Origin of the sequence: Streptomyces sp. NPDC058145, from assembly GCF_042884245.1 — a bacterium.
GTDB lineage: Bacteria > Actinomycetota > Actinomycetes > Streptomycetales > Streptomycetaceae > Streptomyces.
In genome coordinates, this window is the sequence record NZ_JBHVUH010000001.1 from 459367 (window position 1) to 573849 (window position 114483).

Sequence of the window (114483 nt, forward strand, 5' to 3'; positions counted from 1 at the left end):
AGGAACTTGATGGCGTCCTTGGTGGTGCGGATGCCGCCGGCCGGCTTCACGCCGATCTGGACGCCGGTCTGGGCGCGGAAGTCGCGGACGGCCTCCAGCATGAGCAGGGTGTTGGCGGGCGTGGCGTTCACCGCCACCTTGCCGGTCGAGGTCTTGATGAAGTCGGCCCCCGCGATCATGCCCAGCCAGCTCGCCCGGCGGATGTTGTCGTACGTCGACAGCTCGCCGGTCTCGAAGATGACCTTCAGCCGGGCGCTCGTGCCGCAGGCCTCCTTCACGGCGACGATCTCGTCGTACACCTTGAGGTACTTGCCCGAGAGGAACGCGCCACGGTCGATGACCATGTCGATCTCGTCGGCGCCCGCCGCGACGGCGTCCCGGACGTCGGCCAGCTTCACCCCGAGGGCGGCCCGGCCGGCCGGGAAGGCGGTGGCGACCGAGGCGACCTTCACGCCGGAACCGGCGACGGCCTCCTTGGCGGTGGCCACCATGTCGGGGTAGACGCAGACGGCCGCGGTCGCGGGGGTGGCGCGGTCCGTCGGGTCCGGATGGACCGCCTTGGCGCCGAGCGCCCGGACCTTGCCCGGGGTGTCCGCGCCTTCCAGCGTCGTCAGGTCGACCATCGAGATGGCGAGGTCGATGGCGTACGCCTTCGCGGTGGTCTTGATGGAACGGGTACCGAGAGACGCGGCGCGCGCCTCCAGGCCGACCGCGTCGACGCCGGGCAGCCCGTGGAGGAAGCGGCGCAGCGTGCTGTCGGACGCGGTGACGTCAGCGAAAGGCTGTGCGGGGGATGCAGTGGTGGGCATGGTCACCAGACGAGCATATCTACGCGCGTAGCGGATGTATACCCCCGGGTGCTCGGCACCTGCCCGGCGATCACGGACGAGCGCCGGGACCGGGGCGCGCGGGAACGCTTCGCCGGCGTCGGGCAGAATCGGCACCATGACGACCCCGGACCACCAGTCACCCGAGCCGCGGCCCACCGCCAAGGACGTGATCTACCGCTCGCCCCTGGCACTCGTCGCCGGTGTGCTGCTGCTGGCGCTCGCCTGCTGGCTGGGCTTCGACGCGCTGGTCCGCGGGCACGGGCGCACCCCCTGGCTGGCGCTCGCCACGCTGATCCTCGCCGTGCCGCTGGTGGTCGCCTTCACGCTGCGCCCGGCGGTGTTCTCGGGCGAGGACCGGCTCCGGGTCCGCAACCCCTTCCGGTCGGTCACCCTGCCCTGGGGCGAGGTCGCCTCCCTGCGCTCCGGCTACACCAACGAGGTCGTGGCCAACTCGGGCGACAAGTACCAGCTCTGGGCCGTCCCCGTCTCGCTGCGCGCCCGCAAGAAGGCGGCACGCCGGCAGGCCCGCGCGGACGCGGCGGCCCGGGGCGGCAAGTCCGGCGGCTTCGGCCTCGGCGGCGCCCTCGGCGACCATGACGGGCCGACCCGCGCGGAGAGCGACCAGATCATCGACGACCTGCGGGCGACCGTGGAGCGCCGGGGACCGGCCAAGACGGCCCAGGGCGAGGTGACGGTGCGCTGGGCCTACGAGGTGATCGCCCCCGCGGTCGCCGGCGCGGTGCTGCTCGCGGTGCTGCTGGCGGTGGGCTGAGGCCGGCCGGCGGCGTAGGGCGGGAAGTCGGCCCAGGCCGCGGGGGAGAGCGCCAGGCGGGGGTTCGCTGGTGTTCTTGGAGTCGCGGACGTGGACGGTACGGGGTGCTGTCGCGATCTCGACGCAGGACTCGCCGTCGGTGCCGCCGCTGTAGCTGCTCTTGAACCACGCGGGTTGCGTGGAGTTCCCAGGGACGGCCTCGTGGATCATGGCTCCCAGGAGTTGCTCGATGAAGGCCCGCGACTCCCCTGCCGGCCTCGATCTTGTAGACCATGTCCTCGCCGTAGCCGACGGCCCGGCCGGATTCCGGGGCGCGTACCCCGGCGGCCTCGCGGCGCGGCCTGAGCTGCCGCCCGACCGTCGCGATCACGGCGACGCCCCACTCGTCGTCCGGATCGACCTCCCAGCCCGGCTCGTCCGCCTCGCTCCCGAGGCGTTCCGCCTGTCCGACGTCATACCGTCCCCCACGGACCCGACCCCGCTCCGTGACACGGTGCGCGCACAGGGACACCGGTCACGGTGGCGGGGCAGGGCCGGGTGGCGTGGGTGATCGCGGAAGAAGGCCCGCTCAGAGACCCGCAGCCGCCGACAGGTCCCGCTTCAGGGCCGCCAGGAGTTCGCCGGCCCTGGTGCGGGCCGCCGGGAGGGCGGTGTGGTCGGGGGCCGGGACGACGACCTCCAGGTAGCACTTCAGCTTGGGCTCGGTGCCGCTGGGGCGGACGATGACCCGGGCGCCGTCGAGTGTGTAGCGCAGGCCGTCGGTGGGCGGGAGCCGGTCCGTACCGAGGGTCAGGTCCTCGGCGCGGGTGATGGCCAGGCCCGCCAGCTCGGTCGGGGGCTGCTCGCGCAGCCGGCGCATCGCGTCCGAGATGACGGAGAGGTCCTCGACGCGGACCGAGAGCTGGTCGGTCGCGTGCAGCCCGTGCTCCACGGCCAGGTCGTCGAGCAGGTCGAGCAGGGTGCGGCCCTGCTCCTTGAGCACCGAGGCCAGCTCGGTGATCAGCAGCGCGGCGGTGATGCCGTCCTTGTCCCGCACACCCTCCGGGTCGACGCAGTAGCCGAGCGCCTCCTCGTAGCCGTAGCGCAGGCCGTCCACGCGGGCGATCCACTTGAAGCCGGTCAGGGTCTCCTCGTACGGGAGCTTCGCGCTCTCGGCGATACGCCCGAGGAGGGAGGAGGAGACGATCGACTCCGCGAAGGTGCCGGTGGCCCCGCGCCCGACCAGATGGGCGGCGAGCAGCGAGCCCACCTCGTCGCCGCGCAGCATCCGCCAGTCGGCGCCGTCCCTGACGGCCACGGCGCAGCGGTCGGCGTCCGGGTCGTTGGCGATGACCAGGTCCGGGTCGGTGGCGCGGGCCCGTGCGAACGCCAGGTCCATGGCGCCCGGCTCCTCCGGGTTGGGGAAGGCCACCGTCGGGAAGTCCGGGTCCGGGTCGGCCTGCTCGGCGACCAGCACCGGCTCCGGGAACCCGGCGCGGGCGAACGCGGCCAGCAGGACGTCCCGGCCGACGCCGTGCATCGCCGTGTAGACCGTGCGTGCGGTACGCGGGGAGCCGGCGGCCAGGACGGCGTCCGTACGGGCCAGATAGGCGTCCAGGACCGCGTCGTCCAGCGTCGCCCAGCCGGACTCCGGACGGGGGACGTCGTTCAGCGAGGCGATCGCGTCGATCTCGGCGGCGATCTCCGCGTCGGCGGGCGGGACGATCTGGGAGCCGTCGCCGAGGTAGACCTTGTAGCCGTTGTCCCGGGGCGGGTTGTGGCTGGCGGTGACCTCCACGCCCGCGACCGCGCCCAGGTGCCTGATGGCGAACGCCAGGACCGGGGTGGGCAGGGGACGCGGCAGCACGGCGGCCCGCAGTCCGGCGCCGGTCACCACGGCGGCGGTGTCCCGGGCGAAGTCGGCGGACATGTGGCGGGCGTCGTAGCCGATGACGACCAGCCCGGCGTCGTGGTCCCCGTGGGGGGCCCCGTTCTTCCTCAAGTAGGCGGCGAGGCCGGCCGCGGCACGGATGACGACCGCGCGGTTCATGCGCATCGGGCCGGCGCCCAGCTCGCCGCGCAGGCCCGCGGTGCCGAACTGGAGGGTGCCGGAGAACCGGGCCGACAGTTCGGGCACGTCACCGGCGTCGATCAGCCCGGCCAGTTCCTCGCGGGTGCGCGGGTCGGGGTCCTCGGCGAGCCATGCCTTGGCCTTGGCGATGAGTTCGTCGTGCACCTTGGGATCAACCTCTCCTCAGTTCCTGCCGGAGGCTTCGCCCCCGGACCCCCGTTCCGCACCGCCCCACCGGCCCGGCCGGCGGGCGGGCGGTCTCTCAGATCCTGCCCAGTACCCGCGTCAGCAGCTGTCCCATGCGCGCCGCCGAGTCGCGGCCCGCCTGCAGGACCTCCTCGTGGTTCAGCGGCTCGCCGGTCATGCCCGCGGCGAGGTTGGTGACCAGGGAGATGCCCAGCACCTCGGCGCCGGCCTCGCGGGCGGCGATCGCCTCGAGCACCGTGGACATGCCGACCAGGTCCGCGCCGATGACGCGGGCCATGCGGATCTCCGCCGGGGTCTCGTAGTGCGGGCCGGGGAACTGCGCGTAGACGCCCTCCTCCAGGCTGGAGTCGATCTCCTTGCACAGGGCGCGCAGGCGCGGGGAGTAGAGATCGGTGAGGTCGACGAAGTTGGCGCCGACGATCGGCGAGGTCGCCGTCAGGTTGATGTGATCGCTGATCAGCACCGGCTGGCCCGGGCGCATGCCCTCGCGCAGGCCGCCGCAGCCGTTGGTGAGGACCACGGTCTTGCAGCCGGCGGCGACGGCCGTGCGGACGCCGTGCGCGACGGCGGCGACCCCGCGTCCCTCGTAGTAGTGCGTACGGCCGAGGAAGACCAGGGCGCGCTTGTCACCGAAGGAGTACGAGCGGATCTTGCCGCCGTGCCCCTCGACGGCCGGCGGCGGGAAGCCGGGCAGCTCGGTGACCTGGAACTCGGCGTCGGGGGCGCCAAGGGCGTCGACGGCCGGAGCCCAGCCGGAGCCCATCACGAGGGCGACGTCGTGGGTCTCGGCGCCGGTCAGTTCGCGCAGGCGCGCGGCGGCGGCGTCGGCGGCGGCGTAGGGATCGCCCTGGATGTCGTCCGGAAGAAGAGATGCGTTCACGCAGACGAGGGTAGCCGCTTCTCGCCTACGCGCGTAGATGACGGAGTCAACGGGATGGCGATCGTTGTCTTGTCGTTTCCAACGAGACAAGGTCCCGTCCGGGGTCCGGTGCGCGGCTAACACGGCCGCTTGCGCAGCTCCATCACGTAGTCGTGGGGCGCGCCCGCCGATTCCGCCGCGTCCGCGATCTCGCCCAGGTAGCGGGCCGAGGGCAGCCCGCCCTCGTAGCCGTTGAGGACGAACACCCAGGACGGTTCCTCGCCGTCGAGGGTGTGCACGCGGACCCGGACGCGGCGGTAGATCTCCAGGCCCACGCCCTCCCACCGGTCGAGGGACTCCTCGTCCATCGGTGCGATGTCGTACAGGCCGACGAAGACCTGGGCCCCCGGCTCCTCGACGATCGTCGCCAGCGCCCCCTCCCAGCCCAGATGCTCGCCGCCGAAGGTGAGCCGCCAGCCGTTCAGCCAGCCCACGGCGCGCTGCGGGGAGTGCGGGGCGCGGCGGGACATCAGCCGGGCGTCGAGGTTGCCGGCGTAAGCGGCATAGAGCGACATGCACGAAGGGTACGGCAGCCGAAACTCCCGTCCCTCATGTACCGGAGGCATCGGTGGGCGCCCCCGGGCAGTCGCACCTTGAAGCGTGCGGGACAATGGGCTACGTGACTCGGATCGTGATCATCGGTGGCGGACCCGGCGGATATGAAGCGGCCCTGGTGGCCGCCCAGCTCGGCGCGGAGGTGACCGTCGTCGACTGCGACGGTCTGGGCGGAGCGTCGGTGCTGACCGACTGCGTGCCGTCGAAGACCCTTATCGCTACGGCCGAGGTGATGACCACCTTCGACTCCTCCTACGAGGAGCTGGGCATCATCGTCGCCGACGACACCCCGCCGCTGGAGCAGGCGGCCCGGGTGGTCGGCGTGGACCTCGGCAAGGTCAACCGCCGGGTGAAGCGCCTGGCGCTCGCCCAGTCCCACGACATCACCGCGTCCGTCACCCGGGCCGGTGCCCGGGTCATGCGCGGCCGGGGCCGGCTCGACGGCATGCAGGCCCTGGACGGTTCCCGCAAGGTCGTCGTCACCGCCGCCGACGGCACCGAGGAGACCCTCACCGCCGACGCCGTCCTCATCGCCACCGGCGGTCACCCGCGCGAGCTCCCCGACGCCCGGCCCGACGGCGAGCGCATCCTCAACTGGACGCAGGTCTACGACCTCACCGAGCTGCCGGAAGAACTGATCGTGGTCGGCTCCGGCGTCACCGGCGCCGAGTTCGCGGGCGCCTACCAGGCGCTGGGGTCCAAGGTCACCCTGGTCTCCTCCCGGGACCGGGTGCTGCCGGGCGAGGACCCGGACGCCGCCGCCGTCCTCGAGGACGTCTTCCGCCGCCGGGGCATGAACGTCATGGCCCGCTCCCGCGCGCAGTCCGCCAAGCGCGTCGGCGACCGGGTCGAGGTGACGCTGGCCGACGGCCGGGTCATCACCGGCTCGCACTGCCTCATGGCCGTGGGCGCCATCCCCAACAGCGCGCGCCTGGGTCTGGAGGAGGCCGGTGTCAAGCTGCGCGACTCCGGGCACATCTGGACCGACAAGGTGTCGCGCACGACCGCTCCGGGCGTGTACGCGGCCGGTGACGTCACGGGTGTCTTCGCGCTCGCGTCGGTCGCGGCGATGCAGGGACGCATCGCCATGTACCACTTCCTCGGCGACGCGGTGGCCCCGCTGAACCTGAAGACGGTCTCCTCCAACGTCTTCACCGACCCCGAGATCGCCACCGTCGGCTACAGCCAGGCGGACGTGGACGCGGGCAAGATCGACGCCCGGGTGGTGAAGCTGCCCCTGCTGCGCAACCCGCGCGCCAAGATGCAGGGCATCCGGGACGGCTTCGTCAAGATCTTCTGCCGGCCGGGCACCGGGATCGTCGTCGGCGGTGTCGTCGTCGCGCCGCGCGCCTCGGAACTGATCCACCCCATCTCGATCGCCGTCGACAACAATCTGACGGTCGAGCAGATCGCGAAGGCCTTCACGGTGTACCCCTCGCTTTCGGGGTCGATCGCGGAGGTGGCACGGCAGTTGCACACGCGCAAGGCGGGCATCGAGGCCTGACCGGCACCGGCCGACTCCGCGCTGGTCACGGGGAGTTGTCGAGCATGCGTGCGGCATAGGCGGGCGGACTAGGTCCTTATATCACCTCCCGCTCTGCCGTGCGAACAACTTCTGTTATTCGGCGCAAACTGCTGAAACCAGACGGTCGTTGGGGTTACTGTCAGTTTCGTGTTCGCTGCAGAACGTCGCCAATTGATTCTCGAAATGGTGCGAGCGAACGGAGCCGTGTCGCTCCGTGAACTCGCCCGCGTCGTCCAGACCTCCGAAGTGACCGTACGGCGGGACGTGCGCGCACTGGAGGCAGAAGGACTCCTCGACCGCCGGCACGGCGGTGCGGTACTGCCGGGCGGGTTCACGCGGGAGTCCGGCTTTCCGCAGAAGTCCCATCTCGCGACCGCCGAGAAAACGGCCATCGCCGACCTCGCCGCCGGCTTCGTGGAAGAGGGCGAGGCCATCGTGGTCGGGGCGGGCACCACCACGCAGGAGCTGGCACGCCGGCTCGCGCGGGTGCCCGGGCTGACCGTCGTCACCAACTCCCTGCTGGTGGCACAGGCGCTGGCCCACGCCAACCGGGTGGAGGTCGTGATGACCGGCGGCACCCTGCGCGGCTCCAACTACGCCCTCGTCGGGTCCGGCGCGGAGCAGTCCCTCCAGGGGCTCAGGGTCTCCAAGGCCTTCCTGTCCGGGAGCGGGCTCACCGCGGAGCGCGGGCTGTCCACGTCCAACATGCTCGCGGCGTCCGTCGACCGGGCACTGGTGCAGGCCGCCGCCGAGGTCGTGGTCCTCGCCGACCACACCAAGCTGGGCACCGACACGATGTTCCAGACGGTGCCGACCGACGTCATCACCCGCCTGGTCACCGACGAGCCGCCCGCGCACGACGACCGCGCCGGCACGGAGCTGCAGGCCCTCGCCGACCAGGGCGTGCAGATCGCTGTGGCAGGGGCGGGGGGAAACCCGGTGGCTGAACCCATGCCCGCGGCCCGGCAGCAGAGGTCCTCCTCGCTGCCGGGGCCCCGTCGGGGGCAGGTCGCGGGGGGCGCGCTGCGGGGGATGCTCGGGGACCAGCCGTCCGGGGCCGAGCGGGGTCGCGTCGCCGACCTGCGCAGGCGCTGAGCGTTTCACGGGCGCTGAGGGGTCTCACGCGGGCTCTGGGGGCTTCACCGGCGCCTGAGGGGCCTTCATGCGGGCGCTGAGGGGCCGTCACGGGCGCCGAGGCCGCCGGTTCGCCGTAGGGCTTCGGGCCGCCGGTACGTCGGTCCGTCGGTTCGCTGTAGGGCTTCGAGTCGCCGGTCCGTCGGTTCGCCGCGGGGCTTCGGGTCGCCGGACGGGTGCGGGTGCCTCCTGGCCCCTCGCGGCCACGCGGCCGAGCCGCACACCGGCACAGCCCCGTGCCCCCGAGGCCGGCCGCCCGGACCCGTGTCCGCGGGGCGGCCCGTGGAAACCGGACGCCCGGCGGGCCCTGTCGGGCGCCACCGGGCGTCGGTGTTCGGGAATGCCTGCTGTCAGTCCTTGATCTCGCAGATCGCGGCACCGGACGTGACCGAGGCGCCCACCTCGAAGTTCAGGCCCTTGATGGTGCCGGACCTGTGGGCGTTGAGCGGCTGCTCCATCTTCATGGCCTCGAGGACGACGACCAGGTCGCCCTCCTTGACCTCCTGGCCCTCCTCCACCGCGACCTTCACGATCGTGCCCTGCATCGGGGAGGCGAGGGTGTCACCGGAGGCCACCGGGCCGGACTTCTTGGCCGCTCGGCGCTTCGGCTTGGCGCCGGCGGCGAGGCCGGTGCGGGCCAGCGACATGCCCAGGGAGGACGGCAGGGAGACCTCGAGGCGCTTGCCGCCGACCTCGACGACGACCGTCTCGCGGCCCGTCTCCTCATCCCCTTCGGCATCGGCCGGAGCGGAGAAGGGCTTGATCTCGTTGACGAACTCGGTCTCGATCCAGCGGGTGTGGACCTTGAACGCCTCGTCGGAGCCGGTCAGTTCGGGGGCGAACGCCGGGTCCCTGACGACCACGCGGTGGAACGGGATGGCCGTGGCCATGCCCTCGACCTGGAACTCGTCCAGCGCCCGGGCGGCCCGCTCCAGGGCCTCCTTGCGGGTGCGGCCGGTGACGATCAGCTTGGCGAGCAGGGAGTCCCAGGCCGGGCCGATCACACTCCCGGCCTCCACGCCCGCGTCCAGCCGGACGCCGGGGCCGGCCGGCGCCTCGAAGCGGGTGACCGTGCCGGGGGCGGGCAGGAAGTTGCGGCCCGGGTCCTCGCCGTTGATCCGGAACTCGAACGAGTGTCCGCGCAGCGCGGGGTCGTCGTAACCCAGCTCCTCGCCGTCGGCGATGCGGAACATCTCGCGGACCAGGTCGATGCCGGCGACCTCCTCGGTCACCGGGTGCTCCACCTGGAGGCGGGTGTTGACCTCGAGGAAGGAGATCGTGCCGTCCTGGCCGACCAGGAACTCACAGGTGCCGGCGCCCTCGTAGCCGGCCTCCTTCAGGATGGCCTTCGAGGCGCGGTACAGCTCGGCGACCTGCTCCTCGGAGAGGAAGGGCGCCGGGGCCTCCTCGACCAGCTTCTGGTGCCGGCGCTGCAGCGAGCAGTCTCGGGTGGAGACGACGACCACGTTGCCGTGCTTGTCGGCCAGGCACTGGGTCTCCACGTGGCGCGGACGGTCGAGGTAGCGCTCGACGAAGCACTCGCCGCGGCCGAAGGCGGCGACCGCCTCGCGCACCGCGGAGTCGTACAGCTCCGGGACCTCCTCGAGGGTCCTGGCCACCTTCAGACCGCGGCCACCGCCGCCGAATGCGGCCTTGATGGCGATCGGCAGGCCGTACTCCTCGGCGAAGGCGACGACCTCGTCCGCGCCGGAGACGGGGTCGGGCGTACCGGCGACCAGCGGGGCGCCGGCGCGCTGGGCGATGTGCCGGGCGGCGACCTTGTCACCCAGGTCGCGGATCGCCTGCGGCGGTGGTCCGATCCAGATCAGGCCCGCGTCCAGCACGGCCTGCGCGAACTCCGCGTTCTCCGAGAGGAAGCCGTAGCCCGGATGGATGGCATCGGCTCCCGACTCCCGGGCGGCGTTCAGCACCTTCTCGAAGTCCAGATAGCTGGTGGCCGGAGTGTCACCGCCCAGAGCGAACGCCTCATCCGCGGCGCGGACATGCAGAGCGTCCCGGTCCGGGTCGGCGTAGACGGCCACGCTCGCGATCCCGGAGTCCCGGCAGGCCCGGGCCACGCGGACAGCGATTTCGCCACGGTTGGCGATGAGCACCTTGCGCACGATTGAGGCTCCCTCCTTGAAACAAGCCGAGTTTAGGGACTGCCGACACGGCTCATCGACCCGTTCCCAATGGTGAGCTTGCCCACACGGAGCGTGATCCGAGGCCCGCTCGACCCGCGAAAGCCCATGTCGCACCTGGGGTACGGCAGGCCTCCTCCGGGCAACCCTAGCCCCGACATGTGGTCAAGGTCTCTGTGAGAGGGTGCCGCGCCCCACTCCGTTTCTTTGTCGAGTCCCTACGAATGGCCCAATGATTCTTTGCCGGTGGCCGAACCCTTGTCCCAGGGTTTACCCGTTAGTAGCGTTCGCGATGACGCGAACGTACCCGGAGTAACCGGGTTTTGGCTGGAGAGTGGGTGGGGCCCGGTGGTGCGCAGACCGGTGGCATGGGTCGTAGCGATCGTCCTCGTGGCCGAGGCGTTCGTCATCGGGGCGCTGAACTGGTTCCTCGGGATGGTCGTCGAGCGCCAGAAGATGTCGCTGGCCGGACTCGACCCGGATGTCATGTCGACGTCCTCGAAGATCGGCGGCCTGGTCTTCGGCCTCTACTTCGCCCTGTGTGCCCTGGTGGCCCTGCTGGTGGCGATACGCGACCGCGCCCCCGCCGGCTTCGGCCGGGTGCTGCTGATCAGCGTGGCGGTCGTGCACGGCCTGCTGGGGGCGTTCACGCTGAGCCTGATGGGCTGGCCGGCCTTCGTGTTCATGGTGGTGATGCTCGGCCTGGTCGTCCTGCTCCTGGTGAGCTACGACCGGGACGGCGGCCCGGAGCAGGGCGTGTCCGGCGGCGCCCCCGGGGCGGGCGGCGACCCGAGGGCCGAGGACGAGCCGGCCGCCGGGTCCCCGGAGGGCGTGGGCGCGGCGCACGGCGGTACGGCCGAGCCGCGGGGCGGGGGCGAGGAGCCGCGGGACTCCGTCCCCGCCCAGGTCACTCAGCCGGTGCCCACAACTCCGTGATGCCGACGCCCAGTTCGGCCAGCAACCGGCGGATGAGGGGCAGGCTGATGCCGATCACGTTGCCGTGGTCGCCGTCGATGCCCTCGATGAACGGCGCCGAACGGCCGTCCAGGGTGAACGCCCCGGCGACGTAGAGAGGTTCGCCGGAGGCGACGTACGCGGCGATCTCCTCGTCCGAGGGGTCACCGAAGCGCACGACGGTGGAGGCGGTCGCGGAGACGTAGCGCTTCGCCGTCGTGTCCCAGACGCAGTGCCCGGTCTGCAGGGTTCCGGCCCGCCCGCGCATGGCCTTCCAGCGGGCGGTGGCCTCCTCGGCGTCGGCGGGCTTGCCGAGCGCCTGCCCGTCCAGCTCCAGCACCGAGTCGCAGCCGATCACCAGGGCGCCCAGCACCTCCGGCTTCGCCGCCACCACCGAGGCCTTGGCCTCGGCCAGGGCGAGCGCCAGCTCCGCCGGGGTGGGCGCGGTGACGGCGTCCTCGTCGACCCCGCTTACGATCACCTCGGGGGCGAGGCCCGCCTGGCGCAGGAGGCCGAGCCGGGCGGGGGACTGGGAGGCGAGCACGAGTCGCCTGCGTGGCTTGGCAGTCATGCCGCCAGGTTAGCGCCGCGCTAACGCAGGCCGATCACGATCATCCCCAGCACCATCGCCAGGGCCAGGACGAGTCCGAGCCGCCGCAGCATCTCCTGCGTGTCGCGCAGTTCTTCGGGCGGCTCGTTCTCGGGGTCTGACCACAGCATTCTTCCAGCGTGCGGGTGGCTTCGGGCCGGGCGCCTGAGTACCCGTACTCAAGTTGGCGCCCGGCGCGGCGCTCAGCTCGGCCAGTAGCTGCGGGTCCAGGACGCCGGGCCCGGCTGGGGCAGGCGCGCGGACGCGATGCGGGCCGGGTCCGACCACGAGTCCCTCGTCCCGGGCGCGCCGGGCGGCGCCGCGGCGGCCGCCACGGCGCGGGCCCGGACCACCGCCAGGGCGGCGGCGAGCTCCTCCGGGGTCGGATTGCCTCGTACGACCTTGATGTTCATGACCGCTCCAGGGGTCCGCGGGGCGGGGCCGGTCCGCCGTGGTCCGCCGGACGGGCCCCGCAGGTCCTACAGGGGGATGTTGCCGTGCTTCTTCGGAGGCAGGGATTCCCGCTTCGTGCGCAGTTGACGCAGACCGCGGACGATGTGGGAGCGGGTGTCGGACGGCATGATCACCGCGTCGATGTAGCCCCGCTCGGCCGCGACGTAGGGGTTGAGGAGGGCGTCCTCGTACTCCTGGATCAGCCGGGCCCGGGTGGCCTCGCCCTCTCCTGAGCCCTCCGCCTCGCCGATGGTGCGGCGGTGCAGGATGTTGACGGCCCCCTGGGCGCCCATGACGGCGATCTGGGCGGTCGGCCAGGCCAGGTTGAGGTCGGCGCCCAGGTGCTTGGAGCCCATGACGTCGTAGGCACCGCCGAACGCCTTGCGGGTGATGACGGTGATCAGCGGGACCGTCGCCTCGGCGTAGGCGAAGATCAGCTTGGCGCCGCGCCGGATGATGCCGGTGTGCTCCTGGTCGACGCCCGGCAGGAAGCCCGGCACGTCGACGAAGGTGAGCACCGGGACGTTGAAGGCGTCGCAGGTCCGCACGAAGCGGGCGGCCTTCTCCGAGGCGTCGATGTCCAGGCAGCCGGCGAACTGCATCGGCTGGTTGGCGACGATGCCCACCGGGTGGCCCTCGACCCGTCCGAAGCCGGTGACGATGTTCGGCGCGAACAGCGCCTGCGTCTCGAAGAACTCCGCGTCGTCCAGGACGTGTTCGATCACCGTGCGGATGTCGTACGGCTGGTTCGCGCTGTCCGGGACCAGGGTGTCCAGCTCCAGGTCCTCGGCGTTGACGGTGAGGTCCGCCTCCTCCGCGAAGACCGGGGCCTCGCTGAGGTTGTTGGACGGCAGGTACGACAGCAGCTGCTTGACGTACTCGATGGCGTCCTTCTCGTCCCCGGCCATGTGGTGGGCCACGCCGGAGGCGGAGTTGTGGGTGCGGGCGCCGCCCAGCTCCTCGAAGCCGACGTCCTCACCGGTGACCGTCTTGATGACGTCCGGGCCGGTGATGAACATGTGCGAGGTCTGGTCGACCATGACCGTGAAGTCGGTGATCGCCGGCGAGTACACCGCACCGCCCGCGCACGGGCCGACGACCAGGCTGATCTGCGGGATCACCCCGGACGCGTGGGTGTTGCGGCGGAAGATCTCGCCGTAGGCGCCGAGGGAGGCCACGCCTTCCTGGATGCGCGCGCCACCGGAGTCGTTGATGCCGATGACCGGGCAGCCGGTCTTCAGCGCGAAGTCCATCACCTTGACGATCTTCTGGCCGTAGACCTCGCCGAGGGCGCCGCCGAAGACGGTGAAGTCCTGGGAGAACACCGCGACCGGGCGGCCGTCGACCGTGCCGTAGCCGGTCACGACGCCGTCGCCGTACGGGCGGTTCTTCTCCAGGCCGAAGTTGGTGGAGCGGTGGCGGGCGAACTCGTCGAGCTCGACGAAGGAACCCTCGTCGAGGAGGAGTTCGATGCGCTCACGCGCCGTCAGCTTGCCCTTGGCGTGCTGCTTCTCGACGGCGCGCTCCGAGCCGGCATGCGTCGCCTCGTGGATACGGCGCTGCAGATCCGCGAGTTTCCCCGCGGTCGTGTGGATGTCGATCTCTTGGCGCTCTTCCGGCTCGGACATCGGGATCGCGGCTCCCTGCCTGCTCAAAAGGGGGGACGGTTACTCATCCGTAGCGTAGTGGTGCCGCTGCGCATCAGCAGTGCGGCGTTTCCCACACCTAGGGTGACTTGCATGACGCCGCAGAATGCATCAGACGACAACCGCTGGTCCGATCTGGACCGCCCGCCCCTTAACGCCGCGGCGCTGCGGCGCGGGCTGGTGCGGGAGGGCGGGCTGTGGTCGGAGGTGGAGCTGGTCCAGCGGACCGGATCCACCAACTCCGACCTGGTGGCCAGGGCCGCGGCCGGCCGGGCGGGCGAGGGCGCGGTGCTGGTCGCCGAGGAGCAGACGGCCGGGCGGGGCCGGCTGGACCGGCAGTGGACCGCGCCGCCGCGGTCCGGCCTGTTCTTCTCGGTGCTGCTCGAGCCGGCCGAGGTGCCGGTGGCCCGCTGGGGCTGGCTGCCGCTGCTCACCGGTGTCGCGGTGGCGACGGGGCTGTCCCGCGCGGCCGGCGTGGACACGGCACTCAAGTGGCCCAACGACCTGCTGGTGACCGTCGGCGGCGAGGAGCGCAAGACCGGCGGCATCCTCGCGGAACGGGCGGGGGACGACGGGGTCGTCATCGGCGTGGGCATCAACGTCAGCCTGCGGGCGCAGGAACTGCCGGTGCCGCAGGCGGGGTCGCTGGCACTGGCCGGGGCGGTCAGCACGGACCGGGATCCGCTGCTGCGGGCCGTGCTGCGGTCGCTGGAGGACTGGTACGGGCGGTGGCGTTCGGCGGGGGGCGACCCTGCCGCCAGCGGACTGCAGGAGACCTACGCGGCGGGGTGCGCGACGCTGGGGCGCACGGTACGGGCGGAGCTGCCCGGGGACCGCTCCGTGGTGGGGGAGGCGATCGCGATCGACGGCGACGGCCGACTGGTCATCGCCACGGAGGCGGGGGTGCGGGAGCCGGTGGGCGCGGGCGACATCGTGCATCTGCGGCCCGCGTAGGGGGAGCGCCCCCGTGCAGGAGTGCGGGCAACTGCGCGAACGGCCCCCGCGATCGGGGCGACGGGATGGTGCCCGGTGCTGGGCCCGGCCGGGGGCGTTGCGCTTTCCCGCAGCCGGGAGCGCCTCCGAAGGGGCGCGGGGTACCGCACGAACGGCCCCCGCCGGCCCGCGGTCGGGGGCGATGGGTGGTGTCCTGGATGTGGTCCGGTCGCGGGGTTCGGGGGCGGCAGCCCCCGAGACGGCCGGCGGCGAGACGCGTCGGTCGACCGGTGCCGGGAGGCGGACCCCCGGCTCAACCCGACGGAGTGAGCTGGCGCACACCTGCCGTAGAGTTGAGGCCGGTCGTACCTGACCGTGGCAGATCGGAAGGGCAGCAGGCGTGACCGTCGACGACACGGGCTCCGGCGCGGACGCGCGGGTGGATCCCCACGACGCCGACTCCGGCGAGGATCCGCTCGCCCTGCGTCTCGAGCAGCTCATTCTCGGCGCCGAGCGGCGCTACACCCCGTTCCAGGCGGCCCGCAGCGCCGGTGTCTCCATGGAGCTGGCGTCCCGCTTCTGGCGGGCCATGGGCTTCGCCGACATCGGGCAGGCCAAGGCGCTCACCGAGGCCGACGTACTGGCCCTGCGGCGGCTCGCCGGTCTGGTCGAGGCGGGACTGCTGAGCGAGGCCATGGCGGTGCAGGTGGCCCGGTCCACGGGGCAGACCACCGCCCGGTTGGCCGAATGGCAGATCGATTCCTTCCTGGAAGGACTGACCGAGCCGCCCGAGCCGGGCATGACCCGCACCGAGGTCACCTATCCGATCGTCGAGCTGCTGCTGCCCGAGCTCGAGGAGTTCCTGGTCTACGTGTGGCGGCGGCAGCTCGCCGCCTCGGCCGGCCGGGTCGTGCAGACCGCCGACGACGAGGAGATGGTCGACCGGCGGCTCGCGGTCGGCTTCGCCGACCTGGTCGGCTTCACGCGGCTGACCCGGCGGATGGAGGAGGAGGAGCTCGGCGAGCTGGTCGAGGCCTTCGAGACCACGGCCGCCGACCTGGTGGCGGCGCGCGGCGGGCGGCTCATCAAGACGCTCGGCGACGAGGTGCTCTACGTCGCCGACGACGGGGGCACGGCCGCCGACATCGCGCTGCGGCTGGTCGAGACGATGGCCAACGACGAGACGATGCCGGAGCTGCGGGTCGGCATGGCGTTCGGCACGGTCACCACGCGCATGGGCGATGTCTTCGGCACGACCGTCAACCTCGCCTCCCGGCTGACCTCCATAGCCCCGCGCGATGCCGTGCTGGTGGACAGCGCCTTCGCCGAGGAACTGATCCGCGCCAAGGAGGCGCCCGCCTCGGAGGCGGCGGCCGCCGAGGCCGCGGCCGCCGCGGAGAAGGAGGGCGAGGAGCCGCCGTCGTACCGCTTCGCGCTCCAGCCGATGTGGCAGCGCCCGGTGCGTGGGCTCGGTGTGGTCGAGCCATGGCTGCTCAGCCGCCGCGACGGTCAGTCCTGACCGCCGCCCGGCACGTCCACGCAGAGGCCGATCACCGGTAGGCACAGTCCGTCGTCCCAGGTGGGCGGGGCCGTCGTGCCGCGGCTCGGGGTGGGCGCGGGCGCGGGTGTGGTCCTGGTCGGCACGGGGGCCGGGGGCGAGGAGTGCGGTGTGGCCGTGGCCGGATCGGTACGCCGTGGGCCGGTGGTCTGGGCGCCGGTGCCGCTCGGGGGCGGGACGCGGGTGGCCGAGCGGCCGGGGACGGCCTCGTCGATCTCCGCCGGAGCCGTCGGGGCCGCGCTCACCCCGCCCATGGCCGAGGTGGCGGAGGGTCGGGTCGTGCGGGCGGTGCCCATGGTGGCGGCCGTGTCGGTGGAGCGGGCGGTGGCGCCGCCGCTCGGGTCGAGACGGGGCTCGGCCTGCGCCGTGTGCGGGGCGCCGACGCCGGACTCCGGTGCGGCCCGGACGAGGCTGAGGACGCCGGCGGCCAGCGCCAGACCTCCGGCGGTGAGCAGCACCTTGCGGGGGCTGGGCTTGCGGTGCCGGCCGCGGCGGGCGGAAAGCGTGGCGGTCTCCGCCGCGTCGGTCTGCTGATTCGTTTCCCCGGAACCGGACCGGGCGCGTATCGGTCTCATGAGGTCCCCTCCCCACCGTGGCGCGGAGCGCACGTTATGCGCTCCCGTGGGCGGTGTGGGGTGAGACGGCCGGGATGTCACTCGAACGGGTGTATAGGGCGGCGGTACAGGCTGCCCTTTCCCGGGGCGGGGTGCGGCTGCGATGATCGGGCCGACAGTGAGTTAACCCGCGTTAACCGGAGGGTGTCATGAGCGAGGAGCGGTACGGGGAGTTCGTGCTGGTGCGGCGGCACGGGCACGTGGCGGAGCTGGTGCTGGACCGGCCCAAGGCCATGAACGCCGTCTCGACGGAGATGGCCCGCTCCCTCGCGGGCGCGTGTGCGGCGCTCGCCGCCGACCGGGAGGCGCGGGTGGTCGTGCTGACCTCCTCGCACGAGCGCGCGTTCTGCGTCGGGGCCGACCTGAAGGAGCGGAACTCCTTCAGCGACGCCGACCTGGTGAAGCAGCGGCCGGTGGCGCGCGGGGCGTACACCGGGGTGCTGGAGCTGCCGATGCCGACGATCGCGGCGGTGCACGGCTTCGCGCTGGGCGGCGGGTTCGAGCTGGCGCTGTCCTGCGACCTGATCGTGGCCGACCCGACGGCGGTGGTGGGGCTGCCGGAGGTGTCGGTGGGCGTGATCCCGGGCGGCGGCGGTACGCAGTTGCTGCCGCGGCGGGTCGGTGCGGCCCGGGCGGCCGAGCTGATCTTCACGGCACGTCGGCTGGACGCGGCGGAGGCCACCGGTCTCGGGCTGGTGGACCAGTTGGTGGAGGAGGGCCGGGACCGCGAGGAGGCGCTGGCGCTGGCGGCGCGGATCGCCGGGAACTCGCCGGTGGGGCTGCGGGCCGCCAAGCGGGCGCTGCGGCTGGGGCACGGGCTGGATCTGCGGGCCGGGCTGGAGGTCGAGGACGCGGCATGGCGGTCGGTGGCGTTCTCCGGGGACCGGGCGGAGGGTGTGGCGGCCTTCAACGAGAAGCGCAGGCCGCAGTGGCCGGGGGAGTGAGGGCGCGGGGCGCCGCCTGGGCTTTCCCGCCCGGGGTGGCCCGGGGGTGATTCCCGCCGGGGCCCTGCCGGGTGTGGAGGTCCGCCGCGGTCACGCCGGGCCGGACCGTCACGTTGAGTCAGCGGCGGCGTCTTGATGTTCCTGTTCATCCCATTTTCTTCCTAATCTGGAGCAATGGGTGAGGACAAGCGGCTGGCCGCGGTGGTGGCGCTGGCTCAGGGGATGGCCGCGGCGCGTGCACCGATGGAGTCGTGGCGCGCCGCCGCGCTCGGCGCGTGCTGGGCACTGGACGGCAACTTCGCCGCGCTGTCGGTGTGGGAGCGCGACCTGGGCCGGCTGCGGGTGCTGGTGAACGTGGGGGAGCGCCGCCCGGACGAGGAGGAGTTCCCGGAGGCCGAGACCTATCCGGTGCACCAGTTCCCGGAGATCACCGAGTTCCTGCACGAGCGCTGGGTGGGCGGGGGCGGCCCGAACGCCTGGGTGGAGACCGCCGAGGGCACGGCCGCCGGCGACCGCGGCTACTTCCATCAGCGGGTGGCCGCGCTGCGCCGCCGTGGCCGGGGCTGCTGCGTGGTCGCCCCGGTCGTGCTGCACGGCCGGGCGTGGGGCGAGCTGTACGTGGCACGGGCGGTCAGCGCGCCGGTGTTCGGGCCCCCGGACGCCGACTTCGCCACCGTGCTGGCCGCGGTCGTCGCCGCCGGGCTGGCCCAGACCGAGCGGCTGGAGGAGGCCCGCCGGCTGGCGTTCACCGACTCCCTCACCGGTCTCGCCAACCGCCGTGCCGTGGACGTGCGGCTGGAGGAGGCCGTCGAGCGGCACCGCACGCGGGGCGTGGTCGTCAGTCTCGTCGTCTGCGATCTCAACGGGCTCAAGCGGGTCAACGACACCCTCGGGCACGCCGTCGGCGACCGGCTGCTGGAGCGGTTCGGCTCGGTGCTCTCGCTGTGCGGGGCGATGGTGCCGGGCGCGCTCGCCGCGCGGCTCGGCGGCGACGAGTTCTGTCTGCTGGTGGCGGGCCCGCCCGCCGACGACGTGGTCAAGGCGGCGGACGAGCTGTGCCGGCGCGCCGGGGAACTGGAACTGGGCGAGGGGGTGGCCTGCGGCGTCGCCTCGACCGAGGATCCGATCGGGCCGGTGCACGACGCCCGGCGGCTCTTCCGGCTGGCCGACGCCGCGCAGTACCGGGCCAAGGCGCTGGGCGCGGACCGGCCGGTGGTGGCGGGCCGGGAGGGGCCGGACGACCCCGTCGTACGCCTCGCCGACGAGCCCCCGCCGGAGCGGGCCGAGCGGCGCCGCTTCCGGGGCCGGCTGCCCTGAGGTGAAGCTCACTGGACGGTAAGGGGTGCTCCCGCGCTCCACTAGTGACACCAACGCATTCAATGCGTACGCTCCTGAATATGGATATGCACACTGTGGTGGTGGGGACGTCCGGTGTCACGGCGTCCGACGTTCTCGCCGTGGCGCGCGGCGGTGCCCGCATCGAGCTGTCGGCCGAGGCGGTGGCGGCCCTCGCGGCGGCCCGGGAGATCGTGGACGCCCTGGCGGCCAAGCCCGAACCGGTCTACGGCGTCTCCACCGGTTTCGGAGCCCTGGCGACCCGGCACATCAGCCAGGAACTGCGCGCCCAGCTACAGCGCAACATCGTCCGCTCGCACGCCGCCGGCATGGGCCCGCGGGTCGAGCGCGAGGTCGTACGCGCCCTGATGTTCCTGCGGCTGAAGACCGTCTGCTCCGGACACACCGGGGTCCGGCCCGAGGTCGCGCACACCATGGCCGACGTGCTCAACGCCGGGATCACCCCGGTCGTGCACGAGTACGGCTCCCTGGGCTGCTCCGGTGACCTCGCCCCGCTCTCCCACTGCGCCCTGACCCTCATGGGCGAGGGGGACGCCGAGGGCCCCGACGGCGTCGTCCGGCCCGCCGGCGAGTTGCTCGCCGAGCACGGGATCGCCCCCGTGGAACTGCGCGAGAAGGAGGGGCTCGCCCTCCTCAACGGCACCGACGGCATGCTCGGCATGCTGGTCATGGCCCTCGCCGACCTCGACACCCTGTACAAGTCCGCCGACGTCACCGCCGCCCTCAGCATGGAGGCGCTGCTCGGCACGGACCGGGTGCTCGCTCCCGAACTGCACGCCATCCGCCCGCACCCGGGCCAGGGCGCCTCCGCCGCCAACATGCTGGCCGTGCTCAAGGGCTCCCAGCTCACCGGCCACCACCAGGACGACGCCCCCCGCGTCCAGGACGCCTACTCGGTGCGCTGCGCCCCGCAGGTCGCCGGCGCCGGCCGGGACACCCTCGCGCACGCCCGCCTGGTCGCCGAGCGCGAGCTGGCCTCCGCCATCGACAACCCCGTGGTGCTGCCTGGGGGCACCTCCCAGGCTTTCGGCTCTGGGGGAGGACGGGTCGAGTCCAACGGCAACTTCCACGGCGCGCCCGTCGCCTACGTCCTGGACTTCCTCGCCATCGCGGCCGCCGACCTCGGCTCCATCGCCGAGCGCCGCACCGACCGGCTGCTGGACAAGAACCGCAGCCACGGCCTGCCGCCGTTCCTCGCCGACGACGCCGGCGTCGACTCCGGCCTGATGATCGCCCAGTACACGCAGGCCGCGCTGGTCAGCGAGATGAAGCGGCTGGCCGTCCCGGCCTCCGCCGACTCCATCCCGTCCTCCGCCATGCAGGAGGACCACGTGTCCATGGGCTGGTCGGCCGCGCGCAAGCTGCGCACCGCCGTCGGGAACCTCGCCCGGATCATCGCCGTCGAGCTGTACGCGGCCACCCGCGCCATCGAGCTGCGCGAGGGCCTGAGCCCGGCCCCCGCCTCCCGTGCGGTGATCGACGCCGTGCGCGCCGCCGGCGTGCGGGGTCCGGGCCCGGACCGCTTCCTGGCCCCCGACCTGGCCGCCGCCGACGCCTTCGTCCGCGGAGGGCGTCTCGTCGCCGCCGTCGAGTCCGTGACGGGGCCGCTGGCCTGACCTCCGCCCGGTGGGGGCGCCGTCGGTCGGCGCCCCCACCGCGGGCGGGGCGGTGCCACTTCCGCCGCCGCTCATCTCCGCCCGTCGGGGAGCCGGCGAGGCATACCCTGTTGCTCCGGCGAAGGGGGAGACAGCCGTGCTGCACGTGCCGCTGCATCGGGGATTCCGTTACATCCACGAGCCGTTACCCGTCGGAGACACGTCGATCCCGGTCCTCGGCCACGAGGAACTCGTCGGCCTGCTGCGCGAGCGGCTGGTGTACTCGCACGGCGGCACCTTCCTGATCACCGGATTCCGCGGGGTCGGCAAGACCACCCTCGTCCTGCGCGCCCTCACCCAGGCGCTCTCCCCTCCCACCGCGGGCGGACCTGACGAACGGCGTCCCGACCACGACGCCCTGCTGACCGTGCATCTGAGCGTCGCCCGCCGGATGGAGCCGGACCAGCTGCTCTTCGCCCTGGTCCGCCGGATCTTCGAGACCCTGGACGACCAGGGGCTCTTCGAGCGGCTTCCGCCCGAGATCCAGGAATCGCTGCTGCTCGCCTACACCCGGACCTCCCTGTCCTTCACCCAGACCCAGTCGGAGGGCAGCGAGCGCGGCGGCACACTGGGCGTGGGCTTCCAGCGCGGTCCGCTCGCCGCCGCGGCACCCACGCTCAGCATGACGGGCAAGCGGACGAGGTCCCGCACCACCGAAGCCGCGTTCCTCGCGTACTCGGAGACCGACGTCGAGCACGACCTGGTGCGCATCATCCAGCTGCTCAGCGGCCGGGACGGCCGTCCCGCCCGGCGCGGCCTGCTGCGCCGCCCCAGGCCCCGGCTGCGCATCCATCCGGTCGTCGTCCTCGACGAGATCGACAAGCTGACCGACGACGCCGACGACGCGATCGCCGACCTGGAGAGACTCCTCGGCTCGCTCAAGAACGTGCTCACCGCGCGCGGTGCCCACTTCATCCTGGTGGCCGGCCCCGACCTGAACGACCGGGCCCTCACGGACGCGGACCGGGGCAACGGTCTGTACGAGAGCGTCTTCGCCTGGCGGATGTACGTGCCGTGCCTGTGGGCGGCGCCGGAGCGCCTGGTCACCGAGCTGACCGGACGGGCGCGGGCGGAACTGGGCCTGCGGCCCATGCCGGCGCCGGTCCCGGCCCCCGCCGGGGAGCCGCACCACACCCTGGACCTGAGCGGATCCGAGGGCGAGGCCCTCCGGCTGGGCATGCTGGTCTCCTACCTGCGCTTCAAGTCCAGGGGAGTCCCGCGCCGGCTGCTGCAGGAGCTGAACTCCCTGGTCATGTGGGACGGCACCGGACGTCCCTCGGTGCACCTGGGCCCCGACGACTGGCAGCGGGTCCTGTTCTACAGCCACCTGGACGCGATCGTCTCGGAAGCCGTCGCCTCGACCGCGACGAGCATGATGGCCCCGGTCCCGATCGACGACGACCGCTGGCGGCTGGGCGGGTACCACGTGACCGAGTGGGCGCTGCGCAGCCGCGGCCGGGTGTTCACGGCGGAGGACGTGACCGGCCGCGGGCAGCTCGACCCGCTGCTGCGGCTGGACACCCCCACGGTCGAACGGCTGCTGCGTCACCTCGCCCGGCACCGCGTCCTCGAGGTGGTGAGCGAGCCCGGCCGTCCGGACGCCACCGTGTACGGAAATCCGCAGGACGCCGGTGTCACCCGCTACCGGCTCACCGACGCCTACTCCGGCCAGGTGGCGGGCCTGGCCCGGCACAACGAGAACGAACGCGCGGAGCTGCGGCTGCCGGCCCCCTCGCTGCCCCGCATCGGCGGCGACCCGGGAGGCGGCAGGGCCGATGCCGACACCACCACGGTGCTGCGTGGGGACCGCGGGGCCGTCCCCCAGCCGGCGCCCGCCGCCCAGTCCTCGCTCACGCTCTCGGGCCGGCTGCCTCCGATCACCCGCCTGGCCGACCGGTACGAGGTGCACAACATGATCGGCTCCGGTGGCATGGGGGCGGTGTACCAGGGACGCGACCTGCGGACCGGCGAGGGCGTGGCGATCAAGCTGATGCACGGGCACCTGGCGGAGGACGGCCTCTGGCTGGCGCGCTTCCGCCGCGAGGGCGAGATCGGCCTGCGGGTGCGGCACCCCAACATCGTGCGGACCATCGCGGCGGTCGAGACCCCGGAACCCGCGCTGATCATGGAACTGATCGCCGGCCCCTCGCTCGACGAGCAGCTCGGACAGCGGGGCACCCTCGACGCCGCGGACGTCATCCGCATGGGCAGGAACCTGGGCGAGGCACTCAGCCACCTGCACTCCCTCAGTCTGTCCAGGGTGGACCTCAAGCCGTCCAACATCATCTCCCACCCCGTCCGGGGCAGCGTGATCATCGACCTCGGCATCGCACGGGCCATGGACGAGGCGGAGGACATCCGCCTCACCCACGCCGGGGACGTGGTCGGCACCCCCGCCTACATGGCGCCCGAGCAGGTGCGGTCGGCCCTGGACGCGGACATCAGGTCCGACCTGTACTCGCTCGGAGCGGTCATCTACCAGTGCCTCGCGGGGCGTCCGCTGCACGCCGGCGCCAACGTGGTGGAGATCGCCTTCGCCATCCTGCGCAACCCGGTCTCCGTCGACGATCTCCCGGTCTCCGCCGAGCTGCGGGGGGTGCTGGAGACGTGTCTCGCCCGCGACCCCGCGGACCGCTATCAGGAGCCCACCGCCTTCCTGAGGGCCCTGGAGGCGACGCCCGAGGCGCGGGAGTTGTCCGGGCCGGGCGAGCGGACCCGGTTCCCCTAGTGCTGCGACCGGAAGGGTTCACCGGCTCGCGGCAAACCCTTCCGGCCACAGCACCGGACGCGGCAGGGCCTCCCGGAGCGCCGCTCCAGGAGGCCAGGTCCGCCGGTCGCCTCCGTCCGGAGACGGGCCGTCACTTCAGCTTGGCGGCCTGCGCCTTGATGACGGGTGCCGAGACCGAGTAGGGCTTCTTGGACATCATCGCGCCGATGTTGATCGTGGAGTACGTCGCGAGGGTGTTGCCGTGCCGCACGACCTCGCCGTGCAGCGGCATGTCGCCCTCGTCGGAGCTGTCGTTGGTCGCCGTGAAGGCCACCGACTCGTCACCGGTGCCCGAGGACTTCTCCTCGGCGACCTTGGTGAACTTCCCCTTCTCGCCGTCCTGCTCACCGGCGAAGCCGCCCGAGCACGCCTTCACCGCGTCCGAGACCGACTTCAGGGCCTGCTCGGCGCCGTCACCGTCGTACGAGGCCAGGGTGACCACGGTGACGTCCAGGTCCATGGACTTGTTGAGCGCGTCCTCGAACTTGCCGTCGGCCAGATCGTCCAGGGACGTGGCGTCGTCCGTGGGGTCCTTCTTGTCCTCCGTGGCCATGCGGCTGGCCTGTGCCGCCGGTTCGCCGGGCGCGATGGCGGTCAGGGCCCGCAGCAGCGGGTCGCACCGGGTGTCCTCCGCCTTGACCTTGCTCTTGTCGGGGAGACCGCCCTTGACGGCCCCGACCTTGAACCCCGGCACCTCGCCCTTGGCGATGACCAGGTCCTTCAGTTCGGCGGCGCTCAGCGCCTTCGCCGAGCCGCCCTTGCCGTCCCCGGAACCGCCGTCGGAACAGCCCGTGATGAGGGCGAGCGACAGTGCGCCCACAGCCGCGGTGGCGCACAGCCGCACGCCCGATGATCTCTTCATGAGCGGACTATGAGCGCACTGTCAAAGAATCGTCAAGCGAGATTAAAACCCGAGGCGTTCCCTGCGCACCGAATACACCACGAACCCGGCGCCCACGGTGAGGAACAGGCTGCCGCCGACCACGTACGGCGTGGTGTCGAAGCTGCCGGTGTCGGCCAGCTCCGTGGTGTCCGCGGCGTCGGCCGTCGTGGCCTCGCTCACGGCCTTCGCCTGCTGGGTGACCGGTGTCGTGGAGGCCACCTCGGTCGTCGCTCTCGCCGTGTCGTCCTGGGACGCGTTGGCGGACGGGACGAACCACAGGGCGCACAGCAGCGTCCCCGCGGCGGTGGCGGTCAGCAGCGGACGGCGAGCGAATGACACGGAATATCGATCCCCTTGTGACGCTGGCGAATTGGCCGTGTGGGGCGATGTTAGTGAAAGTCGCGGGTCACAGGAAAGTCACGGGGGGTTTCAGTCGTACGCTCCCGCCATGAACACGGAAGAGACATCCAGGTTTGTGCGCCTTCGGGTGGATCTGGTCCTCGAGGTGGAGGACGAGGACGAGCTGACCAAGGCCGCGCTGCGCCGGCTCGCCGCCGATCCGGAGCTGCCGCAGGAGGAGCGGCCGCAGGCCGAGGGCGCTGTGACGGAAGACACCGCGGAGGCCCTTGCGTATCTCGTGGACCCGTTCGACCTGGTCAGCGAGGTGCCTGGGGTGGAGCTCCAGCAGGCCTCCTGGTCCAGCGAGCGGATCGACTACGACCCCAACTCCCCGGACTGGGAAGTGGACGAGGATGATGGAGGGGACGGCGACGAGGAAGAGGACGGCATCGGCTGAGCGTCCCGGGGCACTTGTGCACCCCGGACGGCAACCGCCGTCCGGGGCTTTGTCGTCTCAGGGGGCGCACGGACGATTTCAGTACCACCCGTCACTGGCGGACGTGGGATGACCCACAGCCACAAGCCATGTGGAACGGGACGAATCGTCCGTAGCGTTGATGGTTCCCATGGGGACTCGGGGTTTTCGCGATTTCGGCAACGATGGAGAAGCGTGTGATGACGGACAGTAAGCGGCGCAGGGGCCTGACGGTCGCGTCCGCACTGCTCGGCGGAGTGCTGGCACTCACCGGGTGTTCCGGCGGCGGCAACGCCAAGGCAGCCGGCAACGGTGACACCTCGCAGGCCAAGGCCGACGAGGCAGCGGCCAAGAAGTCCTCCGAGGCCCAGATCACGATCACGCCGAAGGACGGCTCGAACAACGCCTCCATCAACAACTCGGCCGCCGTCGAGGTCGCCAAGGGCACCCTCACCAACGTGTCCATGACCACCGAGGACGGCAAGGCCGTGGCCGGCGCGCTGTCCGCCGACAAGACGAGCTGGAAGCCCAGCGCCCAGCTCGAGCGGTCGACCACCTACAAGCTCGCCGCCGAGGCCAAGGACTCCGCGGGCCGCGTGGCCCACGAGAACGCCTCCTTCACCACGGTCTCGCCGACCAACAGCTTCATAGGCAACTTCACGCCGGAGGACGGTTCGACCGTCGGCGTGGGCATGCCGGTGTCGGTCAGCTTCGACAAGGCGATCACCAACAAGGCCGCCGTGCAGAAGGGGATCTCGGTCACCTCCAGCAGCGGTCAGGAGGTCGTGGGCCACTGGTTCAACGCCAACCGCATCGACTTCCGCCCGGAGGCGTACTGGAAGGAGAACTCCACCGTCACGCTGAAGCTCGCGCTCGACGGTGTCGAGGGTGCCTCCGGCGTCTACGGCGTGCAGCAGAAGACGGTCACCTTCCACATCGGCCGCAACCAGGTCTCCTACGTCGACGCGCAGACCAAGAAGATGAAGGTCACGCAGGACGGCAGGACGATCAAGACGATACCGATCTCCGCCGGTTCGCCGGAGAACAAGACGTACGAGGGCATCATGGTGATGTCCGAGAAGTTCAAGGAGACGCGCATGAACGGCGCGACCGTGGGCTTCACCGACGACGACGGCAAGGGCGAGTACGACATCAAGGACGTGCCGCACGCCATCCGGCTGACCGGCTCCGGCACCTTCCTGCACGGCAACTACTGGGGCGCGAAGTCCATCTTCGGCAGCGTCAACACCAGCCACGGCTGCGTGGGCCTGTCCGACACCAAGGGCGCCAAGGACCCCAGCACCCCCGCCGCGTGGGTCTACGACCACTCCCTCATCGGTGACGTCGTGGTGGTCCGGCACACCGGCGACAAGACCGTCTCCCCGGACAACGGCCTCAACGGCTGGAACCTGGACTGGGCGCAGTGGAAGGCCGGTTCGGCCGTCTGATCCCGCGCTCCCCGCCACCCGCTCCGGTGCCGCCCCTGTCCCAGGGGCGGCACCGGCGTTTTCCGGGCTCTTCCCGGGGTGGGGCACAGCCTTCAGCAGCGCGTCGCCATCGCCCGCGCCCTCGTCAAGCGGCCCAAGGTGCTGCTCGCCGACGAGCCGACCGGCAATCTCGACGAGGGCATGCGCGACGAGATCATGGACATGCTCGAACGCCTGTGGAAGGAGCACGGGCTGACCTTCGTCATGGTCACCCACGACTCCTCGATCGCGAGGAAGGCCCCGCAGCCGGCCACCATCCGCAAGGGGAAGATCACCATCAAGGAGAACGCGGGCGCCTGACGGCGTATAACACCGCTCGTACTCGGGGGACTTCGCGGTTGTGTAACGGTGTCCCGCCCGGCGCGTAACAGTTCCTGGCGGGGCCTACCGCCCTTCTCCTCGCTCTTGAGCCGTCTGATCACCCCCCGTCATACTGCGTGCCCCGGGGGGATTGACGTGCAGGTGTACGAATCTTCCCCCGGCCGGGTGAACGGGGAATTCGCCCGGTACCTCATCTCCAGGGGGAGATCTTGCGCAGACAAGTGAAAAGAGCAGCTGCGGCCACCGTGGCCACCGCCGCAGCCGTCGCCCTCGCAGCGGGTATGACCAGCCCCGCGTCGGCGAAGCCCGGTCGGCAGGCTCCGGCCGCCGCCTCCTCGTTCACCGCCCGGCACCACGTCACCCTGATCACCGGTGACCGCGTGACCCTCGACGGCAAGGGCCGGGTCGTCGGCCTGCGTCGGGCCGAGGGGCGCGAGCACATACCGTTCCAGGTCCGCCGGGCCGCCGGGCACACCCTGGTCGTCCCCGCCGACGCGGCCCGCCTGGTCGCCTCCGGCACGCTGGACCAACGGCTGTTCGACATCACCGAGCTGAACCGCGCGGCCACCCGCAAGGCCCAGAAGAACGGCCTGAAGGTCATCGTCGGCTACCGCGGCACCGCCACCGCCGCCAAGACCGACGTCCGCGACGCGGGTCACCTGCGCCGCAGCCTCAAGGCGCTGAACGCGGACGCCGTGCAGACCCCGGCCCAGCGGACCAGCGGGCTGTGGGAGGCGGTCACCGACGGCGACCGGGCCGCCTCCGGCATCGCGCACGTCTGGCTCGACGGCGTCCGCGAGGCCGCCCTGGACAAGTCCGTGCCGCAGATCGGCGCCCCGACCGCGTGGGCCGCCGGCTACACCGGCAAGGGCGTGAAGGTCGCCGTCCTGGACACCGGAGTGGACGCCACCCACCCGGACCTCAAGGACCAGGTGATCGACGCCCGGAACTTCACCGCCGCCGCCGACGCCACCGACCACTTCGGGCACGGCACGCACGTCGCGTCCATCGTGGCGGGCACCGGCGCCAAGTCGGGGGGCAAGTACAAGGGCGTCGCGCCGGACGCCAAGATCCTCAACGGCAAGGTCCTGGACGACTCCGGATCCGGTGACGACTCCGGCATCCTCGCCGGCATGGAGTGGGCGGCCGGGCAGGGCGCCTCCGTCATCAACCTCAGCCTGGGCGGCTACGACACGCCCGAGGTGGACCCGCTCGAGGCCGAGGTCGACAAGCTCTCCGCCGAGAAGGGCATCCTGTTCGCGATCGCCGCGGGCAACGAGGGCCCCCAGTCGATCGGTTCACCGGGCAGCGCGGACGCCGCGCTCACCGTCGGCGCCGTCGACAAGAAGGACAGGCTGGCGGACTTCTCCTCCACCGGCCCGCGGGTCGGCGACGGCGCCATCAAGCCGGACGTCACCGCGCCCGGCGTGGACATCACCGCCGCGGCGGCCAAGGGCAGCGTCATCGACAAGGAGGTCGGCGAGAAGCCCGAGGGCTACCTGACCATCTCCGGCACCTCGATGGCCACCCCGCACGTCGCCGGCGCCGCCGCGATCCTGAAGCAGGAGCACCCCGACTGGGGCTACGCCGAACTGAAGGGCGCGCTCACCGGCTCCGCCAAGGGCGGCAAGTACACCCCGTTCGAGCAGGGTTCGGGCCGGATCGCGGTCGACCGGGCGATCAAGCAGTCCGTCGTCGCCGAGCCCGTCTCGGTCGGCTTCGGCACCCAGGCCTGGCCGCACACCGACGACAAGCCGGTCACCAAGCGGCTGACGTACCGCAACCTCGGCGACGAGGACGTCACGCTCGACCTGACCAGCACGGCAACCGACCCCAGGGGCCATGCCGCCCCGGCGGGCCTCTTCAAGCTCGCCGCGACCACGGTGACCGTCCCGGCGCACGGCACGGCCTCGGTCGGCCTTACCGCCGACACCAGGCTGGGCGGCACCACCGACGGCGCCTACTCCGCGTACGTGACCGCGACCGGCGGCGGGCAGAACGTCCGTACGGCCGCCGCGGTGCAGCGCGAGGTGGAGTCGTACGACCTGACCCTCAGGTTCATCGGCCGCGACGGCAAGCCGGCCCCGTACTACGGCGCCGACCTGACCGGCGTGGCGGGCCTGGCGAACGGCCAGTTCCTGAACCCGTACGACAAGTCCGGCACGGTGAAGGTGCGCGCGCCCAAGGGCACGTACATCCTCAACAGCGGTGTGTTCGTCGACCCCGAGGACGCCGCCAAGGGCGTCGACTGGATCGCCCAGCCGAAGCTGACCGTCGCGAAGAAGCAGACCATCACGATCGACGCACGGAAGACCAGGCCGGTGGACATCACGGTGCCGGCGTCCCGCGCCAGGTCCGAGTTCGCCGTGCCGGAATTCGACGTCACCGCCGGCGACGGCCAGTACGGCTACGGCTGGCTGCTCGACTCGTACAAGAACTTCCGCACCGCCGCCCTGGGCCCGCGGCCGGCCTCCGGCACCCTGTTCCAGCAGTGGGACGGCCACTGGTCGAAGGGCGCGACGGAGGAGTACGCCACCACGTCCGGCGGCCCGGTCGGGCAGTTCGCCACCGGCTACACCAAGCACTACAAGGCGAGCGAACTGGCCACGGTCAAGGCCCGGATGGGCGCCGCCGCGAGCGGCAAGACGGGCTCCGTGGGCGCGGTGGGGTGGCTGCCCGGCAGCTCCAGCGGCTCCTCCATCAGCCTCCCGCAGAAGCTGCCCGGCACCCGCACCCTGCACCTGTCCGCCAAGGGCGGCGTGCGGTGGCAGTTCGAGTTCGAGCAGGACGGCGGGGTCGACCAGGACGGCTTCCCGGTCGCCGACGCCGCCTACTCGTCGGACCCGCGGTCGTTCACGGCGGGCAGGACGTACACCAGGACCGTCAACACCGCGGTCTTCGCCCCGCACGTCGGCGCCGACCTCGGTGTCTTCCGGGACGGCAACGAGATCTACGGCTCGCTGCCGCTGTTCGCCGACGGCTCCGGGAACGCCGGATACTCGACGTTCTCCTCGGTGCGGACGACCCTGTACCGGGACGGCGTCAAGGTCGGCTCCAACGACGACCCGCTGTTCGGCGGCGAGACCTTCAAGGTCCCGGCCGGTGACGCCGCCTACAGGCTGACCACCTCGGTCCGGCGCCCGGCCGCGGTCGCCAGGGCCTCCTCGCGGATCGACGCGAGCTGGACCTTCCGCTCGAAGAAGCCCGCCAACGGCTTCGCCCAGCTCCCGGTGTCCGCGCTTCACCTCGGTGCGAAGACCGGCCTGGACAGCCGTGTCGAGGCCGGGAAGAAGGTCACCTTCCCGGTCACCGTCGAGGGCGCGGCCGCGGGCCGCGACCTGAAGTCCCTGAAGGTGTACGTCTCCTACGACGGGAAGACCTTCAAGAAGACCGAGGTCCGCGGCGGCAAGGTCACCGTGAAGAACCCGGCGCGGAACAAGTCCGTCTCGTTCCGTGCCAGGATCACCGACAAGAAGGGCAACACGTCGCTGATCACCGTCTACGACGCCTACTACGGCAAGTGAGCGGCGGGCAGCGGTTCCGAGTGTCCTGAGCGGGGGCGTGCCGGGAGTGGCTTCCGGTACGCCCCTCGCCGTGTCGCCGGCGCACCCGGCCGACGTAGGGTCCCCTCGTGACCGCCGCCATGACCGCAATGATCACAGCCGTCGTCGGTGTCCTCGGCACGCTCCTCGCGCCGGTGCTCGCGCAGCGCCACTCCGACCGGCAGCGCCTCCAGGAGGCCGGACAGGCCGAGCGGCGACGGCTGTTCGAGGCGCGGCGCGACGCCTACACCGCCATGAACCGGGCCTCGCGCCAGTTCCACACCCTGCTGAAGGACGCCCTGCACCGGGTGCGCGACGGCGTCTACGCCGGGCAGGACCGGGAGCAGCTGGAGGACGCCCGGCGGGACTACCGCGACCGGTACGCCGAGGCGCAGATGGTGGTGCCCGAGCGGATCCTCGACGCCTCCCGGGCCGTCAACGAGGTACTGGCCCGCATCGACGCCGTGGTCAAGCGGCTCGACCGGGGGCTGGCCCGCGAGGCCGAGAGCGCCGAAGGGGCCCTGCGCGACCTGAAGGAGGCCGAGCCCCTGCTCACCGCCATGCGCCGGCTCATGCGGGCCGACCTCGGCGTCGAGGACTAGAACCGGCCCGGCGGATCAGGCCGTCGGCACCGCGCGGGCCGCGTCCGTGCCCCAGCTCGCCAGCAGCCGCAGGGACTGCGCCGACGGGGAGTCCGGCTCGGCGTGGTAGGTGATCAGCGCCTGGTCGCCGTCGTCCGCCAGACGGAACGTCTCGAAGCTGAGGGACAGCTCACCCACCAGCGGATGCCGCAGACGCTTGACGCCGTAGCCCTTCTCCTTGACGTCGTGCGTCGCCCACAGCCGGCGGAACTCCGCGCTCTTCACCGACAGTTCGCCGACCAGCGTGGACAGCCGTGGGTCGTCCGGATAGCAGCCCGCGTCCATGCGCAGGGCGCAGACGATGTCGATCGCCTTCTGCTCCCAGTCGATGAACAGGTCCCGGTAGTCCGGGCGCAGGAACACCATTCGCGCCCAGTTGCGCTCGGCGGGCGCGAGCTCCGACCAGTCGCCGAAGACCGCGGCCGCCATCCGGTTCCAGGCGAGCACCTCCGTGCGCCGGCCGACCACGTACGCCGGGACGCCCTCCATCGAGTCCAGGAGCTGGCGCAGCGCCGCCCGCACCTGCTGCTGCCGTGCCGTCGGCTTCTTCTTGTGCGCCGTCGGCTTGGCGAGGTGGGTCAGGTGGGCGTGCTCGGCGTCCGTCAGGCGCAGGGCCCGGGCGATGGAGTCCAGCACCTCCGCCGAGACGTTGCGGCCGTTGCCCTGCTCCAGCCGCGTGTAGTACGCCACCGACACCCCGGCGAGCTGGGCCAGCTCCTCGCGGCGCAGCCCCGGCACCCTGCGGCGCCGGCCGAAGTCGGGCAGTCCCACGTCCTCCGGCTTCAGCCGGGCCCGCCGGCTGCGCAGGAACTCGCTCAGCTCGGCCCACCGGTCCAGGGGTGGTCCCGCGGCCGCTTCCGGCTGTACATCCATACGACAAGTATCCGTGGTGCCGCGTGGTCGTAGGCAGGCAAGCCTGACCCCGCCAGTGGTAGGCACGGTGGTCGTACGAAGAAGCGTGACCTGGGTGACTCGCGGGACATGGGGCACGCTGGAAGACGTACCTGGCCGGAAGGCGACCGGGCACCGAGAGTCTGCTAGGAGATCCCCCCATGACCACTGTTGCCGCCTATGCCGCGCCCGCCGCGAAGGCTCCGCTGGAGCGGACCACCATCGAGCGGCGTCCGGTCGGTGAGTCCGACGTCCTGATCGACATCAAGTTCGCCGGTATCTGCCACTCCGACATCCACCAGGCCCGTGAGGGCTGGGGCGAGGCGATCTTCCCGATGGTCCCCGGTCACGAGATCGCGGGCGTCGTGTCCGAGGTCGGGCCGGGCGTCACGAAGTTCGCCGTGGGCGACCGGGTGGGCGTCGGCTGCATGGTCGACTCCTGCCGCGAGTGCGACAACTGCAAGGCCGGGCTGGAGCAGTACTGCGACCGCGGCCCGACCTGGACCTACAACGCCGTCGGCAGGGACGGCGAGCCGACCTACGGCGGCTACGCCGAGAAGATCGTGGTCGACGAGAACTACGTCGTCCGCGTCCCCGACGGCCTGTCCCTCGACGTGGCCGCCCCGCTGCTGTGCGCCGGCATCACCACCTACTCGCCGCTCAAGCGCTGGAACGCGGGTCCCGGCAAGCGGGTCGCCGTCGTCGGCCTCGGCGGCCTCGGCCACATGGGCGTCAAGATCGCGCACGCGATGGGCGCCGAGGTCACCGTGCTGTCCCAGTCCCTGCGCAAGAAGGACGACGGCCTGCGACTGGGCGCCGACCACTACTACGCCACCAGCGACCCGGCGACCTTCGAGAACCTGAAGGGCACGTTCGACATCATCCTCAACACCGTCTCGGCCCCCATGGACTTCGGTGCCTACCTCTCGCTGCTGCGCACCGGCGGCTCGATGGTGAACGTCGGTCTGCCCGAGGAGCCGGTCCACGTGGCCCTCACCTCGCTCTTCGGCAACCTGCGCAACCTGACCACCTCCAACATCGGAGGCATCCCGGAGACCCAGGAGATGCTGGACTTCTGCGCGGAGCACGGCCTGGGCGCGGAGGTCGAACTGATCGGCGCGGCCGAGATCAACGAGGCCTACGAGCGGGTGGTGGCCAGCGACGTCCGCTACCGCTTCGTCATCGACACGGCCACCATCTGACGGGTCCGGCCCACCGGCCGGCTCACCGGTCCGGCCCACCGGCCGACGCGCCGAGCGCGCCGGCCGGTGGGCGCCGGTCCAGTGGGGCCCGTTCGCCCCGCCCGCCTCAGGCGACGTCGAAGCCCTCCCCGTCGGCGTACGACCGCACGGCCACCGCGCCGTCCGCACCGGGCCGTACGACATGCGCCCGTCCGAGTCCCGCCACCCGGGCGGCCGGGCCGGCCACCTCCACCACGGTGTTCTCGTCGACGGCGACGCCGTAGGGCGCGTCCCCGCGCCCCACCGCCGCGACCAACCGCGCCAGCGTCCCCCACTGCGCGGCGTGCACGTCCACCGCGAACGGCACCAGCCCCAGACCCGGCCGCACCGCGACCTCCTCCAAGTCCTCCGCCGTGTCCTCGGGGCAGACGGGAACCCCGTCCACCAGCCATCCGCCGACCACCGCCCGCCGGGCGGCGACGGCGGCACCCGCGGAGAAGCCCGCGTACGGCACTCCGCGCTCGGCGAGCAGCCGCGGCAGCCGGTCCGCGCAGCCGGCGAACGCCTCCTGGTAGGCGGGCGTCAGCCCACCGCACACCAGCAGCCCGTCGGCGCCGTCCAGCGCCTGCTCCGGCTCGAAGCGCCCACCGAGCGGCACCAGCGCCGGCACGGGCGTACACCCGGCCCCGCTCCTGCCCAGCGCCTGCGCGAACCGCTCGAACTGCTCCCGCCCGTCACCTTCGTCCACGACGACACAGCCGATCCGCGGCACACCGCCGGCGCGCTCCGCGGCCGCCCGCAGAAACGGCGCGTACACCTCCGCGCGGTCCCATCCGCCACCGATCAGAAACGTCCGACCGCCCATCCGGCCCCTCCCGTTCACACGTCCTCACACGTTTTCTCGTCCCTGTGCGAGGGGTGAATGTACGGGGTCGGGGCCGGTGCCGTCGCCCGAGAAAACCGCTGCCGAGGATCAGGCCGTGGCCGACACCCGGTGGGCCACCGTGTCGCGCACCTGGCAGAAGTGGCGTGCCATGCCGTCGCCCCGGTAGCGCCAGGGCAGCGCGTTGACATGGCCGTCGACCAGCTTGAACTGCTCCAGCGCCGCCTCGTCGCGGTCCTGCAGATGGAGATAGAACGCCAGCAGGTGGCGCAGCTCGGGCAGGCGCGGGTGGGCCGGGTCGGCGGCCGCCGCGTCCGCGCGGGCCGCCTCCACCCGGGCCAGCATCCGCGGGGTGTTGTCGGCCGCGGTGTCCTCCGAGTCGTCGTGCTCGAAGTGCGCGATGAGCGGGAGCGCCGTCAGCAGGCTGCCGGGCGGCGCCTCGGCCGCCGCCCGCTCGGCGAAGTCGAACGCCAGCCGCTCGGAGCCGCGCCACTTGGCGCACCAGTACTGGAGAGCCGAGAAGTGCGCCTCGTAGTGGTGCGGCGCCCGGGTGGTGATCTGCGCCCAGAGCTTCTCCATCTCGGCGTTCGGGTAGCCGAGTCCCAGCGCCACCCAGATCTCCGCGATGTACGGCGTCGGGTCGTCGGGGTTCAGCGCGGCCGCCCGCGCGATCTCCTCGCGGGCGCCGCGCAGCGTCCGGTGGAAGCCTTCGGCCTGCTCCCGCGTCGTGTGCCGGCCCGTCTTGGCGCCGCGCAGCTTCCAGGCGAGGATCACCGTGCTGCGCGCCCGGACCACGGCCGCGTCGGGGTCGTCGGGGCGCGCCGTCTCCCAGGCCAGCAGCCACTCGTCCTCCTCGGCCGCGCACTCGGCGAGCAGGTAGCCGGCCGCCGACCGGCGTTCCCAGTCCCGGCCGATGCCGCTCAGCAGCTCGGCGGCGGGCCGCCAGTCGCCGGTCCGGACCGCGGTGAGCGCCGCCGCCCAGTCCGCGGGCAGCGGGGCGGCGTGGTCGGTGTTCTGCCGCTCGACGGGCAGCAGTCCGAGCTTCTCCGCGGCCTCGGCGGCCGCGGCCGCGTCGTCGTCGTCAGGGCTGGGGGAGAAGAACTCCTTCAGGAAGACCCAGGCCAGCCACAGCGCGAAGAGCACCGCGGGGGCGGCCAGGATGCCGAGGATCCAGAGCAGGACGGTCATGGGGGAGTGAGGTCCGTTCTTCGGGGGACGGCGTCGGGGGTCGGCGTGGCCTGGTCGTGCGGGGGCGGGTGGTGTGCCCGCGGCTCACACGGGCGGCGTCGCCGCCGGGGGCAGCAGGGTCCGCAGCGGGGCGGTGTCGGGGTGGTCGGCGAGCGCCGCGTTCACGGCCGCCTCGAGCGCGGCCTCGGGGCCTTCGTCCGGGGTGCTGTGCGGGACCGGGCCGGTCAGCCGCGCGGCGGCCGCGTGCGACCAGGAGAACTCCCAGCTCAGCAGTGAACGAGCGCTGAACTCGGCCAGCACCATCGTCCGCAGCGACGAGCGCAGCTGCGGCCGCACGAACTCGCGGAAGGCCCGGCCCTTCGCCGCGGCCGCCTGATCGGACAGCGGCAGCCGCTCGGCCAGCCGCCACAGCCGGCCGTCGTCGACGACCTCCAGCAACGCGGACAGTGTGGCCGGCTGCCCGGTGTACTCGGCCAGCGCCCGGTGCAGCGCGGTGTGCGTGGCGGACATGCCCTGGGCCATGGCGGCGTCCAGCAGCTCCTGCCACGCGGCGGCGCGCGGGTGGCCGAGGATCTCGTCCGACAGGACGGCGTCCTCCAGCGCGGTCAGGGTCTTCTCCGCGTCGGTGAGCAGGGCGAGCGCCGGGCCCCCAGCCTCCGCCGAGCGGCCGTCGGCGGGCAGCGCCTCGAGCCGGCGCACGCGTTCGGCGATCGGCGGGTGGGAGTCGTACGGCGAGGCCGGTGCCGTGGGCAGCTCCGTCCGCAGCTCCGCCAGCTCCTGCTCGCGGGCCGCGAGCAGCCGGGCGAAGCCCCCGAAGAACTCGCCGCGCGGCGGCAGCAGCCGCACCGGCAGACCCAGGGTGGCGTACGAGTCGAGGTAGAAGTCGTGCGAGGCGGACAGGGCCGGGATCTCGCGCAGGGCCGAGGCGATCGCGTCGCGCCCGGCGATCCGGGCGGCGGCCCGGTCGGCCGCGTACTCCTGGGCGCGGGCCGTGGAAAGGGAGGCGCGCAGATAGAGCTTGCCGTACAGCGTGTAGACCGACGCCATCATCCGGTACGCCACCCCGGCCCCGGCGGTGTCGACCTCCTTGGCCTTCTTGCCCTTGGCGACCCGCTTGGCGGCGGCCTTCTCCTGGCGGCCGCGCTCGGCGGCCACCTTGCCGTCCGCCTTCTCGTGGAAGTTCTCGATGACCCGGGCGATCTGCACCCGGCCGCGCACCACGAGCGCGGACAGCCGGGTGTCACCGCCCGTGTAGTGGCCGTACTCGTGGGCGAGCACACCGCGCAGCCGCGCCTCCGTCAGTCCGGTCAGCAGCGGGACGCCCAGATAGAGCCGGCGCGGGCCGGGCCGCAGTCCGAGCAGCCGCGCGTCCTCACTGACGGCCGCGTTGACGTCGGCCGTCAGCACGATCCGGTCGGGGGCGCGGGTGCCGGTCGCCGCGGCGAGTTCCCGCACCAGCGCCCACAGCCGGGGCTCGTCCGCCTCGGTGACCTCGATGCCGGGCGGCCCCTCACCCTTGGGCGTGCGCAGCATGAACATGCCGCGTACGACGGGGACGGCGAGCAGCACCGAGACCGCGACGATCTTGATGCCGGAGGCGCCGTGCACCCAGGTGATCACGGCCACGTCGACACCGGCCAGCGCCGCGAGCAGCAGCAGGCTCAGCAGATGGAAACCGCACAGCAGAACGAGAGCGCGCAGCGCGCGCAGAGTTGCGCCCATCGGGCAGATCCCCCCACAGGACCCGGAGAAATGAACAGGCCGACGTGCACCGCCGGACGGTGCTGCCGGTGAGTGTGGGGGGACTCGGAGCAGACTTCGAGCGGGCGCGAGGCGACTTCCGGGGTACGCCCGGAGCGACTCCGGGCAAAGCGCGAGCAAAGCCGGAGCAAGCGGAGTATGCCCTACCGAAGATCAGCGGGGCAATCCCGGCCGTGACCGGTGCGGACCGGTGCGGACCTGTCAGCCGGGCAGGCCCGCCGGGCTGCCGCCGGCCGCCTCGTACCCGGCCACCGCCAGCGCGCGGTGGGCGGCGAAGGCGGCGGCCGGGTCGGCGGACAGGGTCCAGGGCAGCGCGCCGACGTGGCCGTCGACGTGCGCGAGCTGGTCCATGGCCTCCGGCCAGCGCTCGGCCCGGACCAGGAAGAACAGCAGCAGATGGCGGACGTGCGCGAGCACCGGGTCGTCCGGGCGGGCGGTGTGCACCGCGTGCAGCGCGCCCTGCATCGCCCGGGTGACCACCTCGCTCTGGTAGAAGCTGCGGACCAGGTTCACCTCGGGGAGGTGCTCGAAGACCGCGAAGAGCGGCAGCGCGGCCAGCAGCGAGCCCTCCGGGGCGCGCGCCGCGGCGTTCTCGGCGAAGGCGTACGCCTCCTCGCGTGAACCGTGCCACTTCTCGCACCAGTAGTGCAGTGCGGCCAGGTGCGCGCCCATGTGGTGCGGGGCGCGGTCCAGGACGGTCAGCCACAGCTTCTCGAACTCGGGCCGCGGACATCCCAGGCCCCGGGCGACGGACAGCTCGACGATGTACGGGACCGGGTCGCCGGGGGCGAGCAGCGCCGCCTCGCCGCAGGCCTGCCGGGCCTCCTCCATGATGATCCGGAAGTCGTCCGTGCCCGGCGTGGACGTCCGCCACGCCTGCTGCACCAGGAACTCGGCGTGCACGGCCGCGCCACCGGCGTCCTTGGGCCGCTCCGCCCGCCACACCCGCAGCCACTGCCCGCCGGGCGTCTCGTGCACCCCGCCCGGCCGCTGTGCCAGCTCCAGTGCCGCCGCGCCGGCGAAGCCCTGCACACGCTGCCAGCGCGCCTCGCCCTCCGCCTCGGTGCCTGCCAGCAGCTGGGCGGCGGCCTGGTAGTCCTGGGTGCGCCGCACCAGGTCCAGCACGTCCAGCAGATCCTTGTCCGGGCCCGGCATCCGCACGTCCAGCTCCTCCTCGGGCACGAAGCCGTAGGCCGCCGGAAGCGCGCCGTCCGGCCGGCCCACCGGAGCCCGCCCGGCCGCCCCGCGCCTGCGCCGCAGGACCGGGAGCAGCACGAAGCACAGCAGGACCAGCGCCATGAGCAGCCAGAGAGTCGCCATGCCTCAAGCGAACCAGACGCCGCCGACAATTGGCCAACCCCGCCCGCCGGGCCTGTGGAAAAACCGCGCCCGGCGTCGCCGGCGCCCTGGGACTTCCCGTTCCCCGAGCCCGTCGGACGTCACCATCCGGCCGAGCGCACTACGCTCGGTGCACATGAGCGACAGGCACATCAGTCAGCACTTCGAGACCCTCGCGATCCACGCGGGCAACACCGCGGATCCCCTCACCGGCGCGGTCGTCCCGCCGATCTACCAGGTCTCGACCTACAAGCAGGACGGCGTGGGCGGTCTGCGCGGCGGCTACGAGTACAGCCGCAGCGCCAACCCGACCAGGACGGCCCTCGAGGAGAACCTCGCCGCGCTGGAGGGCGGCCGGCGCGGTCTCGCGTTCGCGTCCGGCCTGGCGGCCGAGGACACCCTGCTGCGTACGCTGCTCAGCCCCGGCGACCACGTGGTGATCCCCAACGACGCCTACGGCGGCACCTTCCGCCTCTTCGCCAAGGTCGTCACCCGCTGGGGTGTGGAGTGGTCCGTCGCCGACACCAGCGACCCGGCCGCCGTACGGGCCGCGATGACGCCGAAGACCAAGGTGGTCTGGGTGGAGACCCCCTCCAACCCGCTGCTCGGCATCACCGACATCGCCGCCGTCGCCCAGGTCGCCCACGCCGCGGGCGCGCGGCTCGTCGTCGACAACACCTTCGCCACGCCCTACCTCCAGCAGCCGCTGTCGCTCGGGGCGGACGTCGTGGTGCACTCGCTGACCAAGTACATGGGCGGCCACTCGGACGTGGTCGGCGGCGCCCTGATCGTCTCCGACCAGGCGCTGGGCGAGGAGCTGGCCTACCACCAGAACGCGATGGGCGCCGTCGCCGGCCCCTTCGACTCCTGGCTGGTGCTGCGCGGCACCAAGACCCTCGCGGTGCGCATGGACCGGCACAGCGAGAACGCCACGAGGATCGCCGACATGCTCACCCGGCACGCGCGCGTGAGCAGCGTGCTCTACCCGGGCCTGCCCGAGCACCCCGGGCACGAGGTGGCCGCCAAGCAGATGAAGGCGTTCGGCGGCATGGTGTCCTTCCGGGTCCAGGGTGGCGAGGAGGCCGCCGTCGAGGTGTGCAACCGCGCCAAGGTCTTCACCCTCGGCGAGTCGCTCGGCGGCGTCGAGTCGCTCATCGAGCACCCCGGCCGGATGACCCACGCCTCCACGGCCGGCTCCGCCCTGGAGGTCCCGGCCGACCTGGTGCGCCTGTCCGTCGGCATCGAGAACGTCGACGACCTGCTCGAGGACCTGCAGCAGGCGCTCGGCTAGCCGTTGCCTGCCGTCTCCGTCACCAGCCGGTGAGCGGTGGAGTCGTCTGCGACGGCGGCTCCACCCAGGGCTGCGCCCGCAGCGCCCACACGGTGAACGCCACGGCCGCCGCGCACAGCAGCAGCCACAGCAGGCGGTGCGCGAGCAGCCGGCGCCGCAGCAGGCGGCTGCCGCGGCGGACGGCCTCGGCGTGCAGACCGGGCGGCACCGGCACCGGGACCTGCTCCAGGATCCGTCGCACGGCGGCCTCCCGCTGGGCGCGGTTCACCGGGGCCTCCCGGCCGGCGGCCGCCTCATGACGACGCCACCTTCGTGCCCACCGCGCGCGGCGCCGACCTGCGCGCCGGATGCAGCACGGTGGCCGTCGCGCGGTCGCAGATGGCGTGCACCCGTTCGACGGGCAGGCCCAGCAGGGCCGCCGTCTGCTCCTCCGCGACCCCCTCGAACATCCGCAGCACCAGGATCAGCCGCTCCTGCGGCGCCAGCTCGGCGAGCGGGCTGCGCGGATGCGGACGGGCCCGGCCCACGGCGCCGTAGTGCCGCCAGGCCTCGTGCGCGAACCGGGTGGCCAGGTACTGGCGGGCGCACTCGTAGGGGTCCTCGCCGCGCAGCCGGTCCCAGCGGGCGTAGGTGTGGGCCAGCGTGGGGGCCAGCAGCCTCCGCGCGCGCGGGCTGTCGTCCGGGGCCTCTCCGGTGAGCAGGGTGGCGGCATGCAGCAGCCGCCCCGCCGCGCCCGCGACGAACGCCTCGAACTCCCGGGCCCGGCGGGCATCGCGGGATGCCTGCCGATCACGCACCGCGCCTCCCCCCTGAGGGGGTCCTGTCCGGTACGGGACGGGCGGACCGCGCACCACACAGGCCCCGGTCTCATATGAGGCCGACGGCGGCCCGGGGTCAAGACTCGGGACCGCACCCGTCCGGGGCGCGCGTCAGGAAGCGGGCGTCCGCTCGGCCGCCGGCACCGGCTGGACCGCCATCCGGGAGGAGAGCGCGGTATTGAAGCGCGTGAGGAGCGCGCAGAACTGCTCGCGCTCCTCCGGCGCCCAGTCGTGTGTCAGCTCGGCCATCAACTGACGCCTCGACGAACGTACTTCCTCCAGCCGGGCGCCCCCGCGCGGGGACAGCTGGAGCACCACGGCCCGCCCGTCCTCCGGGTGCGAGGTGCGCTTGACGAGGCCCGTGTCGACCAGCGGGGCCACCTGCCGGGTGACCGTGGAGGAGTCGATCCCCATGCTCGCGGCGAGCGCCTTGACGCCCATCGGGCCCTCGCTGTCGAGGCGGTTGAGCAGCAGGTAGGCGGCACGGTCCATGGTGTTGCGCACCTGCCCGACGCCGCCGAGCCGGGTCTGTTCGGCACGCCGGGCGAACACCGCCACCTCGTGCTGGAGGGTGTCGAGAAGACCGGTGTCACCGACGGTCGTCATGTCCATCGACATTTCAGGTGTTGTGGGCATGGCCGGAGGCTCGCTTCATGAGGGCTGCTGGGTTGGGGGACAGGGTACGCGGCCCGGGCGCGGGCCGTACCGGCGCTGTGCAAACCCGGTCTCGGAGCTTGGTCACAGCCGTCGCGCACGACCGTGAACTGCGAGACTTGGGTCATGAGCTACCGCACGGCCGGCTCCTTGCGCTCCGTCACCCTCGACGACGTGCGCGGAGCCCAGAAGATGCTCTCGGGCGTGGCGCGGACGACCGCGATGGAAGGCAGCCGGCACCTGTCCCAGCTGGTCGGCGCGCCGGTGCACCTCAAGTGCGAGAACCTGCAGCGCACGGGCTCGTTCAAGCTGCGCGGCGCCTACGTCCGGATCGCCGGGCTGCTGCCGGAGGAGCGGGCCGCCGGAGTGGTGGCGGCGAGCGCCGGCAACCACGCGCAGGGCGTGGCCCTGGCCTCCTCGCTGCTGAAGGTGCACTCGACCGTGTTCATGCCGCAGGGTGCCCCGCTGCCGAAGATCAGCGCGACCCGGGAGTACGGCGCCGAGGTGAGGCTGCATGGTCAGGTGGTCGACGAGACCCTGGCCGCCGCCCAGGAGTACGCGGCCACGACGGGCGCGGTGTTCATCCACCCCTTCGACCACCCCGATGTCATCGCCGGCCAGGGCACGGTCGGCCTGGAGATCCTGGAGCAGTGCCCAAATGTGCGCACGATCGTCGTCGGCATCGGCGGCGGCGGGCTCGCGGCCGGCATCGCGGTCGCGGTGAAGGCGCTGCGGCCGGAGGTCCGGATCGTGGGTGTGCAGGCGGAGGGCGCGGCGGCCTACCCGCCCTCGCTCGCCGCCGGCCGTCCGGTGTCGGTGCGGAATCCGACGACGATGGCCGACGGCATCAAGGTGGGCCGGCCCGGTCTGGTGCCGTTCGAGATCATCGGTGACCTGGTGGACGAGATCCGCACGGTCAGCGAGGACCAGCTGTCGGCCGCGCTGCTGCTGTGCCTGGAGCGCGCCAAGCTGGTCGTCGAGCCGGCCGGGGCCAGCCCGGTCGCGGCCCTGCTGTCCGAGCCCGGTGCCTTCCCCGGCCCGGTCGTCGCCGTGCTGTCCGGCGGCAACGTCGACCCGGTGCTGCTCCAGCGGGTGCTGCGGCACGGCATGGCCGCCCAGGGCCGCTATCTGGCGGTCCGGCTGCGGCTGACGGACCGTCCGGGCGCCCTCGCGACGCTCCTCGGGGTGCTGTCCGTGGTCGACGCCAACGTCCTCGACGTGAGCCATGTGCGGACCGATCCCCGGCTCGGACTCACGGAGGCCGAGGTGGAGCTGCACCTGGAGACGAAGGGCCCGGCGCACTGCGTCGAGGTCGGCCAGGCCCTGCGCCAGGCGGGCTACACGGTCATCGACTGAGACGGAGTCCGGGCGGGTCGCGCCGCGCCGTACCGGACCGCGAAAGGCTGGTGTCACCCGTCCGGGGAAATCCATTGGCAGACGCGATACATCGCGTTATGGTGTGTCGTGCCGCCGCGGTACGCCGGTGATCCATGCGGGAAACCCCATGGTGAAACCCCCAGGGTGAAAACCGCTGATGGAAAACCGAAGGCGGCGGCGAGCGCGCGAACCTAGCCTTTCCGAAGCATCCCCAACGACGTGGAGACCCACATGCCAGGCGCCATCTATGCCGAAGGCCTGGTGAAGACCTTCGGCGACGTAAGGGCACTGGACGGCGTAGACCTCGATGTCCCCGAGGGCACCGTCCTCGGCCTGCTCGGGCCGAACGGCGCCGGCAAGACGACGGCGGTCCGCTGTCTGACGACACTGCTGCGGCCCGACAGCGGACGGGCCGTCGTGGCGGGCGTGGACGTCCTCAAGGACCCCGACGCCGTACGCCGCTCCATCGGCCTGTCCGGGCAGTTCGCCGCGGTCGACGAGTACCTGACCGGCCGGGAGAACCTGCAGATGGTCGGTCAGCTCTACCAGATGAGGGGCAAGGCGGCCCGGCAGCGCGCGGTCGAGCTGCTGGAGCAGTTCCATCTCACGGACGCCGCCGACCGCCCCGCCAAGACCTACTCCGGAGGCATGCGCCGCAGGCTCGACCTCGCCGCCGCGCTGGTCGTCTCACCGCCCGTGATGTTCATGGACGAGCCGACCACCGGCCTCGACCCGCGCAACCGGCAGCAGCTCTGGGGGGTCATCAAGCAGCTGGTGTCCGGTGGCACGACCCTGCTGCTGACCACGCAGTACCTGGAGGAGGCCGACCACCTCGCCCACGACATAGCGGTCGTCGACCACGGCCGGGTCATCGCCAAGGGCACCTCCGACCAGCTCAAGGCCCGCACCGGCGGCGAGCGCGTCGAGGTCGTCGTGCACGAGCGCGAGCACATCGGCACCGCCGCCGAGGTGCTGCGCGGCTTCGGCAAGGGCGACACCACGGTCGAGGAGCACACCCGCAAGCTCACGGTGCCCGTCACCGGCGGCGCCAAGCTGCTCGCCGAGGTCATCCGGGAGCTGGACAGCCGCGGGATCGAGATGGACGACATCGGACTGCGCCGCCCCACCCTCGACGACGTCTTCCTGTCCCTGACCGGACACGTGGCCGAGGCCGAGGAGTCCGCCGGGAACGACCGGTCCGGCAAGGGCAGCAAGGGCAGCAAGGGCAGCAAGGGCGCCAAGGGCAAGGAGACCGTGAAATGAGTGCCGTGACCGAAGCCGCGCCCCTCGCGGCCCCCGGCAACCCCGTCGGCCGGTCCGTCCGTGACTCGCTGATCGTCGCCAAGCGCAATCTGATCCGCATGTGCCGGATCCCCGAGATGGTCATCTTCGGACTGATCCAGCCGATCATGTTCGTGGTGCTGTTCACCTATGTGTTCGGCGGCTCGATCCAGGTCGGCGGCTCCAGCTCCACGCAGGCCTACCGCGAGTTCCTGATGGCGGGCATCTTCGCGCAGACCGTCACGTTCGCCACGGCCGGCGCCGGGGCGGGCATCGCCGACGACATGCACAAGGGCCTCATCGACCGCTTCCGCTCCCTGCCCATGGCACGCGGCGCGGTGCTGACCGGGCGGACCCTCGCGGACCTGGTCCAGACGGCGCTCACCCTGCTCGTCCTCGCCGTGGTGGCGCTGCTGGTCGGCTGGCGTACGCACGAGAACCTCGGCAAGGTGCTCGCCGGATTCGGCCTGCTCCTGCTGCTCGGTTACGCGTTCTCCTGGATCGGCGCGCTCATCGGCCTCTCCGTACGCACCCCCGAGGCGGCCACCTCGGGCGGCCTGATCTGGCTGTTCCCGCTGACGTTCATCTCGAACGCGTTCGTGGACGCGAACAAGATGCCGCCGTTCCTTCGGCACATCGCGGAGTGGAACCCGTTCAGCGCCACCGTGCAGGCGTGCCGTGAGCTGTTCGGCAACTTCCCCCCGGGCTACCGGACCCCGGATGCCTGGCCCATGCAGCACTCCGTGTGGGTCTCGCTGATCTGGTCGATCCTGATCACCGTGGCCTTCCGCACGCTCGCGGTCCGCAAGTACCGCTCGGCCACCGCGTGACGGCGGCCACCGCGTGAGGGCATGAAGACGCCCCCGGTGTCCTGGGACGCCGGGGGCGCGACATGAACCCGGTTCGGTGGATCAGCCCGAGTACGGCTCGGCCTTCAGGATCCGCACCGAGGCCTTCTTGCCGTTCGGCAGCTCGTACTGCGCGTCCTCGCCGACCTTGTGGCCCATGACGCCGGAGCCGAGCGGCGACTGCGGCGAGTACGTCTCGACATCCGCGCTCGCGTACTCGCGGGAGGCGAGCAGGAACGTCATCGTGTCGTCCTCGTCACCGTCGAAGGCGATCGTGACGACCATGCCCGGCGCAACGGCACCGTCCGGGGAGGCCGGAGCCTCGCCCACCTGGGCGTTCTCCAGAAGCTGGGTCAGCTGGCGCACACGGAGCTCCTGCTTGCCCTGCTCCTCCTTGGCAGCGTGGTACCCGCCGTTCTCGCGCAGGTCGCCCTCCTCGCGCGCGGCCGCGATCTTGGCGGCGATCTCCGTGCGCGCAGGACCAGTAAGGTACTCAAGCTCGTCCTTGAGCTTGTTGTACGCCTCCTGGGTCAGCCAGGTGACGTTCTCGCTGGTCTGGGTCACAGGGTGCTCCTCGTCGGTACTGGGAAATACAAAGCATCGCCCTACCCAGAAGAATGTTCCCTCTTGGAAGGGCGAAACCACGAGCCTAACAATTCAATGGCGGAAGGGGGAGGACATAAGCCATCAGAATCACATCGAGGCAGGTCACGGCCTGCGCCTGGTCAGTCGGCGTGGCAGCCGAGCAGCTCGGCCGTCGTACCCCTGGCCGTCGTACGGAGCGTGACGACCTTGTCGGTGCGCGTGGCCGGGCCGGTGAAGCGGAAGTCCGCCCGTCCCACCTCGGCGCCCTCGGCCGACTGGGAGCGCAGGGTGCAGTAGCCGGAGGCACCGGCGTCCTTGTGCACCTCGAGATGCACCCGGACCGCGTCGTCGGAGGCCTTGAAGGTGATCACCTGGGCGCTGATCTCGTTCTGCGCGATGTAGTGGTAGGCGAAGTAGCCGATCAGGGCGAGAAGGACCACACCCAGCAGCGATCCGGCGACCTTGAGCTTGCGGTCGGCACGCTCGTCCGAGGAGCGGCCGTAGCGGCCCTCGGGCAGCCGCGTGCTCGCCGTACCCATGATCGTCCTCTCCGCGGAATTAATCGCCCCCCGATTCCGTCACTATAGAAGCCTGCGATTGCGCCGAAGACACGGGGCGCCGACTTACCGAGGATTGAGTCTTGACTGACCAGCTGCGACTGATGGCCGTTCACGCGCACCCCGACGACGAGTCGAGCAAGGGCGCGGCCACCATGGCGAAGTACGTGGCCGAGGGGGTGGACGTGCTGGTGGTGACCTGCACCGGTGGCGAGCGCGGGTCCATCCTCAACCCCAAGCTGCAGGGTGACACCTACATCGAGGAAAACATCCACGAGGTGCGCAAGAAGGAGATGGACGAGGCCCGGGAGATCCTCGGCGTCCGGCAGGAGTGGCTGGGCTTCGTCGACTCCGGCCTGCCCGAGGGCGACCCGCTGCCGCCACTCCCCGAGGGCTGCTTCGCCCTGGAGGACGTCGACAAGGCGGCCGGTGAGCTGGTGAAGCAGATCCGCTCCTTCCGTCCGCAGGTGATCACCACCTACGACGAGAACGGCGGCTATCCGCACCCCGACCACATCATGACCCACAAGATCTCGATGGTGGCGTTCGAGGGCGCGGCGGACGCCGAGAAGTACCCGGAGGCCGAGTACGGCCCCGTTCACCAGCCGCGGAAGCTCTACTACAACCAGGGCTTCAACCGCCCCCGCACCGAGGCCCTGCACCACGCGATGCTCGACCGCGGCCTGGAGTCGCCGTACGGGGACTGGCTCAAGCGCTGGAAGGAGTTCGAGCGCGTCGAGCGCACGCTGACCACGCACGTCCCGTGCGCGGACTTCTTCGAGGTCCGTGACAAGGCGCTGATCGCCCACGCCACCCAGATCGACCCCGACGGCGGCTGGTTCCGGGTGCCGATGGACCTGCAGAAGGAGGTCTGGCCGACGGAGGAGTACGAGCTGGCGAAGTCTCTCGTCGACACCTCCCTCCCCGAGGACGACCTCTTCGCGGGCATCCGGGACAATGCCTGACATGAGCGCAAGCCTGGCACTGACGCATCTCGTCCCCCTCGCCAAGGAGGTCGACGAGAACAAGGTCACCCCCGGCGTCCTCGGCTTCATCGTGTTCGCGGTGATGGCCGTGGCCGTGTGGGGCCTGATGAAGTCGATGAGCAAGCAGATGCAGAAGGTCGACTTCAAGGAGGCCCCCGACACCGGGGCCGAGGAGAAGACCGAATCCAAGGCGCCGCAGGGCTGACCCCGGAGGCCCCAGCTAGCTCCGCGCCGGAACCGCCACTCCCATCACCTCCCGGGCGTGGCGGTCCGGGGTCATGCGCAGACGCCAGGCCTGCCAGCCCGCCTCCAGGCTCACGCCCCGCTCCAGCAGCAGGGCGTAGGCCGGCACCCACTCGTCCAGCTTCTCGTCCCGCAGCGGATGCGAGGCGCGGGTGAGCTGGGCCAGCTCCTCCTGGGCGACCGCCGTGCCCACCTCCACCCCGCCCGGCGCCGCGTACGGCAGCAGGGTGCAGCGCAGGAACCGCGCCCAGTCCTCACCGCGGCGGTCGCCGTAGGACGTGAACAGGGTCAGCGCCTCGTCGCACAGCGCCAGCGCCTGCTGGATCCGGGCGTTGCCCGCGTCCACCACCGCCAGCTCCAGACAGGTCCAGGCCTCGCCGTGGGCGACGCCGATGCGCTGGAAGTCGGCGCGGGCGTCGACGAGCAACTGCCGGGCGAAGCCCGAGTTGCGCAGCGAGCCGGTCTGCGCGGCCCGCTGGTCCCGGGTGACCCGCGCCGAGTGGTGCCGGGCGCAGGCCAGACCGTAGACGTCCCGCATCCGGGAGAACATCTGCCGGGACCGCTCGAGCTCCCGGACCGCCTGGTCCAGTTCCCCCGTCTCCTCCAGCGCCTGCCCGAGGTGGAACAGCGTCCAGGCCTCGCCGCGCGCGTCCTCGTTCTCCCGGTGCCGCGCCGCCGCGCGGCGGAGGTCCTCCACCGCGGGACCGGCGTCCCCGTCGACCAGCCGGGCCCGGGCGAGCTGGGTCAGCGCCCAGGCCTCGCCGCGCGCGTCGTGCGTCTGGCCGTAGCGCTCCAGGGCGGCCCGCAGCTCCGTCTCCGCCTTCGGCACGTCCCCCATGCGCAGCGCGAGCTGGCCGAGCTGGAAGTGCGCCCACGCCTCCCCGTGCAGGGAGCCGCCCTGCCGGTGCAGGACCAGGGAGCGGGTGAGCAGGTCCAGGGCCTCCGGCAGCCGGGCCCGGTCGCGCTGCACCGCCGCCAGCGCGTGCATCGTCCAGGCCCGGTCGGTCGCCAGCTCCTCGGCCGTCTGCAGGTCCAGGGCCTCCTGCAGCCGGGCCGCGGCCTCGGTGAGGTTGCCCTGGTGGTGCAGGGTGATCCCGAGGGAGCACAGCGCGCGGGCTGCGCCCGCGTCCTGGTGGGCCTCCCGGTAGAGGTCGACCACGGAGGCCAGCGTGGTGCGCGCCTTGTCCAGCTCGCCGAGCTGCCGGGCCGCGATACCGGTGCGCCACTGCACGGAGCGCATCAGCAGGCCCTCGTCCACGGCCTGCGCCAGCTCGCTGATCTCACCGAGGCGGTAGAGGTCACCGCGCAGCAGGCAGTAGTCGCACAGGGCGCCGAGCAGGTTCTGCACGGCGGCCTGGTCCACGCCCTCGGCGTGGCGCAGTGCGGCCGTGATGAAGCTGGACTCGTCGTCCAGCCAGCGCAGCGCCTCGTCCAGCGAGGTGAAGCCGTGCGCGCCGAACTGGTTCGAGCGCGTCGACATGTTGCCGTCGACCAGGCGCAGTACCGAGTCGGCCAGCTCCGCGTAGTTCACGATCAGCCGCTCCTGCGCGGCCGTCCGCTCGGCCGGGTCCTCCTCGTCCAGCAGCCGCGCCTGGGCGAAGGCCCGCACCAGGTCGTGCAGCCGGTAGCGGCTGCCGCGCACATGGTCGATCAGGCCGGCGTCCGCGAGGGCCGCCAGATGCCGGGTGGCCTCCGGCTCGTCGGTGGCCAGCAGGGCGGCGGCCGCCGCCGCGCCGAGCGAGGCCCGGCCGGCCAGCGCCAGCCTGCGCAGCAGCCGGCGCGGGGTGTCCGGCTGGTCGGTGTAGCGCAGCCACAGCGCCCGCTCCACCGGCTCGACCGGGCCGTACGCGCCGAGGTCCGAGGCGAGCTGCCGGGGTGAACGCGGGCCGAGCGAGGAGCCGGCGACGCGCAGCGCCAGCGGCAGCCCCCCGCACAACTGGCGTACCCGGTCGGCGGATTCCGCGTCGTACGGCCCCGAGGCGTCCTGCGCCGTCGCTCCCAGCAGTTCCTCGGCGCCCGCCGCGTCCAGCTCCCGCACCGGCAGGTGGTGCACCCAGGCGCCGAGCTCCGCGGGCAGCTCGAGCGGGGTGCGGGCGGTGACCAGCACCAGGCTGTCGGAGTGCTCGGGCACCAGGGCGCGCACCTGCTCCGGGTCCGAGGCGTCGTCCAGCACGATCGTCACCGGAAGGCCGGTCAGATGCCGGTGATACAGCTCGGACAGCCGCTTGACCTGCTGGTCGGGGGAGGAGCGCTCGCGGAACAGCAACTGCTCGCGGGGCGCGCCGAGCCGGTTCAGCAGATGCAGCAGCGCGTCCCGGACGGGCAGCGGCGGCTCGTCCCGGCTGCCGCCGCGCAGGTCCACGACGACCGCCCCGCGGAAGTGATCCCTCAGGTCGTGCGCCGCGCGGACCGCGAGCGTCGTGCGGCCCGAGCCGGGCTCGCCGTGCAGCACGACCACCGTCGGCCGGGTCTCGGTGGCCGCCCGGGCCGCCTGCGCCCACTGCCTGATCCGCGCCAGCTCCGGCCGGCGCCCCGCGAACGGCCCGTCCGGCTCGGGCAGTTGCCCGAAGGACTGCTCCAGCACCGTGCGCCTGCGGGCCGCCGCGCTCTTGTCGGCGCCGCGCAGCGCCGGACCGGTCTTCTTCTTCGGCCCGGTGGAGGCGGTGAGCACCCGCTGCTGGTCGAGGAACGGGCGGATGCCGCGCACCTCAAGCGCGGTCAGCCACTGCAGCCGTAGCTGCTCCGGGCCCCCGGGCTGACCGGCCTCGCCCGCCCGGTGATGGGCGGCCGGCAGATGGGAGCCGGCCACCTTCACCACCGTCGCGGCGGCGCCCACCACGCCCACGGTGACGCCCGTGCCGACGGCCGTGCCGGCGCCGGTGCCCAGGGACAGGTCGGCGACGGCGGCGGCCACCGCGGCGACGCCGGCCACCAGCAACGCCGTCCCGGCGCCCTCGCGGGCGTAGCGCTGGCCGAAGGTGAGCCGGCCGGCGTCGGCCTCGTCGAGCGCGCGGACGTAGTTCTCGTACTCCTCGGCGGCATGCTGCGCCATGGTGTCCAGCGAGCCGCGCGCCCGCGACAGCAGCAGCTGCCCGTCGGTCCGGCCGCCGGAGCGCCGTACCTCCTCGTCCACGGCCCGCGCCAGCAGCCGCTCGGCCTCGGTCCGATGGCCGTCCCGCATGTCCCGTCCCCCTGTCGGCGGCAACTCCGTTACCTACGAGTGTCCTTCGGGGAGGGCGGGTTGGCGAGGGGGCGACGATCAGCGGATGGGTGCGGATTTCGGGACAACTCCCTTGTGAGCAGCCCGTTTCCGCGGTCATGACGGCGTGCTTTCCTCACCCGTACGCGGTGGCTGTGCGCGATAATCACACGGGGGCCGCGACATGCGGGAAAGGCTCGGACGTCCCGCGGCGCACGGCCTGGGCGCGGTCCGTCACACACGACGGTGAAGGACTGGCACTCATGACGACGCCCACGATCGAGCTCAAGCCCTCCGCGAACCCGCGGTCCGACGCGGAGCGCGAGGCGATTCTGGCCGGCCCCGGGTACGGCCGGTACTTCACCGACCACATGGTGACGGTCAAGTGGACGAGGGGCCGGGGCTGGCACGACGCCGAGCTGGTCCCGTACGCGCCGCTGACCATCGACCCGGCGAACAAGACCCTGCACTACTCGCAGACGATCTTCGAGGGGTTCAAGGCGTACCGCCTGCCCGACGGCACCGTGGCCACCTTCCGCCCCGGGGCCAACGCGGAGCGCTTCCAGGCCTCGGCCCGCCGCATGGCCATGCCGGAGCTGCCCACCGAGCTGTTCCTCGCCGCGTGCGACGCGCTGGTCCAGCAGGACCGCGCCTGGGTGCCCGGCTCCGCCGAGGCCGCCCTGTACCTGCGGCCCTTCATGATCGCCACCGAGGTCGGGCTGGGCGTCCGGCCGGCCGACGAGTTCCTCTTCATCGTGATCGCCTCGCCCGTCGGCGCCTACTTCCCCGGCGGCGTCAAGCCGGTCTCCGTCTGGATCTCCGAGGACTACGTCCGTGCCGCCAAGGGCGGCACCGGCGCCGCGAAGACCGGCGGCAACTACGCCGCCTCGCTGGTCGCCCAGGCCGAGGCCGCCGAGCACGGCTGCGACCAGGTGGTCTGGCTGGACGCGGCCGAGCACCGCTGGGTGGAGGAAATGGGCGCCATGAACATGTACTTCGTGTACGGCGACCGGGTCGTCACCCCCGAGCTCACCGGCTCCATGCTGCCCGGTATCACCCGTGACTCGCTGCTGACCATCGCCCGCGACCTCGGCCTCACCGCAGAGGAGGGCCGGATCTCCACCGAGGACTGGCGGCGGGACGCGGAGAACGGCACCCTGACCGAGGTCTTCGCCTGCGGCACCGCGGCGGTCATCACCCCGGTCGGCACGGTCAAGTCCCGGGGCGCCGGGTGGACTCACGGCACCGGCGAGCCAGGCGAGGTCACCATGCGTCTGCGCAAGGCGCTGCTCGACCTCCAGACCGGCCGGGCGGAGGACGCCCACGGCTGGCTGCACCGGCACGGCTGAGCGCACACGCGCAGGCCCGCCCCCGCCTGCGTCGGCGGGGGCGGGCCTGCGTGTCCTCGGCGGGCGCGGGACCTCAGCGCCCCGCCGCCTCTTCCGTCACCGGGTCAGCTCGGTGGCCCGGTGCAGCGCCCGCTCGGCCCGGGCCAGGTGGCCGTCCTGCTGCTCCAGCGCGCCGGCGATCTCCACCGCCCGGCGGGCCGCGCTCAGCGACTGCTCGGCGCGGCCCAGGTCGGCCTGGCGCTCGGCCAGTTCGATGAGCGTCTTGGTGAGGCCGCGCAGCCCGTTCTGGGTCTGCGCCCGCCGCTCGTAGGCGTCCACCAGGCTCTCCGCGAGCAGCACCGGGAACTCGCCGAACACCGTCACGCCCGCCGGTACGGCGTCCAGCAGGTCGGCGGGCAGGGCGGGGTTCTTCTCGGCCAGCGCGGTCAGCGCCTCGGCCAGCGGGGCCGGGTAGCCGCGGGTCAGCGCCACCTCGACCGCCGCGGGCGAGACACCCGGCAGCAGCGAAAGCAGCTCGGTCAGACGCCGGCGGACCTGCGGACGGGTGTCCGCGGCGCGGGCCAGCACGGTCAGCACGCGCCGGTCCTGGTCCTCGGTGGTCTCCATCAGCGCGCCGAGCAGGAACCGGGGCGTGGCGACCTCGGCGACCAGATCCTCGTCCAGCGCGTCGGGCAGCGACTCGCTCCAGTAGGCGGACCCCTCGGCGACCGGCGGGTACATCTCGCACAGCCACCGCGCGACCCGGACCCGCAACTCCGGGTCCTCCAGCGCCTGTACGTGCCCGAGGGCGGCGAGGGCCGCCTCCTCGTCGGCGGCGCCGCACAGCACGGCGGTGGCCGCCGCACCGGCCACCACGCCGGCCGGCAGCTCCAGCCCGTGCGCGTTCGCGGCGGCCCGCAGATACGCCAGTTCCCGCTGGAGCAGCAGCCCCTCGTCCTGTCCGTCCGCACCGGGGGACGGCGCCAGTGCCCTGGCGAGCACCGCGGCCTGGAGGGCTCCGGGCAGCGGCGGCACGTCCTGGGGCGGGACGGCCACGGGGGAGGGGTCGCCGAGGGCGGCCGCGTAGTCCTGCGCGGCCTCGCGCACGGCGTCGGCGTGACCCGGCTCCGCCGCGTCGGGAGCCCCGAGCTCCTCGTACGTGTCCGCCGTCGGCCGGGGCCCGTCCGTGCGGGCGAGCAGCAGCAGGCGGACCGGCGCGCCGGACTCGCGCGCCGCCGCCTCGGCCTGGATCCGGGTCACCTGTTCGCCGCGGGTCTCGGCGCTCTCCACGACCACCAGCAGCGGCCGCTCCGTGGCGGGAAGGCCCGCGCCCGGTGCCGGGAACGCGACGTCCCAGTCGCCCGACTCGGCCAGCCGGTCGGCGAGTTCGAGGGCGAGGCGGGACTTGCCGCTCCCGGCCGGGCCCGACACCAGATGGGTCCGGGTGCCGGTGCCCGCACACCACTGGGCGAGCCGCTCCAGCTCGGCGGCCCGCGAACGGAACCGCGCGGTCCGGGCATCCGCGCGCAGCAGCACGCTGGGACGCGCCGCCGGCGCCGCGGCCTCCTCCCCGGCGGCGGCCTCCTCACGGGTGACGGCACCCGAGGCGGCGGCCCGCAGCTGCGCCGCGATGCGCGGCAGCGCCTCGCCCAGCGGGTCCCGGATGATGTCGGTGGCGATGGCGTCGTAGGGCGTGGGATCCCAGTTGACGATGACCAGGGTCGCCCCGGCGTTCACCGCGCTCGCGCACAGCGAGCCCGCGGGCTCGACGGTGAGCGTCGTCCCCACGGCGAGGATCAGGTCGCACGAGGTGACGGCCTCCTCGGCCCGGACGAACGTCTCCGGGGACATGGTCTGCCCGAACATGGTGCTGGCGGTCTTCTGGATGCCGCCGCACTCCGGGCACGGCGGAGTGGCCTCGCCGGCCTCGATCCTCGCCAGCACGTCCGTGGTCGGCGACCGGCGCCCGCACGCGACGCACTGGGTGGTGCGCATCGTGCCGTGCAGCTCGAAGACCCGGTCCGCGGGCGTACCGGCGAGCTGGTGCAGACCGTCGGTGTTCTGCGTCACGACGGTCGTGTCGATGCCCGACTCCCCGAGCGCGGCCACCGCGCGGTGGCCGGCGTTGGGCTCGGCTCCCCAGACGGGGTGCTCGTAGCGCGTCTTCCAGTAGCTGACCCGGAGTTCGGGGTCGGCCATGAAGGCCTGGTAGGTGTGCTTCGTCTGGAGTCCCGGGCTCAGGGTCCAGACACCGGAGGGACCGCGGAAGTCCTGGATGCCGGAGTCGGTGGAGATACCGGCCCCGCTGAACACCACGAGCCGGCGGACACCGTAGGCCCAGTCGGGGATGTCGCCGGGCAACTGGTCGGTCGAGGGTGTCGTCATGAGGGCCTCCAAGAAGTATCGGCGCGGTCGGCCACGGCCGCCGAACGGTGCGCCATCAGTGCACGGCGCTTTCGCCGGTGAACCGCGCCAGGGCGCCGACGCCCTCGCGCATGGCGACCACCAGCCGGTCGGCCAGGTCGCCCACCCGCGGTTCCGCGAGCAGACTGCGGTGGTCACCCGGGGTCGTCAGCACCACGAGCGGGCCCTCGACCTTGGCGCTCCAGCCCAGGTCCGGCGTGGTGTGCGGGGCGTCCTCGCCCCGGATCACCATCGCGCTGCCCCGGTACGGTTCGAGCGTGCCGTCGCGGTACTCCAGCAGCGCCTTGGCGTGCCGGCGGTAGAGGTCCACCAGGCGCCGCAGGTCGTCCACGCTGCCCACGTCGGGGCGCGCGAGGTGGCCCTCGGCGAGCGACAGCGCGTGGGCCAGCCGCCGTTCGGCGGGGACCCGCTGGAGCTCGGCCAGGGTGATCGGGAGCTGGTTGGCGAACGCGCCGAGGATCGCGGCCGCGTCGTCGTCGACCCACTCCGGGGGTACGGGGTCGGCGATGCTGGAGTCGATCAGCGCGAGCGTCTCCACGTGTCCCCCCTCCTCCCGCACCCGGCGCGCCATGGCGTAGGCCACGGCACCGCCCATGCACCAGCCGCCGAAGCGGTACGGCCCCTCGGGCTGCACGGCGCGCACCACGTCCAGGTAGTGCTCCGCTATGGCCTCGATGGTCGTGGGCCGCGGCCCGTCGGGAGCCACGTGGTCGAAGGCCTGTATTCCGTAGGCGGGTTGGTCCGCCGGGAGGGCGTCGGTCAGCGCACCGTAGCAGAACACCGTGCCGCCCAGCGGATGGATCAGGAACAGCGGCCGCTGGTCCGAGCCCGGCGCCTCACGCAGCGGGACGAGGATCGAACTCTCGTCCTCGCGGCCCGCGTCGATGCCCTCCGCGAGCGAGGCGACCGTGGCGCCGGTGAGCAGGCTCGCCAGCGGAACCTCGTGGCCGGTGGCCTCCTTGATCCGCAGGACGATGCGGAGCGCGGCGATGGAGTGCCCGCCCAGGTCCCGGAAGGAGTCGGTGGCGCCCACCGTGTCCAGTCCGAGCTCCTCCGCCCACAGGCCGGCGACCATCAGCTCGGTCTCGGTGGAGGGCTCGACGATCCGCCCGGCGGCGGTGCCGCTGCGGTCCGGGTCGGGCAGTGCCGCCCGGTCGATCTTGCCGTTCGGGGTCAGCGGGTACGCGTCGAGCCACACGTACGCCGCGGGCACCATGTAGTCCGGCACGTGGGCCGCCACCAGCGCGCGCAGCTCCTGCGGGGCGGCCGCCCCGGCGCCCGGGGCGGCGACCAGGTAGGCGACGAGCTGGTGTTCGCCGCGCCGGTCCGGGCGCGGGGTGACGACGACCTGGCCGACCGCCGCGTGCGCGGCGAGCACCGACTCGATCTCGCCGAGTTCGATCCGGAACCCGCGGATCTTGACCTGGTGGTCGTTGCGGCCGATGAAGTCCAGCCGGCCGTCCGGCCGCCAGCGCACGGTGTCACCCGTGCGGAACAGCCGGGCGCCAGCGGGGCCGAAGGGGTCGGCCACGAAGCGCACCGACGTCAGGGCGGCCTGCCCGCGGTAGCCGCGGGCCACGCCCTCGCCGCCGATGTACAGCTCGCCCGGCACCCCCACCGGCACCGGACGCAGGGTGTCGTCCAGGACGTAGACCTGGGTGTTGGCGAGCGGCGTACCGATGGTCACCGGCTCGTCGGCGCGCACGGCCCGGAGGCAGGACCAGATGGTGGTCTCCGTCGGCCCGTACGCGTTCCACACCGACCCCAGGCGCTCGGCGAGCTGCCGCGCGAGGTCCCCGGGCAGCGCCTCCCCGCCGCTGATCGCCCGGACACCGGGCTCCGTGCCGAGGCCGGCGTCCACGAGCATGCGCCAGGCCGAGGGGGTGGCCTGCACGATCGTGGCCCGCCGCACCTCGGCGACCAGCGCGGCCCCGTGCGCGGCGTCGTCCTCCAGGACGCGCAGCTCGGCGCCGACGAGCAGCGGGGCGAAGACCTCGAGTCCGGCGATGTCGAAGGACAGGGAGGTGAGTGCCAGCCAGCGGTCCCCGGCCGTGAGACCGGTCTCGGAAATCATCGAGTGCAGCAGGTTCACCAGCGCGCGGTGCGGGATCTGGACGCCCTTCGGCCGGCCCGTCGAACCGGACGTGTAGATCACATAGGCCAGGTCCTCCGCCCGCAGGCCCGGGTCCACGGCGTCGTCCGCGCCCTCGTCCAGGGTGTCCGGCGCGATCGTCAGCACGGTCGCCGCGGACTCGGGCGGCCGGGTGCCGGGATCGACGAGCACGACCGGCGCCTGCGCGTCGGCCAGCATGTACGCCAGCCGGTCGGCCGGGTACTCCGGGTCCAGCGGCAGATAGGCGCCGCCGGCCGAGAGCACGGCCAGCAGCGCGGTGATCAGGTCCGCCGAGCGCCGCATGCACACGCCGACGATCACCCCGGGGCCGACGCCCTGCTCGCGCAGCCGCCGGGCCAGCCGGTTCACCCGCCGGTACAGCTCCGCGTACGTCAGCTCCCGGTCCCCGGCGCGCAGCGCGACCCGGTCGGGGTGGCGGGCGGCGGTCTCCGCGAGCAGCGCGGGCAGGGGCCGGTCCAGGGGGAGTTCGGCGGCGGTGCCGTTCCACTCCCGCAGCTGCCGGGTGGTCTCCGCCGCGGTCAGCAGCGGCGTGCCCGAGACGGACGCGCCGGGGTCCTCCACCATGGCCCGGAGCGCCGCGGTGTAGTAACCGCCGATGGCCTCCATCTGCTCCGCGGAGAACTCCGCCGCGTTGTGGTTGATGCCCAGGCCGAGCTCGCCGGTGCCCGGGTCGGCGCCGAAGTTGGCGGTGAAGGACAGGTTGGTCTGCTCGAAGAAGTCCGTCTCGTCGACCGTCAGATGGGTCAGCGACATACCGCCGTAGCTCCGCATGGCCCGGTAGTCGACCAGCGTCTCGAAGAGCGTGTCCCGGTTCAGGTCGCGCTGCATCTGGACCAGCGGATAGCGCCGGTGGACGAGCGCCTCGCCCTCCGCCCGGTGCACCTGCCGGGCCAGGTCGCGCCAGCTCGTCCCGTCCGTGTCCACGACCAGCGGGGTGCTGTTGAGGAACAGGCCGATCACCCGCTCCCCGTCGGCCGTCTCCGGGCGGCAGTTGGCGACGCGGCCGGTGAGCACCCGGCGCTGTCCCGAGAGCCGGGCGACGACCGCGGCGTGCGCGGCGTACAGCGCGGCCTTCGTCGCCACCCGCGAGTCCGCGGCGAAGCCCTTGATCCGCTCGGTCAGTTCGGCCCCGAAGGCCACCCGGTGCACCCGCGCGGACCGCTCCGCCGCGGCGCCCGTACGGCCGCCGCCGCCCCAGCGCGGCAGCTCGAGCACCTCGGTGTCCTCGAGGAGCCGGGCCCAGTAGTCGCGGGCCGCGCCGTCCGCCAGCGCCTTGCGCTCCAGCAGCACGTAGTCACGGAACCGGGTGCCGAGTTGGGGCACCCGGGGTGCGTGACCGGACAGTGCCCGGTCGTACTCCGACAGCAGCGAGGAGGTCAGCAGCGACAGGCTCCAGCCGTCGAGGATCGCGTGGTGGAAGCTCAGGTGGAGCCAGAACGCGGTGCCGCTCACCACCTGGGCGTGCACCCGCAGCAGCGGGGCGGTGCCCAGGTCGAACGGCCGGGCCTTCTCGGCCGCCCGCCACGCGGTCAGCCGCTCCTGTTGCTCCGCCGTGCCCAGTGCGGACAGGTCCTCGACGGTCAGCGGAGGCTCGACGGCGTCGTGCACGAGCTGCATGGGCTCGCTGAACCGGGTCAGCTCCACACTGCTGCGCAGGATGTCGTGGCCGGCCAGCAGCGCGGCCAGCGCGCCGCGCAGCAGGCTCTCGTCGAACGGTCCGGAGATCCGCAGACTGGACAGATCGTGGTAGGTGGAACCCGCCGGGTCCAGATGGCTGTGGTACAGCATCCCGGACTGCAGCCGCGTGAGCGGGTAAGCATCTTGAATCGCCATGGTGTTCAGCTCCTGCCGGTCACGCTTCACGCAGTCGGGCGAGGTCCTCTTGGGACAAGAGGGAGAACTCGCCGACGCTTTCGGGCACAGGACTGTCTTCGGTCTCCTCGCGGGCGGCCCCGCGGTGGTGCGCGGCGAGGGCGGCGACGGTGGGGGTCTGGAACATGTCCTCGACGGTGAAGCCGAAGCCACGCTGCCGGGCCCGGCCCACCACCGCGATCACATGCATGGAGTCGCCGCCGAGCTGGAAGAAGTCGTCGTCCGCGCCGACGCCGTCGACACCCAGGGCCTCTTCCCACAGGGCCGCGAGCATCCGCTCCGGCTCCGTGGCCGGAACCCGCGAGGCCGCCTCGCGCTCGATCACGGGCTCGGGCAGCGCCTTCGCGTCGATCTTCCCGCTGGAGGACACCGGGAAGGCGTCGAGCGCGACCACGGCCACCGGCACCATGTACCGGGGCAGCAACGAGGCCGCCAGCGCCAGCAGTTCGGCGGCCGGCGGCGGCACCTGGCCGGCCGGCGCGGTGACGTAGGCGATCAGGCGCCGGTCGCCCGGCCTGTCCTCGCGGACCAGGACCCGTGCCTGCTCGACCTGGTCGTGCCGCCCGAGCACCTGCTCGATCTCGCCCAGCTCGATGCGGAATCCGCGCACCTTCACCTGGTCGTCGCGCCGGCCCAGGAACTCCAGCCGGCCGCCGGGCAGCCACCGCGCGCGGTCGCCGGTGCGGTACATCCGGGTGCCGGCCGGGCCGTACGGGGCGGCGACGAACCGCTCGGCGGTCAGCGCGGCACGCCCCTGGTAGCCGCGGGCCAGACCCTCGCCCGCGAGGTACAGCTCGCCCGCCACCCCGATCGGGGCCGGGGCGAGACGGTCGTCCAGGACGTGCGCCCGGGTGTTGGCGATCGGCGCGCCGATGGGCACCAGCGCCGAGTCGTCGTCGGGCTCGCAGGTCCAGGCCGTGACGTCCACGGACGCCTCGGTCGGGCCGTAGAGGTTCTCCAGCCGCGCGTCGAGGGTGCGCAGGCACAGCCGCGCGACGTCGGCCGGCAGCGCCTCGCCGCTGCACACCACCAGCCGCAGTGCGGTCAGCCGCGCCGCGTCCGGGGTGTCCAGGAACGCCCTGAGCATGACGGGTACGAAGTGGCAGACGGTCACGCCGGTATCGGCCATCAGCCGGGCCAGGTACTCCGGCTCGCGGTGCCGCCGCGGGGCGGCCAGGACCAGGCAGGCCCCGTTCATCAGCGGCCAGAACAGCTCCCACACCGAGACGTCGAAGCTGATCGGCGTCTTGTGCAGCACGCGGTCTCGGGCCGTCAGGCCGTACGACTCCTGCATCCACAGCAGCCGGTTGACGATGCCGCGGTGCGGGATCTGGACGCCCTTGGGCGCGCCCGTCGAGCCGGAGGTGTAGATCACGTACGCGAGGTCGCCCGGGCGGGCCGACGGATCCGGTCCCCGCTCGGCGCTCTCGCGGCCCACGGGCAGCTCCACGCAGCCCTCTGAGGCGAACGTTCCCGCGGGTTCGGCCGTGAGGACGACCGGTGCCGCGCTCGTGCGCACCATCGTCCGCAGCCGCTCCACCGGGTGGTCCGGCTCCAGCGGCAGATAGGCGCCGCCGGCCTTGTGCACGGCGAGCAGCGCCACCATGAGCTCCACGGAGCGGTGCAGATGCACGCCGACGACCACGTCCGGTCCCACACCGGTCTCGCGCAGCCGCAGCGCCAGCCCGTTGGCCCGGCCGTCGAGCTCGGCGTAGCTCAGCACCTCGTCCTCGAACCGGACGGCCGGCGCGTCGGGGGTGCGGCGCACCTGCTCGGCGATGATCTCGGGGAGCGTGCGGTCGAGGTCGTAGGGCGTGGCCGTCCCGTTCCAGCGCGTCAGCCGCTCGTGCTCGGCCTCGCCCGCTAGCCGCAGCCGGCCCAGCGGGACGGCCGGGTCGGCCGCGACCTGGGCAAGAACGTTCAGCAGATGGCCGGTCAGACGGTCGACGGTGGCCTCGTCGAAGAGGTCGAGGTCGTAGTCGAGCATGCCGACCAGGCCGTCGTCGCCCTGGGTGAAGCGCAGGCTGATGTCGCACTGCGCGCGGGCCTCGGTGCTGACGAGCGCCTCGACCTCGTGGCCGGGCAGCCGCAGCGGCACCTCGGGGACGTTCTGCAGGGCGAACAGCACCTGGTAGAGCGGGTTGCGGCTGAGGTCGTGGTCGGGCGCGAGCTCGGCGACCAGGCGCTCGAACGGCGCCTGCTGGTGGTCGAAGGCCGCCAGCGCCATGTCCTTGACCCGCGTGAGCAGTTCCGCGAACGACGGCCGGCCGCCGGTGTCCACCCGCATCAGCACCGTGTTGAGGAAGCAGCCGACGGACCGTTCGAAGTCGGAACGGGGCCGGAACGCCACCGGGGTGCCGACCAGCACCTCCCGCTCCCCGGCGTGCCGCGCGAGCACCACGCCGAAGGCGGACAGCAGCGTCATGAACAGGGTCGCGCCGGACTCCCGGCCGGCCTTCTCCAGGCCCGCCACCACCTCGTCGGGCACCGTGAGACGCCGGCGGGCACCCCGGTGCGCCTGCACCGCGGGCCGGGGCCGGTCGGTGGGCAGTTCCAGCACGGTCGGGACGCCGGCCAGCCGCTCCTTCCACCAGTCCACCAGGCGGTCCTGCTCACCGCTGTCCAGGAAGACGCGCTCCCACTCGACCAGGTCGGCGAACTGGGCGGCCGGGGCCCCGCAGGCCCCGGGCCCGTCGGCGAAGATCCGCGACAGGTCCTCGAAGAAGACACCGGCGGACCAGCCGTCGAAGACGATGTGGTGCACGGTGAAGACGAGCAGCCGTTCCTCGTCGCCGAGACGCACCACCAGGCAGCGCATCAGCGGCGCCACCGAGAGGTCGAAGGGCCGGCGCGTCTCACCGGCCGCGTAGGCGAGGCCCACCTCCTCGGCGTCGGCGCGGTCACCGAGGTCGACGACGTCGACCAGCACCCGGGCGCCGGGCAGGACCTCCTGCACGGGCTCCCCGTCCACCATGGTGAACCGGGTGCGCAGCGCGCCGTGCCGGGCGACCACGCCGTCGAGCGCGGTCTGCAGCGCCGCCGTGTCGAGGTCGCCGCGCACCCGCAGCAGCGCCGACATGTTGTACGCGACGTCGCCGGGCTGCACCTGGTCCACGAACCACAGGCGGCGCTGGACCAGCGACAGACCGTGGGAGCCGTCGCCGCTCACCGGGACCGGCAGCGGCTCCGCCTCGGCGGGCTCGGGCACGCCGTTCTCGACGAGGGCGAGGAATCCGGTGATGGTCGGGTTCTCGAACACCTCGCGCAGGCTCAGCCTGACCCCGTAGGTCTCCTTGATCCTGGACAGCAGCCGGGTGAGCAGCAGCGAGTGGCCGCCGAGGGCGAAGAAGTCGTCCTCGACGCCGATCCCGACGAGGTCCAGCACGTCCTCCCACAGCCCGGCCATCCGCCGCTCGTCCTCGGTGGCCGGCGGGCGGGAGTGCTCGCTCTGCTCCCACTCGTGGCTGGGGGAGGGCAGGGCCGCGCGGTCGATCTTCGCGTTGGCGTTCAGCGGGAAGCCGGGCAGGACGACGAAGGCCGAGGGCACCATGGGCTTGGGCAGCGCGGCGGCGGCCAGGGTGCGCAGTTCGGCCCCGGTCACCGTGCCGGGCTGCGCCGTCACATAGGCCACCAGCCGCCGGTCGCCGGGGCGGTCCTCGCGCACCATCACCAGGGCCTGGCTCACGCTCTCGTGCCCGACCAGGACGCCCTCGATGTCGCCGGGCTCGATGCGGTGGCCGCGCAGCTTGATCTGGTGGTCGACGCGGCCGACGAACTCGGCGCAGCCGTCGCCGAGATACCGGATGCGGTCACCGGTGTGGTAGACGCGGTCCTCCGGGTCGCCGGTCCACGGGCTGGTGGTGAAGCCGCCCGCGATCCCGTTCAGATAGCTGGCGAGATAGGGCGTGCGCACCACCAGTTCGCCGACCTCGCCCTCGGCGCAGAGCTCGCCGGCGGGGTTCACGAACAGGATCTGCACACCGGTGATGCCCGGCCCGATCGGCGCCTTCGACAGGAACGGCCGTACGTTGTCGGGGGATTCGGCGTCGCGCAGTGACAGCGAGGAGATCACCTGGGGCGTCTCGGTCGCCCCGTAGATGTTGATCAGGCCGCAGTGCGGTGCCATCGCCGCCCAGGCGGTGGCCGTGTGGCGGCGCAGCACGTCGCCGTTGATGCCGACCAGGCGCATCGCCGGCAGCGTGCCGCCGGGCGGCATGGCCGCGGCGAGCTCATGGGCGTAGGGCGGCGTGAGGTGGACGACGGTCGCGCCGATCTCGCCGAGCCAGCGGGTGGTGGGGGCGAAGTCGAGGCGGTCGTGGACCGGGAAGCAGGACCGGCCGCCGACCCACATGGGGGTCAGCAGGTCACGCATCAGCACCTCGTAGCCGAGGCCGGCGAGGACCGCGAACCGGTCGTCGGGGCCGAGGTTCTGCGAGCGCTCGTACCAGTCGAGGAAGTGCGTCACCGCGTCGTGCTTGGTGACCACGCACTTCGGCACGCCGGTGGAACCCGAGGTGAACACCGCGTAGATGGCGTCGTCCGGGGAGATCTGGATGCCCGGCGGGTCGCCGGGCAGGTCGGCCCAGGCCCCGGCGTCGTCGAGGCGGATCGTTCCGGCGCCCTCCGGCATCGCCGCCAGCACCTCGTCGGGCAGGGCGTCACAGCCCCGCGTGAGCATCAGCGCCCTCGGGGCGCTGACCCGCATGCACTGGACGAGACGGCCGGGCGGCAGCGTCGAGTCGATGATCACGAACGGCGCGGCGCACTTCAGCGCGGCCAGCATCGCGATCTGGGTGGACGGATCGCGCTTGATGACGATGCCCACCATGTCGCCGCGTCCGACCCCGGACGCGCGCAGCCGGCGGGCGAGTTCGTTGGCCGCCCGGTCCAGCTCCCGGTAGGTCCAGGTCTCGTCCTTGTACGTGATGGCGACCCGGTCCGGCGCGCAGTCCACGTGCTTGGTGAAGCGCTCGACGATGGACTCGTGCCAGTCGGGGGTGAGCGGCTCGTACGGGTCGGGCAGCAGCTCGCGGCTCTCCCGCGAGAGCAGCGGGTAACCGAGGACGGAGCGGTGCGGATTACGGCTCACCTGCGCCAGCAGCTCGGCGGTCTGGTCCAGCAGCCAGCCGATCCGGGTCTCGGTGAACAGGTCGGCGTCGTAGACCAGGTCGAGGTCCAGGCGGCCGGCGGCGGACTTCACGTAGAGGGTGAGGTCGAACTTGGCCGCCTCCTCCTCGTTCGGCACGTGCTCGGTCTCGCAGCCCGGGAACGAGGGCAGCCGGGGCTCCGGCTCGAAGTTGACGAGGACCTGGACGAGCGGATTGCGGCTGAGGTCGTGGTCCGGCGAGAGCTCGGCGACCAGGCGCTCGAACGGCGCCTCCTGGTGGTCGAAGGCCGCGAGGGACATGTCCTTGACGCGGCCGAGCAGCTCCGCGAAGGACGGCTGCCCCGCGGTGTCCACACGCATCACCACGGTGTTGAGGAAGCAGCCCACCGCCCGCTCGAACTCCGACCGCGGCCGGAACGCCACCGGCGTGCCGATCAGCACCTCCTCCTGCCCGGCGTGCCGCGCGAGCACCACGCCGAAGGCGGACAGCAGGGTCATGAACATCGTCGCGCCCGCGGTCCTGCTCACCTTCTCCAGGCCCGCGACCACGTCCTGGGGCACGCTCAGCCGCCTGCGCGCGCCCCGGTGCGCCTGCACCGCCGGGCGCGGCCGGTCGGTCACCAGCTCCAGAACCGTGGGCGCCCCGGCGAGCCGCTCCTTCCACCAGGCCACCAGACGGTCCTGCTCGCCGCTCTCGCGCGCCGTCCGCTCCCACTCGACCAGGTCCAGGTACTGCGCGGCCGGCGCGCCGAGGGCGCCCGGGTCCGCGCCGAACAACTGCGACAGCTCCTCGAAGAAGACGCCGGCGGACCAGCCGTCGAAGACGATGTGGTGGATGGTGAAGACGACCAGCTGGTCCTCGTCGCCCAGCCGTACCACCGAACACCGCAGCAGCGGAGCCGTGGTCAGGTCGAACGGCCGGCGTGCCTCGCCCATGGCGTGGGCCCGTCCGACCGCCTCGGCGTCGGGCTGGTCACGCATGTCCACCACGTCGACCAGCACCCGGGCGCCGGGCAGGACCTCCTGCACGGGCTCCCCGTCCACCACCGTGAACCGGGTGCGCAGCGCCCCGTGCCGGGCCACCACGCCGTCGAGCGCGGTCTGCAGCGCCGCCGTGTCGAGCGAGCCGCGCACCCGCAGCACCACCGGCATGTTGTACGCGATGTCACCCGGCTGCACCTGGTCGACGAACCACAGACGCCGCTGGATGGAGGAGAGCTCACTGAACGGGCCGGACACTGACTTACCCATACTCAACCTTGTCGATCTCGTGGATGCTCATGGCTTCGGTGACGGGGGGCCGGGACACATGTCGGGGCGCCGACCGGTCGCCCGGCCGACGCCCCGCGGCGCACGTCAGGCGGTGGCGCCCGCGCGGTCGGCGGGGATGCCCTTGTCCGCCAGCGCGAGGGCGTCCTCGACGCTGTCCGCGATGGCGACCTGGGACATGATCGAAGGACTGACCAGGCCGGTGCGCACCAGGTGTTCGGTCATGAACCGCAGCCAGGCGTCCCAGAGCTGGACCCCGTCGGGCTGCATCAGGATCACGGGGAACGGGCGGTGCTGGTCGGTGTCCTGGTGGACCAGGACGTCGTACAGCTCGTCGAGCGTTCCGACGCCGCCGGGGAAGACGAACAGCGCGTCGATGTCGTGCGTGAGCAGCAGCTTGCGCAGTGCGAAGGTGCCCACCGTGATGGACCGGCTGGGGTCGAGCACGGTGTCGGGCACCTCCCCGGCGATCTCGATCCGGACCGCCCTGGACAGCAGCTCCCCGCTGCCGTCCCGGACCGCCTGCATGATGCCGGGACCGCCGCCCGTCACGGCCGCCCAGCCACGCTGCGCGACCGCGGCACCGAGGCTCCGGGCCAGCTCGTAGGACGGATCGCCGGGCTTGGTGCGTGCGGAGCCGAACACCGTGACGATGCGCTCCTGCCCCAGGGAGCGGGAGGCCCGGCTCCAGGTCCGGGCGGTCTCCACCTCCGCGGCCAGGGACCGCAGCGCCGTTTCGAGGTGTCCTTCGGGCTGTTCCTTCATCCCCTTGTCCCTTCTTCCTGTTGCTCGAGGGCCCGAAGCGGCTACTTGACCAGGGCCTCGCGCACGAGGTTCAGGGCTCGGTGCACGGCCTCGCGCGACTCCTCGGTGTGGTCGACGATGTCGAACCCGTGGTGACCGTTGGGCACGTCGATGATGGTCAGCTCGACCTGGTGCTCCTCCGCCGCGGCGACGAACTTCTCCACGGTCTCGGCGACCAGCGGGGCCTCCAGGCCGACGCGGGTCAGCACGATCTGCGGCACGTCACCGTGCTCGGCCACCGCGAGGGACGGCTCGAAGCGGGGCTCGAGCTCCATGTGCGGCCGGGAGCCGAGCGCCGGGTAGGTCGCCGCCATGACGCGCAGCCACTCCGGCGGCGTGCGCAGGTAGTCGGAGATCAGCGGGCTGCCGCCGCAGAAGAACCAGATCGCGATCCGGTCCGAGTCGACCCGCTCGTCCGCGCGGACCTGCTCGATCGCCTCCTTGAGGGCGTCGGCGGCACCGGGGAACTGGTCCCACTCGTGCAGCGGGAGCTGGAGGGGCGCGGCCACCAGGCCGTTGGCGGCCAGCAGGTTGCCGTAGCCGCGGTAGACCGGCCACTCGCGCGGGTTGATCCACTCCGCCTCCGCAGGCAGCGGGCCGCCGCACACGAAGACGACCGCCGGCAGCGGACCCTCGGCCGCCGGGGGCACGTAGAGGTCCACGCGGCCGTTGCGCTCGGGCTGGATGGGCTCCGGCTCCAGGACAAAGGCGCCGTTCACGAAGTACGGGACGTCGTCACTCATGATCCACTCTCAGTTCTTCTACGGGGGAAGGGACAGGCGGGCCGGTGGACGCGGTACCGCGTCATGCGTCCAGGGCCTCGGGGAGCTCTCGGCCGATCTTCCGCAGCGCCGAGAAGAGGAAGAGGCACGACGCCGCGATCATCCCGATGGTGATGATGAACAGGCCCTTGCGCAGGCCCAGTTCCTCACCGAGGACACCGCCGACGAAGGAACCGAGCGGCACCGAGCCGACACCGAGGAAGCGGTGGGTCGCCATGACCCGGCCGAGCATCCGGTCCGGCGTGATCGACTGCCGGATGCCCGCCAGCGTCACACCGAACGTCATGCTGAGCGCGCTGTACACGAAGTTCAGCAGGATCAGCGTGCCCACCGTGAGGAAGCCGTTGCCGTGCAGTAGCGACACCCCGAGCAGGAACACGCAGCTCACGATCGCGCTGGTGTTCAGCACCAGGCCGTAGCCGAACCGCTTCGGCAGCCGAGAGGAGAGCAGCGCGCCCACCAGCAGACCGGGGCCCGAGGCCGCGAGCGCGAGGCCGATCTCGTAGCTGGACAGCTTCAGCTCGATGGGCATGTACACGAGGTACATGGCGAGGTAGCCGGCGTAGCAGAAGTTGAACATGGCCGCGATCAGCACGACGGAGCGCAGGATCGCGTTGCCGAAGACCAGCTTGAAGCCCTCGCCGATCTGCCGCAGCGGCTTCACGGGCTCCGTGCTCGGCGTCGGCTTCGGCTCCGGCCTGCGGATCAGCCAGATCCCCGAGGCGGAGATCAGATAGAACACCACGCAGGCGATCAGCGCGTTGGCCGGCGAGAACCAGGCGACGAAGAGGCCGCCGAGCGCGGGACCGGCGATCAGCGCGGCCGAACGCGCGGTCTCCAGATGGCTGTTGCCCGCGGGGATCTGGTCCCGCTCCACCACCCGGGGCAGATACGCCTGCGAGCCCACGTCGAACAGCACCATGCAGGTACCGATCAGGAACGCGGTGATGTAGAGCGCCGAGAGCCCGAGCTGGTGCATCGAGTAGGCGAGCGGGATCAGTGCCAGGGCGGCCGCACGGCCGAGGTCCGCCGCGATCAGCATGTTGCGGCGGCGCCACCGGTCGACGACGACACCCACGAAGAGCACGAACAGCGGATAGGGCAGTTGCCCGACGGTGCGCATGACACCGACGTCGAACGAGGACGCGCCCACGGTGAGCACGGCCACCAGCGGTATGGCGACGTCACCGATCTGCCCGCCGAAGTTGGATGCGGTGTTGCCGACCATGAGCCAGCGGAAGTCCCTGTCACGCAGGGGGCTGCGCGGCGGCGCCTTGGCCGCCGGCTCCGCGAGCGACTCGTCCGTAGTCAATTGCTGTCCTTTCGCCGCGGCCCGCGGGGCCGCGGCGGTGTGCGATGGGGGATTGCTCTGGGCCGGGGAAGGCCAGGGCGGTCAGCGCGCCTGGCGCATGTGGGCGAAGTACTCGTACTGGCTCGGCAGCTTGGCGACGAGGTCCCGCGTCTCCTCGCGGATCATCTGCATCTCCTTCGCCGCGGCGGCCGGGTTCATGGCGCCGAGGACCGGCGAGGACTGGAGCGGCACACCGCCGAGGCCCAGCAGCATGGCGTGGTACGAGTAGGGCTCGAAGCCGTGGTAGTGCGGGAAGACCGACTCGCGGTCGGGCAGCTTCGCCTGCCACAGCTCGAGCCGCTCGGCCAGACCGTCCGGCAGCGGACGGGTCTTGGTGTCCTTCCAGTACTGGTTGTCCTGGCGCCGGGCCGCGTAGTAGTGCAGGACCAGGAACTCGCGGACGCCGTCCATCATCCGGGCGATGTGGTTGTTGTACGAGACGCGGAGCTGTTCGTTCCAGTTCTGGTCCGGGAAGTGCTTGACCAGCTGCTCGATGCCGTTCTGGATGAAGAAGATGCCGGTGGACTCCAGCGGCTCGACGAAGCCGGCGGTGAGGCCGATGCCGACGCAGTTGCGCACCCAGGTGTTGCGCGTACGGCCGATCCGCATCCGGATGTGGTTGGCCTCCACACCCTCCGCCTCCGGGCCGACGAAGTCGCGCAGGGCCTGCTCGGCCTCGTCCGGGGTGATGTAGTCGCCGGCGTACACGTAGCCGGTGCCGATGCGGTCGAACAGCGGGATCGTCCAGATCCAGCCCGCGTCCTGGGCGGTCGCGGTGGTGCACGGGCGCATGCCGCGCTCGGCGGCGTCCACGGGCACGCGCAGCGCCACGGCCCGGTCGTTGGGCAGGGTGTCCTGGTAGGACTGGAACGGCTCCTCGAGCGCCTGGTTCAGCAGCATCCCGCGCCAGCCGGTGCAGTCGATGAACAGGTCACCGTGCAGCTCGCCGTGCTCGGCGGTGTCGACGTGGCTGATCCAGCCCCGCTCGTCGAGCGCCACGTTGGTGACGTCGTCGAGGATGTGGCGCACCCCGCGCTCGGTGCCGTACTTGGTGAGGAACTTCGCCAGCAATACCGTGTCGAAGTGGTACGCGTACGGGAACTGCGTCTGCTGCTCGCTCATGGTGCTGCGGCCCACCGGCTCCGACCCGCTGCCGTGCCGGTCCTCGCGCTGCTCGAAGATCTCGCCGCCCAGGTGACGCGGCGAGGACTTCTGCTCGCAGAGCGCCGGGATGACGAAGCAGTCGTCGTCGAAGCGCTCGGACGGGCCCCCGCGCAGCCACCAGTCGGTGATGGGGAAACCGTCGACGACCCGGGTGCGCTCGAACGGGTGGTAGAAGTGGTGGCCGGGCTCACGCCAGTTCTCGAACCGGATGGCCAGCTTGTAGGTGGCGCTGCACTCCGGCATCCACTCGTGCTCCTGCAGGCCCAGGTACTGGAAGAAGTGGCGGACCGTGCTGAACGTCGCCTCGCCGACACCGATGGTCGGGATGTTCTTCGACTCGACCAGCGTCACGGAGACGTTCGGCCCGAAGGTCGCCTTGAGGTAGCTGGCGGTCATCCAGCCGGCGGTTCCGCCACCGACGATGACAACGTTCTTGATCATTGGGAGACCTGCCTTTGGAGAGTCGTGCACCGAACGTGGTGGTCCGGAGGTGTACGGCGCGGTTGGGTGGGCCTCCGGCGGATCGCGCCCGGGCCCGTCCGCGGCCCGGGCCGGCCGCCGGGTCGTTCCGGCGGTGGCTCAGAGGTCCGCTCTGACCGCCCAGAGCTCGGGAAAGAAGCGGTGCTCGGCGGCGCGGCGCAGGAAGGTGACCCCGGAGGTGCCGCCGGTGCCCGTCTTCGAGCCGAGGAGGCGTTCCACGGTCAGCAGGTGGGTGGCGCGCCAGCGGCCGAGTTCGAAGGCGACGTCCAACAGGGCCTCCGCCAGCACGTACAGATCGGCGTGCTTCTCCTGCTCCGTGTACACGGTGTGCCAGACGGCCACGACCTCGTCCCGCTCGGGATGCGGCCGGCTCCAGTCCCGTTCGACGCTGCTCGGCGGGACCGGCAGCCCGCGTCGCCACAGCAGGCGCAGGGCGGCGTCGTAGAGGCTCATCTCGCCCAGTGTCGCCAGGAGTTCGCGGTGGACACGCTCGTGGCCCCGGTGCAGCTCGGCCATCGCCGGGACCTTGTGACCGAGCACGAACTCCATGTGCCGGTACATGTAGGACTGGAATCCCGAGCCGTCGCCGAGCGCGTCACGGAATTCGGCGTACTCGGTCGGGCCCATCGAGCCGAGCGCCTCCCAGGCGCCGTGCAGCGACACACAGGTCCTGCGGAGCCGGCCCAGTGTGCGCAGGGTCCCCGGAAGGTCGTCGCGCTCGAGCTGGTCCCGCGCGCGCACGGCTTCGGTGTACGCCAGCTTGAACAGCAGCTCCATCACCTGAGTGATGATCAGGAAGGACGGTTCGGTCTCGGCGCCGGTGCGGGTGCGCTGCAGGGACAGCAGCGTGTCGCTGCCGACGTACTGCGCGAACTGGGTTCCCTCGGCAGCGTGTCCCACGGCGCGCGATTCGGCGGGACTTTCGTCCGTCAATGGCTGGCCATTGAGATATTCCATGGCTGACTCGAAGACCCCGTTCGTCCGTGCCGGCATGTTGCGGAATTCCGCATACCGGGGCCATGGATGATTCTTACGACCCCGTGAGACCTAGTTGGCGCTGTACAAGATGCGCTGAGTAGTTGAGAAGCGGCTGCGACCGCGAGATGCCACCTGCCACCCCCCAAGGCGGCTTATGCGATACAACCAGCGGTCCCGAGCAACGTCAAGTGCGTTTCGGGGTGTTGACGGAATGGGCCGCTCCGCATTCCTGGTTTCGCTTCCCAGGTGGTGATCGCACGACGTCGGTTGTCGCTTTTGACTGTGATAGCCGTGCCTCGGCCATGGCGTCCCGGGTGTGTGTCGGCGTCCGCAAATGGGTTGCCTGGGCGGTGTTTGAACGGCCGACCGCAGTGGGTTCCGGGCGGTTTGTGCCCGAGTTGAGCCGGGGGCATGAACTTTGTGTGGCGACTGGCTCAAGATGCAGTGGTGAACAACGGGAGTAAAGCGGCCGGATCGGGCGGAATATTTCCCTCCGATCGGCCGGCGGGAGGTTGTTGAGGGATGGGCTATAACTCATTTCCCCAGCTCCCAGGGGGTGTTGTGGGTTCGAGTGCCCTCGCATGAAGATCGTCAAGGTCTAGCCACATGCTGGAACATGTGGTTTGCTCCATCGGGTGTTGAAGACTGGCAAGGAACACCTCGAGAGCCTGCGTGACGGCCGTCGTGTCTACATCGGTCGGACGCTTGTTGAAGATGTGACCACACACCCGGCTTTCGCGCGTGCGGCTCAGACGATCTCGGATCTCTACGACCTGAAGGCGGACCCCGCCAACAGTGAAGTAATGACCTATGTGGAGGACGGGGAAAGGCACAGCTCGTATTTCATGCGAGCGAGGACTCGTGAGGATCTGGCAAAGCGGTCGGCTGCTCACAAGCGGATTGCCGACCTGAGTTACGGCCTGCTCGGCCGATCTCCGGATTACGTCGCGAGCTTCGTCACGGGCATGGCCGTGTCGCCTGAAGTCTTCAATGACACGGCCGACCGGGTCGTCGCCTACTGGCGCCATATGCGCGACAGCGACAGTTACGCGGCGCATGCGATCGTCGCTCCTCAGGCGGCCCGCGATCCGAAATTCTACGAACGTGAGAACCTCCCGATTCCGACCCTCCGGGTCGTCGGTGAGGACGACGCGGGCGTGATCGTGCACGGCATGAAGATGCTGGCGACCGGGGCGGTCCTCGCCAACGAGATCTGGATCGGCAACATCCTGCCCCTGGCGCCGGAGAACGAGGCCGAGTCGATCACCATGGCGGTGCCGTGCAACGCGCCAGGCGTGTCGCTGTGGTCGCGCAAACCGCTCGGCACTTCCACGGCCGCGGAGTTCGACGCCCCGCTGAGCCGGCGCTTCGACGAGACCGACGCCATGGTCCTCTTCGACAACGTGCACATCCCGTGGGAGCGCGTCTTCGTCCACAACAACGTGCCGCTCTCCCGCGAGCTGTACTTCCGCACCCCGGCGCACGCCTACGGCAACCACCAGTCCAACGTCCGCTTCCACGCGAAGCTCGAACTGCTGCTGGGCGTGGCGAGCCGCATCGCGCAGTCGACGGGCGCCGAACAGGTGCCGGCCGTCCGGGAGAAGCTCGGCCGGCTCGCCTCGCAGGAGGCGCTGCTGGCGGGGCTCATCGACGGCCAGCTCTGGGGCGCGGAGCCCTGGGGCGACGGATACGTCACCTACAACCGGCGTTCCATGTACGCCGCCATGAACTGGTGCGTCGAGCACTACTCCGAGCTGATCGACGTCCTGCGCGAGCTGTGCGGCGGCGGGGCGCTGCAGTTCCCGGCCGACTGCTCCGTGCTGGAGGACGACGAACTGCGCCGGACCTTCGAGGAGTTCTGGCACACCCCGCAGCTCGCGGCCGTCGAGCGGATGAAGCTGCACAAGCTGGCCTGGGACTTCGTCGGCAGCGAGTTCGCCGGCCGCCACCAGCAGTACGAGAAGTTCTACGCCGGTGCCGGGTTCATCGTGCGGGGCCACAACTACCGCGAGGCCCCCTGGGACCACTTCCACGGCATCGTGGACGGACTGCTGGACTCGTACACGCACCCGTCCGACGTGTCCGGCTCCCCGTCGTGAGCGCCACGACGACCCCGGGCGTGAGCATCTCCGACTTCCGGCTCGGCATGAGCCGGCTGGCCGGCGGGGTGAGCGTGATCGCCACCGGAACCGCCGCCGACCCGGCCGGCCGGCGGGGCATGACCGCGACCGCGGTGTGCTCCCTGTGCGCGGAGCCGCCCAGCCTGGTCGTCTGCCTCAACCACGCGGCCGGCACCCGTGAGCAGCTCAGGCACAACGGCGTGTTCTCCGTGAACGTCCTGGCCGGCGGCGACCTCGAGGTCGCGCGGATGTTCGCCGGCCTGCACGGCGTCTTCGGAGCGGAACGATTCAGCACCGGTGACTGGTCACCGGGAGCGCTGGGCGTGCCCGTGCTCGAAACCGCCCTGGTCTCCTTCGAGTGCCGGGTCGCGAAGTCCGTGGAGCACGGCACGCACGCCCTTCTCATCGGGCACATCGAGTCGATCCGCTGGGCGGACGAGGCCGGCGACGAGGCCGAGCCGCTCGTCCACTACAGCCAGAGATTCCACGGTCTCGGTACAGAGGTCGGGGTGACAGGGGGTCCCACAACATGACCGAGCAGACCGACGCCCGCCCGGGCATCGTCTCCGTCGAGCAACTCCGCAAGGCCGGCAGCGCGGCCTTCCCCGGCGCGCTGGCCGCCAAGTCGCTCTATCCGGAGTCCGACTTCGAGGTCGTGCTGGTACGCGGCCCGAACAGCCGCAACGACTTCCACGTCAACCCGTACGACGAGCTCTTCCTCCAGGTGGAGGGCACCATCCGGGTCGACACCCGGGAGCAGGGCGGCGGACTGCGGCGCAACCTCGTGCACGAGGGCGAGCTGTTCGTCGTGCCCGCGGGCACCGCCCACTCGCCGCTGCGCCCCGAGGGCACCTGGGGCATCGTCGTCGAGGTCCGCCGGAAGCCCGGGGACACCGAGGCCGTGGAGTGGTACTGCGACCGGTGCGACGCGCTCATCGAGCGGGTGACCATGGAGTCGTCGCAGATGATCGAGTCCCTGATGCCGCTGCTCAACGAGTTCCAGGCCGCCGAGGACCGCCGCACCTGCCGTTCCTGCGGACACGTCCTCGCCAAGCCGGGTCCCTTCGTCATGGAGGGGCCGGCATGACGGATGGCGCCCGGCCCCGGCTGGTCGACTGCCATACCCACACGCTGCCCCGGCACTGGTTGGACCTCGCGGAGCGCTACGGCGACGCCCGCTGGCCGGTCCGGCGCGCGGTCGACGACTGCACCGCCGACCTGTTCGTGAGCGGCAAGCACTTCCGCACCGTCCCGCACACCTGCTGGGACCCCGCGGCCCGGATCGAGCAGATGGACGCCTCGGGCGTCGCGAGCCAGTGGCTGTCCGTCACCCCGGTGATGTTCGGCTACTGGGCGCCGCCAAAGCAGGCGGCGGAGATGGGCCGGCACGTCAACGACGGCATCGCCGAGATGGTGCGGCACGCGCCGGACCGCTTCACCGGCCTGGCCACCCTGCCGATGGGCGACCCGGATCTCGCCGTCGCGGAGCTGGAGCGCGCCGTGCGCGAACTGGGCCTGCGCGGAGTGGAGATCGGCACCAACATCGCCGGCCGCGAACTCGACGACCCGCTGCTGAGGCCGGTCTTCGAGGCCATCGCCGAGCTGGACGTGCCCGTCCTGGTCCACCCCTGGGACGTACGCTCCGCGGACCGGCTGACCCGCTACAACGCCATGTACACCGTCGGCATGCCCACCGAGACCGCGTACGCGGCGCTCGCCCTGCTGCACGGCGGCGTGCTGAGCGCGTACCCCGCCCTGCGCGTACTGCTCGCGCACGGAGCCGGCGCGCTCGCCTGGCTGCTGCCGCGCATCGACCGCGGCTGGGCGACCTGGCCCGACAAGCGGGGCGGCGCGGCCGAGCCCCCGGGGACGATCGCCCGGCGGCTCTGGGCCGACTCGCTCGCCGGCGACGAGGCCAACCTGCGGCTCGTCGCGGGCCGGATCGGCTGGGACCACATCGTGCTCGGCACCGACTACCCCTTCCCGTTCGGCGAGGAGCGCCCGGGGGACGCCGTCGAACGGTCCTCGCTCGACGAGGACGTCAAGACGGCGATCCTGTCCGGCAACGCCTCCGCACTGCTGACCGCAGCAGCCCGGTAACCAGCGTCATGACCCGGCCCCGGCGGCCGCGACGCCCACACACGACCGAGGTTCGACATTGAGTACTGACACCGCATCGGCGGAGGCGCGCTTCAAGGAGCTCGGGCTGACGTTCCCGCACGCTCCCGGGCGGACCGGAAACTTCCTGAGCACCGTGCGCGTCGGCGACCTGCTGTTCGTGTCCGGACAGGGCAGCCACGACATCCGGGGCAAGATCGGCGTCGACATCGACGAGGACACCGCCCGGCTGGCGGCCCGCGAGGCCGCGCTGCGCCTGCTCGCCCTCGTCAGGGAGGAACTCGGCTCCCTCGACCGCGTGAAGCGGATCGTGAAGCTGCTCGGGTTCGTCAACTGCCAACCCGGGTTCGACCGCGGCCCGCAGGTCATCAACGGAGCCTCCGACCTCCTGGTGGAACTGTTCGGCGAGGCGGGCCGGCACGCGCGCTCGGCCATCGGCGCGATCGCGCTGCCCCATGACTTCGCCGTGGAGATCGAGATGATCGTCCAGGTCGAGTCGTGACCGCGGCGCCCACCCCCCGGAACGGCGCGTCATGACCGGGCTCGAGCGGTTCGGTCATGTCATCGGCGGCGAGACGACCGGCTCCGCCGACGGCGCCACCATGACCTCGGTCGACCCCACCACCCGCACGGCCTGGGCCGAGGTGGCCCTCGGCGCGGCGGTGGACGTCGACCGGGCGGTCGCCTCCGCCCGCAAGGCGTTCGACGAGGGCCCCTGGCCCCGGATGACGCAGGCGGAGCGGTCCCGCATCCTGCACGCCTTCGCCGACGTGCTGCTGGCCCACGCGGACGAGCTGGGCCTGCTCGACACCCGCGATATGGGGCGCCCGCTCACGGCCACCCGCGACAACGACGTGGTGCGCGGCGCGGCCAACTTCCGCTTCTTCGCCGACGACGCGCGCCTCGCCGCCGACGCGTCGTTCCCGGGCCACCCCGGCCACCACATCTACACCCGCCACGAACCGGCCGGTGTGGTGGCCGCGGTGTCCCCCTGGAACTTCCCGCTGATGCAGGCCACGTGGAAGATCGCGCCGGCCCTCGCCTACGGCAACACCGTCGTCCTCAAGCCCGCCGAGCAGAGCCCCGCCTCCGCCACCCGGCTCGCCGAACTCGCCCTGGAGGCCGGTCTGCCGCCCGGCGTGCTCAACGTCGTGCACGGCCTCGGACCCGCCGGCGCGGGCGAGGCCCTGGTCTCCCACCGGGGCGTCGACCTGATCACCTTCACCGGGGAGACCCGCACCGGAGAGGCGATCATGCGGTCCGCCGCCGAGGGGGTCCGGGCCGTCAGCTTCGAACTCGGCGGCAAGGGCGCCTCGGTCGTCTTCGACGACGCCGACATCGACCGGGCCGTGGCCGTCGCGGCCGACGCGGCCTTCTCCAACGCCGGCCAGATCTGCCTCGCGGGCTCCCGCGTCCTGGTCCACCGGGACGTCCACGACCGCGTCGTCGCGGCGTTGGTCAAGCAGGCGGAGCGACTGCGCCTGGGTGACCCGCGCGAGCCCGGGACCGACATCGGGCCGCTCTCCTCCGAGGAGCACCACGCCAAGGTCACCGGACATCTGCGCCGGGCCGCAGAGGAAGGCGCCGTACTGCTGACCGGCGGCCCCCGGGACGGCTGGTGGGTGGCCCCGACCGTGGTCGTGGACGCCGCTCCCGACGCGGCGATCTGCCGGGAGGAGGTCTTCGGGCCCGTCGTCACGGTGCACCCCTTCGACACCGAGGAGGAGGCCGTACGCATCGCCAACGCGACCCCCTACGGCCTCTCCGCCATGGTGTTCACCAGCCGGCTGGCGCGCGCGCACCGGGTCGCCGGACGGCTGCGGGCGGGCAACGTCTGGGTCAACTGCTTCTGGGTGCGCGACCTGCGCTCGCCCTTCGGCGGATTCGGCCGTTCCGGCATCGGCCGCGAGGGCGGCGGCCACTCCCGTGAGTTCTTCACCGAGGCGAAGACCGTCGTGATGGACGTCGGCTGACGCGGGCTTCCACCGCCCGGCCCGCTCCCTCGCCCGAAGCGCCCTCCGTACCGACCGGAACCGACTTTCCATACCCCGAGCCGACTCCCGTACCCGAATCGACCTTCCCGTACGGAAATCGGCTCTTCACCTATGCCTAGGAGGTAATCAAACCCATGGACCTTGGTATCCGAGGGCGCGTCGCGATCGTCTGCGCATCGACCGCCGGACTCGGTGAGGCCACCGCACGGGCCCTCGCCGCCGAAGGGGCCCGCGTGGTGGTCTGCGGGCGGCGCGGGGACGTCGCCAAGGAGATCGCCGCGCAACTGCCCGAGGCGATCGGCGTCGAGATCGACCTCGTGGCGCCGGACGGGCCGGCCCGGCTGGTCGCCGCCGCCGAGGAGGCCTTCGGGCCGGCCGACATCGTGGTCCTGAACAGCCCCGGACCGCCGCCCGGCGGCTCGCAGGACATCGGGGACGCCGACATCGTCGCGGCGATGGAATCCCTGGTGCTGCCCCACCAGCGGCTGGTGTCCCTGGTCCTGCCGGGCATGCGGGAACGCGGCTGGGGGCGCGTCCTCGCCCTCGCGTCGATCGGTGTCGTCACCCCGATCCCCAGCCTGGCGCTGTCCAACATCGGCCGGGCCGCCCTGGGCGGATACCTCAAGACCCTCGCGACCGAGGTCGCGGGCGACGGAGTCACGGTCAACATGCTGCTCCCCGGGCGCATCGAGACCGCGCGCACCGTCCAGATGAACACCTACCGGGCCGCCCGCGAGGGCGTCGGCGTGGAGGAGTTCGCGGCGCGGGCCCAGGCGGCCATCCCGGCCCGCCGGTACGGGCAGCCGGGCGAGTTCGGTGCCGTCGCGGCCTTCCTCTGCAGTGAGGCCGCCTCCTACGTCACGGGCACCGCGCTGCGGTGCGACGGTGGCGCCGTGCCCTCGCTCTGACCGACTCCCACCCAAGAGAGGGCAGATGACCCAGAACCAAGTGGCGCTGCTGTTCTTCGACCTCGCTCTCATCCTCCTGGTGGCCCAGCTCGCGGGCCGCGCCGCCCGTGCGCTCGGACAGCCGGCGGTGCTCGGCGAGATAGTCGCCGGCATCCTGCTGGGGCCCACGCTCCTGCACGGCTCCCTGTCCGAGACGCTGTTCCCGACGGACCTCCGCCCGTATCTGAGCGCTCTGGCCAATGTCGGCCTGGTCCTGTTCATGTTCGTGGTGGGCCTGGAATTCGACTACGGGCGGCTGCGCGGCTTCGGCCGGGTGACCGGTGTCACCGCGCTCAGCGCCGCCCTGGTGCCGTTCGGGCTCGGTTCCCTGCTGGCGCTCTACCTCGCCGACACCCACCACAGCGAGCACCACCTCGGCTTCGTGCTGTTCTTCGGTGTGGCGATGTCGATCACCGCCTTCCCGGTCCTCGCCAGGATCCTCGTGGACCGGCGGATGAACCGGACGCTGGTCGGCTCGATCGCGCTGTCCGCCGCCGCGTCGTGCGACCTCGCCGCCTGGACCATGCTGGCGATCGTCCAGGCGATCGTGGGCGGGAACGGTTCCGCCCACTGGACGACCGTGCTGGTGGTGCCCTTCGCCGCCCTGCTCGCCTTCGTCGTCAGGCCGCTGCTGAAGCGGCTGCTCACCCACGACGGCGAGGCCGTCCCGCTGACCGTGACGCGCTTCATCACGGTGGTGGCCGGCCTGTTCGCCTCGGCGGCGGTGACCGAACTGATCGGCCTGCACTTCGTGTTCGGGGCGTTCCTGTTCGGTCTGGTCGTCCCCCGGAAGGCCACCGAGAAGGCCCGTGAGGAGCTGATGCAGCACTCCCAGACGGGCACCGCCTTCCTGCTGCCGGTCTACTTCGTCGTCTCCGGCTTCAAGGTCGACCTCAGCACGATGGGCTTCAGCGGACTGCTGGAACTCCTGCTGATCGTGCTCACCGCCGTCTTCGGCAAGGTCGTGGGCACCTACACCGCCGCGCGGACCCAGGGGATGACCTCGCGGCACTCGGCGGTCCTGGCCACCCTGATGAACACCCGCGGTCTGACCGAGCTCATCGTGCTCGGGGTCGGCCTGCAGATCGGGATGCTCGACAACAGCCTGTACTCGCAGATGGTCGTCATGGCGGTCGTCACGACGGGCATGGCCGGCGTCCTGCTGCGCTGGCTGGTCGGGCCGGAGGACCACAACCTGCTGGAGGAGCCCCCGACACCGGCGTCGCTGGCCGAAGCGGGCAAGCGCACCGGTCGCTGAGCGGGCCGGGAACGACGAGCGCCGCCGCCCCCGTGAGGGTCACCTCACGGGGGCGGCGGCGTGTCGTCCCGCTGCCACGGCTCTCAACCGGACCGGCGCCGGACGATCGGTGGCGGCGCCGGACGGGCCGTGCCGAGCCGCTCGGCCACACCCGCGACCGTCGGCATGTCGTAGATCACGCGCGGCCGCAGCTCCACCGACAGCTCCCGGCGGATCCGGGACACGATCTGGGTGACGTGCAGCGAATGCCCGCCCAGCTCGAAGAAGTTGTCGTCGAGACCGACCCGCTCCACGTCCAGCACGGCCGCGAAGATCTCGCACAGGGTCTTCTCCCGCGCCGAGCCCGGCGCCCGGTAGGCCGTCACCGGGGCGAACCGCGGAACGGGCAGCGCCCGGCGGTCCAGCTTGCCGTTGACCGTCAGCGGCAGCTCCGTCAGGGGCACGACCGCCGCGGGCACCATGTACTCAGGCAGCCGCTCCGCGACGAAGGCCCGTACCTCCGCCGCCTCGGCACCCGCTGCCCCCGGCCGCGGCACCACATAGCCCACCAGCCGCTTGTCGCCGGACTCCGACTCGTGCACCACCACGGCGGCCCGCCCCACCCCGGGGTGACCGGCGAGGGCCGCCTCGACCTCGCCCAGCTCGATCCGGAAGCCCCGGAGCTTGACCTGGCCGTCCTCACGGCCCAGGAACTCCAGTACGCCCCCGCTGGTCCACCGCACCACGTCCCCGGTGCGGTACATCCGCTCGCCGGGCTCGCCGAACGGGTTCGCGACGAAGCGTTCCGCCGTCGTCCCCGGGCGGCGCAGATAGCCCCGGGCCAGACCGGCCCCCGCGACGTACAGCTCACCCGCCACCCCGGGCGCCGTCGGCCGCAGCGCGGCGTCCAGCACGTACACCCGGGTGTCGGAGACGGGCCTGCCGATGGGCACCGTGCCCGGGGCGGTGAGATCCGTCCCGCGCACGTCGTGCGTAGTGGTGAACGTGGTGTTCTCGGTCGGCCCGTACCCGTTGGACAGCCGGACGCCGGGCAGCCCGTCGACGACGGCCGCGCACATCGCGGGCGACAGCACGTCACCGCCGGCCAGCAGGTGGCGCAGCCCCCGCAGGGCGGTCACATCGGTGTCGACCACCTGGTGGAACAGGCCCGCCGTCAGCCACAGGACGGTCACCCCGTGCCCGGCGGTGAACTCCTTCAGCTCCGCGACGGACAGCACGCCCGGCGGCGCGACCGCCAGCACCGCCCCGTTGAGCAGGGCGCCCCACACCTCGAGCGTCGTGGCGTCGAACGACGGCGAGGCGAGCTGGCCGACCACGTCCCCGGCGCCGATGTCCAGGTAGCCGGTCCGGCGCACCAGCCGGTCCACGGAAGCGTGCGTCACCAGCACGCCCTTGGGGCGGCCGGTGGAGCCGGAGGTGTAGATGCCGTAGGCGGGGTGCGCCGGCCGCAGCTCGGCGGTGCGCTCCGCCCGGCCGAGGTCGGTGCCGGGGTGACCGAGCAGGGCCGCCTCGGTCAGCGGGTCGTCCAGCACGAGGGTGGTGGTGTCGAGGGCGCCGGCGGTACGGGGGCGCAGGGCACCGGTGGTGATCAGGCAGGCGGGACCGGCGTCGTCGAGCAGGTAGGCGATGTGCTCGGCGGGGTACGCCGGGTCCACGGGCACGTACGCCCCACCCGCCTTGACGACGGCGAGCAGGGCCACCACCAGCTCGGCGGAGCGGTCGAGGGCGACCGCGACCAGTGACTCGGGACCCACGCCGTGCCCGGCGAGCACCCGCGCCAGCCGGTTGGCCCGCGCGTTGAGCTCCCCGTACGACAGCCGGACCCGGCCGTCGACGACGGCGAGGGCGTCGGGGGTGCGCTCCGCCTGGGCCTCGAACAGCTCCGGCAGCGTCGCCGCGGGCACGTCCCGGGCGGTGTCGTTCCAGTCCACCAGCAGGCGGTGCAGCTCGGCCCCGTCGAGCGGCTCGACCCGGCTCAGCGGCAGGCCGGGACGCGCCACGACCTGGCCGAGGACCCGCACGAGACGCCGGGCGAGCGCCTCGGCCGTCGCCTCGTCGAACAGGCCGGCCGCGAAGGTGAGCCGGCCGCGCAGCCCGGCGGGCCCGCCGTCGGCCCCGAGGTACGGCCGCAGGCGGAAGGACAGGTCGCACGGCGGGAACGCCCCATCGCCCGGGAGTTGTTCGGCGACGGTCGTATCGGGCGCGTCCGCCGGGAGCCCGGCGGCGGCCGTCACCGGTTCCTCGACCACCAGCTCGACCTGGTACAGCGGATGGACCGTCGGCGAGCGGTCCGGCGCCGGCTCCGCCACGACGCGCTCGAAGGCCGCGCCCCCGAACCGGGAGGCGGTCTCGGCGCTGTCGTGCAGCCTGCGCAGCGACTCGGTGAAGGAGGGGTCGCCCGAGAGATCGGCCCGCACCACGATCCGGTCGCCCGCGGCGGTGCTGCCGCCGAGCGGGATGTCGGTGCCCGCCCCGAGGCGGGACAGCAGCGCGGCGAGCGCGGCCCGCAGCACCGTCACCGGGGACACGCCCTCGGCGGCGGCCAGTTCCCCGAGCCGGGCGTGCAGCTCCGCACCGACGTCCAGGGCGACGCGCGCGGTGCCCGGGTCCGGGGTGCGCGGCCGGGGCCGGTCGAACGGCAGGGCCAGCTCCCGCGGCGCGTCCGCCGGTGCCCGCCTCCGGTGGGCCGGCCCGCCGTTCTCGTCCGCGACCTCGGTCGTGATCGCCGTCATACCGTTTCTCCCCCGGCCACCACTGCGGCCCCCGTCGGTGTCTGCATCGGCCGACGGGCCGGCCGCAGGACGCGATGGTGTGTGCCACGCGTCGTGCGGCCGGCCCGGGCCTTCTCCGTGAGACGCACCCGCCGGCTCAGCCGGCCCGGTCGGCGTCCGTCGCCAGAGCGAGGCTGCGCGGACGCATGTCCGTCCAGTCCTGCTCGATCAGCGCCAGGCACGCCTGGCGGCCGTCCGGACCGTGCACGGCGGTCCAGCCGGCCGGCACCTCGATGGACTCGGGCCACAGCGAGTACTGGCCCTCCTCGTTCCGCAGCACGAAGAACACGCCGTCCTCGTTGTCGAACGGATTGGTCATGTCATGCCTCCTGGCGTGAGTGGGATGAGAAGTCCGGCGAGCGCGGCGGGAGTCGGCTGCTGGAACAGAGCGCCGAGGGTGATCTGCGCACCGAGCCGCTCGCCGATGAGGTTGAGCAGGCGCAGGGCCAGCAGCGAATGCCCGCCCAGGTCGAAGAACCCGTCGTCGGGCCCGACCGCCTCCTGCCCGAGCACCTCGGCGAAGAGGGCGCACAGGGCCTCCTCGGCGGGCCCCGACGGCGCCCGGCCCGACGACGGCCCTGCCTCCGGGACGGGCAGCGCCCGCACGTCGGCCTTGCCGTTCGGCGAGAGCGGCAGGCTGTCCAGCACGAGGACCCCGGACGGCACCATGTACTCCGGCAGCCGCGCCCGTACGAACTCGCGCAGTTCCCGCGCCAGCTGCTCGGCGCGCCTGGCACCCAGCGGATCGTTCGCCAGGTCCCGGCCGAGGTCCGGGTGCCCGGCCCCGTCCGCCGCCGTCGCCGGGTCGGGGCCGGCCGTGACGACCACGTCGAAGACGCCGTCCCCCTGGACCAGCTCCACCGAGGCGGCCCTGGGCCACCGGCCGGCGAGCTCCGTGAAGTAACCCGGGCTGATGGCGAGTTCGCCGTCCGCCGCCTTCTCCGGTACGTCCGTGACGACGAGGACACCGCCGTCGCGGAGCGCGCCCAGCGCCTGTCCGATGACGCCGTCCGCGTAGGCCAGCGACGGGCAGTGCCGGAGCACGGAGTCGATCACGACCGCCCCGAAGGACCGGTCGCGGAAGCCGCGGAAGTCCGTCGCCTCCCGGTGCAGCAGCGTCGGACGGGTCCCGCTGCTGAGGTCCGGCGCGGACCTCAGCAGGTCGATCGCCGACGAGGAGAAGTCCGTCGCCACGTACTGGCCGCACGAGGGCGACAGCTCCCGCAGCAGCGCTCCGCCGCCGCAGCCGATCTCCAGCAGCCGGTCCGGGCGCAGCGGCGCGATCCGGTCCAGGGCGGTGCGGTTCGCCGGCCGGCAGGCTCCGCCGTCCCGGTGGGCCTCGTCGAAGAACCGCTGCCGTTCGGCGACGTGCTCCGCGGCCGTCAGCGGGTCGCCCGCCGCCCAGTCGGCCCGCGCCCGCTCGGCGGGGACGACGTAGGCGTACATACGGTGGTCGCCGTGCCCGTCCTCGCGGACCGTGACGGCGGCCTGCCCGACCGCCGGATGTTCGGCGAGCGTCGCCTCCACCTCGCCGAGCTCGACCCGGAAACCGCGCAGTTTGACCTGGTCGTCCAGCCGGCCGAGGAACTCGATGTTCCCGTCCGGCAGGAAGCGGGCCAGGTCGCCGGTCCGGTAGAGCCGCGAGCCGTCGGCGCCGAACGGGTCGGCGACGAACCGCGACGCGGTGAGCCCCGGACGGCCGAGATAGCCGCGGGCCACGTTGGTACCGCCGACGTAGATCTCACCGGCCACCCCGACCGGCACCGGGCGCAGCAGGGCGTCCAGCACGTACAGCCGCGTGTTGTCGACGGGCCGGCCGATCGGCAGCGCGGCGGTGACGTCACCGGCGCAGCGGAAGAAGGAGGCGTTGACCGTGGTCTCGGTGGGACCGAAGACGTTGAACAGCTCGCGCCCCTTCGCCCACCGGTTCACGACGGCCGGGGTGGCGGCCTCGCCGCCGATGAGGATGGTCTCCAGGTGCGGCAGCTCGGTCTCCGACAGCGTCGCCAGCACCGACGGCACGAGCGCGACCTGGGTGATCTCCCGCTCGGCGAGCAGACCGGACAGCTCCCCGCCGAGCAGGTGCCGGGGCGCGACCACCAGTTCGCCGCCGCTGATCCAGGTGATCCAGATCTCCGACACCGAGGCGTCGAAGCAGATCGACGCCACCTGCAGGACGCGGGAGTGCGGTCCGAGGCCGAACTCCCGGCTCTGGAAACGGATCATGCTGGTCACACCCCGGTGCGGGACCTCGACGCCCTTGGGGCGGCCGGTCGAACCCGAGGTGTAGATGACGTAGGCGAGGCTGTCCGGGTGCGTTCCGGGACCGAGATCGTGCGCCGGCCAGGACCGGTCCGCGTCCGCGTCGAGGTGGACGACCTCGGCGTCACCGGCGCCGACGTCGAGTCCGCGCTGCACGACCACGAACGGGCAGCGGGCGTCCTCGAGCATGTAGGCGATGCGCTCGGCCGGGTACTCCGGGTCGAGCGGCAGGTAGGCGCCGCCGGCCTTCAGGACGGCGAGCATGCCCACCATCAGGTCCAGCCCGCGTTCCGCGCACAGCCCCACGACCACCTCGGGGCCGACACCGGCCGAGCGCAGCCGCCGGGCGAACCGGTTCGCCCGCGCGTTCAGCTCCGCGTACGTCAGCGCGCTGTCCTGGTACGACACCGCGATCGCCCGCGGGGTCCGCGCGGCCTGCTCCTCGAAGAGCCGCACCACGGTCCGGTCCGGGAACTCCCGCTCCGTCCCGTTCCACTCGACGAGCTGACGGCGGCCCTCCTCGCCGGTGAGCAGCGGCAGCTCCGACATCCGGACACCGGCGCCCACCCGGTCCAGGAGATGCACGAAGTGCCGTGCGAACCGCTCCATCGTCGGGTGGTCGAAGAGGTCGGCCGCGTAGACGAGTTCGCCCGAGAGCCCGTCGGGGGTCTCCCAGCAGCACATCTCCACATCGAGGTGGATCGTGGCCCCGTGGTCGCCGAACGGCGCGGACTCGAGGCCCGGCAGATCGAGTGAGCGCCCCGTGTGCTTCTCCTGGAGAAGCTGGAAGCCGATCTGGGTCAGCGGGTTCCGGCTGGTGTCCCGCGACGGATGGAGCTCCTCCACCAGCCGCTCGAACGGCAGGTCCTGGTGGTCGAACGCGTCGAGCGACACCGCGCGCACCCGCTCCACCAGCTCGCCGAACGTCGGATCGCCCGAGCAGTCCACCCGCGTCACGAGGTTGTTGACGAAGAAGCCGACGAGATCCTCGAGCTCGGCCTGGTCCCGGCCCGCGACCGGCACGCCGACCACGATGTCGGTGCCGCCGGTGTACCCGGCCAGCACGGCGTCGAACGCGGCCAGCAGCACCATGAACAGCGTGGCATGGCGCTCCGTGCCGATCGCCCGCAGCCGCTGCGCCACCTCGGCGGGCACCTCGAACGGGACCACCCCCGCCGTGTGGCTGGGCATCGGGGGCCGCGGGCGGTCGGCCGGGAGCTCCAGCACGGCGGGCATGCCGAGCAGGCGCTCCCGCCAGTGCTCCAGCCGCTCGGTCAGCACCTCACCGGACAGGTGGGACCGCTGCCAGTCGGCGTAGTCCGCGTACTGGATCTCCAGCGGCGGCAGCGGGGACGGCCGCCCCGAGCCGAACGCGCGGTAGAGCGCGCTCAGCTCGGACTGCAGGACGCCCAGCGACCAGCCGTCACCGGCGATGTGGTGCAGGGTCACCAGCAGCACGTGGTCGGCCTCGGCGAGACGCACCAGCCGTACCCGCAGCACCCTCCCCCTCGCCAGGTCGAAGGGCTCGCGCGCCTCCTCGGCCGCCAGCCGGTGGGCCTCCGCGACCGGGTCCTCCGCCCGCCCCGCGTCCTCCACGTCCAGGGTCACCGCGTACGGCGGGTCGATCACCTGGCGCGGTGCTCTGCCGTCGTCCGTGAACCTGGTCCGCAGGGCCTCGTGGCGGGCCACGATCTCGGTGAGCGCGCGTTCCAGCGCGCGCACGTCGAGCGCCCCGGTCAGCCGGTGCGCGAACGCGAGGTTGTAGAAGGGGTTGCCGGGCATGAGCCGGTCGAAGAACCACAGCCGCTGCTGAGCGAAGGACAGCGGCCCGGCCACGGAGAGATCACCCATCGGTTCGGCTCACCCCCCGGAGGTGTCCGGCGAGTACTGCGGCAGCGGGAACACCGGGCGGCTCGCCTGCGGGAGCCCGGCCCAGCGCAGCAGCCCGTGCCGTCGCATGTCGAGGGCCAGGTCGACCAGTTCCTCGACGTCCGCGCCCAGTTCGTCCGCGATCCGCCGCATGGAACGGGTGCCGTCCGCGAGACCGAGGACGCCCTCCCACTCGGGCCTCACCGTCACCGCCGCGCGCTGCTCACCGGTGGCAGGCAGCCCGACGGAGCCGCGGGAGCCCGCCGCCTGGAGCCGTTCGGGGCGCAGGGCGGTGAGGTCCGGCGCGGTGACCTCGAGACCGCCGATGAACAGCCGGTCGAGCCGCGATCCGTACAGGCAGTCCATCGCCTCGTCGGGGTGCTCCACGATCGGCATGCCCCGCAGGTTGAACGAGGTGTTGAGGACCATCGGCAGGCCGGTCCGGTCCTCGAACGCCTCGATCAGCGCGCGGAACGCTCCCGGGTTGTCCTCGGCGACGGTCTGCACGCGGCAGGTGCCGTCGATGTGCACGACCTCGCTCACGAGCTCCCGCTGCGCCTCGAGGACCGGGCACACCATGAGCATGAACGGGCTCTCGGCGGCGGGCATGTCGAACCATTTGCCGGCGCGCTCGGTGAGCACGGAGCCGGCGAAGGGGCGGAAGCCCTCGCGGAACTTGACCCGGGCGTTCAGCCGGTCCTTCATCCCGGGCATGCCCGGGTGGCACAGGATCGACCGGGCGCCGAGCGAACGCGGCCCGAACTCGGCCCGGTCCTGGAACCAGCCGATGATGTCGCCCCGGGCGATCGCGTCGGCCGCGGCGGAGGCGATCGCCTCGGTGCCCTCGTGCGTACGGGTCTCGAGTCCCCAGCGGTCCGCCACGGCCTGGATGTCGGTGCCGGTCACCCGCGGCGGGCCGAGGTAGACGTGCCGCATCGGCGGGGTGGCCTGGGCGGGCAGCCCCATCAGGTTGTGGTACGCGTAGAGCGCCGCGCCGGCCGCGTTGCCGTCGTCGGTCGCCGCCGGGAAGACGAACATCCGCTCGACGTCGGTCTCGCGCATGATGCGGGTGTTCAGGCTCGAGTTCAGGAACGAGCCGCCGCACGTCACCAGCGAGCGGGTGCCGCCGATCGCCAGCACGTGCCGGGTCACGTGCAGCACGGCCTCCTCGAACTCCGCCTGGAGCTGGGCCGCGAGGTCGAAGTGGAACTGCTCGTAGGGCGCCCGGGGCGGGCGCGGGACCAGCCGGAGCTCGTCGCCCTCGCGGACGGCGACGCCGAGTTCGACGAGGGACTCGGCGGCCCGGTCGAAGCGCAGTCCGCCGTCGGGCGCGAGCTCGTAGAACATGTTGTCGTCGCTGAGCCGCTTGCCGTACGAGGCGAGGCCCATGGTCTTGCCCGCGTCGTCGTACGTGGTGCCGGCCTCGCGGAAGCCCAGCGCGAGCGTGACCACGCGGTAGATCTCACCGACGCCGGACAGCGCCGCGGGGGTCCAGATATCGCCGTCGCGGCGGTAGCCGGCGATGCGGTCGGCGTCCCGTACGACGCGCAGCAGGATCTCGGGCGTCTGGCCGGTGCGGAAGGTGAACGCCGTCTCCCGCTCGCGGCCGCCGCCGGCGATCCGGGAACCGTAGGAGTCCATGACCAGGGCCGCGGCCTCGTCGAAGCCCGACGAGTAGAAGGCGGCGGCCGCGTGGGCCAGGTGGTGGCCGGGGTGCGGCAGGGCGAGGCAGCGTTCCTGCGGAGCGACCAGCCCAAGCACGCTGAGCAGCTTGGCCTCGTCCCGCTGGTCGCGGGACTCGGTCGAGGTCGCTATCCAGCCGTCGATCTCGCCGGCGGTGAGACCCGCGACGGAGAGGATCTCGTTGGTCAGGTCGGACATGGCCGCCGCGTAGGCGTGCAACGGGACGGTGCCGCGCTTGACGCGGGTGGTGCGCTCGAGGGCCAGCGCGAAGCGAATCACACCGTCTTCCACCAAGCACACACTGCTGTCATGGCTCAGATTGAAGCCAATAACGCGCGTAGAAATAGCTACCCCCAAGGAAAACGGTGCAATAGCATCAGAGCGTCGAAGCATCAAGGGCATTCCCGTCGAGGCGGAACACCGTCGGAAGAATCTCTAATGCGGTCTCGGACATTGAGACGACCACGAACTCGCCTGAGCGTAGTCCAAAGTGACCCCCTGTCAACCATGAATGTTGCCGTATTTGGCGGGCGTATGTCTGATTCGTCGCGGTGTGACTCGGCCGGACGTCGCGACCGCATCCGGCTTGATTTGGTTGACAGTTGCCGTCTCACCATGCAAGATCAAGTCACTGGATCTGTAAGCAGGCGACACGGGGGTGGCCGGCGCGACCATACGGGAAATGCGGACATGTGCGGTCCGCATTACATCTGCCTTCACGTACGAATTCGCCGGCCCGGACGCCCGGGCCTAATTCGAGTTTCCCTTTTTCGGCACGCCTCTGATCGCCCGCCCGGTGCGGCGGAAAATCACCCCGGGATCCCGGCCCCGCGTGCTGGGCCGAGCGGCCCCGGTCGTGCGACGATGCTGGTATGAATCGACTGGCTCACTCCCAGTCGCCGTATCTCCTCCAGCACGCCGGCAATCCAGTGGATTGGTGGCCATGGGGAGAGGAGGCGATGCAAGAAGCCAAGAGGCGCGACGTTCCCATCCTTCTTTCGGTGGGCTACTCGTCGTGCCACTTAGCCTGCTGATCACTGGTGCCATGTCATGGCCGGTGAATCGTTCGAGGACCAGGCCACGGCCGACTACCTCAACGAGCACTACGTCAGCATCAAGGTCGACCGCGAGGAACGCCCCGACGTCGACGCCGTATATATGGAAGCCGTCCAGGCGGCCACCGGTCAGGGCGGCTGGCCCATGACCGTTTTCCTCACCCCGGACGCCGAACCCTTCTACTTCGGCACCTACTTCCCGCCCGAGCCCCGGCACGGCATGCCCTCCTTCCGGCAGGTGCTGCAGGGCGTCCAGCAGGCCTGGGCCGACCGGCGGAGCGAGGTGGGCGAGGTCGCGCGGAAGATCGTGCGGGACCTCTCCCAGCGGGAGCTGGGCCACCAGGCCACCGAGCCGCCCGGAGAGCAGGAACTCGCCCAGGCGCTGCTCGCGCTCACCCGGGAGTACGACCCGCAGCGCGGCGGATTCGGCGGGGCGCCGAAGTTCCCGCCGTCGATGGTGCTGGAGTTCCTGCTGCGGCACCACGCGCGCACCGGCGCCGAGGGCGCCCTGCAGATGGTGTCCGACACCTGTGAGCGGATGGCCCGGGGAGGGATCTACGACCAGCTCGGCGGTGGCTTCGCCCGCTACTCCGTCGACCGCGACTGGGTCGTGCCCCACTTCGAGAAGATGCTGTACGACAACGCCCTGCTGTGCCGGGTGTACGCGCACCTGTGGCGGGCGACCGGCTCCGAGCTCGCCCGGCGGGTCGCACTGGAGACCGCCGACTTCATGGTCCGTGAACTGCGCACGGACGAGGGCGGGTTCGCCTCGGCCCTCGACGCGGACAGCGAAGACCGAACGGGGCGCCATGTGGAGGGCGCCTACTACGTCTGGACGCCGCAGGAGCTGAGCGAGGCCCTCGGCGGGGAAGCCGAACTCGCCGCCCGGTACTTCGGGGTGACGGAGGAGGGCACCTTTGAACAGGGCCGGTCGGTGCTGCAACTGCCGCGGACCGAGGGCGTCTTCGACGCGGAGCAGGTGGCGTCCGTCAAGGAGCGCCTGCTGGCACGGCGGGCGCTGCGGCCCGCCCCCGGCCGGGACGACAAGGTCGTCGCCGCCTGGAACGGGCTCGCGATCGCCGCGCTCGCCGAGACCGGCGCCTACTTCCACCGGCCCGACCTCGTCCGGGCCGCCGTCGCGGCCGCCGATCTCCTGGTCCGGGTGCACCTGGACGAGCACGCCCACCTCGCCCGGACCAGCCGGGACGGCCGGGTGGGGCCCAACGCCGGGGTGCTGGAGGACTACGCCGACGTCGCCGAGGGCTTCCTCGCGCTCGCGTCCGTGACCGGGGAGGGCGTGTGGCTGGACTTCGCCGGGCTGCTCCTCGACCAGGTGCCGGTACGCTTCGGCGACCCCACCGGCGGCGCCCTGTACGACACCGCCGCCGACGCCGAGCAGCTCATCCGCCGGCCGCAGGACCCCACCGACAACGCCACCCCCTCCGGGTGGAGCGCCGCGGCGGGCGCCCTGCTGAGCTACGCCGCCCACACGGGCTCCGAGGCCCACCGCACCGCCGCCGAGCGGGCGCTGGGCGTAGTGAGGGCGCTGGGCCCGCGGGTGCCCCGGTTCATCGGCTGGGGTCTCGCCGTCGCCGAGGCACTGCTCGACGGGCCCCGGGAAGTGGCGGTCGTCGGCCCTTCCCTCACCGACGAGGCGACAACGGCCCTGCACCGCACGGCACTTCTCGGCACCGCGCCGGGCGCGGTGGTCGCGGCCGGGCCCCCCGGCGGCGAGGAGTTCCCGCTGCTCGCCGACCGTCCGCTCGTGGACGGCCGGCCGGCTGCCTACGTCTGCCGGAACTTCACCTGCGACGCCCCGACGACGGATCCGGAGCGGCTGGGCCGGGCGCTGAACACCACCTGAGCGGCGGGCGGCGTCAGCCCTGCCCGCTGAACTCCGCCAGGGCGCGCTCCACGATGGCCTCGAGCTGGTCGTGGTGCGCGCCCTTCCAGTAGGCGCGGCCGCAGTCGCCGCACCGGGCGAAGACGTCGTAGGTGTGCCGGGTGCCGTGCTCGAGCTGGTCGGCGACCTCCTCCTTGGTGGCCTCGGCCAGCAGGCCGTTGCAGGCGGTGCAGCGGGTCCAGGGGCGCAGTTCGGGGGCGAAGCGCTCGAGGACGTCGCGGAGCTGGTCCTCGGGACGGGTGCTGTAGACGTACGCTCCGGCCCACAGTTCGCGGCGGCGCAGCAGGCCCCGGTCCCGGCTGAGCATGACCCGCTTCTCGGCGGCCGAGCGTGCGGCCAGCGCCGGGTCGCCGATGTCGGTCGACTCGTACGCCGTGTCCACGCCGAGCAGGCGCAGCCGGCGGGCGAGGGTGCCGAGGTGGACGTCGAGGAGGAAGCGGAGCGGGGCGCCGGGGACCCGCTGGGGGCGTACGACGGAGCGGACCTCCACCGAGTCGCCCGCGACGGGAACGTACGAGGCCGGCACCTCACGGCCGTCGACCCACAGGGCTCCGACCTCGGTCAGCGGGACGCCCGCCGACTCGACGACGTGGCCGAGGGTCGAGACGCCGTCGGTGACGAGGGCGGTGGATCCCCGGCGCCGTCCGCTCGGGACGAACAGGGCCAGGCCGGGGGCGAACTCGACGTGGATCTCGGGACCGTTCACCCGGCCAGGATGTCACGCCGCGGGGTGCCGGGGCTCAGGGATTTCCGGTGGGCAGACCGTGCTCCAGGACGTCCAGGGCGCGCCGCACGAGGTCGCGCAGATCGCCCTCGAAGTCGTTCTCCGCCCAGGCCATGTAGGCCTCCATCATGCCGCCGACCAGGGACATCGCGTAGACGCGCACTTCCAGGCCGTCCGGGTCGAGACCGGCCCGCTCGGCGAGGGCGCCGCGCAGCAGCCGTCCGGTCTCCGACATGCTCTCCACCATCCGGGAGCGGACGGCGGGGACCTGGACGCCGAGGTGCGCCCGCATCCGCAGCACCTCGGGGTCCTCCCGCGTCATCGCGTCGATGGCCTTGTCCATCACGTACCGCAGCGAGTCCATCCACGACTCGCCGGCCGGCCGGGATCGCAACTCCCGCACCATCAGCGGGTCGTACTCGTCCGTGAGGACGATGTCCTCCTTGGTCGGGAAGTACCGGAAGACGGTCGACGGCGACACCTCGGCCCGCTCGGCGATCTGCTCGATCGTCGTGGCGTCGTACCCCTGCTCCTTCACCAGCGCGTACGTCGCGGAGCGGATCGCCTCGCGGGTCTTGATCTTCTTGCGTTCACGCAGGCCCGGCCGGGGGCGGTCGGCGGGGGAGAGGGGGGAGGGTGCTGCCGTCATGCGGGTCATTGTCCGGCATCCGGCCCGGGGGAGACCATCTCCGGAGCGGCACGCGAGGGGCCGCGCGCGGGGTGGCAGGGTGGCCGACCGGCGAAGGCGAGGACCCGCATGGGTGTCGTCGCCGGGGACGGCCATGCCGGTGACAGTAGTAGCAGTGAAATGACAGTGACTATCGAATTAGGCTGTCAGTCAGTAGGTACATCCGGGCATACGGAGATGGCCACGGCTGACGAGCCGTGGCCATGGGGTGCGCGCGGGCGCTTACGCGTGCTGGTACGCCACCAGGGAGATGCCGACGTAGTGGACGACGAAGGCGGCGAGGGTGAAGGAGTGGAAGACCTCGTGGAAGCCGAACCAGCGCGGTGAGGGGTTCGGCCGCTTGATGCCGTAGACCACGCCCCCGGCGCTGTACAGCAGGCCGCCGACGATGACCAGCACCAGGACGGCGACGCCACCGCTGTGCATGAAGTCGGGCAGGAAGAAGACGGCCGCCCAGCCCATGGCGATGTAGCAGGGCGTGTAGAGCCAGCGCGGGGCGCCGACCCAGAAGACGCGGAAGACGATGCCCGCTGCGGCCGCGGCCCAGATGCCCCACAGCAGCCACCGGCCCTTGGCGCCCGGCAGGAGCAGCATGGTCAGCGGTGTGTAGGTGCCCGCGATGATCAGGAAGATGTTGGCGTGGTCCAGGCGGCGCAGGACGCCGTCCATCCGCGGGCTCCAGTTGCCCCGGTGGTAGAGCGCGCTGACGCCGAAGAGCAGGCATGCCGTCAGGGCGTAGATGCCGCAGGCGAGCCGGCCTCTGCCGGAGTCGGCGAGGGCGGTGAGCGCGAGGCCCGCGACGAGCACGGCCGGGAACATTCCGAGGTGCAGCCAGCCGCGCAGCCTGGGCTTGACCGGGTGTGGCAGGGAGAGCGCCACGGGACCGCGGCCGGCGGCCGGCGTGTCATGGGGCGCGTCGGGGACGGGCGCAGTCATGCGGGGCATCGTACCTACGGTCCCGTAAGTCGCGTGTCAGGGCACCCCCATGAGGACCCCAACGCAAAAGGTCCTTCTGCCGAACTTCATGTGCACGCAAAGAATCGCGGTAACCGTGGCGTTCCTCACGTTGCTCACCTGTGATGCCCTCTGGACAGATGGGCACTAGAATCGGATGATCAAATGAGTGCGGTCGGCACCGGATGAGCGGCTACGAAGCGTCCGGGTCGAGGCCCCCACGGGGCGACAAGACAAAAATCCCTCATTTAGGAGCAATCGTGGCGCGCGACATCGCGGCTCCCACCGGCGTCCCCACCAACCACCAGGAACTGATCTCGTGGGTGAACGAGATCGTCGAACTGACGCAGCCGGACAGTGTGGTCTGGTGTGACGGATCCGAGGCCGAGTACGAGCGGCTGTGCGAGGAGCTCGTCCAGAGGGGCACCTTCCGCAAGCTCGACCCGATCAAGCGCCCCAACTCCTACTACGCGGCCTCCGACCCCACCGACGTCGCGCGCGTCGAGGACCGGACCTTCATCTGCTCCGCCAAGGAGGAGGACGCCGGCCCGACCAACCACTGGAAGGCCCCGTCCGAGATGCGGGAGATCTTCCAGGGCTCCGGTGGCCAGGGCGGAGTCTTCCGCGGCTCGATGAAGGGCCGGACGATGTACGTCGTCCCGTTCTGCATGGGCCCGCTGGGCTCCCCGCTCTCCGCGATCGGCGTCGAGATCACCGACTCCGCCTACGTCGCGGTCTCCATGCGCACCATGACCCGCATGGGACAGCCGGTCCTCGACGAGCTCGGCGAGAGCGGCTTCTTCGTCAAGGCCGTGCACACCGTCGGCGCCCCGCTGGAGCAGGGCCAGGAGGACGTCCCCTGGCCGTGCAACTCCACCAAGTACATCTCCCACTTCCCCGAGGACCGCGAGATCTGGTCCTACGGCTCCGGCTACGGCGGCAACGCCCTGCTCGGCAAGAAGTGCTACGCGCTGCGCATCGCCTCCGTCATGGCCCGCGACGAGGGCTGGCTGGCCGAGCACATGCTGATCCTCAAGCTCACCCCGCCGCAGGGTGAGTCCAAGTACGTCGCCGCCGCCTTCCCGAGCGCCTGCGGCAAGACCAACCTCGCCATGCTGGAGCCGACGGTCTCCGGCTGGACCGTGGAGACCATCGGCGACGACATCGCCTGGATGCGCTTCGGCGAGGACGGCCGGCTGTACGCGATCAACCCCGAGGCCGGCTTCTTCGGCGTCGCCCCCGGCACCGGCGAGCACACCAACGCCAACGCGATGAAGACGCTGTGGGGCAACTCGGTCTTCACCAACGTGGCGCTGACGGACGACAACGACGTGTGGTGGGAGGGGATGACGGAGGAGACCCCGGGGCACCTCACCGACTGGAAGGGCAACTCCTGGACCCCCGGGTCCGGTACGCCCGCCGCCCACCCCAACGCCCGTTTCACCACCCCGGCCGCGCAGTGCCCGATCATCGCGCCGGAGTGGGAGGACCCCAGGGGCGTGCCGATCTCGGCTATCCTCTTCGGCGGCCGCCGGGCCAGTGCGGTGCCGCTGGTGACGGAGTCCTTCGACTGGAACCACGGTGTCTTCCTGGGCGCCAACGTGGCCTCCGAGAAGACCGCCGCCGCCGAGGGCAAGGTCGGCGAGCTGCGCCGCGACCCGTTCGCCATGCTGCCGTTCTGCGGCTACAACATGGGTGACTACATGGGTCACTGGGTCGACGTGGCCAAGGACAAGGACCAGTCCAAGCTGCCGAAGATCTACTACGTCAACTGGTTCCGCAAGAACGACGAGGGCAAGTTCGTCTGGCCGGGCTTCGGCGAGAACAGCCGCGTCCTGAAGTGGATCGTGGACCGGCTGGACGGCAGGGCCGAGGGCGTCGAGACCCCGATCGGCATCCTGCCGACCAAGGAGGCGCTGGACACCAAGGGCCTCGACCTGTCCGACGCCGACCTGGACTTCCTGCTCACGGTCGACAAGGAGGTCTGGCGCGAGGAGGCCGCCCTGGTCCCCGAGCACCTCAACACCTTCGGCGACCACACCCCGAAGGAACTGTGGGACCAGTACCGCGCGCTGGTGCATCGCCTGGGCTGAGACCCGCACCCCATGACTCCACGGCCGGTCCGGATGCCCTGACCAGCGATCGTCACGGCCGGCCGTGGTGACAACCCCGACGGGCCCCGCACAAAGGTGTGCGGGGCCCGTCGCGCGCCCCCTTGCTACCGGATCTTCACACCGGTTTCATGGCATCTACAGGCGTCCCACCGGCACCGGTGGAGCGCCCAACCAAGCCTGTGGGGGGCCCAGTTGAATACTGCACACCGATCCAGACGGCTCGCGGTCACGCTGCTGACCGCCGCTCTCGCCGGGACCGGACTGACCGTCGCCGGCGCGCCCGCCGCCTACGCGGCGGCCTCGGACGCCGTGGTCAAACTGCCGATCTCCTCGTACTCGGCGATCGCCGTCGACTCCGTCCACCAGCGCGTGTTCGTCGCCGACAGCAACACGGGTTACTACCTCAACAAGGGCACCATCGCCGTCTACGACTTCCAGGGCGAGCGGGTCGCCACCCTCCAGACGCCGGCCCATGTCTCCGGTCTTGCCCTCAGTGCCGACGGCTCCAAGCTCTACGCCGGCCTGCGCGAGCAGATCCAGACCTACGACACCACCACCCTCGCGCCGGCCCTCCTGGCCACTACCTACACCGACACCTGCGGCCGCGACCTGGCCTTCTCCAGCGGGCAGTTGTACTTCACCACGCCGTACTCCCAGTACGTCGGCGAGTGCTCCACCGCCCAGACCTACCTGGACGGCATGGTCAACGGCGTACACACCCGCACCGGCTGGAACGACTACGGCAAGCTCCAGCTCGAGGCGGGTCCGGGCAACCGGATGCTGATGGGCCAGCCTCGCAACACGAAGGCGGCCGACCCCTTCCTCACGGTCTACGACACCAGCGGCGACTCCCTCGTCCGCAACGCCGCGCGCCGCTTCGCCGACGGCGCGGGCAACGGAGCGCTCGATCTGAAGGACATGGCGTTCTCCGCCGACGGGAGCAAGGTCGCCCTCGCCGACGCGGCCTACGGCACCCGGCTGCTCAACACCGACGACCTCTCCGACGCGGCCGGCTCCTACCCGGCGCTCCCGGCCGGCGCCACCGCCAGTTCGGTGGCCTTCAGCGGTGACGGCAAGTACCTGGCGCGCGGCGCCGCGGCCACCGGCGCCACGCCCGACCTGCTCCTCCAGCCCGCGGACCCCACCGACGCGACGGCCCCGCTGGAGTTCGTCTTCGAGGGCAGCCTCGACGGGGACCGGGTCGCCCCGCGCGGCATGGAGTGGTCGGCCGACGGCTCCCGGTTGTTCACGGTGACCACCAACGCGGCCGGCAGCCAGTTCTGGCTGCACGTCATCCAGCCCCCGGCCGTCCAGTACGACACCGGCTTCACCGGCGGCCTCACCCACAGCCCCTCCGGGGCGGTGGCCGGCGAGCCGCTGGCGGTGCGCGGCCGGCTCCAGTGGGACGGGCCCGCGCCCGCCGGGCCGCTGAAGGTGACCGCCGTACGCCGGGACGCCGACGGCACGCATCAGCTCGGCACCGCGACCGTCAAGGACGACGGCACCTTCACCGTCCTCGACGAGCCCGACCTGGTCGGCGAGGCCGCGTACACCGTGTCCTTCCTCGGCGACCTGACCCACCGCCCGGCCACCGACGTCACCCACACCGTCACGGTCGGCAAGGCGTCCAGCTCGATCGCGCTCACCGCGCCTGAGGAGGCCACGACGAGCGGGGGCGTGCACATCACCGGCACGTTCGCCGCCCAGGGCAAGGCGCTGCCCGAGCGGGCCACGCTCACCGTGAAGCGCACGGACCGGCTCGGCACCGGCACCCTGTCGTCGGTCACCGTCGCCGCCGACGGCACCTTCACCATCGACGACCTGCCGCGCACCCGCCGCGACACGACCTACACGGTCGCCTGGGCGGGCGACGCCCTGCACGAGGGCGCGACGGCGTCGGCGACGGTGGACGTCCGGCGCTGAGGACGGCCGATGTGTGGCACCCGGTCCGCGCGTCGCTGCGTGGTGCGCGCGGACCGGGGCCGTTCCGGGGACCCCGGGCGGGGTCAGTGGGCCGAGCTGAGTTCCCTCGGCCCGGCCTGGGCGGCGGCGTGCGCGTCCATCCGCTCGGCCGACAGGATCGCCGCCGCCGTGTCGGCGCGGGAGGCGGCGACCACCAGCGCACGGCCCGCGAGGGCGTGCGCCCGCCGGTGCAGGCCCATCGGCTCACCGGCGGCGGACGGCTGGGCGCGCAGCGGCGCCCGCCCTCCGCGCAGCCGGGCCACCTGGCCGGCGAGCCGCTCGGCGGCCGTCTCCAGATCGGCGGAGGGGGTCAGGGCGCGCAGTTCGTCGGTGACGGCGAGCAGGGCGGCGAGGTGCCCGGCGAGCTGGATGTCCAGCTCCTCCTCGCGCGAGCGGTGGGGGAAGTCGGAAGGGTCGCCGGCCATCGTGCTGTGGACCGACTTGGTGCGGATCGGTTCGTACATGGGGATGGCCTCCTGTGCGCTGACAGGAAGCCATCCTAGCTTGGATTTCGTCTAAAGTTGAGTCGGGTCACGGACCGGGGCCCTCCGGCTACCGTCGGCAGAACCCGGGGGGCTCCAGTGGCCGGCCCTAGGACTGGCCGTACCCGTCCAGGAAGGTCCCGATCCGGGTCACCGCGTCCCGGAGATCGCCGGCGCTGGGCAGGGTCACCACCCGGAAGTGGTCCGGCTCGGGCCAGTTGAACCCGGTGCCCTGGACGACCATGATCTTCTCCTGGCGCAGCAGGTCCAGCACCATCCGCCGGTCGTCCTTGATCTTGAAGACCTGCGGGTCCAGGCGCGGGAAGAGATACAGCGCGCCCTTGGGCCTGACACAGCTGACGCCCGGGATCTGGGTCAGCAGCTCGTAGGCCACGTCCATCTGCTCCTTCAGCCGGCCGCCCGGCAGCACCAGGTCGTTGATCGTCTGCCGGCCGCTGAGCGCGGCCACGACCCCGTGCTGGCCCGGCATGTTCGCGCACAGGCGCATGTTGGCCAGGATCGTCAGGCCCTCGATGTAGGAGTCGGCGTGGGCGCGCGGGCCGGAGATCGACATCCAGCCGACGCGGTAGCCGGCCACCCGGTAGGCCTTGGACATGCCGTTGAAGGTGAGGGTCAGCAGGTCGGGGGCGACCTTCGCGGTCGGGGTGTGCGTGGCGCCGTCGTAGAGGATCTTGTCGTAGATCTCGTCCGAGCAGACCAGCAGGTTGTGCCGGCGGGCGATGTCGGTCAGGCCCTTGAGCACCGCCTCGTCGTACACCGCGCCCGTGGGGTTGTTCGGGTTGATGATGACGATCGCCTTGGTGCGGTCGGTGACCTTGCGCTCGATGTCGGCGAGGTCGGGCATCCAGTCGGACTGCTCGTCGCACCGGTAGTGCACGGCCGTGCCGCCGGACAGGGAGACGGCCGCCGTCCACAGGGGGTAGTCCGGCGCCGGTACGAGCACCTCGTCGCCGTCGTCCAGCAGGCCCTGCATCGCCATCACGATCAGCTCGGAGACGCCGTTGCCGATGTAGACGTGCTCGACGTCCGTCTCGATGCCGATGGTCTGGTTGTGCATGACGACCGCGCGCCGGGCGGCCAGCAGGCCCTTGGCGTCGCCGTAGCCGTGCGCGCCGGAGACGTTGCGCAGGATGTCCTCGAGGATCTCCGGCGGGCACTCGAAGCCGAACGCGGCCGGATTGCCCGTGTTGAGCTTCAGGATGCGGTGTCCGGCCGCCTCCAGACGCATCGCCTCCTCGAGAACCGGGCCCCGGATCTCGTAACAGACGTTGGCGAGCTTGGTCGACTGGATCACCTGCATGTCCGTGAGCTTACGACCCGGTAACGGCTCATGGGTGGTGTCTTCCGCCACTTGAGACGGTGCGGTTTGCCCGGTTATCGGCGACAGCTGTCTCAGAAGTCACTCGCGTCCCTAGAATGCGGCGCGGTGCCGGTGCGCCGAGGCCGCTGATCCGCCTGGTGCGACTGCGGGCGGCGCGAGGGCGGTCGGGCAAGGGGAGGGTGGGGTTGTACGAGGCACACGGTGGCAGCGGCGAGCCGGAGGTTCAGCCGAACGTGTACCACCCGCAGACGGCCCCGGCACCCTCGTACGAGGAGTACGCCGATCCCGCCGCCGCCCATGGCTGGCAGAACGCCTATGACGAGACCCGCGAGCAGCCCGCGCTCACGCTCTCCGAGTCGTCCGAGCCGTCCGGGCCCGCCGAGCCGCACGTTCCCGCCGCGGCCGGAGAGGGCGGCGGCCGCCGTGACCGGCGCCGGAAACGGCGGGCGGGCGCCCGCCGCCGGACGGCGGTCCTCGCCGGAGGTCTCGGCGCGGCCGGCGCGGTCGCGGTGATCGCGGTGCTCGCCTGGCCGGACGGCGCCCCGTCCGGAGCGCGCCCCGCGAGCGACGGACCCGCCCGCGTCCCCGGCGCCGCGACCACCCGCGTGGGCTCCTCCGCCCCCGCGACGAGCGCGCCGGGCGCCGAGTCCGGCCTTCCCGCGACGTCGTCGTCCACCGCGGCCGTGCCCGCCGCGGACGCTCCGGCGGCCACCGCCACCGGGGGTCCCACGGCCCCCAACACGCCCGGCTCCCCGGCCGCCACGGCCTCCGTCACTCCCGCGCCGACGCTCACGGCCGCCACGCCGACGGAGTCCGGCGAGGGCACCCCGGTCGGCGGCCGGGGCCACGGCCACGGCGCGACGAAGCGCCCCCGGTAGCGGGAGGCGGCCGTAACGTGCCGCCAAGTGGGTAGTGATCCCAGGCGAGTTGCGGTCCGCCACCCGACAAACGTGCGCGTATGCCCCGGACGAACGCGCAGTCGCATACAACTGCTTGCCCCCGCACGCCCCTCTCATGAGAATGCTCATGACAAAACGCGAGGCGACCGGAAGATCTCCGGTCGCCCAAGTCGTAAGAGGGGACCCCCACATGAACAAGCCTCTCCTGGCCGCGCTCTCCTCCCTGGCCATCGCCGGGCTGGGCGCGACCCCGGCGGTCGCCGCGCCGCAGGCCAAGGCGGCCAACGCGGTGACCGTCAACTTCGCCGGTACCGTCTCGCTCAGCAACTGCTCCGGCTCGGTCATCCGCTTCCCCAACTCCGCGGACACCGACCCGGCGCTCGTGCTGACCAACGGCCACTGCCTGGAGACCGGCTTCCCGGCGCCCGGTCAGGTCATCACCGGCCAGTCCTCCAGCCGCACCTTCGGCCTGCTGAACTCCTCCGGCAGCAAGGTGGCCACACTCCGCGCCAACCAGGTCGTCTACTCGACCATGACGGACACCGACGTCACGATCTACCGCACCACCACCACCTACGCGGCGATCAAGAGCTCGTACGGCATCAGCCCGCTCACCATGCAGGACACCCACCCGGTCGCCGGCGCCGCCATCAAGGTCGTCTCCGGCTACTGGAAGCGCATCTACAGCTGCAACATCGACGGCTTCGTGTACCGCCTGAAGGAGGGTGACTGGACCTGGAAGGACTCGGTCCGCTACACCTCCGCCTGCAACACCATCGGCGGCACCTCGGGCTCGCCGGTGATCGACACCGCCACCGGCAAGGTCGTCGCCGTCAACAACACGGGCAACGAGGACGGCCAGCGCTGCACCGAGAACAACCCCTGCGAGGTCGACGAGAGCGGCAACGTCACCGTCCGCCAGGGCATCAACTACGCCGAGGAGACCTACAACATCCCGGCCTGCTTCACCACCGGCAACAAGCTGAACCTGAGCGCGTCCGGCTGCACCCTGCCCAAGCCGTAACCCCTGCTGCCCCGGCCCCGGCCGGAGCCGTGAACCGGGGCCGGGCGGTCACACCGGTGTCCGGCGGACCGCCCGGCCCGCCAGCACGTCCGTCCGGCGGCCGTCCTCGATCGCGGGACGGCCGTCGACCAGCACGTACGGAATCCCGGCCGGGAGCACCCGGGGCTCGGCGAAGGTGGCGCCGGACGCGACGGTGTCCGGGTCGAACAGCACCAGGTCGGCCCGGTACCCCTCGCGCACCAGCCCCCGGTCCGGCAGCCGCAGCCGGGCCGCGGGCCGCGCGGTGAGATGGGCGACGCACTCCTCCAGCGTCAGCACACCCGCCTCCCGGACGTAGTGCCCGAGGTAGCGCGGGAACGTGCCGTAGGCGCGCGGGTGCGGCTTCGCGCCCCGCAGGATGCCGTCGGAGCCCCCGGTGTGGGCGCGGTGCCGCATGATCGTGCGGACGTTCTCCTCATGGCCGACGTGCTGCAGGATCGTCGTACCGAGCCGGTCCTCGAGCAGCAGCCGACGGGCGGTCGTCCAGGGGGCCTCACCGCGCGCGTCCGCCGACTCCCGCACGGTCCGCCCGACATGGTCCGCCAGAGCCGGGACGGTCACGCCGGAGATCTCGATCGTGTCCCACTCCACCGGCACGCCGTGGCAGCCGTCCGAGCCGGTGGCCTCCAGGTCGTACCGGATGCGCTCGGCGGTCCCCGGATCGGCGAGCCGGGCCAGGATCTCCTCCGGACCGCCCTCGCCCGCCCAGCTCGGCAGCAGCGCGGCGAGCGTGGTGCAGCCGGGGGTGTAGGGGTAGCTGTCCAGAGTGATGTCGGCGCCGGAGTCCAGCGCCCGGTCGAGCAGGGCGAGGAGCTCGGGCGCACGCCCCTCGTTCACGCCGAAGTTCATCGTCGCGTGGGCCAGGTGCAGCGGGCAGCCCGCCTTCCGGGTCAGCTCCACCATCTCGGCGTAGGCCTCCAGGGCACCGGCGCCGTAGGACCGGTGGTGCGGGCAGTAGTAACCGCCGTACGCGGCCACCACCCGGCACAGCTCGGTCAGTTCGGCGTCCTTGGCGTACATGCCGGGCGTGTAGGTGAGCCCGGAGGACAGGCCGACCGCGCCCTGCTCCAGTCCCTCCGCGACCAACTGCCGCATACGGTGCAGCTCCTGATCGGTCGCCGGCCGGTCCTCCCAGCCGACGGCCATCGCGCGGACCGTGCCCTGTGGGATCAGATAGGCCGCGTTCACGGCGATCCCGCGGTCGAGACGGTCCAGGTACTCGCCGACCGTGCGCCAGTCGAGGTCGACGTCGTCGCCGTACCCGTTCCAGCCGGTGATCGCCCGGCGGACCTCCTCCAGCGTGCGGTCGTCCACCGGCGCGTACGACAGCCCGTCCTGCCCGACGACCTCGAGCGTGACCCCCTGGGCGAGCTTCGCGCTGTGGTCCGGGTCGCGCAGCAGGGCCAGGTCGGAGTGGGCGTGCATGTCGATGAAGCCGGGGGACAGCACGAGCCCCTCCGCGTCCAGCTCCCGCCGCGCCCCCGGCCGCTGACAGCCCGCCGCCGCGGCCTCCTTGACGATGGAGACGATCCGGCCGCCGTCGACCACCACGTCGGCGCGGTAGGAGTCCGCGCCGCTGCCGTCGACGACGTCCGCGTCCCGGATGACCAGCTCCTCCACGGTGCCCCCTAGAAGAAGGTGCGGATGTAGTCGACGACCGTCCCGTCCGCCTCGGCCAGCGGGATCAGCTGCCACTTGTCGAAGGACGTGCAGGGGTGGGACAGGCCGAAGCCGACCCAGTCGCCGACCTCCAGGTCCGCGTCCCCCGTGGTGCGCAGCCAGGCGTGCTGGTCGGACAGACCGGTCACGGTGACTCCGTCGGCCGGGCGCTCGGTGCCGTCCCGGCGTACCACCTGGGCCTCGGGCAGGTCCAGGTCGTGGGCCGCGTCCCGCTTGCCCGCGTTGACGAAGGCCTGCTCGGCGGAGGGCCGGGAGACGACCTGCGCCCACAGCCGGAACGCGGGCTCCAGCGCGCCCTCCTGGGGGACGCGGGTGAAGGGGGTGAGCCTGCGGTAGTGCCCGTCGTCGTGCGAGACGTAGGCGCCCGAACGCAGCAACTTGAGCACGGGGGCGGACAGTTCGGGGATCTCCGCGAACACGTCGGCCACCGCGTCGAACCACGCGCTGCCGCCGGCGCTCACCACGATCTCGTCCACCCCGGCGAACCGGCCGCTCTTGTCGAAGTCGGCGGCCAGCGCCGTCAGCCGCCGCAGATAGGCCGTCACCCGCCCGGTGTCCGCCTGTGGCACCTCGCCCTCGTACCCCGCGACCCCGACCAGCCGGAGCGTCGGTACGGCGGCCACGGCGTCGGCGACGGCCGCGCACTCCGCCTCCGTGCGCACCCCGGTACGGGCCCCGTCGCCCGCGGCCAGCTCCACCACGACGTCCACCGGGCGGACGGCTCCGCGCAGGGCCGCGTCCATCAGCTCGACCCCGCGCACGGAGTCGACGTAGCAGACGAGACGGAACGCCGGGTCGGCCGCCAGTTCGGCGGCGACGCGGCGCAGCGCGGCCGGGTCCACCAGTTCGTTGGCCAGGAAGATCCGCTCGATGCCGAACGCCCGGGCCACCCACACCTGATGCGGCACCGCGAGCGTGATGCCCCAGGCGCCGTGCTCGATCTGCCGCTGGAAGAGCCGCGGGGCCATCGAGGTCTTGCCGTGCGGCGCGAAGGCGAGGCCGTGCCGCTCCGCGTAGGTCTCCATGAGCGCCAGGTTGTGCTCCAGCCGCTCGGCGGAGAGGGCGAGGACGGGCGTGCTGAACCCGCCCGTGAAGAGGTTGCGGCGCTGGGCGGCCAGCTCGGCGACGGTCAGGCCCTCGGCGTCCGGCGGGAGGCCCTTGAAGCGGTGGTCCACCCGTTCCTCGGCGAGGCGGGCGAGCGCTTCGGTGCCGGTTTCGCGGGGCATGTGACCCTCCTGATCCGGTACGTTGCACGATATGCAACGCCCATTGCGTATGTCGCTCACTGCTGTCTAGCATCTCGCCCGACACAGGGTCAACGAAAGACGCCCACCCCAGGATGACGAGGAGTCCCCCCATCGTGAACGTCGTGGATGTCGTCACGCTCGGCGAGTCCATGGTCACCTTCCTGCCCACCCGGGAGGGCCGCCTCGCCGACGTCCCCTCCTTCGAACGGGCCATCGGCGGCGCGGAGTCCAACGTGGCCTGCGTACTGGCCGCCCTCGGCCACTCCACGCGGTGGGTGAGCAGGGTGGGCGCGGACGGCTTCGGGGACCACCTGGTGGAGCGGATCGCCGGATACGGCGTCGACGTCGGCGCCGTCCGCACCGACCCGGCCCGTCCCACGGGCGTCTACTTCCGCACGGCGGCCGACCGGGCCACCGCCGCCCACGAGGTGGCGTACTACCGGGCCGGCTCGGCGGCCTCCGCGATGTCCGTGACCAACACGGACCTGACGGCGGCCCGCGCGGGCCGCGTACTCCACCTGTCGGGCATCACGGCGGCGCTGTCCGCGCAGTGCCTGGACCTCGTACGGCACCTGTCGCAGCCCACCGCCGGGCGCCCCCTGCTCTCCTTCGACGTGAACCACCGCCCGGGCCTGTGGACCGGCACCGACGGAGCCGAGGTACTGCTGGAGCTGGCCCGGGTCGCCGACATCGTGTTCGTGGGAGAGGACGAGGCGGAACACACCTGGGGCGTCACGGGCGGCCCGACCGCGATCCGCGCCCTGCTCGCCGAGCCGTCCCTGCTGATCGTCAAGCAGGCGGCCAAGGGCGCGACGGCGTTCGCGGACGCATCCGAGTCGCCGTTCTCCCGGCGCGTGAACGGCGAAGGTGCCCAGCCCCTCCGCCCCGCCGCGGGTAGTCGTGCCGCTGGGGCAGGCGCGGGCGACAACCCGTCGGCGCCGGGCCACGCGACGGGCCCCCGGCCGACCACCACCCCGCTCACCTTTGAACCGGCCCCGCACGTGGACGTCGTCGCCCCCATCGGCGCCGGCGACGCCTTCGCCGCCGGCTTCCTCTCCGCCACCCTCCGCGGTCTGCCACTGGAGCGACGACTCCGGCACGGCCACCTCGCGGCCGCGGCCGCCCTCACCACCCCCGCCGACCTCGCCGCCCCACCCACCCGCGACCACGCCGACCGCCTGGCCGCCCTGGACGACGAGGCATGGGGGAGACTTCGACTCGGCCCCGGCTGGACACAGGCCGACCGGGCCCCGGAGGAGGCGAACACCCCATGAGTCAGACCGTCGACCGCGCCCTCAGCATCCTGCCGCTGCTCGCCGAGGGCCCCGCCGACCTCGGCCAGGTCGCCGACCGCCTCGGCGTGCACAAATCGACCGCGCTCCGCCTCCTGCGCACCCTGCACGAGCACGGCCTGGTCTACCGCCAGTCCGACCAGCGCTACCGGCTCGGCGCGCGCCTCTTCGCCCTCGCCCAGGAGGCGATGGAGAACCTCGACATCCGCGAGATCGCCCATCCCCACCTCGTCCGGCTCAACGAGGCCTGCGGCCACACCGTGCACCTCGCCGTCCACGAGGAGAACGAGGTGCTCTACATCGACAAGGTGGAGAGCCGCTACCCGGTCCGGATGTACTCGCGCATCGGCAAGCCCGTGGCCATCACCGTGGCGGCCGTGGCGAAACTCCTCCTCGCCGACCTCCCCGAACCCGAGCGCCGCGCTCTCGCGGACCAGCTCGACTACCCCCTGTACACGCCCCGTTCCACCCCCAACGCCACCGCGTTCCTGCGGGAGTTGGAGCAGGTGCGCGAACAGGGCTGGGCCACCGACCTCGGTGGCCACGAGGAGTCCATCAACTGCGTCGCGGCCCCCGTCCGCGGCGCCGACGGCCGGGTCGTCGCCGCCATGTCGGTGTCAGCGCCGAACGTCGTCGTCACCGCCGAGGAACTCCTCACCCTGCTCCCGCAGGTGCGCCGTACCGCGGACGCGATCAGCGGCGAGTACTCCGGAAGAACGCCAGTGAAGGGCACCCCCGTATGACCGACAAGATCGCGCTCACCCCGAAGACCCACACCACCCCGCCCGCGAGGTTCTCCCACGGGGTGAAGAAGGGCAACATCCTCCAGGTCGCCGGCCAGGTCGGCTTTCTGCCCGCCGAGGACGGCAAGCCCCCCACGCCCGCCGGTCCGACGCTGCGCGAGCAGACCCTCCAGACCCTCGCCAACGTCAAGGCCATCCTCGAGGAGGGCGGCGCGAGCTGGGACGACGTGATGATGATCCGCGTCTACCTCACCGACGTGGACCACTTCGCCGAGATGAACGACATCTACAACACCTACTTCGGCGAGCAGGGACTCACCCAGCCGCCCGCCGCCCGGACCACGGTCTACGTCGGCCTGCCGCCCGGCCTCCTCATCGAGATCGACGCCCTCGCCGTCCTGAACTGACGACGGCTCGGGCACCGCCCACCTTCGCGCCACCCCCCTCCGCGCCACCCCCCCTCCGCACCACCAGCACACGCACGGCACACGGCACGGCATCGCACTCGCGGCGCCGTGCCGCGATCCCCCCTGCCCGAAAGCAGTATGCATTTACGAAGAGGACCCCCTAATGTCCCACTCGCTCGCCGCAACCGCTCCAGCGCCCGCCGCCCCACCCCACACCGGAGGCCTGCTCCTCCTCGTCGACGGCACCGCCGGGCTCCTCACCGTCGCCGCCATCGGCATAGCCCTGCTGCTCTTCCTGATCATCAAGGTCCGGCTGCAGCCGTTCGTCGCGCTCCTCGCCGTCTCCATAACCGTCGGCCTGCTCGCCGGCCTCTCGGTCACCGAACTCTTCGGCACCGTCCAGCGCTCCGACGCCGTCTCCACCATCGAGTCCGGCATGGGCGGCATCCTCGGCCATGTCGCGATCATCATCGGGCTCGGCACGATGCTGGGCGCGATCCTCGAGGTCAGTGGCGGCGCCGAGGTACTGGCGTCCCGCCTGCTGCACCTGTTCGGCGAACGCCGGGCGCCCCTCGCGATGGGCCTGACCGGCCTGATCTTCGGCATCCCGGTCTTCTTCGACGTCGGCATCTTCGTGCTCGCCCCGATCGTCTACGCGGCCGCCAAGCGCAGCGGCAGGTCGATCCTCCTGTACTGTCTGCCGCTGCTCGCCGGCCTGTCCATGACGCACGCGTTCCTGCCGCCGCACCCCGGCCCGGTGGCCGCCGCCGGGCTGCTGCACGTCCAGCTCGGCTGGGTCGTCCTCATGGGCGTCGTCTGCGGCATCCCCGCCGTCCTGGCCGCCTGGGCGTACTCCGCCTGGATCGGCAGGCGCGTCTTCGTCGCCGTACCGCAGGACATGGTCGAGGCCGCCGAGGAGGCCCGGCAGGCGGTCCTCGCCGAGCAGCGCGCGCAGGGCGTGCCGCCGCAGGAGCAGCCGGTGCCGCTCGGCACGGTCCTCGCCATCATCGGTACGCCGCTGGTGCTGATCCTCGCCGCCACCTTCTCCTCCATCGCCCTCGACCCCTCCGCGGGCCGCTCGGTGCTGGAGTTCGTCGGCAGCCCCTTCGTCGCCCTCACCCTCGCCCTGCTGCTCGCCTACTACCTGCTCGGCTTCCGGCGGGGCTGGTCCCGCAAGTCCCTGGAGACGGTGTCCACTTCGTCACTCAAGCCGGTCGGCAACATCCTGCTGGTGGTCGGCGCGGGCGGGGTCTTCGGCGCGGTCCTCAAGGCGAGCGGGGTGGCACAGGCGCTGTCGGACACCTTCAACGGCGTGGGCCTGCCGGTGATCGTGCTGTCGTACCTGATCTCGGTGGTGCTGCGGGTGGCCCAGGGCTCGGCCACGGTCGCCATCGTCACCACGGCCGGCATCGTGGCCCCGCTGCTGACCGAGGGCCACCACTCCCAGGCCTTCGTCGCCCTCGTCATCATGGCCGTGTCGGCCGGTTCCATCTTCGCCTCGCACGTCAACGACGGCGGCTTCTGGATGGTCGCCAAGTACTTCGGCATCACCGAGCGGGACACGCTGCGCACCTGGACGGTGCTGGAATCGGTGCTGTCGGTCGCGGGGTTCGCGGTGGCCGGGGTGGTGAGCCTGTTTGTGTAAGTGTGACCTGTGTGAACCGACGTGAAGAGTGAGCGGACTGGTTCCGGCACAGGAATGTCGTCCATACTGCCGCCGTGGACCAGCGCATAGGATCGAGCAGCCAGCCCCTGAAGGGCGAGCCCGTCAAGGGCGCCGGTTTCGACCCGGCCTTCATCCCGGGGATCACCGCACCGGCGACGGAACCGGAACCGGAACCGTCGGACGCCAAGCCGACGGCCGAGGCCGACGCCGAGGACGCGAAGTCGGCGACCCCGGAGCCCGCCGAGGCGTCCGCCGAACCGGCATCCGCCGATTCGGCGGACGGTGGACCGGAGGAGGAACCGGAGGAGGAGAGCGCACCCGAGGACGGCGCCCCCGTCTTCGAAGCCTCCGACCGCCGGGCCCGGTTCGCCGCCGACCGCCGCGGCGTCCGCCTCCGCCTGGACGAGGAGGACTGCGAGTTCCACTGGGACGAGATCGCCGCGGTCGAGACCGAGTCCGCCCGCTTCGGCAAGCGTTTCACCATCACCGTGCACACCCCTGACCGCCGCTGGTACCCGATCGAGATCGAGGCGACGTCCAGGTCCCGCTTCAAGGAGTGGGAGTCCCAACTGGACGCGGTGCTCGACGCGTACTTCGAGGAGGCGTAGGGCCCTGTGGGACGGGGGCGCCGGAAGGAGCCGGCGCCCCCGTCCCACGCGCACACCCCTAGCCGCAGTACTGGGCGGCCTTCCCGATGGACCGGTACATGCAGTCGGCGTTCTCCAGCAGTTGCAGCACCGCGTCCCTGTTACGGGAGGTCTCCCGCTCGATCACCTCGTCGGGCGGGTAGAACCCGCCGTCCCAGCTGGACGTCGGATACATCTCGAAGGTGTAGTCGAAGATCTTCTGCGTGCCCCACAGATAGTCGTCGATCGACCCGTCCGTGATGTACAGATCGCTCGACTGCTCGGGGGTGTACCCGTTGCTGGCCGCCATCTTCTGCCCCACGGCCTGGAACGCGGCGGCGTCGTCCGCCGTCATCCCGGCCGCGGTGTCCGAGTACGTGTACCCGAACGGCCACAGCACCAGCTCGCTGTAGGTGTGGAAGTCGATGCCGGCCCTGATCTGCTGTTTGCCTCCGACGACCCGGCTGCGCACGAAGTCGGAGACCACCTTCACCTCCGGCGCGGACTCGGCGGCCGAGCCGCGGTAGGTCTCGGACGACTTCGTCCCCGACGAGCCGCCGCAGCAGCCCCATTTGTAGTCCCAGTTCCGGTTGAGGTCGGTCCCGACGTACGAGGAACCGGAGTTGGGCTGCCGGTTCTTCCGCCACGACCGGTACGACCCGGTGGCGATGTCGTACTCGCCGCCGTCCGGGTTGAGGTCGGGGACGAGCCAGACCTCCCGGCTGTTGACGAGGTTCGTGATCCGGGAGTCGCTCCCGTACCCGGCGGCGAACTCGCGCAGCAGGTACAGGGCCATCTCAACGGTCAGGTGCTCGCGGGCATGCTGGTGGAAGGTGAACAGCACCTCGGGCTCGTCCTCGTCGGTGCCCACGTTGTCGCTGACCTTGACGGCGACGATGTCCCGGCCCTGGTACGACTTCCCGATCACCCGCTTGCTCATGATGTCCGGGTGGGCGGCGATCCGCTGGTCGATCTCCGCGTTCGCCTCGGCGTAGTTGTGGTACTTCGAGTCGGCGCTGGGGAAGTCGTACAGCCGCTGCTCGCCCCGGGCGCCGGCCCGGTCGGGAGCGGCCCCCAGGGGAGTGATCTCGTACCCGAGCCGGCGCAGCCGCCGGATCTGGTCGGCCCGGCCGGAGACGACCACGGTCTCCTCGTCGGCCTCGTCGACGGTGACACCGGTGGCCTGGATGGCCGTGCGCGTCACGGGGTTCGTACTCTGATGGATCTCGTACTGCCGGATGTCCTCACCGGACGCCGGGGCGGCCTTCCGGGCGCTCTCGGCGGTGGCGTGCGTGGCGGTGGCCGAGACGGGTGCGGCGAGGGCGAGGGCCAGCAACGCGCCGAGTGCGGCGGTACGCCTGCCGCCGCGCTCGCCGGAGCCGCGGATGCGAAGTCGCATGAACTCTCCTTGGGTCTCCAGGAATTCCGGGGTCGCCGGAAGTGGGGGAGTGGAGCTGGGAGCTGAGGTGCCTCAGTGCGACGTGCGGGTGCGGACACGGGAAGCCGGTAGCTGTGAGTCCGCTGTGCGGGGCTGGCGCTCATGGTCCGACGTTGGCATGATCAGGTCAAGACATGGCCGAGGGCGACGCGGGCTCCGTCCGAAACTAGCCGGAGCCGTGCGTCACGGCCTCATCTGAAGGAGACGGTGAGCCAGGGGCTCTCAGGGTCGGACATCAGGACCCGGTGGACGTCCACCATGTCCGTGTACCAGTTCCCGAACTCCTCGTCGTCGAAGTGCAGACAGCGCCCGAGGATGTACCCGGCGGCGAAGTCCTGCCACGACTTGTACGACCGCGCGGCGGCCCGGCCCGCCTCCACGACGGCGGCCTCGGCCTCATGAAGTGAGCAGTACCGCGCCCCCAGTCCCCAGCGGGCCATCCCTGACGCCCGCCCGAAGTTCCAGGCGTCGACGGAGCTGACGTACCGGTTCCCGTCCAGGATCCCGTCGGCCCGGAAGCGGGCCTCGTACCGGGTGATGCGGCCGATGAGGTGCTGCACCCCCTTGATGCGAGCCTCGGTCTCCGCCTCGGGAACGGTGGGCGTGGTGGTCACCCCGTCCGGCGTGAGGACGGTCTCGCCGCCGGCTCGCGCGCGCAGCACCCGGGCGACCGCGTCCCGCCAGTAGCCGGTGTCGACGTGCCCGCCGAAGTCACGCGCGATGGTCCGCCGCAGCTCGAGGGCAAACTCCCAGACGGGATTGGCGCCGTCGGGATCGAGCAGCGCCCGCTGCTGCGACTGCCACTCCTCCCGGCCCCCGACGCCCCACCACTCGCGCAGCAGCCGCCGCTCCGAGGTGTAGCCGTTCCCGTGATACGCCATGGCGTTCCAGGCCAGCCCGTCCCGCACGATCAGCAGCGCCCCGCACGCCAGCCCCCGCGCGACGGGCCCGTCCTTCGGACCGCCCACCCGCAGCGTGAGCACCCGCGCCCGGTCCAGCGGGGCCCGCTCCCGCGCGCCGTACTGGGCCCACGCGGCGGAGTGCGGCGGCGCGGAGGGCAGGAACGCCTCGCAGGGAGTCCCCGGGTTGACCACGATCATCGCCGGATCGGTCGGCGCCCACACCTTGGCGAACCACCCGAGCTTCTGCCAGTCGAGCACCCGGTGCGGATCGGGCGCGGGCAGCATCCCCTCCGTGTACACGGCCCACACCCGCCCGCCGGCCACCCGGGGATCGTGCCCGAAGACGGGAATCGTCCTGCTCGGCTCCGCGTCCGCCCCGTCACGCCGTACCTCGAAGTACAGCCGGCTGTCCGCGAGGGTGTCGAAGTACGCCGCCCAGTCCTCCCGCGCCTTGGCCTCCATCAGGGCCTGCTCGATCTCCGTCGGTGGCGTCCAGACAGGCGGCGCGGCAGGCCCGAAACCCGCGGGCGGCGGACCGAACGACATGCTGTGCCTCTCTCGAGTTGTTGGTCTTTGTACGGCTACTCGACTGAACCGGCGTCGGCGGCCGGTGCCTTCAGAGCGGCGATGAAGGGGGTGAACGCCTGGGCGGCGAATGTGAGGGTGGCCCGGGCGGGGGCTTTGGAGTCGCGGACGGATATGTGGGTGGGGCCTTCGGCGATTTCGAGGCAGGCGTTCCCCTCGCCACCACCGGAGAACGACGACTTCCGCCAGATTAGGGGGGTGGTCATGACCTCACAGCTCCTTCGCCAGCCTGTGGATGAAGTCACGCGAACGCTGCGGTTCGAGTGAAGAGGCCTCAAGCCTACGAAAGAGCGTTCGGAAGCGGTCTAGTTGGGCTTCGGCGTCCACGAACGCCGTGCCATGAGGTCCGTCGCGTACCACGGTGTCCAGCCTGGGCAGCGGTCCGCCCGCGTAGACCATGGCACTTCCGGCACCGGCGAATCCGTCCAGGTCGAACGGGATGACCCGGACCGTGACGTGGTCGGCTTCGGAGAGATCCAGTACGCGAGCGAGCTGGGCTCGCGCTGCCGGGCGGTCACCCACCCGGATGCGCAGGGCCCCCTCATGGATCACGGCGACGTACGGGGTCGGACCCGGGCGCTCGATGATGACCCTGCGCCTCATCCGGTGCTCGACTCGGAGCGATACCTCGCCTGCTGGGAACTCCGGATTGACGTAGGAGAAGAGTGCTCGGGCGTAGTCCTCCGTCTGGAGCAGGCCCGGGACATGGAGGAAGTCGGCGTCCCACCGGTATGAGGCGTGGTGCTCCAGCTCGGACAGATCCAGGTAAGGCGTAGGCAGCCGGTGCCGGTACTCCTCCCACCAGCCCCGCGCACGATCGGTCGCCATGGCCGCGAGCGCTTGGATCAGACTCTCGTCGGAGCAGGCGTAGTTGGCAGCGAGACGGCGCAGGCGCTCCTCGCTCACGCCTGTGAGCCCGGACTCGATGTGACTGATCTGGACATGGCTCACCCCGAGCAGCGCCGCCGCCTCGCGTGCCGCAAGCCCTGCGGCGTCACGGAGCCGACGCAACTCGACCGCCAACCGCAACTGCCGTGCCGTCGGTTCGCGCCTCAGGACCATGGTTGCTGCCTCACCTCAACGCACGTGCCAATCGCCCTCGTTCGGGGTCAGATTACGCGACCGGCTTGCTCGGGATGACATGTTAGCCCTACCGTCGGTGATGTAACGCATACGCAGCGGAAGTGCACCGCATCGTCCTGCCATGACGCCCGCGGCATTGCCACCGCGCGCCCTTGAACCTCTCACCTCACCGGAGTCGATGAGTCATGCCCGAAACCTGGGACTACACGCTCTACATCCCCAACGACCTGAGAGCGGTGACGATCTCCCGCCGGACGCTGCGTCTGATCCTGACGATGCACGGCCTGATCGGCCTGGTCGACACGGCTGAACTCCTGGCGACGGAGTTGGTGTCCAACGCCGTGCGGCACACGAAGGGGCCGGCCGCGCTCAGGGTGCGCCGCTCGGTGGAGGGGGTGGTGTGGATCGGGGCGTGGGACACGGACCCGGGCCCGCCGGAGCCGTTCCGGCCGCTGGAGGAGGTGGCCGAGCTGGGGGAGGAGGGGCGGGGCCTGGCCCTGATCCGCGCCTGCGCGGACTTCTGGGGCTGGCAGCCGTCGGCCAGGTTCGGTAACCGGGGAAAGTACGTGTGGTGCGAACTCGCGGCGGCGTAACCCGAAACGTCACCGGAAGGGGATATTCAGCCAGGGGCTGCCGGGGTCGGACATCAGGATGCGATGGGCCTCGACCGCGTCCTGGTACCAGAGCCTCGGCCACCCAGCCGAGGCTGCTGCAGGCGAACACCCGATGTGGTTCAGGGGCTGGGAGCATTCCAACGGTTTACACCGTCCAGATGGGGCCGCCGGCACGTGGGTCTTACGGGAAGGCCGAGTACGTTCTGTCTTCAGCATCGCCCTTATCCCGCTGTAACTCGACGCAAGCGCGTCGAAGGCAGCCCAGCCCTCCCCCGCGACTTGGCCTCGAAGCAAGGCCTGCTGAATCTCTTCAGCGGCGTCCAGGTAGACGCCGCGACAGGCCCGTCAAAGCCGTCCTCACGCTGGAGCGCCAACACTGAAGAAGCTGACTGAGAGTCTGCGATCGTCTACCGCGAGAACATGCTCATCCAGTGGAGAACGTGTTCCTCGTTACTGTCCATCAAGAACAGTTCGCTGCCCCCTGCCCTGAGAGAAACGCTTGCCATAGTGAGATCGCTTCTCTGATACTGCTCCAAGAATGAGATCAGTGACGCTGTCTCAGATTGGAGTTTAGATCCAGGGATCGTTCTTTTCATGCGGCGATTGTAGATATGTAGTAAATCCTCTCTTGAAACACTTCCCGTCTCGATTTCAGCGGTATCGTCGAGTCGTTCGATGAGTTGCGGATCACAGATGCCGGATTTGGCTGCGTTCCGCACGAGCTCGATCATCCTATCCTTGTCCATGGCCCTCCACCGATGCTCACTTCTGCTCCTGTTACCGGGCCCCTAATTAGCACTTCGCCTTCATCGTAAGGGAACGATACTCCGGGAACTCGCGTATATGATACGCCATCGCCATTTGGTATTCGGAGGACAATGCCTGGGCCATTTCCTCTATAGCTTTCCACTAGGGCCATGTCCTCGTAATATGTCGTCCATGAAGTGAAGATGCTGTCGGTTCGGCCGCCGACGTGCAGTTGTGGGTCTGAATGGCCGCCAAGTGGTTCGGCGGATCCGCTCTTTGCATCCTCGTACATGTTGAACCACTCTGGACGGCTGTTCTCATCCGCGTAACCGATGCCCCGGTACAGGTAAGGTTCCTCTTCAGGATCCCAACTCCCGCCATTCTCACACTCGTCTGGTGCAAGGCCCAGGCAGTCAGACGAGGTGTGCGGGTTGTGAACGTAAGAAGCCGGGTTGGGGGCGGGGGTAAGGCCGAGAGGGTCGGCCGTGAGGTAGCGAGCGGTCTCTGGGTCGTAGTGGCGGAAGTAGTTGTAGTGGAGGCCGGTTTCCGGGTCGTAGTACTGGCCTGGGAAGCGTAGAGGTGTGTATGTCGTGCTGTTGGCTGCCCAGGCCGTTGTGCCCCATAGGGTGCTTCGGGTGCGCCAGGCGATGTCGCCCTGCTCGTCGATGAGTTCGCTGGGGGTGCCGACGAGGTCGGTGACGATGGCGAAGAAGCGGGAGTCGATCTCGTCCTGGGTGGTGTCGGCCGCTGTGATGCGTTCGGTCTGGGCGAGGGGGCGCAGGCCTTGGTGGTCCCAGGTGAGGGTGACCGGGTGGGGGAGGTCTGCGGAGGTGGTGGTCTGCTCGCAGAGGGTGGTGCCGTCCCAGGTGAATTCCACCCGTTCCATCACCGTCTCGCCGTCCTCGGCCAGGCGGAGTTTCGCTGTGCGGCGGCCCAGGGGGTCGTAGGTGTAGCGCCAGCGGGTGCCGTCCGGGGTGGTCACCGCCGTCAGGCGGTCCTCGGAGTCCCATTCGTAGCGCCAGGTGTCCGCTTTGCGGGACAGGCGGGTCTTCTGGCGGAGGGTGATGCGGCCCAGCGCGTCGTGTTCGTAGCGGACGTTGCCCGCCCGGGTGATGCGGGTGCCCACATACGTGCGCGAGCCCGTCGCCTCGCCGCCGGGGTGGCCGGTCGGCCACTCGGCC

At 71.9% G+C, this 114483-nt stretch carries 90 protein-coding genes and 3 pseudogenes (2 of these 93 cut by a window edge); 43 read left to right on the forward strand and 50 right to left on the reverse strand.

Annotated features, from left to right (window positions below; translation table 11 throughout):
- Nucleotides 1-815, reverse strand: partial view of a deoxyribose-phosphate aldolase gene (deoC, locus tag ACFVVO_RS02225; protein ID WP_390051061.1) — the 5' portion only. The gene continues 151 nt to the left of window position 1, outside the view; 815 of the gene's 966 nt are visible here — the first part of the coding sequence; it begins with the start codon at nt 813-815; its stop codon lies beyond the left edge, outside the window.
- A gap of 130 nt (nt 816-945) precedes the next feature.
- On the opposite strand from deoC, the gene ACFVVO_RS02230 reads away from it, so the two are divergent.
- On the forward strand, nt 946-1602 hold the full coding sequence (locus ACFVVO_RS02230; protein ID WP_390051062.1) for a PH domain-containing protein: 657 nt from the start codon (nt 946-948) through the stop codon (nt 1600-1602).
- Nucleotides 1603-1610: 8 nt separating this feature from the next.
- On the opposite strand, the pseudogene ACFVVO_RS02235 reads toward ACFVVO_RS02230, so the two are convergent.
- From ACFVVO_RS02235 to ACFVVO_RS02255, 5 genes and pseudogenes are all read right to left on the reverse strand, one after another.
- A pseudogene (locus tag ACFVVO_RS02235) lies at nt 1611-1812 on the reverse strand (DUF397 domain-containing protein); the annotation flags it as partial.
- Nucleotides 1813-1843: 31 nt separating this feature from the next.
- Nucleotides 1844-2107: pseudogene (locus ACFVVO_RS02240) on the reverse strand (helix-turn-helix domain-containing protein); the annotation flags it as partial.
- 63 nt (nt 2108-2170) lie between these two features.
- Nucleotides 2171-3817, reverse strand: a complete 1647-nt coding sequence (locus ACFVVO_RS02245; RefSeq protein WP_390051063.1) for a phospho-sugar mutase — start codon at nt 3815-3817, stop codon at nt 2171-2173.
- Between the two features lie 97 nt (nt 3818-3914).
- Nucleotides 3915-4739 carry a purine-nucleoside phosphorylase gene (locus ACFVVO_RS02250; protein ID WP_390051064.1) on the reverse strand — a complete coding sequence of 275 codons (825 nt, stop codon included), beginning with the start codon at nt 4737-4739 and terminating at the stop codon, nt 3915-3917.
- Nucleotides 4740-4855: 116 nt separating this feature from the next.
- Nucleotides 4856-5293 carry a gamma-glutamylcyclotransferase gene (locus ACFVVO_RS02255; protein ID WP_390051065.1) on the reverse strand — a complete coding sequence of 146 codons (438 nt, stop codon included), beginning with the start codon at nt 5291-5293 and terminating at the stop codon, nt 4856-4858.
- 95 nt (nt 5294-5388) lie between these two features.
- Here ACFVVO_RS02255 and ACFVVO_RS02260 point away from each other — a divergent pair, with 95 nt between their 5' ends.
- Together ACFVVO_RS02260 and ACFVVO_RS02265 are read left to right on the forward strand one after the other, a co-directional pair.
- A complete protein-coding gene (locus ACFVVO_RS02260) occupies nt 5389-6837 on the forward strand; it encodes an NAD(P)H-quinone dehydrogenase (protein WP_390051066.1) in 1449 nt (482 codons plus the stop codon).
- 192 nt (nt 6838-7029) lie between these two features.
- Nucleotides 7030-7953, forward strand: coding sequence for a DeoR/GlpR family DNA-binding transcription regulator (locus tag ACFVVO_RS02265; protein WP_390051567.1), 924 nt, complete (start codon nt 7030-7032; stop codon nt 7951-7953).
- Between the two features lie 389 nt (nt 7954-8342).
- On the opposite strand, the gene ACFVVO_RS02270 is transcribed toward ACFVVO_RS02265, so the two are convergent.
- Nucleotides 8343-10115 carry an acetyl/propionyl/methylcrotonyl-CoA carboxylase subunit alpha gene (locus ACFVVO_RS02270; protein WP_390051067.1) on the reverse strand — a complete coding sequence of 591 codons (1773 nt, stop codon included), beginning with the start codon at nt 10113-10115 and terminating at the stop codon, nt 8343-8345.
- Between the two features lie 381 nt (nt 10116-10496).
- Here ACFVVO_RS02270 and ACFVVO_RS02275 point away from each other — a divergent pair, with 381 nt between their 5' ends.
- The gene (locus ACFVVO_RS02275) at nt 10497-11069 is read left to right on the forward strand and encodes a hypothetical protein (protein WP_390051068.1); all 573 of its coding nucleotides are present in this window, start codon (nt 10497-10499) and stop codon (nt 11067-11069) included.
- Here ACFVVO_RS02275 and ACFVVO_RS02280 read toward each other — a convergent pair.
- The 4 genes from ACFVVO_RS02280 to ACFVVO_RS02295 all read right to left on the reverse strand — a co-directional run bounded on the left by ACFVVO_RS02280 (nt 11041) and on the right by ACFVVO_RS02295 (nt 13757).
- A complete protein-coding gene (locus tag ACFVVO_RS02280) occupies nt 11041-11658 on the reverse strand; it encodes a Maf family protein (RefSeq protein ID WP_390051069.1) in 618 nt (205 codons plus the stop codon). The genes ACFVVO_RS02275 and ACFVVO_RS02280 overlap by 29 nt on opposite strands.
- Nucleotides 11659-11678: 20 nt before the next feature.
- Entirely contained in the window at nt 11679-11807 is a 129-nt protein-coding gene (gene mmpB / locus ACFVVO_RS02285; RefSeq protein ID WP_268894155.1) for a morphogenic membrane protein MmpB, read from the reverse strand.
- A 72-nt stretch (nt 11808-11879) separates the two neighbouring features.
- Nucleotides 11880-12089 carry an acyl-CoA carboxylase epsilon subunit gene (locus tag ACFVVO_RS02290; protein WP_390051070.1) on the reverse strand — a complete coding sequence of 70 codons (210 nt, stop codon included), beginning with the start codon at nt 12087-12089 and terminating at the stop codon, nt 11880-11882.
- 66 nt (nt 12090-12155) lie between these two features.
- Nucleotides 12156-13757, reverse strand: coding sequence for an acyl-CoA carboxylase subunit beta (locus ACFVVO_RS02295; RefSeq protein WP_390051071.1), 1602 nt, complete (start codon nt 13755-13757; stop codon nt 12156-12158).
- A 111-nt stretch (nt 13758-13868) separates the two neighbouring features.
- Here ACFVVO_RS02295 and ACFVVO_RS02300 point away from each other — a divergent pair, with 111 nt between their 5' ends.
- Together ACFVVO_RS02300 and ACFVVO_RS02305 are read left to right on the forward strand one after the other, a co-directional pair.
- Complete coding sequence (locus ACFVVO_RS02300) at nt 13869-14729, forward strand: biotin--[acetyl-CoA-carboxylase] ligase (protein ID WP_390051072.1); 861 nt, start codon at nt 13869-13871, stop codon at nt 14727-14729.
- A 379-nt stretch (nt 14730-15108) separates the two neighbouring features.
- Nucleotides 15109-16227 carry an adenylate/guanylate cyclase domain-containing protein gene (locus ACFVVO_RS02305; protein ID WP_390051073.1) on the forward strand — a complete coding sequence of 373 codons (1119 nt, stop codon included), beginning with the start codon at nt 15109-15111 and terminating at the stop codon, nt 16225-16227.
- On the opposite strand, the gene ACFVVO_RS02310 is transcribed toward ACFVVO_RS02305, so the two are convergent.
- Complete coding sequence (locus tag ACFVVO_RS02310; protein WP_390051074.1) at nt 16218-16841, reverse strand: hypothetical protein; 624 nt, start codon at nt 16839-16841, stop codon at nt 16218-16220. The genes ACFVVO_RS02305 and ACFVVO_RS02310 overlap by 10 nt on opposite strands.
- 188 nt (nt 16842-17029) lie before the next feature.
- Between ACFVVO_RS02310 and ACFVVO_RS02315 the strand changes: the two genes are divergently transcribed.
- The 4 genes from ACFVVO_RS02315 to ACFVVO_RS02330 all read left to right on the forward strand — a co-directional run bounded on the left by ACFVVO_RS02315 (nt 17030) and on the right by ACFVVO_RS02330 (nt 23563).
- Nucleotides 17030-17824, forward strand: a complete 795-nt coding sequence (locus ACFVVO_RS02315; protein WP_390051075.1) for an enoyl-CoA hydratase/isomerase family protein — start codon at nt 17030-17032, stop codon at nt 17822-17824.
- A 174-nt stretch (nt 17825-17998) separates the two neighbouring features.
- Nucleotides 17999-19141, forward strand: coding sequence for a diguanylate cyclase domain-containing protein (locus tag ACFVVO_RS02320; RefSeq protein WP_390051076.1), 1143 nt, complete (start codon nt 17999-18001; stop codon nt 19139-19141).
- 86 nt (nt 19142-19227) lie between these two features.
- Nucleotides 19228-20796 (forward strand): histidine ammonia-lyase, encoded by a 1569-nt coding sequence (gene hutH, locus ACFVVO_RS02325; protein ID WP_390051569.1) that lies wholly within the window; start codon nt 19228-19230, stop codon nt 20794-20796.
- 136 nt (nt 20797-20932) lie between these two features.
- A complete protein-coding gene (locus tag ACFVVO_RS02330; protein WP_390051077.1) occupies nt 20933-23563 on the forward strand; it encodes a serine/threonine-protein kinase in 2631 nt (876 codons plus the stop codon).
- Between the two features lie 130 nt (nt 23564-23693).
- Here the strand turns inward: ACFVVO_RS02330 and ACFVVO_RS02335 are convergent, their stop codons facing one another.
- Together ACFVVO_RS02335 and ACFVVO_RS02340 are read right to left on the reverse strand one after the other, a co-directional pair.
- The gene (locus ACFVVO_RS02335) at nt 23694-24464 is read right to left on the reverse strand and encodes a hypothetical protein (RefSeq protein ID WP_390051078.1); all 771 of its coding nucleotides are present in this window, start codon (nt 24462-24464) and stop codon (nt 23694-23696) included.
- 42 nt (nt 24465-24506) lie between these two features.
- On the reverse strand, nt 24507-24824 hold the full coding sequence (locus tag ACFVVO_RS02340) for an LAETG motif-containing sortase-dependent surface protein (RefSeq protein WP_390051079.1): 318 nt from the start codon (nt 24822-24824) through the stop codon (nt 24507-24509).
- A 109-nt stretch (nt 24825-24933) separates the two neighbouring features.
- On the opposite strand from ACFVVO_RS02340, the gene ACFVVO_RS02345 reads away from it, so the two are divergent.
- The 5 genes and pseudogenes from ACFVVO_RS02345 to ACFVVO_RS02365 all read left to right on the forward strand — a co-directional run bounded on the left by ACFVVO_RS02345 (nt 24934) and on the right by ACFVVO_RS02365 (nt 31251).
- Nucleotides 24934-25281, forward strand: coding sequence for a hypothetical protein (locus ACFVVO_RS02345; RefSeq protein ID WP_390051080.1), 348 nt, complete (start codon nt 24934-24936; stop codon nt 25279-25281).
- A 218-nt stretch (nt 25282-25499) separates the two neighbouring features.
- Nucleotides 25500-26747: an Ig-like domain-containing protein gene (locus tag ACFVVO_RS02350; protein ID WP_390051081.1), complete on the forward strand. Its 1248-nt coding sequence runs from the start codon at nt 25500-25502 to the stop codon at nt 26745-26747.
- Nucleotides 26748-26840: 93 nt separating this feature from the next.
- Nucleotides 26841-27086, forward strand: a pseudogene (locus ACFVVO_RS02355) (ATP-binding cassette domain-containing protein); the annotation flags it as partial.
- Nucleotides 27087-27328: 242 nt separating this feature from the next.
- Nucleotides 27329-30631 carry a S8 family serine peptidase gene (locus tag ACFVVO_RS02360; RefSeq protein ID WP_390051082.1) on the forward strand — a complete coding sequence of 1101 codons (3303 nt, stop codon included), beginning with the start codon at nt 27329-27331 and terminating at the stop codon, nt 30629-30631.
- Between the two features lie 107 nt (nt 30632-30738).
- On the forward strand, nt 30739-31251 hold the full coding sequence (locus ACFVVO_RS02365) for a hypothetical protein (RefSeq protein WP_390051083.1): 513 nt from the start codon (nt 30739-30741) through the stop codon (nt 31249-31251).
- Between the two features lie 15 nt (nt 31252-31266).
- Here ACFVVO_RS02365 and ACFVVO_RS02370 read toward each other — a convergent pair whose 3' ends face one another.
- Nucleotides 31267-32163: a helix-turn-helix domain-containing protein gene (locus tag ACFVVO_RS02370; protein ID WP_390051084.1), complete on the reverse strand. Its 897-nt coding sequence runs from the start codon at nt 32161-32163 to the stop codon at nt 31267-31269.
- 179 nt (nt 32164-32342) lie between these two features.
- On the opposite strand from ACFVVO_RS02370, the gene ACFVVO_RS02375 reads away from it, so the two are divergent.
- A complete protein-coding gene (locus ACFVVO_RS02375; RefSeq protein WP_390051085.1) occupies nt 32343-33383 on the forward strand; it encodes an NAD(P)-dependent alcohol dehydrogenase in 1041 nt (346 codons plus the stop codon).
- A 106-nt stretch (nt 33384-33489) separates the two neighbouring features.
- Here the strand turns inward: ACFVVO_RS02375 and ACFVVO_RS02380 are convergent, their stop codons facing one another.
- The 4 genes from ACFVVO_RS02380 to ACFVVO_RS02395 all read right to left on the reverse strand — a co-directional run bounded on the left by ACFVVO_RS02380 (nt 33490) and on the right by ACFVVO_RS02395 (nt 38514).
- Nucleotides 33490-34227, reverse strand: a complete 738-nt coding sequence (locus ACFVVO_RS02380; RefSeq protein WP_390051086.1) for a hypothetical protein — start codon at nt 34225-34227, stop codon at nt 33490-33492.
- 108 nt (nt 34228-34335) lie between these two features.
- Nucleotides 34336-35433, reverse strand: a complete 1098-nt coding sequence (locus tag ACFVVO_RS02385; RefSeq protein WP_390051087.1) for a hypothetical protein — start codon at nt 35431-35433, stop codon at nt 34336-34338.
- An 84-nt stretch (nt 35434-35517) separates the two neighbouring features.
- On the reverse strand, nt 35518-37155 hold the full coding sequence (locus ACFVVO_RS02390) for a M48 family metalloprotease (protein ID WP_390051088.1): 1638 nt from the start codon (nt 37153-37155) through the stop codon (nt 35518-35520).
- 240 nt (nt 37156-37395) lie between these two features.
- A complete protein-coding gene (locus ACFVVO_RS02395) occupies nt 37396-38514 on the reverse strand; it encodes a hypothetical protein (protein ID WP_390051089.1) in 1119 nt (372 codons plus the stop codon).
- A gap of 154 nt (nt 38515-38668) precedes the next feature.
- Here ACFVVO_RS02395 and ACFVVO_RS02400 point away from each other — a divergent pair, with 154 nt between their 5' ends.
- On the forward strand, nt 38669-39823 hold the full coding sequence (locus tag ACFVVO_RS02400) for a cystathionine gamma-synthase (RefSeq protein WP_390051090.1): 1155 nt from the start codon (nt 38669-38671) through the stop codon (nt 39821-39823).
- A gap of 19 nt (nt 39824-39842) precedes the next feature.
- On the opposite strand, the gene ACFVVO_RS02405 is transcribed toward ACFVVO_RS02400, so the two are convergent.
- The 3 genes from ACFVVO_RS02405 to ACFVVO_RS02415 form a co-directional block, all read right to left on the reverse strand.
- The gene (locus ACFVVO_RS02405; RefSeq protein ID WP_390051091.1) at nt 39843-40091 is read right to left on the reverse strand and encodes a hypothetical protein; all 249 of its coding nucleotides are present in this window, start codon (nt 40089-40091) and stop codon (nt 39843-39845) included.
- Nucleotides 40092-40116: 25 nt separating this feature from the next.
- On the reverse strand, nt 40117-40620 hold the full coding sequence (locus ACFVVO_RS02410; RefSeq protein WP_390051092.1) for a sigma factor-like helix-turn-helix DNA-binding protein: 504 nt from the start codon (nt 40618-40620) through the stop codon (nt 40117-40119).
- 132 nt (nt 40621-40752) lie between these two features.
- Nucleotides 40753-41259, reverse strand: coding sequence for a MarR family winged helix-turn-helix transcriptional regulator (locus tag ACFVVO_RS02415; RefSeq protein WP_390051571.1), 507 nt, complete (start codon nt 41257-41259; stop codon nt 40753-40755).
- 162 nt (nt 41260-41421) lie between these two features.
- Here ACFVVO_RS02415 and ilvA point away from each other — a divergent pair, with 162 nt between their 5' ends.
- The 3 genes from ilvA (at nt 41422) to ACFVVO_RS02430 (ending at nt 44783) form a co-directional block, all read left to right on the forward strand.
- Nucleotides 41422-42651, forward strand: coding sequence for a threonine ammonia-lyase (ilvA, locus tag ACFVVO_RS02420; protein WP_390051093.1), 1230 nt, complete (start codon nt 41422-41424; stop codon nt 42649-42651).
- 252 nt (nt 42652-42903) lie between these two features.
- The gene (locus ACFVVO_RS02425) at nt 42904-43935 is read left to right on the forward strand and encodes an ATP-binding cassette domain-containing protein (protein ID WP_390051094.1); all 1032 of its coding nucleotides are present in this window, start codon (nt 42904-42906) and stop codon (nt 43933-43935) included.
- The gene (locus ACFVVO_RS02430; protein ID WP_390051095.1) at nt 43932-44783 is read left to right on the forward strand and encodes an ABC transporter permease; all 852 of its coding nucleotides are present in this window, start codon (nt 43932-43934) and stop codon (nt 44781-44783) included. The genes ACFVVO_RS02425 and ACFVVO_RS02430 overlap by 4 nt, the downstream gene beginning before the upstream one ends.
- A gap of 81 nt (nt 44784-44864) precedes the next feature.
- Here ACFVVO_RS02430 and greA read toward each other — a convergent pair whose 3' ends face one another.
- Together greA and ACFVVO_RS02440 are read right to left on the reverse strand one after the other, a co-directional pair.
- Nucleotides 44865-45365: a transcription elongation factor GreA gene (greA, locus tag ACFVVO_RS02435; RefSeq protein ID WP_390051096.1), complete on the reverse strand. Its 501-nt coding sequence runs from the start codon at nt 45363-45365 to the stop codon at nt 44865-44867.
- Between the two features lie 161 nt (nt 45366-45526).
- A complete protein-coding gene (locus tag ACFVVO_RS02440; RefSeq protein WP_390051097.1) occupies nt 45527-45925 on the reverse strand; it encodes a DUF4307 domain-containing protein in 399 nt (132 codons plus the stop codon).
- 101 nt (nt 45926-46026) lie between these two features.
- On the opposite strand from ACFVVO_RS02440, the gene mca reads away from it, so the two are divergent.
- Both mca and ACFVVO_RS02450 read left to right on the forward strand, forming a co-directional pair.
- Entirely contained in the window at nt 46027-46908 is an 882-nt protein-coding gene (gene mca / locus ACFVVO_RS02445; RefSeq protein WP_390051098.1) for a mycothiol conjugate amidase Mca, read from the forward strand.
- Nucleotides 46901-47134 carry a hypothetical protein gene (locus tag ACFVVO_RS02450; protein WP_390051099.1) on the forward strand — a complete coding sequence of 78 codons (234 nt, stop codon included), beginning with the start codon at nt 46901-46903 and terminating at the stop codon, nt 47132-47134. Before mca ends, ACFVVO_RS02450 begins: the two co-directional genes overlap by 8 nt.
- Nucleotides 47135-47149: 15 nt before the next feature.
- On the opposite strand, the gene ACFVVO_RS02455 is transcribed toward ACFVVO_RS02450, so the two are convergent.
- Nucleotides 47150-50353, reverse strand: coding sequence for a tetratricopeptide repeat protein (locus ACFVVO_RS02455; protein ID WP_390051100.1), 3204 nt, complete (start codon nt 50351-50353; stop codon nt 47150-47152).
- Between the two features lie 281 nt (nt 50354-50634).
- On the opposite strand from ACFVVO_RS02455, the gene ACFVVO_RS02460 reads away from it, so the two are divergent.
- Nucleotides 50635-51720, forward strand: a complete 1086-nt coding sequence (locus ACFVVO_RS02460; protein ID WP_390051101.1) for a branched-chain amino acid aminotransferase — start codon at nt 50635-50637, stop codon at nt 51718-51720.
- Between the two features lie 96 nt (nt 51721-51816).
- Here ACFVVO_RS02460 and ACFVVO_RS02465 read toward each other — a convergent pair whose 3' ends face one another.
- The 8 genes from ACFVVO_RS02465 to ACFVVO_RS02500 all read right to left on the reverse strand — a co-directional run bounded on the left by ACFVVO_RS02465 (nt 51817) and on the right by ACFVVO_RS02500 (nt 69986).
- Entirely contained in the window at nt 51817-54084 is a 2268-nt protein-coding gene (locus ACFVVO_RS02465) for a Sir2 family NAD-dependent protein deacetylase (RefSeq protein WP_390051102.1), read from the reverse strand.
- A 55-nt stretch (nt 54085-54139) separates the two neighbouring features.
- Nucleotides 54140-58090: an amino acid adenylation domain-containing protein gene (locus ACFVVO_RS02470; protein WP_390051103.1), complete on the reverse strand. Its 3951-nt coding sequence runs from the start codon at nt 58088-58090 to the stop codon at nt 54140-54142.
- 19 nt (nt 58091-58109) lie between these two features.
- Nucleotides 58110-64487, reverse strand: a complete 6378-nt coding sequence (locus ACFVVO_RS02475; protein WP_390051104.1) for an amino acid adenylation domain-containing protein — start codon at nt 64485-64487, stop codon at nt 58110-58112.
- 105 nt (nt 64488-64592) lie between these two features.
- The gene (locus ACFVVO_RS02480) at nt 64593-65270 is read right to left on the reverse strand and encodes a TIGR00730 family Rossman fold protein (protein WP_390051105.1); all 678 of its coding nucleotides are present in this window, start codon (nt 65268-65270) and stop codon (nt 64593-64595) included.
- A gap of 41 nt (nt 65271-65311) precedes the next feature.
- Complete coding sequence (locus tag ACFVVO_RS02485) at nt 65312-66052, reverse strand: alpha/beta hydrolase (protein WP_390051106.1); 741 nt, start codon at nt 66050-66052, stop codon at nt 65312-65314.
- 61 nt (nt 66053-66113) lie between these two features.
- A complete protein-coding gene (locus ACFVVO_RS02490; protein ID WP_390051107.1) occupies nt 66114-67403 on the reverse strand; it encodes an MFS transporter in 1290 nt (429 codons plus the stop codon).
- 81 nt (nt 67404-67484) lie between these two features.
- Nucleotides 67485-69047, reverse strand: a complete 1563-nt coding sequence (locus ACFVVO_RS02495; protein ID WP_390051108.1) for a tryptophan halogenase family protein — start codon at nt 69045-69047, stop codon at nt 67485-67487.
- Between the two features lie 138 nt (nt 69048-69185).
- The gene (locus tag ACFVVO_RS02500; protein WP_390051109.1) at nt 69186-69986 is read right to left on the reverse strand and encodes a tryptophan 2,3-dioxygenase; all 801 of its coding nucleotides are present in this window, start codon (nt 69984-69986) and stop codon (nt 69186-69188) included.
- 713 nt (nt 69987-70699) lie between these two features.
- Here ACFVVO_RS02500 and ACFVVO_RS02505 point away from each other — a divergent pair.
- The 8 genes from ACFVVO_RS02505 to ACFVVO_RS02540 all read left to right on the forward strand — a co-directional run bounded on the left by ACFVVO_RS02505 (nt 70700) and on the right by ACFVVO_RS02540 (nt 78501).
- Nucleotides 70700-72163: a 4-hydroxyphenylacetate 3-hydroxylase family protein gene (locus ACFVVO_RS02505; RefSeq protein ID WP_390051110.1), complete on the forward strand. Its 1464-nt coding sequence runs from the start codon at nt 70700-70702 to the stop codon at nt 72161-72163.
- Complete coding sequence (locus ACFVVO_RS02510) at nt 72160-72717, forward strand: flavin reductase family protein (protein WP_390051111.1); 558 nt, start codon at nt 72160-72162, stop codon at nt 72715-72717. Before ACFVVO_RS02505 ends, ACFVVO_RS02510 begins: the two co-directional genes overlap by 4 nt.
- Complete coding sequence (locus ACFVVO_RS02515; RefSeq protein ID WP_390051112.1) at nt 72714-73271, forward strand: 3-hydroxyanthranilate 3,4-dioxygenase; 558 nt, start codon at nt 72714-72716, stop codon at nt 73269-73271. Before ACFVVO_RS02510 ends, ACFVVO_RS02515 begins: the two co-directional genes overlap by 4 nt.
- On the forward strand, nt 73268-74284 hold the full coding sequence (locus tag ACFVVO_RS02520; RefSeq protein ID WP_390051113.1) for an amidohydrolase family protein: 1017 nt from the start codon (nt 73268-73270) through the stop codon (nt 74282-74284). The genes ACFVVO_RS02515 and ACFVVO_RS02520 overlap by 4 nt, the downstream gene beginning before the upstream one ends.
- 58 nt (nt 74285-74342) lie before the next feature.
- Nucleotides 74343-74804, forward strand: coding sequence for a RidA family protein (locus tag ACFVVO_RS02525; RefSeq protein WP_390051114.1), 462 nt, complete (start codon nt 74343-74345; stop codon nt 74802-74804).
- Nucleotides 74805-74835: 31 nt separating this feature from the next.
- The gene (locus ACFVVO_RS02530; RefSeq protein ID WP_390051115.1) at nt 74836-76275 is read left to right on the forward strand and encodes an aldehyde dehydrogenase; all 1440 of its coding nucleotides are present in this window, start codon (nt 74836-74838) and stop codon (nt 76273-76275) included.
- A 155-nt stretch (nt 76276-76430) separates the two neighbouring features.
- Complete coding sequence (locus ACFVVO_RS02535; RefSeq protein ID WP_390051116.1) at nt 76431-77204, forward strand: SDR family oxidoreductase; 774 nt, start codon at nt 76431-76433, stop codon at nt 77202-77204.
- A gap of 25 nt (nt 77205-77229) precedes the next feature.
- On the forward strand, nt 77230-78501 hold the full coding sequence (locus tag ACFVVO_RS02540) for a cation:proton antiporter (RefSeq protein ID WP_390051117.1): 1272 nt from the start codon (nt 77230-77232) through the stop codon (nt 78499-78501).
- An 83-nt stretch (nt 78502-78584) separates the two neighbouring features.
- Here the strand turns inward: ACFVVO_RS02540 and ACFVVO_RS02545 are convergent, their stop codons facing one another.
- The 4 genes from ACFVVO_RS02545 to ACFVVO_RS02560 all read right to left on the reverse strand — a co-directional run bounded on the left by ACFVVO_RS02545 (nt 78585) and on the right by ACFVVO_RS02560 (nt 87377).
- A complete protein-coding gene (locus ACFVVO_RS02545; protein ID WP_390051118.1) occupies nt 78585-81233 on the reverse strand; it encodes an amino acid adenylation domain-containing protein in 2649 nt (882 codons plus the stop codon).
- A gap of 136 nt (nt 81234-81369) precedes the next feature.
- On the reverse strand, nt 81370-81591 hold the full coding sequence (locus ACFVVO_RS02550; RefSeq protein ID WP_390051119.1) for an MbtH family protein: 222 nt from the start codon (nt 81589-81591) through the stop codon (nt 81370-81372).
- Nucleotides 81588-85385, reverse strand: a complete 3798-nt coding sequence (locus tag ACFVVO_RS02555; RefSeq protein ID WP_390051120.1) for an amino acid adenylation domain-containing protein — start codon at nt 85383-85385, stop codon at nt 81588-81590. The genes ACFVVO_RS02550 and ACFVVO_RS02555 overlap by 4 nt, the downstream gene beginning before the upstream one ends.
- Before the next feature lie 9 nt (nt 85386-85394).
- Nucleotides 85395-87377 carry a carbamoyltransferase C-terminal domain-containing protein gene (locus ACFVVO_RS02560; protein WP_390051121.1) on the reverse strand — a complete coding sequence of 661 codons (1983 nt, stop codon included), beginning with the start codon at nt 87375-87377 and terminating at the stop codon, nt 85395-85397.
- A 581-nt stretch (nt 87378-87958) separates the two neighbouring features.
- Here ACFVVO_RS02560 and ACFVVO_RS02565 point away from each other — a divergent pair.
- Nucleotides 87959-88120, forward strand: a complete 162-nt coding sequence (locus ACFVVO_RS02565; RefSeq protein ID WP_390051122.1) for a DUF255 domain-containing protein — start codon at nt 87959-87961, stop codon at nt 88118-88120.
- Nucleotides 88121-88136: 16 nt separating this feature from the next.
- Nucleotides 88137-90005 (forward strand): thioredoxin domain-containing protein, encoded by a 1869-nt coding sequence (locus tag ACFVVO_RS02570; protein ID WP_390051123.1) that lies wholly within the window; start codon nt 88137-88139, stop codon nt 90003-90005.
- A 13-nt stretch (nt 90006-90018) separates the two neighbouring features.
- On the opposite strand, the gene ACFVVO_RS02575 is transcribed toward ACFVVO_RS02570, so the two are convergent.
- The 3 genes from ACFVVO_RS02575 to ACFVVO_RS02585 all read right to left on the reverse strand — a co-directional run bounded on the left by ACFVVO_RS02575 (nt 90019) and on the right by ACFVVO_RS02585 (nt 92392).
- On the reverse strand, nt 90019-90750 hold the full coding sequence (locus tag ACFVVO_RS02575; RefSeq protein ID WP_390051124.1) for a Mut7-C RNAse domain-containing protein: 732 nt from the start codon (nt 90748-90750) through the stop codon (nt 90019-90021).
- A 34-nt stretch (nt 90751-90784) separates the two neighbouring features.
- Nucleotides 90785-91426, reverse strand: coding sequence for a TetR/AcrR family transcriptional regulator (locus ACFVVO_RS02580; RefSeq protein WP_390051125.1), 642 nt, complete (start codon nt 91424-91426; stop codon nt 90785-90787).
- Between the two features lie 252 nt (nt 91427-91678).
- Nucleotides 91679-92392: a hemolysin III family protein gene (locus ACFVVO_RS02585; protein ID WP_390051126.1), complete on the reverse strand. Its 714-nt coding sequence runs from the start codon at nt 92390-92392 to the stop codon at nt 91679-91681.
- Nucleotides 92393-92670: 278 nt separating this feature from the next.
- Here ACFVVO_RS02585 and ACFVVO_RS02590 point away from each other — a divergent pair, with 278 nt between their 5' ends.
- Together ACFVVO_RS02590 and ACFVVO_RS02595 are read left to right on the forward strand one after the other, a co-directional pair.
- Entirely contained in the window at nt 92671-94503 is a 1833-nt protein-coding gene (locus ACFVVO_RS02590; RefSeq protein ID WP_390051127.1) for a phosphoenolpyruvate carboxykinase (GTP), read from the forward strand.
- A 213-nt stretch (nt 94504-94716) separates the two neighbouring features.
- Complete coding sequence (locus tag ACFVVO_RS02595; RefSeq protein ID WP_390051128.1) at nt 94717-96447, forward strand: Ig-like domain repeat protein; 1731 nt, start codon at nt 94717-94719, stop codon at nt 96445-96447.
- A gap of 83 nt (nt 96448-96530) precedes the next feature.
- Here the strand turns inward: ACFVVO_RS02595 and ACFVVO_RS02600 are convergent, their stop codons facing one another.
- Nucleotides 96531-96950 carry a hypothetical protein gene (locus tag ACFVVO_RS02600; RefSeq protein WP_390051129.1) on the reverse strand — a complete coding sequence of 140 codons (420 nt, stop codon included), beginning with the start codon at nt 96948-96950 and terminating at the stop codon, nt 96531-96533.
- Nucleotides 96951-97077: 127 nt separating this feature from the next.
- A complete protein-coding gene (locus tag ACFVVO_RS02605) occupies nt 97078-98289 on the reverse strand; it encodes a pyridoxal phosphate-dependent aminotransferase (protein WP_390051130.1) in 1212 nt (403 codons plus the stop codon).
- Nucleotides 98290-98489: 200 nt separating this feature from the next.
- Here ACFVVO_RS02605 and ACFVVO_RS02610 point away from each other — a divergent pair, with 200 nt between their 5' ends.
- The gene (locus tag ACFVVO_RS02610) at nt 98490-99188 is read left to right on the forward strand and encodes a hypothetical protein (RefSeq protein WP_390051131.1); all 699 of its coding nucleotides are present in this window, start codon (nt 98490-98492) and stop codon (nt 99186-99188) included.
- Nucleotides 99189-99399: 211 nt separating this feature from the next.
- On the forward strand, nt 99400-100233 hold the full coding sequence (locus ACFVVO_RS02615) for a serine protease (RefSeq protein ID WP_390051132.1): 834 nt from the start codon (nt 99400-99402) through the stop codon (nt 100231-100233).
- Nucleotides 100234-100281: 48 nt separating this feature from the next.
- On the opposite strand, the gene ACFVVO_RS02620 is transcribed toward ACFVVO_RS02615, so the two are convergent.
- Entirely contained in the window at nt 100282-101892 is a 1611-nt protein-coding gene (locus ACFVVO_RS02620) for an amidohydrolase family protein (protein ID WP_390051133.1), read from the reverse strand.
- Nucleotides 101893-101900: 8 nt separating this feature from the next.
- A complete protein-coding gene (locus ACFVVO_RS02625) occupies nt 101901-103178 on the reverse strand; it encodes an amino acid deaminase (protein WP_390051134.1) in 1278 nt (425 codons plus the stop codon).
- Nucleotides 103179-103291: 113 nt separating this feature from the next.
- On the opposite strand from ACFVVO_RS02625, the gene ACFVVO_RS02630 reads away from it, so the two are divergent.
- The 5 genes from ACFVVO_RS02630 (at nt 103292) to ACFVVO_RS02650 (ending at nt 107915) form a co-directional block, all read left to right on the forward strand.
- A complete protein-coding gene (locus ACFVVO_RS02630) occupies nt 103292-104473 on the forward strand; it encodes a sugar kinase (RefSeq protein WP_390051135.1) in 1182 nt (393 codons plus the stop codon).
- Nucleotides 104470-105234, forward strand: coding sequence for an IclR family transcriptional regulator (locus tag ACFVVO_RS02635; RefSeq protein WP_383018813.1), 765 nt, complete (start codon nt 104470-104472; stop codon nt 105232-105234). Before ACFVVO_RS02630 ends, ACFVVO_RS02635 begins: the two co-directional genes overlap by 4 nt.
- Complete coding sequence (locus ACFVVO_RS02640; RefSeq protein ID WP_390051136.1) at nt 105231-105641, forward strand: RidA family protein; 411 nt, start codon at nt 105231-105233, stop codon at nt 105639-105641. The genes ACFVVO_RS02635 and ACFVVO_RS02640 overlap by 4 nt, the downstream gene beginning before the upstream one ends.
- A 163-nt stretch (nt 105642-105804) precedes the next feature.
- Nucleotides 105805-107286, forward strand: a complete 1482-nt coding sequence (locus ACFVVO_RS02645; RefSeq protein ID WP_390051137.1) for a GntP family permease — start codon at nt 105805-105807, stop codon at nt 107284-107286.
- A gap of 74 nt (nt 107287-107360) precedes the next feature.
- A complete protein-coding gene (locus tag ACFVVO_RS02650; protein ID WP_390051138.1) occupies nt 107361-107915 on the forward strand; it encodes a hypothetical protein in 555 nt (184 codons plus the stop codon).
- Nucleotides 107916-107973: 58 nt separating this feature from the next.
- On the opposite strand, the gene ACFVVO_RS02655 is transcribed toward ACFVVO_RS02650, so the two are convergent.
- The 4 genes from ACFVVO_RS02655 to ACFVVO_RS02670 all read right to left on the reverse strand — a co-directional run bounded on the left by ACFVVO_RS02655 (nt 107974) and on the right by ACFVVO_RS02670 (nt 111920).
- Nucleotides 107974-109332: a M14 family metallopeptidase gene (locus tag ACFVVO_RS02655; RefSeq protein ID WP_390051139.1), complete on the reverse strand. Its 1359-nt coding sequence runs from the start codon at nt 109330-109332 to the stop codon at nt 107974-107976.
- A gap of 230 nt (nt 109333-109562) precedes the next feature.
- Nucleotides 109563-110819, reverse strand: a complete 1257-nt coding sequence (locus ACFVVO_RS02660; protein ID WP_390051140.1) for a DUF1266 domain-containing protein — start codon at nt 110817-110819, stop codon at nt 109563-109565.
- A 35-nt stretch (nt 110820-110854) separates the two neighbouring features.
- Nucleotides 110855-111064, reverse strand: a complete 210-nt coding sequence (locus tag ACFVVO_RS02665; RefSeq protein ID WP_390051141.1) for a DUF397 domain-containing protein — start codon at nt 111062-111064, stop codon at nt 110855-110857.
- 4 nt (nt 111065-111068) lie between these two features.
- On the reverse strand, nt 111069-111920 hold the full coding sequence (locus ACFVVO_RS02670; protein WP_390051142.1) for a DUF5753 domain-containing protein: 852 nt from the start codon (nt 111918-111920) through the stop codon (nt 111069-111071).
- 206 nt (nt 111921-112126) lie between these two features.
- On the opposite strand from ACFVVO_RS02670, the gene ACFVVO_RS02675 reads away from it, so the two are divergent.
- Nucleotides 112127-112534, forward strand: coding sequence for an ATP-binding protein (locus ACFVVO_RS02675; RefSeq protein WP_390051143.1), 408 nt, complete (start codon nt 112127-112129; stop codon nt 112532-112534).
- 428 nt (nt 112535-112962) lie between these two features.
- Here ACFVVO_RS02675 and ACFVVO_RS02680 read toward each other — a convergent pair whose 3' ends face one another.
- Both ACFVVO_RS02680 and ACFVVO_RS02685 read right to left on the reverse strand, forming a co-directional pair.
- The gene (locus ACFVVO_RS02680) at nt 112963-113286 is read right to left on the reverse strand and encodes a hypothetical protein (RefSeq protein ID WP_390051144.1); all 324 of its coding nucleotides are present in this window, start codon (nt 113284-113286) and stop codon (nt 112963-112965) included.
- Nucleotides 113283-114483, reverse strand: the 3' portion of a protein-coding gene (locus tag ACFVVO_RS02685; RefSeq protein ID WP_390051145.1) for a putative T7SS-secreted protein. The gene runs 3563 nt beyond the window's last position; only the last 1201 of its 4764 coding nucleotides appear in the window; its start codon lies off the right edge, out of view; its stop codon occupies nt 113283-113285. Before ACFVVO_RS02685 ends, ACFVVO_RS02680 begins: the two co-directional genes overlap by 4 nt.

What these genes read in the sequence shown, in the direction of transcription:
- ACFVVO_RS02635 (WP_383018813.1), top strand. Translation starts at nt 104,470, where the DNA reads ATGAGTCAGACCGTCGACCGCGCCCTCAGCATCCTGCCGCTGCTCGCC.
- mmpB (WP_268894155.1), bottom strand. Translation starts at nt 11,807, where the DNA reads ATGCTGTGGTCAGACCCCGAGAACGAGCCGCCCGAAGAACTGCGCGAC.
- ACFVVO_RS02630 (WP_390051135.1), top strand. Translation starts at nt 103,292, where the DNA reads ATGACGAGGAGTCCCCCCATCGTGAACGTCGTGGATGTCGTCACGCTC.
- ACFVVO_RS02230 (WP_390051062.1), top strand. Translation starts at nt 946, where the DNA reads ATGACGACCCCGGACCACCAGTCACCCGAGCCGCGGCCCACCGCCAAG.
- ACFVVO_RS02350 (WP_390051081.1), top strand. Translation starts at nt 25,500, where the DNA reads ATGACGGACAGTAAGCGGCGCAGGGGCCTGACGGTCGCGTCCGCACTG.
- ACFVVO_RS02660 (WP_390051140.1), bottom strand. Translation starts at nt 110,819, where the DNA reads ATGTCGTTCGGTCCGCCGCCCGCGGGTTTCGGGCCTGCCGCGCCGCCT.
- ACFVVO_RS02280 (WP_390051069.1), bottom strand. Translation starts at nt 11,658, where the DNA reads ATGACTGCCAAGCCACGCAGGCGACTCGTGCTCGCCTCCCAGTCCCCC.
- ACFVVO_RS02460 (WP_390051101.1), top strand. Translation starts at nt 50,635, where the DNA reads ATGACGACGCCCACGATCGAGCTCAAGCCCTCCGCGAACCCGCGGTCC.
- ACFVVO_RS02255 (WP_390051065.1), bottom strand. Translation starts at nt 5,293, where the DNA reads ATGTCGCTCTATGCCGCTTACGCCGGCAACCTCGACGCCCGGCTGATG.
- ACFVVO_RS02425 (WP_390051094.1), top strand. Translation starts at nt 42,904, where the DNA reads ATGCCAGGCGCCATCTATGCCGAAGGCCTGGTGAAGACCTTCGGCGAC.
- ACFVVO_RS02675 (WP_390051143.1), top strand. Translation starts at nt 112,127, where the DNA reads ATGCCCGAAACCTGGGACTACACGCTCTACATCCCCAACGACCTGAGA.
- ACFVVO_RS02385 (WP_390051087.1), bottom strand. Translation starts at nt 35,433, where the DNA reads ATGACCGTCCTGCTCTGGATCCTCGGCATCCTGGCCGCCCCCGCGGTG.
- ACFVVO_RS02545 (WP_390051118.1), bottom strand. Translation starts at nt 81,233, where the DNA reads ATGACGGCGATCACGACCGAGGTCGCGGACGAGAACGGCGGGCCGGCC.
- ACFVVO_RS02430 (WP_390051095.1), top strand. Translation starts at nt 43,932, where the DNA reads ATGAGTGCCGTGACCGAAGCCGCGCCCCTCGCGGCCCCCGGCAACCCC.
- ACFVVO_RS02530 (WP_390051115.1), top strand. Translation starts at nt 74,836, where the DNA reads ATGACCGGGCTCGAGCGGTTCGGTCATGTCATCGGCGGCGAGACGACC.
- ACFVVO_RS02470 (WP_390051103.1), bottom strand. Translation starts at nt 58,090, where the DNA reads ATGGCGATTCAAGATGCTTACCCGCTCACGCGGCTGCAGTCCGGGATG.
- ACFVVO_RS02600 (WP_390051129.1), bottom strand. Translation starts at nt 96,950, where the DNA reads ATGTACGAACCGATCCGCACCAAGTCGGTCCACAGCACGATGGCCGGC.
- ACFVVO_RS02400 (WP_390051090.1), top strand. Translation starts at nt 38,669, where the DNA reads ATGAGCGACAGGCACATCAGTCAGCACTTCGAGACCCTCGCGATCCAC.
- ACFVVO_RS02475 (WP_390051104.1), bottom strand. Translation starts at nt 64,487, where the DNA reads ATGGGTAAGTCAGTGTCCGGCCCGTTCAGTGAGCTCTCCTCCATCCAG.
- ACFVVO_RS02495 (WP_390051108.1), bottom strand. Translation starts at nt 69,047, where the DNA reads ATGATCAAGAACGTTGTCATCGTCGGTGGCGGAACCGCCGGCTGGATG.
- ACFVVO_RS02670 (WP_390051142.1), bottom strand. Translation starts at nt 111,920, where the DNA reads ATGGTCCTGAGGCGCGAACCGACGGCACGGCAGTTGCGGTTGGCGGTC.
- ACFVVO_RS02535 (WP_390051116.1), top strand. Translation starts at nt 76,431, where the DNA reads ATGGACCTTGGTATCCGAGGGCGCGTCGCGATCGTCTGCGCATCGACC.
- ACFVVO_RS02450 (WP_390051099.1), top strand. Translation starts at nt 46,901, where the DNA reads ATGCCTGACATGAGCGCAAGCCTGGCACTGACGCATCTCGTCCCCCTC.
- ACFVVO_RS02335 (WP_390051078.1), bottom strand. Translation starts at nt 24,464, where the DNA reads ATGAAGAGATCATCGGGCGTGCGGCTGTGCGCCACCGCGGCTGTGGGC.
- ACFVVO_RS02310 (WP_390051074.1), bottom strand. Translation starts at nt 16,841, where the DNA reads ATGAGACCGATACGCGCCCGGTCCGGTTCCGGGGAAACGAATCAGCAG.
- ACFVVO_RS02370 (WP_390051084.1), bottom strand. Translation starts at nt 32,163, where the DNA reads ATGGATGTACAGCCGGAAGCGGCCGCGGGACCACCCCTGGACCGGTGG.
- ACFVVO_RS02290 (WP_390051070.1), bottom strand. Translation starts at nt 12,089, where the DNA reads ATGAACATCAAGGTCGTACGAGGCAATCCGACCCCGGAGGAGCTCGCC.
- ACFVVO_RS02580 (WP_390051125.1), bottom strand. Translation starts at nt 91,426, where the DNA reads ATGACCCGCATGACGGCAGCACCCTCCCCCCTCTCCCCCGCCGACCGC.
- ACFVVO_RS02645 (WP_390051137.1), top strand. Translation starts at nt 105,805, where the DNA reads ATGTCCCACTCGCTCGCCGCAACCGCTCCAGCGCCCGCCGCCCCACCC.
- ACFVVO_RS02260 (WP_390051066.1), top strand. Translation starts at nt 5,389, where the DNA reads ATGGGCTACGTGACTCGGATCGTGATCATCGGTGGCGGACCCGGCGGA.
- ACFVVO_RS02485 (WP_390051106.1), bottom strand. Translation starts at nt 66,052, where the DNA reads ATGAGTGACGACGTCCCGTACTTCGTGAACGGCGCCTTTGTCCTGGAG.
- ACFVVO_RS02555 (WP_390051120.1), bottom strand. Translation starts at nt 85,385, where the DNA reads ATGGGTGATCTCTCCGTGGCCGGGCCGCTGTCCTTCGCTCAGCAGCGG.
- hutH (WP_390051569.1), top strand. Translation starts at nt 19,228, where the DNA reads ATGCACACTGTGGTGGTGGGGACGTCCGGTGTCACGGCGTCCGACGTT.
- ACFVVO_RS02570 (WP_390051123.1), top strand. Translation starts at nt 88,137, where the DNA reads ATGGCCGGTGAATCGTTCGAGGACCAGGCCACGGCCGACTACCTCAAC.
- ACFVVO_RS02440 (WP_390051097.1), bottom strand. Translation starts at nt 45,925, where the DNA reads ATGGGTACGGCGAGCACGCGGCTGCCCGAGGGCCGCTACGGCCGCTCC.
- ACFVVO_RS02320 (WP_390051076.1), top strand. Translation starts at nt 17,999, where the DNA reads ATGGGTGAGGACAAGCGGCTGGCCGCGGTGGTGGCGCTGGCTCAGGGG.
- ACFVVO_RS02585 (WP_390051126.1), bottom strand. Translation starts at nt 92,392, where the DNA reads ATGACTGCGCCCGTCCCCGACGCGCCCCATGACACGCCGGCCGCCGGC.
- ACFVVO_RS02655 (WP_390051139.1), bottom strand. Translation starts at nt 109,332, where the DNA reads ATGCGACTTCGCATCCGCGGCTCCGGCGAGCGCGGCGGCAGGCGTACC.
- ACFVVO_RS02520 (WP_390051113.1), top strand. Translation starts at nt 73,268, where the DNA reads ATGACGGATGGCGCCCGGCCCCGGCTGGTCGACTGCCATACCCACACG.
- ACFVVO_RS02540 (WP_390051117.1), top strand. Translation starts at nt 77,230, where the DNA reads ATGACCCAGAACCAAGTGGCGCTGCTGTTCTTCGACCTCGCTCTCATC.
- ACFVVO_RS02605 (WP_390051130.1), bottom strand. Translation starts at nt 98,289, where the DNA reads ATGCAGGTGATCCAGTCGACCAAGCTCGCCAACGTCTGTTACGAGATC.
- ACFVVO_RS02375 (WP_390051085.1), top strand. Translation starts at nt 32,343, where the DNA reads ATGACCACTGTTGCCGCCTATGCCGCGCCCGCCGCGAAGGCTCCGCTG.
- ACFVVO_RS02665 (WP_390051141.1), bottom strand. Translation starts at nt 111,064, where the DNA reads ATGACCACCCCCCTAATCTGGCGGAAGTCGTCGTTCTCCGGTGGTGGC.
- ACFVVO_RS02390 (WP_390051088.1), bottom strand. Translation starts at nt 37,155, where the DNA reads ATGGGCGCAACTCTGCGCGCGCTGCGCGCTCTCGTTCTGCTGTGCGGT.
- ACFVVO_RS02315 (WP_390051075.1), top strand. Translation starts at nt 17,030, where the DNA reads ATGAGCGAGGAGCGGTACGGGGAGTTCGTGCTGGTGCGGCGGCACGGG.
- ACFVVO_RS02625 (WP_390051134.1), bottom strand. Translation starts at nt 103,178, where the DNA reads ATGCCCCGCGAAACCGGCACCGAAGCGCTCGCCCGCCTCGCCGAGGAA.
- ACFVVO_RS02480 (WP_390051105.1), bottom strand. Translation starts at nt 65,270, where the DNA reads ATGAAGGAACAGCCCGAAGGACACCTCGAAACGGCGCTGCGGTCCCTG.
- ACFVVO_RS02465 (WP_390051102.1), bottom strand. Translation starts at nt 54,084, where the DNA reads ATGACGACACCCTCGACCGACCAGTTGCCCGGCGACATCCCCGACTGG.
- ACFVVO_RS02300 (WP_390051072.1), top strand. Translation starts at nt 13,869, where the DNA reads ATGACGCCGCAGAATGCATCAGACGACAACCGCTGGTCCGATCTGGAC.
- ilvA (WP_390051093.1), top strand. Translation starts at nt 41,422, where the DNA reads ATGAGCTACCGCACGGCCGGCTCCTTGCGCTCCGTCACCCTCGACGAC.
- ACFVVO_RS02550 (WP_390051119.1), bottom strand. Translation starts at nt 81,591, where the DNA reads ATGACCAATCCGTTCGACAACGAGGACGGCGTGTTCTTCGTGCTGCGG.
- ACFVVO_RS02565 (WP_390051122.1), top strand. Translation starts at nt 87,959, where the DNA reads ATGAATCGACTGGCTCACTCCCAGTCGCCGTATCTCCTCCAGCACGCC.
- ACFVVO_RS02455 (WP_390051100.1), bottom strand. Translation starts at nt 50,353, where the DNA reads ATGCGGGACGGCCATCGGACCGAGGCCGAGCGGCTGCTGGCGCGGGCC.
- ACFVVO_RS02640 (WP_390051136.1), top strand. Translation starts at nt 105,231, where the DNA reads ATGACCGACAAGATCGCGCTCACCCCGAAGACCCACACCACCCCGCCC.
- ACFVVO_RS02680 (WP_390051144.1), bottom strand. Translation starts at nt 113,286, where the DNA reads ATGATCGAGCTCGTGCGGAACGCAGCCAAATCCGGCATCTGTGATCCG.
- ACFVVO_RS02395 (WP_390051089.1), bottom strand. Translation starts at nt 38,514, where the DNA reads ATGGCGACTCTCTGGCTGCTCATGGCGCTGGTCCTGCTGTGCTTCGTG.
- ACFVVO_RS02345 (WP_390051080.1), top strand. Translation starts at nt 24,934, where the DNA reads ATGAACACGGAAGAGACATCCAGGTTTGTGCGCCTTCGGGTGGATCTG.
- ACFVVO_RS02415 (WP_390051571.1), bottom strand. Translation starts at nt 41,259, where the DNA reads ATGTCGATGGACATGACGACCGTCGGTGACACCGGTCTTCTCGACACC.
- ACFVVO_RS02515 (WP_390051112.1), top strand. Translation starts at nt 72,714, where the DNA reads ATGACCGAGCAGACCGACGCCCGCCCGGGCATCGTCTCCGTCGAGCAA.
- ACFVVO_RS02295 (WP_390051071.1), bottom strand. Translation starts at nt 13,757, where the DNA reads ATGTCCGAGCCGGAAGAGCGCCAAGAGATCGACATCCACACGACCGCG.
- ACFVVO_RS02380 (WP_390051086.1), bottom strand. Translation starts at nt 34,227, where the DNA reads ATGGGCGGTCGGACGTTTCTGATCGGTGGCGGATGGGACCGCGCGGAG.
- ACFVVO_RS02615 (WP_390051132.1), top strand. Translation starts at nt 99,400, where the DNA reads ATGAACAAGCCTCTCCTGGCCGCGCTCTCCTCCCTGGCCATCGCCGGG.